At 43.7% G+C, this 83,400-nt stretch carries 68 protein-coding genes and 4 pseudogenes; 39 read left to right on the top strand and 33 right to left on the bottom strand.

The genetic code is table 11. The features are described from left to right. The first annotated feature begins 7 nt into the window (after positions 1-7). From BCT34_RS10490 to BCT34_RS10520, 7 genes are all read left to right on the top strand, one after another. A complete protein-coding gene (locus BCT34_RS10490) occupies positions 8-703 on the top strand; it encodes a fimbria/pilus periplasmic chaperone (protein ID WP_076655258.1) in 696 nt (231 codons plus the stop codon). Further along, entirely contained in the window at positions 687-3,179 is a 2,493-nt protein-coding gene (locus BCT34_RS10495; protein WP_241906870.1) for a fimbria/pilus outer membrane usher protein, read from the top strand. The genes BCT34_RS10490 and BCT34_RS10495 overlap by 17 nt, the downstream gene beginning before the upstream one ends. Further along, positions 3,169-4,050, top strand: a complete 882-nt coding sequence (locus BCT34_RS10500) for a hypothetical protein (protein WP_076655217.1) — start codon at positions 3,169-3,171, stop codon at positions 4,048-4,050. Before BCT34_RS10495 ends, BCT34_RS10500 begins: the two co-directional genes overlap by 11 nt. A 95-nt stretch (positions 4,051-4,145) precedes the next feature. Next, a complete protein-coding gene (locus BCT34_RS10505; protein ID WP_076655220.1) occupies positions 4,146-4,835 on the top strand; it encodes a response regulator transcription factor in 690 nt (229 codons plus the stop codon). Positions 4,836-5,127: 292 nt separating this feature from the next. Then, entirely contained in the window at positions 5,128-5,442 is a 315-nt protein-coding gene (locus BCT34_RS10510) for a cytochrome c (RefSeq protein ID WP_076655223.1), read from the top strand. Between the two features lie 167 nt (positions 5,443-5,609). Next, positions 5,610-6,545 carry a ribosome biogenesis GTPase YlqF gene (gene ylqF, locus BCT34_RS10515; RefSeq protein ID WP_050646173.1) on the top strand — a complete coding sequence of 312 codons (936 nt, stop codon included), beginning with the start codon at positions 5,610-5,612 and terminating at the stop codon, positions 6,543-6,545. A 274-nt stretch (positions 6,546-6,819) separates the two neighbouring features. Beyond that, a complete protein-coding gene (locus BCT34_RS10520; RefSeq protein ID WP_076655260.1) occupies positions 6,820-7,845 on the top strand; it encodes a GGDEF domain-containing protein in 1,026 nt (341 codons plus the stop codon). Positions 7,846-8,001: 156 nt separating this feature from the next. Here BCT34_RS10520 and BCT34_RS10525 read toward each other — a convergent pair whose 3' ends face one another. Next, positions 8,002-8,547, bottom strand: coding sequence for a GNAT family N-acetyltransferase (locus tag BCT34_RS10525; RefSeq protein ID WP_048613495.1), 546 nt, complete (start codon positions 8,545-8,547; stop codon positions 8,002-8,004). Between the two features lie 167 nt (positions 8,548-8,714). Between BCT34_RS10525 and BCT34_RS10530 the strand changes: the two genes are divergently transcribed. Both BCT34_RS10530 and BCT34_RS10535 read left to right on the top strand, forming a co-directional pair. Then, a complete protein-coding gene (locus BCT34_RS10530) occupies positions 8,715-9,857 on the top strand; it encodes a fatty acid desaturase (RefSeq protein ID WP_076655224.1) in 1,143 nt (380 codons plus the stop codon). A 223-nt stretch (positions 9,858-10,080) separates the two neighbouring features. After that, complete coding sequence (locus BCT34_RS10535; RefSeq protein ID WP_076655225.1) at positions 10,081-10,371, top strand: putative quinol monooxygenase; 291 nt, start codon at positions 10,081-10,083, stop codon at positions 10,369-10,371. A gap of 229 nt (positions 10,372-10,600) precedes the next feature. On the opposite strand, the gene manA is transcribed toward BCT34_RS10535, so the two are convergent. The 4 genes from manA to mngA all read right to left on the bottom strand — a co-directional run bounded on the left by manA (position 10,601) and on the right by mngA (position 17,830). Continuing rightward, positions 10,601-11,788: a mannose-6-phosphate isomerase, class I gene (manA, locus tag BCT34_RS10540; RefSeq protein WP_076655226.1), complete on the bottom strand. Its 1,188-nt coding sequence runs from the start codon at positions 11,786-11,788 to the stop codon at positions 10,601-10,603. 2 nt (positions 11,789-11,790) lie between these two features. Further along, positions 11,791-12,957, bottom strand: a complete 1,167-nt coding sequence (locus tag BCT34_RS10545; protein ID WP_076655227.1) for a glycerate kinase — start codon at positions 12,955-12,957, stop codon at positions 11,791-11,793. 46 nt (positions 12,958-13,003) lie between these two features. Further along, positions 13,004-15,658: a mannosylglycerate hydrolase gene (gene mngB, locus BCT34_RS10550; RefSeq protein ID WP_076655228.1), complete on the bottom strand. Its 2,655-nt coding sequence runs from the start codon at positions 15,656-15,658 to the stop codon at positions 13,004-13,006. Positions 15,659-15,895: 237 nt separating this feature from the next. Beyond that, the gene (gene mngA, locus BCT34_RS10555; protein ID WP_076655231.1) at positions 15,896-17,830 is read right to left on the bottom strand and encodes a PTS 2-O-a-mannosyl-D-glycerate transporter subunit IIABC; all 1,935 of its coding nucleotides are present in this window, start codon (positions 17,828-17,830) and stop codon (positions 15,896-15,898) included. A gap of 317 nt (positions 17,831-18,147) precedes the next feature. Here mngA and BCT34_RS10560 point away from each other — a divergent pair, with 317 nt between their 5' ends. The 3 genes from BCT34_RS10560 (at position 18,148) to BCT34_RS10570 (ending at position 20,939) form a co-directional block, all read left to right on the top strand. Further along, entirely contained in the window at positions 18,148-18,864 is a 717-nt protein-coding gene (locus BCT34_RS10560; protein WP_076655233.1) for a GntR family transcriptional regulator, read from the top strand. A gap of 222 nt (positions 18,865-19,086) precedes the next feature. Then, positions 19,087-19,983: a hypothetical protein gene (locus BCT34_RS10565; RefSeq protein WP_076655235.1), complete on the top strand. Its 897-nt coding sequence runs from the start codon at positions 19,087-19,089 to the stop codon at positions 19,981-19,983. Positions 19,984-20,174: 191 nt separating this feature from the next. Beyond that, positions 20,175-20,939 (top strand): DUF481 domain-containing protein, encoded by a 765-nt coding sequence (locus BCT34_RS10570; protein WP_076655238.1) that lies wholly within the window; start codon positions 20,175-20,177, stop codon positions 20,937-20,939. A 97-nt stretch (positions 20,940-21,036) separates the two neighbouring features. On the opposite strand, the gene BCT34_RS10575 is transcribed toward BCT34_RS10570, so the two are convergent. The 4 genes from BCT34_RS10575 to BCT34_RS10590 form a co-directional block, all read right to left on the bottom strand. Continuing rightward, positions 21,037-24,114, bottom strand: a complete 3,078-nt coding sequence (locus tag BCT34_RS10575) for an efflux RND transporter permease subunit (RefSeq protein ID WP_076655241.1) — start codon at positions 24,112-24,114, stop codon at positions 21,037-21,039. After that, positions 24,101-25,414 carry an efflux RND transporter periplasmic adaptor subunit gene (locus BCT34_RS10580; protein WP_076655243.1) on the bottom strand — a complete coding sequence of 438 codons (1,314 nt, stop codon included), beginning with the start codon at positions 25,412-25,414 and terminating at the stop codon, positions 24,101-24,103. The genes BCT34_RS10575 and BCT34_RS10580 overlap by 14 nt, the downstream gene beginning before the upstream one ends. Before the next feature lie 193 nt (positions 25,415-25,607). Next, positions 25,608-26,801: an outer membrane protein transport protein gene (locus BCT34_RS10585; RefSeq protein WP_076655246.1), complete on the bottom strand. Its 1,194-nt coding sequence runs from the start codon at positions 26,799-26,801 to the stop codon at positions 25,608-25,610. Continuing rightward, the gene (locus BCT34_RS10590; RefSeq protein WP_076655249.1) at positions 26,791-29,055 is read right to left on the bottom strand and encodes a lipase; all 2,265 of its coding nucleotides are present in this window, start codon (positions 29,053-29,055) and stop codon (positions 26,791-26,793) included. Before BCT34_RS10590 ends, BCT34_RS10585 begins: the two co-directional genes overlap by 11 nt. Positions 29,056-29,412: 357 nt before the next feature. Between BCT34_RS10590 and BCT34_RS10595 the strand changes: the two are divergent. The 3 genes and pseudogenes from BCT34_RS10595 (at position 29,413) to dcuC (ending at position 32,395) form a co-directional block, all read left to right on the top strand. Continuing rightward, positions 29,413-30,118, top strand: a pseudogene (locus BCT34_RS10595) (winged helix-turn-helix domain-containing protein). Further along, entirely contained in the window at positions 30,111-30,617 is a 507-nt protein-coding gene (locus BCT34_RS10600) for a hypothetical protein (protein WP_076655252.1), read from the top strand. Before BCT34_RS10595 ends, BCT34_RS10600 begins: the two are co-directional and overlap by 8 nt. 410 nt (positions 30,618-31,027) lie before the next feature. Further along, positions 31,028-32,395, top strand: coding sequence for an anaerobic C4-dicarboxylate transporter DcuC (gene dcuC / locus BCT34_RS10605; RefSeq protein WP_076655254.1), 1,368 nt, complete (start codon positions 31,028-31,030; stop codon positions 32,393-32,395). A gap of 189 nt (positions 32,396-32,584) precedes the next feature. Here dcuC and BCT34_RS10610 read toward each other — a convergent pair whose 3' ends face one another. After that, positions 32,585-33,217, bottom strand: coding sequence for a response regulator (locus BCT34_RS10610; RefSeq protein WP_076651604.1), 633 nt, complete (start codon positions 33,215-33,217; stop codon positions 32,585-32,587). Beyond that, entirely contained in the window at positions 33,204-34,934 is a 1,731-nt protein-coding gene (gene narQ, locus BCT34_RS10615) for a nitrate/nitrite two-component system sensor histidine kinase NarQ (protein WP_076651603.1), read from the bottom strand. The genes BCT34_RS10610 and narQ overlap by 14 nt, the downstream gene beginning before the upstream one ends. A gap of 253 nt (positions 34,935-35,187) precedes the next feature. On the opposite strand from narQ, the gene napF reads away from it, so the two are divergent. The 6 genes from napF to BCT34_RS10645 all read left to right on the top strand — a co-directional run bounded on the left by napF (position 35,188) and on the right by BCT34_RS10645 (position 39,823). Beyond that, on the top strand, positions 35,188-35,667 hold the full coding sequence (gene napF / locus BCT34_RS10620) for a ferredoxin-type protein NapF (protein WP_076651602.1): 480 nt from the start codon (positions 35,188-35,190) through the stop codon (positions 35,665-35,667). Between the two features lie 23 nt (positions 35,668-35,690). Then, positions 35,691-35,996 (top strand): chaperone NapD, encoded by a 306-nt coding sequence (locus BCT34_RS10625; RefSeq protein ID WP_019824440.1) that lies wholly within the window; start codon positions 35,691-35,693, stop codon positions 35,994-35,996. Continuing rightward, positions 35,993-38,482, top strand: coding sequence for a periplasmic nitrate reductase subunit alpha (gene napA, locus BCT34_RS10630; protein ID WP_076651601.1), 2,490 nt, complete (start codon positions 35,993-35,995; stop codon positions 38,480-38,482). Before BCT34_RS10625 ends, napA begins: the two co-directional genes overlap by 4 nt. A gap of 125 nt (positions 38,483-38,607) precedes the next feature. After that, positions 38,608-39,063 carry a nitrate reductase cytochrome c-type subunit gene (locus BCT34_RS10635; RefSeq protein ID WP_010430099.1) on the top strand — a complete coding sequence of 152 codons (456 nt, stop codon included), beginning with the start codon at positions 38,608-38,610 and terminating at the stop codon, positions 39,061-39,063. A 29-nt stretch (positions 39,064-39,092) separates the two neighbouring features. Beyond that, on the top strand, positions 39,093-39,674 hold the full coding sequence (locus tag BCT34_RS10640) for a NapC/NirT family cytochrome c (RefSeq protein WP_009845456.1): 582 nt from the start codon (positions 39,093-39,095) through the stop codon (positions 39,672-39,674). An 11-nt stretch (positions 39,675-39,685) separates the two neighbouring features. After that, a complete protein-coding gene (locus BCT34_RS10645) occupies positions 39,686-39,823 on the top strand; it encodes a TIGR02808 family protein (protein WP_010430103.1) in 138 nt (45 codons plus the stop codon). Between the two features lie 111 nt (positions 39,824-39,934). Here BCT34_RS10645 and phaC read toward each other — a convergent pair whose 3' ends face one another. The 5 genes and pseudogenes from phaC to BCT34_RS10670 all read right to left on the bottom strand — a co-directional run bounded on the left by phaC (position 39,935) and on the right by BCT34_RS10670 (position 45,170). Then, positions 39,935-41,761 carry a class I poly(R)-hydroxyalkanoic acid synthase gene (gene phaC / locus BCT34_RS10650; RefSeq protein WP_076651600.1) on the bottom strand — a complete coding sequence of 609 codons (1,827 nt, stop codon included), beginning with the start codon at positions 41,759-41,761 and terminating at the stop codon, positions 39,935-39,937. 75 nt (positions 41,762-41,836) lie between these two features. Next, positions 41,837-42,184 carry a phasin family protein gene (locus BCT34_RS10655; RefSeq protein WP_076651599.1) on the bottom strand — a complete coding sequence of 116 codons (348 nt, stop codon included), beginning with the start codon at positions 42,182-42,184 and terminating at the stop codon, positions 41,837-41,839. A 131-nt stretch (positions 42,185-42,315) separates the two neighbouring features. Beyond that, positions 42,316-43,143: pseudogene (locus tag BCT34_RS10660) on the bottom strand (acetyl-CoA C-acyltransferase). 21 nt (positions 43,144-43,164) lie between these two features. Next, a pseudogene (locus BCT34_RS10665) lies at positions 43,165-43,905 on the bottom strand (SDR family oxidoreductase). A gap of 584 nt (positions 43,906-44,489) precedes the next feature. Next, entirely contained in the window at positions 44,490-45,170 is a 681-nt protein-coding gene (locus BCT34_RS10670) for an SH3 domain-containing protein (RefSeq protein ID WP_076651161.1), read from the bottom strand. Positions 45,171-45,266: 96 nt separating this feature from the next. Here BCT34_RS10670 and BCT34_RS10675 point away from each other — a divergent pair, with 96 nt between their 5' ends. Further along, complete coding sequence (locus BCT34_RS10675) at positions 45,267-45,842, top strand: hypothetical protein (protein ID WP_076651160.1); 576 nt, start codon at positions 45,267-45,269, stop codon at positions 45,840-45,842. A gap of 269 nt (positions 45,843-46,111) precedes the next feature. Next, entirely contained in the window at positions 46,112-46,354 is a 243-nt protein-coding gene (locus BCT34_RS10680) for a hypothetical protein (protein ID WP_017062621.1), read from the top strand. A 170-nt stretch (positions 46,355-46,524) separates the two neighbouring features. Here the strand turns inward: BCT34_RS10680 and BCT34_RS10685 are convergent, their stop codons facing one another. Beyond that, on the bottom strand, positions 46,525-46,983 hold the full coding sequence (locus tag BCT34_RS10685) for an Lrp/AsnC family transcriptional regulator (RefSeq protein WP_076651159.1): 459 nt from the start codon (positions 46,981-46,983) through the stop codon (positions 46,525-46,527). A 149-nt stretch (positions 46,984-47,132) separates the two neighbouring features. Here BCT34_RS10685 and BCT34_RS10690 point away from each other — a divergent pair, with 149 nt between their 5' ends. Both BCT34_RS10690 and BCT34_RS10695 read left to right on the top strand, forming a co-directional pair. Next, positions 47,133-48,062: a DMT family transporter gene (locus BCT34_RS10690; protein WP_076651158.1), complete on the top strand. Its 930-nt coding sequence runs from the start codon at positions 47,133-47,135 to the stop codon at positions 48,060-48,062. A 158-nt stretch (positions 48,063-48,220) separates the two neighbouring features. Next, positions 48,221-48,685: an exoribonuclease R gene (locus BCT34_RS10695; RefSeq protein ID WP_076651157.1), complete on the top strand. Its 465-nt coding sequence runs from the start codon at positions 48,221-48,223 to the stop codon at positions 48,683-48,685. A 49-nt stretch (positions 48,686-48,734) separates the two neighbouring features. On the opposite strand, the gene BCT34_RS10700 is transcribed toward BCT34_RS10695, so the two are convergent. The 5 genes from BCT34_RS10700 to BCT34_RS10720 all read right to left on the bottom strand — a co-directional run bounded on the left by BCT34_RS10700 (position 48,735) and on the right by BCT34_RS10720 (position 53,078). Beyond that, positions 48,735-50,108, bottom strand: a complete 1,374-nt coding sequence (locus BCT34_RS10700) for a HAMP domain-containing sensor histidine kinase (RefSeq protein WP_076651156.1) — start codon at positions 50,106-50,108, stop codon at positions 48,735-48,737. A 45-nt stretch (positions 50,109-50,153) separates the two neighbouring features. After that, positions 50,154-50,885 carry a response regulator transcription factor gene (locus BCT34_RS10705; RefSeq protein ID WP_076651164.1) on the bottom strand — a complete coding sequence of 244 codons (732 nt, stop codon included), beginning with the start codon at positions 50,883-50,885 and terminating at the stop codon, positions 50,154-50,156. An 81-nt stretch (positions 50,886-50,966) separates the two neighbouring features. After that, a complete protein-coding gene (locus BCT34_RS10710) occupies positions 50,967-51,647 on the bottom strand; it encodes a spondin domain-containing protein (protein WP_076651155.1) in 681 nt (226 codons plus the stop codon). Positions 51,648-51,656: 9 nt separating this feature from the next. After that, positions 51,657-52,340, bottom strand: a complete 684-nt coding sequence (locus tag BCT34_RS10715; protein ID WP_076651154.1) for a spondin domain-containing protein — start codon at positions 52,338-52,340, stop codon at positions 51,657-51,659. A gap of 396 nt (positions 52,341-52,736) precedes the next feature. Continuing rightward, a complete protein-coding gene (locus tag BCT34_RS10720; RefSeq protein ID WP_076651153.1) occupies positions 52,737-53,078 on the bottom strand; it encodes a YggL family protein in 342 nt (113 codons plus the stop codon). A 254-nt stretch (positions 53,079-53,332) separates the two neighbouring features. Between BCT34_RS10720 and BCT34_RS10725 the strand changes: the two genes are divergently transcribed. Then, on the top strand, positions 53,333-55,360 hold the full coding sequence (locus BCT34_RS10725) for a PhoX family phosphatase (RefSeq protein WP_076651152.1): 2,028 nt from the start codon (positions 53,333-53,335) through the stop codon (positions 55,358-55,360). A 177-nt stretch (positions 55,361-55,537) separates the two neighbouring features. Here BCT34_RS10725 and BCT34_RS10730 read toward each other — a convergent pair whose 3' ends face one another. The 3 genes from BCT34_RS10730 to BCT34_RS10740 all read right to left on the bottom strand — a co-directional run bounded on the left by BCT34_RS10730 (position 55,538) and on the right by BCT34_RS10740 (position 58,748). Next, entirely contained in the window at positions 55,538-56,158 is a 621-nt protein-coding gene (locus BCT34_RS10730) for a LysE family translocator (protein WP_076651151.1), read from the bottom strand. Between the two features lie 137 nt (positions 56,159-56,295). Continuing rightward, positions 56,296-57,582 (bottom strand): DEAD/DEAH box helicase, encoded by a 1,287-nt coding sequence (locus BCT34_RS10735; RefSeq protein WP_076651150.1) that lies wholly within the window; start codon positions 57,580-57,582, stop codon positions 56,296-56,298. Positions 57,583-57,764: 182 nt separating this feature from the next. Further along, positions 57,765-58,748: a GTP-binding protein gene (locus BCT34_RS10740; RefSeq protein ID WP_076651149.1), complete on the bottom strand. Its 984-nt coding sequence runs from the start codon at positions 58,746-58,748 to the stop codon at positions 57,765-57,767. A 563-nt stretch (positions 58,749-59,311) separates the two neighbouring features. On the opposite strand from BCT34_RS10740, the gene clcA reads away from it, so the two are divergent. Further along, positions 59,312-60,718: a H(+)/Cl(-) exchange transporter ClcA gene (clcA, locus tag BCT34_RS10745; protein ID WP_076651148.1), complete on the top strand. Its 1,407-nt coding sequence runs from the start codon at positions 59,312-59,314 to the stop codon at positions 60,716-60,718. Positions 60,719-60,924: 206 nt separating this feature from the next. Further along, the gene (locus tag BCT34_RS10750) at positions 60,925-61,905 is read left to right on the top strand and encodes a TDT family transporter (RefSeq protein WP_174571127.1); all 981 of its coding nucleotides are present in this window, start codon (positions 60,925-60,927) and stop codon (positions 61,903-61,905) included. Between the two features lie 149 nt (positions 61,906-62,054). Here BCT34_RS10750 and hmpA read toward each other — a convergent pair whose 3' ends face one another. Continuing rightward, positions 62,055-63,251, bottom strand: coding sequence for an NO-inducible flavohemoprotein (hmpA, locus tag BCT34_RS10755; protein WP_076651147.1), 1,197 nt, complete (start codon positions 63,249-63,251; stop codon positions 62,055-62,057). Positions 63,252-63,621: 370 nt separating this feature from the next. On the opposite strand from hmpA, the gene norR reads away from it, so the two are divergent. Both norR and BCT34_RS10765 read left to right on the top strand, forming a co-directional pair. After that, complete coding sequence (norR, locus tag BCT34_RS10760; protein WP_076651146.1) at positions 63,622-65,214, top strand: nitric oxide reductase transcriptional regulator NorR; 1,593 nt, start codon at positions 63,622-63,624, stop codon at positions 65,212-65,214. Between the two features lie 89 nt (positions 65,215-65,303). Continuing rightward, positions 65,304-65,663 (top strand): glutaredoxin, encoded by a 360-nt coding sequence (locus BCT34_RS10765; protein ID WP_076651145.1) that lies wholly within the window; start codon positions 65,304-65,306, stop codon positions 65,661-65,663. Positions 65,664-65,769: 106 nt separating this feature from the next. On the opposite strand, the gene BCT34_RS10770 is transcribed toward BCT34_RS10765, so the two are convergent. Next, positions 65,770-66,405 (bottom strand): OmpA family protein, encoded by a 636-nt coding sequence (locus tag BCT34_RS10770; RefSeq protein ID WP_076651144.1) that lies wholly within the window; start codon positions 66,403-66,405, stop codon positions 65,770-65,772. A 270-nt stretch (positions 66,406-66,675) separates the two neighbouring features. On the opposite strand from BCT34_RS10770, the gene BCT34_RS10780 reads away from it, so the two are divergent. From BCT34_RS10780 to BCT34_RS10805, 6 genes are all read left to right on the top strand, one after another. Continuing rightward, entirely contained in the window at positions 66,676-67,302 is a 627-nt protein-coding gene (locus BCT34_RS10780) for a thioredoxin domain-containing protein (protein ID WP_076651143.1), read from the top strand. A gap of 75 nt (positions 67,303-67,377) precedes the next feature. Then, entirely contained in the window at positions 67,378-67,851 is a 474-nt protein-coding gene (locus BCT34_RS10785) for an FKBP-type peptidyl-prolyl cis-trans isomerase (protein WP_076651142.1), read from the top strand. Between the two features lie 160 nt (positions 67,852-68,011). Then, positions 68,012-68,605 carry a TetR/AcrR family transcriptional regulator gene (locus BCT34_RS10790; RefSeq protein ID WP_076651141.1) on the top strand — a complete coding sequence of 198 codons (594 nt, stop codon included), beginning with the start codon at positions 68,012-68,014 and terminating at the stop codon, positions 68,603-68,605. A gap of 151 nt (positions 68,606-68,756) precedes the next feature. Beyond that, positions 68,757-69,788, top strand: a complete 1,032-nt coding sequence (locus BCT34_RS10795) for an NADP-dependent oxidoreductase (RefSeq protein WP_076651140.1) — start codon at positions 68,757-68,759, stop codon at positions 69,786-69,788. 24 nt (positions 69,789-69,812) lie between these two features. Next, positions 69,813-70,433 carry a glutathione S-transferase gene (locus tag BCT34_RS10800; protein WP_076651139.1) on the top strand — a complete coding sequence of 207 codons (621 nt, stop codon included), beginning with the start codon at positions 69,813-69,815 and terminating at the stop codon, positions 70,431-70,433. 151 nt (positions 70,434-70,584) lie between these two features. Continuing rightward, positions 70,585-72,261: an RluA family pseudouridine synthase gene (locus BCT34_RS10805; RefSeq protein WP_076651138.1), complete on the top strand. Its 1,677-nt coding sequence runs from the start codon at positions 70,585-70,587 to the stop codon at positions 72,259-72,261. Positions 72,262-72,395: 134 nt separating this feature from the next. Here BCT34_RS10805 and BCT34_RS10810 read toward each other — a convergent pair whose 3' ends face one another. The 3 genes from BCT34_RS10810 to BCT34_RS10820 form a co-directional block, all read right to left on the bottom strand. After that, on the bottom strand, positions 72,396-72,689 hold the full coding sequence (locus BCT34_RS10810) for a YkgJ family cysteine cluster protein (protein WP_076651137.1): 294 nt from the start codon (positions 72,687-72,689) through the stop codon (positions 72,396-72,398). Between the two features lie 175 nt (positions 72,690-72,864). Next, a complete protein-coding gene (locus BCT34_RS10815; protein ID WP_076651136.1) occupies positions 72,865-74,049 on the bottom strand; it encodes a D-alanyl-D-alanine carboxypeptidase family protein in 1,185 nt (394 codons plus the stop codon). 178 nt (positions 74,050-74,227) lie between these two features. Further along, a complete protein-coding gene (locus BCT34_RS10820) occupies positions 74,228-74,815 on the bottom strand; it encodes a DUF4136 domain-containing protein (RefSeq protein WP_076651135.1) in 588 nt (195 codons plus the stop codon). Positions 74,816-75,083: 268 nt separating this feature from the next. Between BCT34_RS10820 and BCT34_RS10825 the strand changes: the two genes are divergently transcribed. After that, positions 75,084-75,338 (top strand): YgjV family protein, encoded by a 255-nt coding sequence (locus BCT34_RS10825; RefSeq protein ID WP_010430226.1) that lies wholly within the window; start codon positions 75,084-75,086, stop codon positions 75,336-75,338. A gap of 138 nt (positions 75,339-75,476) precedes the next feature. Here BCT34_RS10825 and BCT34_RS10830 read toward each other — a convergent pair whose 3' ends face one another. Next, positions 75,477-76,940, bottom strand: coding sequence for a sensor domain-containing diguanylate cyclase (locus tag BCT34_RS10830; protein WP_076651134.1), 1,464 nt, complete (start codon positions 76,938-76,940; stop codon positions 75,477-75,479). Between the two features lie 293 nt (positions 76,941-77,233). Further along, positions 77,234-80,401, bottom strand: a complete 3,168-nt coding sequence (locus BCT34_RS10835) for a glycosyl hydrolase family 18 protein (protein WP_076651133.1) — start codon at positions 80,399-80,401, stop codon at positions 77,234-77,236. A gap of 451 nt (positions 80,402-80,852) precedes the next feature. On the opposite strand from BCT34_RS10835, the gene BCT34_RS10845 reads away from it, so the two are divergent. Beyond that, positions 80,853-82,439 (top strand): BCCT family transporter, encoded by a 1,587-nt coding sequence (locus BCT34_RS10845; protein WP_076651132.1) that lies wholly within the window; start codon positions 80,853-80,855, stop codon positions 82,437-82,439. 140 nt (positions 82,440-82,579) lie between these two features. On the opposite strand, the gene BCT34_RS10850 is transcribed toward BCT34_RS10845, so the two are convergent. After that, a complete protein-coding gene (locus tag BCT34_RS10850) occupies positions 82,580-82,942 on the bottom strand; it encodes a RidA family protein (RefSeq protein ID WP_076651131.1) in 363 nt (120 codons plus the stop codon). 280 nt (positions 82,943-83,222) lie between these two features. On the opposite strand from BCT34_RS10850, the pseudogene BCT34_RS10855 reads away from it, so the two are divergent. Then, positions 83,223-83,381: pseudogene (locus tag BCT34_RS10855) on the top strand (DUF417 family protein); the annotation flags it as partial. Positions 83,382-83,400 lie beyond the last annotated feature (19 nt).

Consider the following 83,400-nt stretch of genomic DNA (forward strand, 5'->3'; position numbering starts at 1 on the left):
ATTCACTATGCCACTACAGAGTCGTTATATTTGGGCAAGTATCATTTATGGCATTCTGTGTGCCCAAACGTATGCCCTAACACTATCTCCTACCGTCATCGAGCTTAACACCGATTACAGGGCAGCATCGCAACTGGTTGTGACTAACAACTCTACCCAAGCTCTCCCACTTGAAGCTAATGTTCGTCGTTTAAAATTCTTATCCGATGGCACATTCGAGACATCAGCTCTAACGAGTGAAGAGATGTTTGTATTTCCACCAGCCGCAATGTTAGCTCCCGGAGAGCGACAAGTATTCCGTATACAATGGTTAGGAAGTCGTTCACTCGAAACCTCTCAGAGTTACTTTGTTCGCTTCAGTACTGTCAATGTTGGCCAAAACAACGCGAGAACGGATAAACCCATCGGTTTAACAACCGGAATCAACCTACAAGTGCATTATAACGCGTTGTTACACATTCACTCATCCTCACTAGAGCCTGATGTGAAATTGCATATCGACGAACAAGGCAACCTCACACTCACTAATTCTGGGTCGCGATTCACCTATACATCATTACTCCATTTTACGGGGCTCGAATCTCAGAGCAAAAAGGTACACGAGGCTTTAGGTGAGCAGTTCATTCCACCGCGCTCCATTATTACTTTGCCTCCTTCTTTAAATTACTTACCAATGGGCACCTACCATGGGCATGAAGACTGAAACCCATCATAAAGTGTGGCAAGGTTTGTATGTGTTGGGGCTCGTGCTCTTTTATTGTGCCGCCCTAAGCCCTGCGGCTTGGGGGCAGGAAATGGTCTTGAATCCCACAGGACGAGATATTCAACTGACCTCTTTACTAAGAATAAGTGACACCATACTCGGGGAAGCGGACATCATCATTACCGCCAACAACGAAATTTTGTTACCAAAGGAAAGTACACTTTCTCTTCTTTCGTCCGTGGTCACTCAAAAGGGTATTGAGAAACTCAATGGTACAACAGACGGTGACATGCTGTCGCAGCACAATTTTGAGAGCGTAGGACTTGGCCTGAGCTTCGATTTCTCGTCATTAGAATGCATCGTGACAGTTCCGTCCGAATTTAGTCTAACTCAACAACTGTCTATGAACGGTGCAGATGATTTTTATAACTACGCTGAGCCAAGTCAGTTTAGCGGATACATTAATTTTGCCCTTTCTGCCAATGAGAGCCAATACGTCGATCAAAACTCATCAAGACAGGATCTCTATCGCAGTCAATTCGATTCGGCACTCAACATTGGTTTTTTAAACTTTGAGTATGAATCCTATTTAGAAAACGGCTCATCACAAGATTCGCGTTACGTAAGAGAAGGAACTCGTCTTAATATAGACTTTGCCGAACAAGGGACGCGACTTGTAGTCGGCGATATGTACAACAGTGGTCAATCTTTTCAGGACAGCACCGACATACTTGGTATTGGGTTAACGCGAGATTTCACACTCATTCCAACCAGAAATGCACGGCCACGAGCCAATCAATCATTCACTCTTCAAAGAGCGTCAAATGTCGATGTCTATATAGATGGGATTGCAGTCCAAAGACTAACCTTAGGCGCTGGTAGCTATAACCTTAGTGATATACCGCTAGCACAAGGTAGCAATGATATTGTGCTCGTCATCACCGACCGCTCAGGGAATGAAGAGCGCATCGAATTTTCTATTGCCACCGGTAACGATTTGCTCAATAGCGGTGAGTTTGAATATAGCATCATGTATGGAGCGCCTTCTGAACTACAAAATGGACAACTAGAATACCTAACAGACGAGCGACTTTTTCATGGTTATGTTGATATGGGTGTTACTCCTTGGTTGACCTTAGGCACGAACTTTCAAAGCCGTGAAGATCTTTACCAGTATGGTGCAACCGCGCTACTGGCCTCTAGATGGGGCGTCACTGAACTCAATGCCTCGCGTAGTGAACACCCTACATTTGGAACTGGCGATGCTTATAAATTGGCGTTCGATGCAGAGTTTTCCAATACAAACACACTGTCTCCACAACTGAGTTTCAGTTATGAATATCAGGCTAATAATTTTACTGGTGTCTCTGGGTTTGATGCTTCCGATATCGATATCAACTTAACCACCCATTATGTATCTGCATTCAGCTCCATTTACCTTGGCCAATCTTTACGTGCAGCCATGACCCTCAACTATCGTTCGGGAGTAGACAAAGAGAACGATTATTGGCTAATTAGCCCGAGTTTATCGGACGGCCTATTTGACACGCCCGCGACCTGGAGTGCACGCGTTAACTATCGGTACAACGCAACCGAAGACGATGATATCAGCACTACCGTCACCATAAGTTGGCCTCTCAGTCGACAAACTCGTGTTGTCGGTCGTTATACCACAGAGTTAAATGAAGCCGCCTTAGATTACAGCTATCAAAATAATATTGGTAACACCGGCGGTATCTCAGCATTTGCGAGTGTAATTACTAATGAAGAAACCGATGCCGATATGGATGCAGGGGTTAACTACACAGCAAACCGTTATGAATTAAATGCGACCCACGCTTCGCGGCTCGAAGACATCAGTGGCGAAACACGAAACCACAGTACAGACGTAACAATCAGTAGCTCCCTTGCATTTGCTGGTTCATCTGTGGCGATCGGCAGACCAGTACGCGAAGCATTCGCGATTGTCAGCAAACATAAGAGCCTTAAATCAAACGATGTAGCTATCGACCCCACAAAAGATGGTGAGTACGCACGCGTTTATCTAAAAGGAGATGCAAGTGCCATGGTTCCTGACCTTGTTGCTTACAATAGCCAATTAGTCGGTTACGAAGTTGATAACTTACCGCCAGGATATGACTTAGGCGATGGTGCCTTCTGGATTAAGCCCGGTTACAAACGGGGCTTTAAATTACAAATCGGTTCCGATGCTGTATTAACCGTAATAGGCAAGCTATTCGATCGTCAAAATAACAACCCCATTTCACTCGTTGCTGGTGTGGCACATTATCTTGGTGAAGCTAAACAACTGCCGATTGACTTCTTTACAAATCGTAACGGCATATTTGCAATTTCTGGATTAAAACCAGGTAAATATCAACTGGTACTGGACACTAAAGAACAAGAGTCAGTCATCATTTCCCTCAGTGAGCGCAGTGACAATTTGATCAGATTAGGAGATGTGTATGTTGAATAGACTCATACTTTGGGGATCCTTGTTTCTCATCACCATAAACCATGCACCTTTGGCCTTGGCGTGTGAAGCAAGTGCGTTGACTATAAAACCTGTATCATCTAAATCACAATATGATGTTTTCAGTTCAGGAACGTTCGCCACAATAAACACTTACCGTATAGATGCGGTCATAATTGGCGAGCCCTGCAAATTAAGCTTAATTTTACAACTTAACGATACCAGTCGATCGTTAAAAGGGTCAAAGGAAGACAAGCTCAACTTTGAGTGGTCTGGGCAGGTTGGCATGCAAATCGCTAATCAATGGCACTTTTCATTAACCGACAGCCAGCCTTCAGCAACGATACAAATGCGATTTCCGAGCAAGCAATGGTTAGAGTCAGGAACCTATCGGGGGCTTTTAGAGGTCTCACCTTCTTATAACTCAGATAGTAAGCAAATAGAAATTAGCCCAAGCTCACTTCCAGTTTCTGTTGATGTTCCTCCTGCTGCGAAAATTCATTTTTATGGATTAACCCAACAACATTATGACCTTGATCTAGGGACATTATATTCAAACAAGGTAATTCGCTCTGCACCTAACCTATGGGTTCAAAGCAATACAGCTTATACCATCGTATTGGAATCATCCCATCAAGGAATGCTACGTCATGAATCTAATGAGGCTAAATGGGATATTCCATACGAACTTTCTCTCGATAGCGACAGAATAAACCTTGAGCTACTGGATACAAGAGTTCAACGTCTTTCTGCGACGGTTGGTCAACCTATTCCTTTGAGCTTTGTCATTGGTGACACAGAAAATAAACCAGGAGGGCAATATGAAGATACATTACAAATTTCTATTGAACCCCGACTTTCACAGCAGCCCTAATTATGCAATTATGTAAAAAATAAGCCGCAGAGCTCAATTTTATAAATCACAACGTCATAGAATCAAAACATGATTTGCTAGGTTCGGAATAAGTTATGCATAAGAATAATTTAAAGCAGATGCTCCTAATTGGTGACAATGGTATTAACAACCAGTTTATTCAACGAGAAATAGAAAAATACAATGACTTTTCTTTTAACAGAGAGTGTATTTTAAGCATTGGACGCTCTCGTGAACATAAAACCTTCGATGTCGTCCTCATTAGCTATTTACTCTTGGCAAATATCGAAGATATCAACATCATCTTATCAAAAATAGAATCGAATAAATGGGTTGTCTACGATGTTCCTGCAGACATTACAGGACAAAGTATTACCGTGATGCAGCTATTCAACCTGTTTAATATAAAAGGAATCATCTATCAAGACGCGCCTATCGATCACCTTACCCGCTGTTTAAAAACAGTGTGTGACGACGATTTGTGGCTGCCTAGGAAGTTAATGTCGCATATTTTAACCAATAGACACGATTACACATTCAAGTCGAAAGTAATATTATCTAGCCTTACGAAAAGAGAAGTTCAAATATTTAAGCGAGTGATTAGAGGAGATTCAAATTTAGAAATATCGAACGACCTATTTATTTCAGAAAGTACAGTAAAGACACACGTTTACAATATATACAAAAAGATAAATGTCACAAACCGCAAAGAGGCAATAAGAAAGGCATATTTTATCAATAGTTTAGAAAAAATTATACAACCAGACATGAAGTTCAAAGTATAGCGACAAGCATAAGAGATGATTTAGAGTTACCGACAGGTACGTTGAAAGTTGACGACAGTTACGGCTCAGAAATTCAGTGATTACCACCATCAAAGTACATAAGCCTCGCGACACGCGCAGACTCTATGATTCACTCCTCATCAAAAGATAAGGAGCTCCAATAGGCTAGGTATCCTCCTAACAAAGCTAGAAAATACGCTTTGAACCATACTAACTGCTCACTGAGAACAAATAAGACTTGAGCTTCCTCTTAGGGCAAGCTTTATAGTTGTGTTTTTACTGGAGTAAAAACGTGTCTTACCAATCCCTCACTCTAATATTGCTTGCTCTTTCCCCCGGACTTCAAGCCTCTGATTTTGGCGATCCTGAACTGGGAAAAATGAAATCACCAAGCTGTGTTTTCTGTCATACCCCCACCAGCACATCAATTAACAATTCCTATCCCATCCTTTCTGGGCAGGACCCAATCTATCTTTTTAATACAATGAAAGCGTATCAGAATGGGGATAGACAAGGCGACTACGCGGAGATGATGCGAACACAACTAAGTAAACTCAATCATCAAGATTTGAAAGATATTGCGGCTTTTTACGCTTCACAACGTTAGCGCCGCCCATCTTCATTACGTCAGCCATCATCTAAATAAACACCACCAAGTCGCCTATACTTCAAGCAAACTCACACAGCTCATTGAAGGTCAGGATAGATATACCTTTACACGTATCATCCAACCCTTACAATGTGCAGCAAATATATTTATCAAGGTTTATCTCTATGTCTATTCAATGGTTTCCGGGTCACATGCACAAAGCCCGCAAAGAAATCGAAGAAGTTATCCCACAAGTTGATGTGATCATCGAAGTACTGGACGCTCGTATCCCGTTCAGTAGTGAAAACCCAATGATCTCTTCACTGCGCGGCGATAAGCCTTGTGTAAAAGTACTGAACAAGCGCGACCTTGCGGATCCTGAGCTCACTGAGCGTTGGATTGAGCACTTCGAGAAAGAGCAAGGCGTTAAGGCGATTGCGATTACCACTAGCGTAAAAGAAGAAGTTAACCACGTTATGGAGCTAGTACGTAAACTGGCGCCGCACCGTGAACAGATGGGCAAGAACATTCGTACAATGATCATGGGTATCCCGAACGTGGGTAAATCGACCATTATCAACTGTTTGGCGGGACGTACGATCGCGGTTACTGGTAACCAACCTGCGGTAACTCGTCGTCAGCAACGCATTAACCTGCAGAATGGCGTGATCCTTTCAGACACTCCAGGGATCCTTTGGCCTAAAGTAGAAAACCCGCACAGTGGCTTCCGCTTGGCTGCAACAGGTGCTGTAAAAGATACGGCAATGGAATACGATGAAGTGGCATTTTACACAGTAGAGTACCTAGCAAAGCAGTACCCTAACCTTTTGCAAGAGCGCTACCAAATTGAAGAGCTGCCTGAGTCTGACATCGAACTGATGGAAGCGATTGGCCGTAAGCGTGGTGCACTTCGTGCAGGTGGCCACATAGACATTCACAAATGTTCAGAAATCCTGCTTCACGAATTGCGTAATGGCACTTTAGGTAAGGTAACTCTTGAGTTGCCAGAAATGATCACACAAGAGCTGATCGAAGTTGAAGAAGCGGCTGCGCTAAAAGCAGAGCAACAAATTAAGAAGAAAGAAGAGCGTCGTAAGCGTTACTTGAAGAACAAGCGCTAATCTCTATTCATCACTGTTAGTTTCTATTAATCATTCTCACACCTGCCTCACAAATATTCACGCTCTATCAATAATTGAGCGTGGATATTGCCTGCTACCGTTTGTTGATCTAGCTAACATACTGACAAATCAATAGAAACGGTCGTTTACAATCCCAAAGACTGTGACATACTACGCAAATTATTGTGTATCCATCTCGGCTTATTTCTCAATGCGCTCTTATTCTGGGTTCAAAAATCAAAGATTTAAAACCTATTTCGATAATGAAATTTATTTGCCGTACATAAATTTCATCTACATCCCGATCTCAATATTCTGTGCTTTCATCATCACCGATTACATCCACTTTGGTAGCGAGTGCATTACACCTATCATATTCCGAATCATACTTTTTCTATTAATGATGGCTGTTGCCAGATATTGCATTGCAAACAAGCCCAACGTTTTAGAACTCGTAGAAAGTACTTTCCTTGTTGTTAGCTCCATTTTCTTAGTCTATGTTGGTCGACTCGCTATCGAGCTGAACAATTTCGATTACCAAGGTGGCATCATTCTAGTCATGATCTTTATAGGCACCTTTTCACGACTTTCTGCTAGATACAGTATCTCTACGCTTTCATTTATCTTTTTGGCTTATCTAATCGGCCTTGCGCCACTGCTTTATGAAGCTGAGCCAAAACATGAGATAGAAACAATTACCGTTTATATTTCAGCTTACATCCTAATCTCAGCGGCCTGTATAAGGCGCGACTTAGAAGTACACAAACGTTTTGCCCAGTCTGAACAACTACGTAAACAAGCGATTCAACTTCGCAAACAATCCAATATGTTTGAAGCCCTTTCTTATCAAGACGCGCTGACGGGCTGCTACAACCGCCTTTATCTTCATCAGGTCATCGAGCCGAGCATCAACCGTCACTCATCTATTACATCGATCATGATAGATATTGATCATTTCAAATCGATTAACGACACCTACGGCCATCAAATGGGCGATATGGTGATCAAGGAACTGGCCACTGAAATTCAAAAAAGGCTACCGACCAGCAGTAACTGCTTTCGGTACGGTGGTGAAGAATTTCTCGTGATGGTCCAAGGGGAAACAGAAGCTTCAATTAAATCAGTGGTTAACTCTCTTTTAGAGTCCCCTTACCGCTTAAGATTAGAAGTCACAATTTCAATCGGTGTGAAACATGCACCTCAGGCATTTGGTTCTATCGAGCAACTCATCGACGACGCCGATCAAGCGCTCTACATTTCAAAGAAGAACGGTCGGAACCAAGTTACTTGGTGTGATTAGACGTTCTACGATAACCCAAAACTACTATTTACTGAGCACCGACAACTATAAACAAAAAGCCCCGAGCAATTTAATGCTCGGGGCTTTTATCTTTGTCTCAAAAGCAACTTCGGTGAGAAGTTAATTAGCAAAAAACGATTGTTTAACAGTAATCGACTAAGAATACACAACGCTTGCTGTTTTCTGTTCAAGTTCAACGGGAGAGTTCCAAGAGATCACTTTCTCGTTCACTTGACTGCCACACGGTGCGTTCCAAACTTGCTCTAGTTCTTCTTTGCCACCAATCGCTTCATAAAAAGCAATCGCTTGATGGTTCTCAGACATCACCTCTAGGTAAAGCCCAGAGTCAGAATAGTATTGTTGCAACCACTTCGATAATTCGGACAAGAGACGTTTGCCAACACCTCGACCACGATAATTATTGTCTACGTGTAACGCATCAATGAATGTTCCACGCTCAAAGTTGTGATTGCCAAACGCACAGACGAAACCAACCAGTAAACCGCCCTCTTCAAGCAATAACACATGTTGGTTAAAAGGAGGATTAATCAAACGAGTCTGCCAAATAACAGATCTGTCCTCCAAAACATCATTTTCTAAGTAATCATCAGCAAGAATGCCACGGTAATATAGCTTCCAGCTATCCGCGTGTAATTGGGCAATCCGCTCATAATCTTTATATTCAGCTACCTTAATTTCCATTTATTAGCCCTTAGTACTTCCATTTATGACTTGCTACTACATTTCACACTACCTTTATACAATATTTAAGCAAAACATACTAATACACGTTTACACTTTCAATATTGACTTACACGTGTACGCTGATATTCTAGCGCACAGATGTAAGCTCAATGGAAAATTTGCTAATGAATAGTGCCGACAAACAATCAACAAAAAAGCCGCCATTAATCTGGCTCAATATTTTTATATTCTCTTTTAGTATGCTGCTTGCTGTTGTTGCGGCTCCCGTTTATGGCTACTTTTTTGGCTATGGTATGGAGCACTGGATATGGCTAGCAATCTGCTTTACGTTCTGTAACCTTTCAATCACAACAGGTTATCACCGCTTATGGTCACATAAAGCGTTTGAAGCACATTCAAGCCTACGATTCCTGTTTGCATTAGGTGGCGCATTCGCCCTTCAGAACAGCGTGCTACACTGGTCTTCCGATCACCGAGTGCACCACAAGCATGTAGATAACAACGACAAAGATCCATACTCTGCAAAACGTGGGTTTTGGTACTCACACATTGGCTGGATGATTCGTAATTACAGCACTTCAATGTATGAAAACTATGAAAACTGTCGTGATCTTAAAAAAGACAAGATTGTTATGTGGCAGCACAAACATTATGTTCTGCTGGCATTACTGATGAACTTCGGTGTTCCTATCGCACTAGGTGTTATTTACGGTGACATACTTGGTATGTTATTAATCGTGGGCGCTGTTCGTTTGGTACTTAACCACCACACAACATTCTTCATTAACTCTCTTGCCCACATCTGGGGTAGCCAACCTTTTACCGACAAAAACACGGCCCGTGATAACGGTGTGTTAGCGGTTCTAACTTTTGGTGAAGGCTACCATAACTTCCACCACATCTTTGAGAACGACTACCGTAACGGCATCTACTGGTGGCAATACGATCCTACAAAGTGGTTGATCAAGACTGCTTCTTTGATGGGACTGGCAAGTAAGCTTAAGAAAACCCCTCAAGCTCGTATTGAGAAAGCCGAAGCATCTATGCTACTTAAGCGAACACAGCAAAAAATCATGCACCGTGCCGACAAGCAACAAATCGCAGACAAGCTTCAACAAGAATTCGATGCTTTAGTATCAAACATGAACGAATACTACGAAGTGAAAAAGCAACTACTCGAGAACAAACGCGAAGACGTTGTGAAAAAGTACGAACACTCGGTACTTAAGGTTCGATACCAGCAAATCAAAATGAATTTCGAACAGCAGAAGAAAAATTGGGCGATGACAGTGGAGCAATATGCTTAAAGTAAAACACTACGCTTAACTCCCCATTAACAACAACGTTTAACCCTTAATCAGAAGCCCTCATATTACTATGAGGGCTTTTTTAATGAGCGTAAGCTTTTGTGTTTTAAATATGAATTGTGGACACCAAGAACCATAGTAATTGGATATAGCTAATCTTTAATCCTATTAGATAACTGTTTATATTACTTGAAGTTATCGAGTTAAAGCTAAGGAATTGAAAATGAGCAAGCTGACTATTATTGCAACAATCATCGCTAAACAAGACAAAATCGACCTTGTTAAATCTGAACTGATCAAGTTGATCGAAACTACTCGATTAGAAGATGGTTGTATCAATTACGATTTACATCAGGATAACAGTAACCCTGCTCACTTCGTTTTTCATGAGAACTGGGAGTCTGAAGCTCATCTAGAGAAACACTTAGCGAGCCAACACATCGCCGAGTACATGGCTGCAACTGAAGATTGTATTGAAACCTTTGTGCTTAATAAAATGACGCACATTGCCTAACCAGTTACTCAGTACTTATTCAATGAAACCCTGCGCTTAATGCAGGGTTTCTCATTTTTAGAGTCTTACAACCGCTTATTCTAATTATGAAAAAACCCGCCAGAGCAGCGGGTATGGTCAATAAAAATGACTATCAAAAATAGATAGGTAACAACCATCAATCCAATATTGAGAACCACTTTACAGCGGTACTCTGACATTTCTTTTGCTGATCGCTAGCACGGGGGCACTAGTTAAAAGCACGAGCCAAAATGCCATTCCCTTGATATTGGTAAACACTTGAATTACTACTCACGAAGACCGACTCTCCGGGTTTAAGAGAAACTGTGCGTCTTTCTGAAGTTACGCTCGCCTCTCCTTCCACACAGAACAAGATCTCCGCGCTACGTAAATACTGTGACTTGCTTTCGTCGGTTGCAGACAAGATATCAAAGCCAAAGTCGTCTACTGGAATCGGGTAGCTCATCTTACCCTCTTTTAATACAGGCTTAAGGCGAATATCTTCTGGCTTAATCGGTTCAAAAATCGTGTTATCGATAAGCTCTGGAACATCAATGTATTTAGGCGTTAAACCAGCACGTAATACGTTGTCTGAGTTTGCCATGATTTCTAAGCCTGTACCTTGAACATAAGCATGTGGCGTTTCTGCGAATAGGAACATCGCTTCACCAGGTGCCAGTTCAACCGTGTTAAGCATCAATGGCGCAAACAAACCAATATCACCGGGATAATGCTGTTTGAATTCGATGCTATATTGTAAAGCTTCACGTCCCATTACCGTTTTTGCTGGTCGCGCATGTGCAGCATAAAGCTCATTGAGCGCTGTCTCTTTACGTTCCCCCTCAAGCGACATGATTGCGCTAAAGAAAGACTTCAAAGAATCGCTATCAGCATTCGCTTTCAGTACATTGAGCTCGATTGTTAGCGATGAGATATTTGCTTCTTCGAACAAAGCAACAATATCTCCGATTGGACGGAACCCATTCATCGCTTTATAAAAAGTTAGCGCGTAAACAAGTTCAGGCTTATGGTTTGGATCTTTGTAATTTCGGTGCGCTGCATTCAGTGGAATTCCAAGTGCATTCTCTCGCTCAAAACCCATTTCAGACTTGCGCTTGTTCGGGTGAACTTGAATCGATAAAGGCGTTTCTGCAGCCAATACCTTAAACAAAAATGGTAACTCACCAAAACGTGCCGCTGTGTAACCACCTAACACATCGATCTTATTTTCGTCGATCATGTGAGACAAGGGTTCGCCTGTTTCTCCGACTTTAGAACAACCATTGGGATGAGCACCCATCCAAATCTCAGCTTGAGGCTCTTGATTTGGGTTCACAATACCAAACAGTTGATTAATGGAGTCTTTACTTCCCCATGCGTAATTTTGAATAACATTGTCGAGTTTAAATAGAGACATAACTACTTCTCATTAAAGATCTGGCTGCCAAGCTTAAGCGTGGCTGCGATATTACGGGCACAACGAGTCAGGTTTTGATTCGCTTCTGATAAAACTTGATCTAAAGACTGAGGTGAACGCACGGTTCCAAAAACGCTAGACATTGATCCATACAGCTTTTCAACGTCTTTGCCCAAAGAGCCGGCGATTCCGATGATTGGAATGTTCAACTGCTGAGCTCGCTGAGCAATACCGAAAGGCGTTTTTCCTTGCAGAGTCTGGTTGTCCATCTGCCCTTCTCCGGTCATAACCAGTGAAGCTCCCTCAAGAACCTTATCTGCATCCAATGCGTCTAACACCATTTCAATGCCCGCTTTGATTTGAATATTGAACGCAAGACTTAACCCCAGTGGCGTGCCACCAGCAGCACCAAAGCCAGCAGTGTCACGATGACAAATACCCGTATGCGCTTTAGCGATATCAGCAAAATGCTCGATGGCAGTATCAAGTTGTTCAACTTGGGCTTGTGACGCGCCTTTCTGTGGCCCAAACACAGCGCTTGCACCGTTATCTCCACACAGTGGGTTATTCACATCGCAAGCAACCACAAACGTGACTTCTTTGCATCTAGGGTGAAGATCATCAAGATCGATGCTTGCTAACTTGCTTAATGCAGCGCCGCCACCAGATAGCTCGTTGCCTTGCTTATCTAGTAACTTGCCACCCAAAGCTTGGAAGATACCAGCACCTGCATCATTCGTTGCGCTACCGCCCAAACCAATGATGATTTGGTCAACGCCTTTATCTAGCGCATCTCTAATCAGCAGTCCTGTCCCGAAAGACGATGCCGTGAGAGGTGATCTTTCTTGCACTGTTAATCGATCTAAACCTGATGCTTGTGCAAACTCTATCAAGGCCGTATTTACAGGTTTGCTTTCAACTTGTTGTTCAAGTGAAGCCCAATAAGCCGTACATTCACGTCCGATTGCATCCGTTGTTTGCAACCGTTGCTTTTTACCATCGAGCGCCTCTAGCAAAACGTCTACCGTGCCTTCACCACCATCTGCTAGTGGCAAATGAACGTATTCGGCGTCAGGAAAAACCTGAGCAAACCCTGCTTCAACACTTTCACAAACTTGTTTTGCAGATAGAGATTCTTTAAATGAATCGGGAGCAATAACAATTTTCATCGTCGTTCACCTACTCCGCCCAATTGCTTGAGCGGAGTGCCTTGAATTAGAATTTCACTTGGAATGTTTTCGCTTGGCAAGAAGCTAGTTCACCAAAGGTTTCTGTCGCTACATCACCTTCACGAACGCGCTCGTCCATACTCGTCTCTTTCCAGCTTGAAACCGCTTGAGTGAACGAGATTGAATCTGACACTGAACCCGTTTCTGCTGGGTTGTAGACACGCATGATCAGTGCATCTTCGTCTTCCGCTTTCTTAAGTACGCTTAACACCGCACCTGCTTGTTGCTTAGACAGAAGGCTGAAACTCATAGGAAGGTTCTGCTCACCTACGTTTAGCTTCATCGCGTTGTAAGGGATCTTGTTGTAGCACTCGAACGGAGTGACATTGTCACGTGCTTGCGCCATGATGTTCGCGTCAATGTGATTACCAGAGAAACCGCATAGCGTGAATTCACACACTAACTTGCCGCGCACTTGTGAATCTGGTGTCGGGATCTTGATACCTGACGGACGTCCCGGACGAAGCAATAACTCTTCTTTACCCAATACACCAATACCGCGGAATAACGTTAGTGCGAACGTATCTCTATTCTCGTCGCCTTGAGAAGCAATCACTTCAAACTCACGCAGGCCATTCGACATGATTGCCATGCCCGCTTTGCCGTTCTCTAACGCTGCAAAGTTCATTAACTGGTACACAGGAACTGGCGCTTCTTTCCATTGCTCTTCTTCCCAAACGGCCATTGCAGGATCGTTGGTTGGTCGAGTAATGCAACCGAACTGATTATCAGCAACGACAGTTTCAGAAACGAATGGCGTTGGTACTAACACACGTACACGGTGGTCGTCGGCTTGGTTGTCTAGTTCCATGCGTACTTCAATGCGGCGAGACCCTTGTTTCAAGACCACTTGGCATTGCGCTTCTACGAAACCATTTTGACCCGTACGTTCTTCACGCTCAGCAAGGTTTGCTGGCACGTTCATACGGAAAGCGATGTTCGCTACCGATTGGAAGCCTTGGTGGTCAATAGATGTTTCTACCGGGAATTCGTCTGAGTACAGTAACCATTCTTGACGAGATGGGGAGTAGTCGTATTCATCACCATCATCAGAACCATCTTCTAAACGAAGTACTTGATCGAAGACTTGCTCTGTTTCTTTATCGAAAATAGTCAGAGTACCGTTGTCGTTTACATTGATTCGGTAGTATTCGTTCTCTAACAAGCTTTCTTCACATGAGAACGCTTTTTGCTCTGCAACTTTTACTGCACCCTTCTCGTTACCTTGGATGTGTAACGTAGTGAAGCCCATTGCTGGTACAGTGCGTTTGATTTGAATATCAAACTCCATGAAAGGGTCGTAGTTACCGTAGTGGACGATTTGACGGTCGACTTTACCTGGGTCGATTTGGCGCTTGTCTTGGATGAAGTACTCAACTGGGTTTTCGTTTTCATCAAAGATAGAAAATTCTTGAGCACGGATAGTGATGGTTGTGTTCACCACTTCTTCACGCTCGTATGGAGAAAGGTTGAACATCGCTAGTTTGTCACAACCTTCGCGATCCGGCATGTGATCAACGATTTTACGCTTGTAGAAGTGGATTAGGTTTGTCGCCATGTCGTCTGCAAGGATGTAACGGTTTAAAATCTCAGCGTGTACTTTGTCTGAACAGCAGCAACCGATAGAGTCATGAGCGTGGTTCTTCATGCTCTCTTTCCACATTTTTTCAATCAAACCGTGGTGGTATTCAAAGCCTAATGTCCAAGCGATAGATGCGAGTGGCTCCAAGATATTTACAATCTTGTTCTCGATTTCTGCGTGGATCAGTTTGATGTCCATACGCGTAGAAGAGATCGTACGGTGAACACGCATGTATTTACCGTCGTTGAACTCGCCTTTGATTGTGTCAAGTTGATCGCGCGCCGCTTCTACTTTCTCAAACACTTCTTCATAACGGCTCATTGAGAATTCACGATCTGGGTAGATTTCGCGTAGCTTATCCATGACTTCAAAGATGTCTTTTTGAATCGGCATTTGATCGTGACCGTTCGGTAGCAAGATATCTTTGGTTACCGATGGTTTCTCTAGCACTGGGAAGTATTTATCTAAACGAGCACGCAGACCTTCTTCATCTTGAGGAAGGTATTTACCAATCGCGTAACCCAGCGGAAGTACTTGCGCCGTCACTTCACTGCCATCGTTTGATTGCCATAAGAATTCTGTTTTGTTGGTGCCATGACGCTCTGAGCAACCACGCCAGAACATTGCGCGTGTGATGTCGAAGCCGTTGTAGATCATTGGCAGCTGTGAGCTCATGCTGAATGAATCTGGTAGGTAACCAATCTTCATTGCATCGCCAAATTTCATACAGTCACGAATGCCATACATCATGTTACGTACAATCGATTCGCCAGAAACTTGCATTGTGTCAGTTTGAGAGTACCAAGGGCCAATAATTAGCTTGCCCGCTTCAACCAATGCTTTTACGCGTTCTGTATTTTCTGGTTTGATTGCAAAGTAGTCTTCTAGAACGGCTGTTTGACCGTCTAGAACGTAGTATTTGTATTCTGGATCGCTCTCCAGACGGTTCATGATTTCTTCCATGTTGTTCACAAGAAGAATACGAGACTCTTCTGTTGTGAAATACCATTCACGATCCCAGTGCATGTGAGGAGTAATATGTACGCGTGATGTAGTCATAATCATTTACCTAAATGTGTCGCTTCGAGTCACTCTGAAAATTGAACCCAAATACAACTAAATTAAACTTTTTCAAGGGGTTAAAATTGGCTGTCGCTAAATTTAGGGTGCAGAAAACCACGCCTAGAATCTGTGTGAATAAAACCATTAGGAGCACAGGTATTTAGGACAGCCAAGTTGTTCGTTATTTTTTATATTTTGATTTCGCAGTGAGTTAGGAGCTAACTCAAAATTTAGTTAGTTCTGTGTTGCAGTACTTGCTTCAAATTTACCCTTTTTTACAGCGTGACCACGCCACATTAGAAGAGTAATCGTTGAAATCGCTGTACCGACAATCGCAGCGCCGAACCAGATTGCAGCAGCAGAGAATGCACCCAAACCAGAATCGTGTAGCAAGAAGATTGAGAAGATACCCGCACCTGGAGTCGATAGACCAATACCTGCCGCACCAACCATTGCACCTGTTACCACAGAGCCTAGTAGGAATGAGCCGATTACGCGGATTGGATCTTCAATCGCCATTGGGATTGCACCTTCGGTAATACCCGCTAGGCCAAGTAACCAAGTTGATTTACCCGTTTCAATCTCAAAGTCTTTGAATAAGCGAGGAGCGATCATGGTTGACGCCGTTACGGTGAACGCTGATACCATTTTCACAGATCCGAAGATTGCGTATGGGCCATAAACACCGTTGGCCATTGCACCTAAACAGAATGCGTAAGCGGCTTTATTTACCGGACCACCCAAGTCGAATGATACAAACAAACCAAGAATCGCACCTAGAAGCAGAGCGTTAGTGCCTGACATACCGTTCAGCCAATCTGTCAAACCTTGGTTGAGGAACGCGACAGGTTTACCGATAACAAACAGCATTAAGCTACCTGCCACCAAAGTACCAATCACAGGGTAAAGGTAGAAAGTAAGGAAGCCGTTAAATGCAGGACCTAAGCGAACATGCTCTTTCACCCAGCGCATCACGTAACCCGCAATCAAACCACCAACGACACCACCAAGGAAACCAGAACCAATGATGTTCGCTGCAATACCTGCGGCAAAACCCGGACCAAGTGCCGGTTTGTCGGCTAATGAGTAAGCTGTGTAAGCTGCTAGTACAGGCACCATTAATGTACCCAGTAGGCCGCCACCTAGTTTTCGATACATCCATAGCCAAGAATCTTTTGTTGCGTAGAGCTCTTGCAGGTCAAAAATTTGCGCGATAAGAACAGCAACCGCAAGAACAGTACCACCAGCAACGATAAGAGGCACTGCGTAAGAAATACCTGAAAGCAGTGCTTGTTTAAGCTCTGTTTTCAGTGGCACTTTCTTAGGTTTGTCATCAGTAGCAACTTTACGCTCGGCACCGTTACCTTTTTTCGACTCTTCAATCGCTTCGTTTAAGATGCGCTCGCCGTGCTTAATCGGTTCGGCTACCGGAGTTTCTACGCGAGGAATGCCGTTAAAACGCTCAGATTCTTTAATTGCTACTTCAGCAGCAAAAACACACGCCACTGCCTTGTTTAATTGATCAGCCGTTAAACGATCTTCAATACCGTTTGCGCCTTGTTTTTCAACATGCACGTTATAACCAAGCTTTTTACCCGCTTTTTCTAGATACTCTGCCGCCATATAAGTATGAGCAATACCTGCAGGACACGCAGTTACACATACAATTGTTGGTGCATTTGTATCTAAATTGTCTTGTTTTTCTTCTTGCTGATTATCACCATCAAGAAGTGCAAAAATCTCGTCAGCGGTTGTTGCTTTTAATACTGCTTCGCGAACGTCGTCATCGACTAATGTGGTGGTCAGTTCTGTCAGCAGATGCATGTGGGTTGAACCCGCTTCTGCATTTGGAATAGCAATAAGGAAGATAAGATTCACATCTTCGTCTTCATCTAAGCCTTTCCATTTCATATCTTCTTTCAATGTTGCTACGGCAAAACCAGCTTCTTTGACCGCGTCAGTCTTGCCGTGCGGCACAGCTAGACCTTCACCAAGTGCCGTAGGGCCTTGCTCTTCACGAGCAAATACTGCATCAAGATATTCTTGCTTGTTATGCAGTTTGCCTTGCTGATCCAGTTGGTCAGCAAGTGCGTAAATCGCTTCTTCTCGACTGCTAAACGTAGTTTGCAGATTTACGAGCGACTTATTCGTTAGAGTAGTAAGTTTCATAACCTTTGTCCCATAGTCACGGATTAGTACGACAGTCATCCCTGTCGACGAGAAGAATAATACAACTTCAAGACATTTAATCCGTGATCACGATCTCACCAATACACATTTGTATTTAATTTGTATTTAAATCGTATTGGTAAATCCTTCAAGAAAGCTTGTTATGTATCGTTTAATTTGTATTATATGTACTACAAGATGCCGATACGTTGCTCACACTAACCCTTTAAGCAAGGCTTATATAGAGCAAATCTACGTAATTAAGGTACAGGTTGTTAATCAAAGTCTAGTTGTCCTAGCGCACAAATGAGGCAAAAATGGCAAGACTCCCTATGTATCGCCAAATCGCCGATGCAATAAGAGAAAAGATAAGTTCTGGAGAATATAAAGTTGGAGAAGCTCTCCCAACAGAGGCGCAATTGCGTGAAGTATTCTCAGTAAGCCGTGTCACCGTAAGACAAGCACTCAAACTCCTAATCGAAAACGATGAGCTTGAAAGCGTGCAAGGCAGCGGCACTTACGTCAAAGAGAACAAGATCAATTACGACATCTACAAACAGTCGAGCTTTCAAGAAAAGTGGGCGCATTTGGATGTCGTTACGCACAGTGATGTTCTGGCCTTTGAAATGAAGCCATGTTCTTTGGCTATGTCTGAACATTTAGATATTAAAGAAGGCGAATTGGTTTTCTACGTAAAGCGTGTCCGTTTTATAGATAACAATCCAATCACGGTTGAAGAGACTTGGCTGCCAGTTGCCCTATTCCCGGATCTTACCTATCAGGTGATGCAGACATCAAAGTACGACTTTATTGAGAACACCAAAGGCATGGTGATTGATAGAAGTGAGCAAGAACTGGTGCCGATTCTTCCTCCTGAAGACGTGGCTAAACAGTTAGGTATTGACCCAGCTCAACCTATCATAGAGAAACGCACTCGCGGTTACCTATCCAATAACACGGTGTTTGAATACAGCCGCAACTACTTCACATCTAACGATTACCGATTTACTTTGGTCGCAAGACGTCAAAGATAAAACTTAATCTAACACCGCAAATAACCCACACAGAGAGCATCTTGTTCTCTGTGTTTCTATGATTTTGTCTCAATCATAAACCTAATTTACCCCTCCAAATATTCCTAAACCAATATCAAGCAACCTCACGAAAGATCATTCACGTTCATTTAAATACTGTTCGCGCGCTTTGAACATAAACTAAGCGCCAAATTACAAGAACAACAGTCGACAGGAATGTAGATGAATACCAAACAACTTGAGGACGCTGTAAGTGAAGTGAGCTTATTCAATCAGCACCTTCACTTAATCCAATCCGTGCATACCATTCCGACCCCAAAAATGAATTGGGAGTCGATTGCGATGGAACCTGCACCGACAATGCCAACGGTTCGATTCGATCATAAAGTCCAAGCCATGGCAGCACTCGATGAATACAAGCCTAGCTGGCTAGATATGCTGCTAGGCAACAAATCGAAGTTGTATACCCTCACCAGTAATATTGAGCGTGCTGCTGAACAAGATATCGAACAATACAAAACAGAGTTTGTTCATTGGGTTCAAAGTTACAGTTACTGGGCTAAGGGCAACCAACTATCGAAGGGGATTTTAAACAACGACAGCGAAGCAAAGCTATCTGCCCTTTCAGAAGCACAACAGAACCCGATAAATGCCGCGGTGGTCGACACCAAGCTGATCAACCATAACTTTAATACCTATAAGAACGGTCACCTGCTAGAAATCAATATTCAGGTTAATAAGCACAACGTGATCCCAAAAGAAAAAAAGGTATTGTGCCAGGGCCAAGTAAAGCTTGAAACACTGGCGCTTTCTGAAAGTAATGCCTTATATCGGGAGTATGTCTCAAGCTGTATTCTCAAATGTGCGCAAGACGCGTTCAATGTCTTGCCCGAGACGAGTGTCGTGATCAATGTCGAGCAAGTTTCAGCAGACCAATCGAGCGAAACCATAGTTTCATGCCATGTCGAACAAGGATTACTCGAGTTCTTGTTAATTGAAGACGATAAACCCTCCGAGATACTTGAATTCTTTGTCCACATTGAAGATTTCAACCCTCATCGAGGTGATGGATTCTCAGCGATCAAAACGATCTTTTCGCCTTTGCCTATCGCGTCATAACTTACTCGCATTTTCTATTCAATCATTGACGACTCTTCACGACTAGCCTTGCGTTCGTCGTGTTCAATCATCCTATATACCAAACCATTATGCCGACACACGCTATCTCACAAACCACGCGCCCATTAACCAACACAGTTTCATACACACGATCCCTAGCAAAGCTGCCTTTAGCTCTCATCGCGTTCTCTATGCCCATATTTGGAAAAGAGGCCGGAGAAGACGTTGAAGAATTGGTACTCGAGGACGAAGCCGTATTCACCGAAGGTTCTGAGTTAAAAGACGAAGCTGAAGAATCTCCGTTCACGACCTTGACCAAACTCGGGTTTATCTACTCACAAAACACCAGTTCCTCTTTGTCGATCAACTCTGGAATCTCTGTTGGATACAAAAAAGAGAACTGGGGGCAACGAGTTCAGTTTGATACCTATTACACCGATGCTGAAAATGATGAAGACGGCACCAATCGCTATACCACAAACTATGGCATCAGTTATGACTTAAACGAAGTCACCTATTTGGTTGCGACAACTCGCTTTGAGCACGACCACTTTGGTACTTATCGTAAGCAGTTCATTACCGCGACCGGTTTGGGTCGTCACTTTTACGATACCGAAAGAATCAAGCTTCAAGGCTCTGCTGGCCCAGGTTATCGAATCAGTCAACGCCAATCCTCTGATGAAGAGTTCCCTAACAAAGAGAACTACGAACTTATTGCTAATGCCAGTATCGATGGCTCCTTAACGCTTACTGAAACGTTTTCTATGGGTGCTACTGCGAACATGGCTTACGGTGAAGAGAACACAAATTACAACCTAAAAGGCTATATTAAGAACATCTTGATGGGCAATTTGGCGCTAACCTTTGATACCGAATACATCTACAACACCACTGTTGCATCGGACCAAAGTAACGCTGAGATCTACAGTTCAATGAATCTAAACTACGACTTCTAACCGCCCTCACCGCTTTCTTCACTTAATCTAGCCCACAATAGCAAAAGGCCCTCACACTGAGGGCCTCGAAGTATCTAGCTAAATCTAAAGCATAACTCTAAGCTGTTTTGGTTCTTAACCGAGTCAGCACATCCATTTGCTTTAAATTCGCCATTCCAACGTAAGCAACTGGCACTAAGAACAGTGAAAAGAAGGTTCCGGCTGTTAAACCTCCGACTAACACCAAACCAATATTAATTCGCCCTAATGATCCCGGGCCATCCGCCAGTGCCAATGGTAATGAGCCGAGGATCATCGTCAATGACGTCATCAAAATGGGGCGCAATCTTGAACGCGCACTACTGATCGCTGCTTCCTTCGCACTTGCACCAGTTTTACGTCTCTCGTTGGCAAACTCCACCAGCAGGATGCCGTGTTTAGTGACAAGACCCACTAAAGTCAGTAAACCAATTTTTGAGTAAATATTGAGGCTTTGCCCGAATACTGAAAGCGTCAAGATTGCACCTACAATACACAATGGAACCGTCAGCAAGATGATCATCGGGTCGACAAAGCTTTCAAACTGCGCGGCCAAAATCAAGAAGATGAAAATCAATGCCAATACGAACAACACTTGTGCGCCCGCGGTCGAGTCAACGAGGTCTTTAACTATGCCGTTGAACTCGTAGCTCTGAGCAGGTTTCAATAAGCTTGGTACCGTGTCATCAATGTAGGCCTTCACATCGCTCGCGGTATATCCGGGCATTAAGTCTGCCGTGATTTCAGCGCTGTCTTTACCCATGAACGTCTTGAAGTTAGATTCCGATGTCACCTGTTTGATTGATACAAATTGAGACAAAGGAAGCCTTTGACCCGACTGTGAATCCACATACAACTTATCGAGCACCTTGAAATCTCCAAGGTCACTTCGGTTTACTTGAACTTGAATTGGGTAGGTATAACCGTCGTCTGCTTGCAAATCTGCCGCTTTAACAGAACCAAGGAACGTCGATAACGCATTGGTGACGTTACCGTAATCAACGCCAGACAAGACTATCGCATTACGGTCAATCGACAAATCATAACGTAACTGGTCACGCAACATCGAGTTCTTAATGTTGGTCACGCCTTCGTAATCTTCAAGCGCCTTAACGACTTCGCTCGCGGTTTCAGACAACACAGTGGTATCGCGGTTAACCGTGGTTAATTCAAGAATCATGTTAGTAGCAATGTTCAAGTTATCTGCTGAGCGAACCTTGAAAGACATGCCGTAAGCAGAGACCGAACTTTGCGCTTTTGCGATAAACTCGTTCACCAATTCATCGGCTGACTTGTCACGTTCGCCCCATGGTTTCAATAGAACGTGGTTAGTTGGTGTGCCTTCGATATACGACAAATTCGCTTCTACTGAACTATCACCTTTAAACACACTGTTAAGCTGTTCGTTGTTATCTAGATGGTATTGACGCCCAACCCCAGTTGGAGGCGTGGAAGTCACTTCAACAAACCCTGTATCTTCCGTTGGAAGTAACACTTGAGGCATTTTCCAAACCGCAAAAGCAGATAAAGCGATCAGCACTAAAGCAATGCCGCTCATCAGAGCTTTGCGATCAAACCATTTACCTAGCTCTTCAGTATATAAATCCGATAAGACATTCAGTTTCGCATCAATCTTTTGGTACCACTTCGCAGGACTCGATACTGGCTTCATTAAATAAGCGCTCATCATCGGCGAAAGTGTTAACGCCACAAAACCAGAAATAATGACGGCAGCTGCAAGCGTAAACGCAAACTGCCTGAATAGATCCGCGGTTAAGCCTGCCATCAAACCGATGGGTAAGTAAACAACGGCCAAAGTCAGTGTCATCGCTATCACTGGAAAGACAATCTCTCGACACCCTTTAATTGCTGCGTTAAACGGCGTTTCACCTTCTTCGATATGACGGTAGCAGTTTTCAGCCACAACAATCGCATCATCAACCACCAAGCCAATGGCGAGAATGATAGCCAGAATCGTCAGCACGTTGATGCTAAACCCAAGCAAATGCATGACGGCAAATACGCCGATCACACACACGGGAATAGTGATGATCGGGATGGAAGCAACTCGAAAAGAGCCAAGGAACAGAACCACAACCGCTGAAACCAACACAATCGCTTCAACCAACGTCATGAAGCCTTCATCAATTGCGGTTTTAATGAAATCTGCTTGGTTGTAAACCATCTTCATCTCAATGCCTTCTGGCAACTGAGGTTGAATCACATCGATCTGTTTCTTAACTTTATTAGCAACGGTGACTGGGTTTTCACTTTTCAGCGGCAACACTTGGATCGACATCGCTAGGTTGTCGTCTACACGTAGAATACTCGGCGTAAGACTCTCCTCACCCATTTTGACTTCGGCAATATCACCAATACGAATGATCTTGCCGTTATCAACACGGACTACCAAGTCTCGTACATCATCAACGCTGGTCACTTGGTTTACTGGGTTGATGGAAAAATCTCTTACCTGCCCCTTGATAGTACCCGCGGTAAATGTCGCGTTGTATGAGCTTAATGTTCCAACCACATCGGATGCACTCATATTGAGCGCCATCATTCGATCAGGTTGCAACCAAACACGCACCGCTTTTTCGCTGCCACCATATGGCCCCCAAATACCTCCCACACCTTGGATATGTTTAAATTGAGGTACGACTTGCTGGCTAATGTAATCGTACATATCTTGCTTAGACATCTTGCCAGTGTTCACAAACGTGATGATGTTACTCGGCATACTGGTGTCAGAAGAGTCGTCTGTTACCGTTGGCTTATCCGTCATACTCGGCGGGAAATCACCAATCGCTTCGACACTGCTGCGCAGGTTGTTCATCAAGCTGGTGTATTCGACGTCATTAATGTCATCTTCAAAAATGATTTTGAGATTACATGTGCCTTCCTGACAGTCCGTGGTCATGGTTTTCACGCTATCGAGGCCAGTTGCAGCGGTAATTAGCTTTTCTGCCACATTGCGTGACATGAACTCAGCACTGGCTCCATTGATCGCGGCAGTTACTGTTGCTGAAGGTGTCTTATGTTCTGGAAAGTACTGGATTGAGAGCTTTTGAAACGACAAAAGCCCAAGCAAAACAATGGTGATGCTCAGAACCGAGGCAAACACAGGATGCTTGATACAAATCTCAGGAAGCTTCATTCAGATTCTCCTTCGCTACAGCTTCCTTGCTTGATGTTTCCTTGCTTAATGTTTCTTTGCTGTGAGTTTCCTTGTTTTGGGTTTCGCTCGATGATTGCTCAAAAGTAGCGCTAGTCTCTGCTTGCTCGCTGTTTTCGTTAACCGCTTCGTCTACACCTTTCGATGCTTCCGTCCAATCAACCGAAGGCTCAACCGGATGCGGCTCATCCAACTCAATGTTCCTTTTCTCAGTCGGTTCCTTTACTAACTCAACGGTTTTCTGCTCAGCATCTGGATTCATCACCTTGACTAACGACGCTTTCTTGAGGTTCTGTTGTCCCGTCACCACGACGTCATCACCAAGCTTCAAGCCTTTTTCTACAACAACGTAACCGTCGTTAGTATTCACGCCCAGTTCAACGAAACGTTGCTCGATCTTTTCACCATTCACCACCCAAACAAAGCGCTCTGCATCTTTGGCTTGAACGGAGTTTTGAGAAACCACCATCTGTGTTGAGTCTTCGCTCGTCATCTGACTCACCTTGGCAAACATACCCGGTACTAAGCGATGTTCTGGGTTGGTCACGTGCGCGTGCACCTCTACTCGGCCCGAGCTCTCGTCTACCGCTGGTGCGATATAATCCACCACGCCAGAAAACGCTTCATCGACAAAGGCATCAACTTGGATGGACACATTCTGCCCAAGCTTTGCGTGCCCTAAATCCGACTGTCCAATGGAATACTGAACTTCTACAGGATCGAGCTTGATCAGGCTGACCAACGCGGTTGCACTATCAATCTTACTGCCCACTGAGTGGGTGAAGTTGGTTAACTGCCCATCAAATGGCGCGACCAATAAATAATCATTCATCAACGCTTCTTTCTGGCGGAAATCAGCAGCGGCCAGATTCGCTTGTTCTCCCAGCTCTTCCACATCTTGCTGCGACATAGAGTCAGGCTGTTTTTTTAGTAGTTCTTGTACTCGCTTTAGTTTTGATTTCGCAAGTGCTAGAGAGCTTCTTGCTTTGTCTAAATCGGCTTTCGCTTTGGTATTGTCCAGTTGAGCGATCAGTTCGCCTTTTTCAACTGAATCTCCATCTTTGAAATGGATGTTGAGAATTTTTTCGGAGGCACTAAATGTCAATGCAGCAGAATCCGTTGCCCTGATTTTGCCAACCTCGTTGATTGAAGAAGTGAAGGCTTGTTTGTGAGCTTTTTCGATAGTCACAGGAATCAAGCTTGAGTCTTGGGCAAATGATGGAGAGATATGCAAGGCAAACAGTGCCAAGCAGATTGTTTTACTAAGCTTTGTAAATTTCATTTTTAATAACCATAACCGTTGAATTCGTCTGAATTAAAACGTTTTTCTAAGCAGCTATTTCTTACTTAATGAGCTTCCAGCTATTTAAATAATGCTAAAACAGCTAATAATGAGAAAGGGCTCAACTCACTGTCGAGCCCTACAAGTTGTATATGATTCCTAAATTTTTACGTTCTGAACTCCAAAGTAAAAGTTAAAAACGATGTTGATACTGAACACCGAGCAAGAGAGCATCGGCAGTCACATCAGCAGTTATATTGGAACTCGTTCCGGGGATCGTCGTCAGGCTTTCGTCAATATCTTGTGATTCTCCGATGATAAATCCGATACCAACATCCACAGAGCTGGCCGCTGTGAAGTGATATGTGCCTCCAACGGTGAGCCAATGACGGTTAACATCGGGAATTGATAATGATGTGAGTTCGTCAGTTGGGGAAATGTCGTACATGTAACCCGCTCGTAGAACGATGTCTTTGGACATGGTGTAGGTACCACCAACAGAAACATGCCCAGCATCTCTCCATTGATACTCTTTGATTGAATCGTCATAAGAGTCAGACGTTAGCGAGTCAAATTCAGACCAGTTCACCCATTGCAGACTGTAGTGAAAAGCCCATTGTTCGTTGAGTTGGTGCCATCCGGAAAACTCAAGCGTGTCGGGTAATGGAACATTCATCTTGTCGGCAGGGACACCACCTCTGGCAATGTCACCCTCCACTTCGATATCTGGGCTGTAACGGTAAGTAATACCAAACTTGTTATGTTCATTGACTTGATAAGTCGCACCAACATTTGCCCCCAAACCGAAGCCGTCTGCATCGACGTTTAGCAAGTTTTGACGGTAGATTTCACCTTCACCATAAATAACGTCAAGCCCCGCGCCTAAATTGATTTTTTCAGACAGCTCGTAAGCCACAGCGAAGCCAACATTGATACTCGAAAGCGCCGTTTTGCCTCCAAACTCATCCGCTTCGAACGAGTTATCAAATTCGACGTCAGTACCGAAATTAGAATGGACCGTTGCGCCCAGTGTGAACTTAGAACCTTCGATTGGATGAACGTAATGGATATTCGGAACTAATGTCCCTGCGTCTAATGATTGGTCATCTAACATTCTTGTATCACCAACCATCGGCGTATAACTAACACTAGACACATCAATACCACTATCGATATAGATAACGCCGATAGAGAGTGTTGGTTGGTCGATGTAAGCCATCGCAGCACTATTCTTCGCAACAATTGCAGCGCTGTCTGCCATCACAGCATCACCGGCGAATGCGCGACCTAACCCTGTTGCTGATTGTGCATTAAGTTGAAAGCCAGCTGCATTAGTCAGGCAAGGAACAAGAGCAGCGGCAGTGCCCAGTAAGAGTTTATTCTTCATCTTGAGGCACCTCTGTTTCGATATGATCTTCGTTGTTGATTACGACGATTGAGCCGTCACTCATTACCATGGAAGCAACGGCAACTTGCTGAGTGCCCACAGCTTCACGCACGTCTGACATGTTTTCACCCGGCGAACCAGGTAAGCCATTCTCATCAACGGGGCCTTCATAAGGGAACAAATACGTGCCGTGGCCACCTGTTGTGGTTCTTACGGCTCCACGCTTAACGTTTGTATTTTCCGAAGTGCCTGTGATTGGGTCCAATCCAAGAGCTCTAATAAGCGGCTCTGTACCGGTGCGAATGTTATCTGGTGCCGTATTCGGGACTACGCTATCAGGGACATAATCAACACCAACGTCACAGGTTTCGCCGCAATCTCCAACAGCGGCTAGCAATAGAGTCGGCTGCTCAGCCGTAACTTGACGAGATGTAAAGCTAGCTGGGTCGGCACTATCAATTGTTGCTTGAACCCCTTGTTTAAGATCGGTAACAACTAAATCGAAGATGTCATTCTCCAACTGACTCACAAGTAGCGCGTTATCAGATGAAAGTTCGACAAACTCTCTCAGTGCTTCAATACATTGTTGGTTCGTTGCTTCTGCTGTACATGTACTAGGTATTACAGTTTCAGCAATACCGCGCTGAACATCTGGAGACTTCTTAACCCCTTCAGACATTTCAGGACCTAAGGTTTGAGAAGACAAAACCAAGTTGGTTAACCCCTGCCCCGGGACAACAAAGTTAACCGTATTGAATTCAAAATTAGAATTAGTATCCGAGTGGAAATTAGGACTTGCTTGGCTAAACTCACTCACCATCACCGACATGATTCCACCCAACGATTGGCCGATTAAGTGAACGTCATCTTTTTTAACCCAATCTTCTTGGCTTAACGCGTAACGGAGACCTAAGAAATCAGACACTGATTGTTGCAGGTTAGATCGTAGTGCTAAAGGCGAATCGATATTGATGAAAAACGCTTTGTTTGCGCTTGCACTGATTTCTACTCCTGTTTCTTCACCATCATCGTCAGGGTCTGTGTTGTCATACCGCTTTCTTTCTCCGTGATATGGCATATCGATCGCAACCACGGCGTAACCTTTTTTTGTATACTCGGCAGCCATCAATGAAGCAGTACCGCGCTCCGCTGTAACACCGTGGATAAATATTGCTGTTGGGAACCCTACTGAGGAATCTTTTGGCCTTGGAAAGGCCTCGAAATTAGGCAAATAAATATCCGCCGTTATTTCGAGAAATTCTATAACCTTTGGTTCTGGCATTTCTGCGGTTGGGAAGCCACCTTCAGTATTGGTAATCCATTCATAAAGTGGCGGGCAGTTTTCTTTGGGGTCAAACTCATCGATGATGCACTCAGATTCTCGAGCTTGAGTAAAAGGTAGATAAGACGGTATTCTTAACTTCTTAGAGTATTGGCTGTAATCACTATTAAACTCACGAACCTTTTCATAACCATCTAAAAATTTAGTTCGGAAATTTACGTGATTATTTCTCATCGCATCAAGAGGAGAATAAGCACTCTGAGTTTTAAATTGCGCTGCATATACAGGAGTACCGTTCTCTGGATATAGAGAATTATATGAATCAATTGCGTTTAATACTTGCTGTTGAAGGACTTCTTCTTTTTCACTTTCTAATGGAACGTCTGAATTAATCAATTTATCAAAGCTAGCATCGGCTTTTAAAGGTTCACTAAATTCAGTTTTAACTCCATTCGTTACTACAATCGAATAAGTGCGTTCTTCAACTAAGCCTGATTCACATTGAATTGTAATGTAGGAACCATCAGCGGATATTTGAGTACTTACTTCCTCACCTGTCACATCATCGATTAATACAACATTCCCCGTTAAGGTTTCGTTATTCAATGGGTAACGTTTGTCAGAATTAACACTTTGTAGCGGAATTAAGATCGGTTCTGCACAAAGCCCCCAGCCGTCTAGGGCTGCGTATGAGTTATTGTAGTCCTGATAATAAGTATCATTCTTCGATGACATGGTCACAGCGTCTTCACCGACACCAGATATTGTTCCATCCTCATCATAGCCGTAACCATCATTCGGTTTTGGTAGCTCATTAGTGTTGTAGGGAACCAATACCGAAACGGGGGCTTGGGTCGAGTCTTCAGACTGACAGCCAAGTAAGGCAAGCGTAATTAGTCCACATATATATGGCTTATTGAAATCTTTCAAAACAGCTCCTTCGTAGCTTTCGCATTTAACTGGTGTGGTCATGCGATTTATCGTTATTAACGTTGCCGATTAAGTCGGAGGTAAACTCGACTTTTATTCGCAGAGAGCAAGGCAACACAGAGTTGAAATGACACGTTGATAAAACTACGTAAGAAATTTGAGCAATTAACCCACACCCACTAAATCAGCGTCATCCGCTAATGATCCAATAGCGACTAACGGCAAGCACCTGAAACCACATTAAACAACCTAAAAAAGGTATATAAGGAATTCTAATTGGCTTAATAATCCAATTTAATTCATACACTTAAATATCAAAGACGAAGAAGTCAGTAAGTTTATGTTTATCGTAATATTTGTTATATTTAGGTTAGAACGCTTATAACAATGAGAGCCCAGATGTCTGCTGAATTTATTATCAATGATGATATACAGGTCAATTTAGAAGAGAGTGAAATCCATCACTTTAAGACGGGGCGCACGTACCCAATAGGTTCTAATGAATCAGAACTGCTTAAGTTTTTTATCTCGAGACCCAATGAGGTGATCACTCGCCAAGTTCTTATTGAACAAGTGTGGGTATCTAAAGGTATATACGTTGAAGATGGCAGCTTAATGCAAACCATCTCGATTTGCCGAAAAGCGTTAGAAGATAAGAGCGGGATGATTATCGTCACTGAGCGCGGTAAAGGCTACCGATTTGCAGGACAAGTAACACAAGACAAAGAACGTGCGCTGCGCCAAATTCAATCACGACCAAAACAAGAAACGCAACATCCTCAAGATAGCAAAACGAAAGAAACCCCAACAACCGAACCAACGGCCGCTACGAAAAAAAACAAACCGTGTTTTAGCTCTGGTTGCATTATTTGTGGTGACTGCAGGTTTATCCCATTATTTATTCTCTTATTTAAATAGAAATAGCCTAGGCGAAGATCTTGCGGGTCAGCACTTTATCTCTTGTAAAATCGAATCCAACGAATTCACCTTTAATGAGTTATTCAACGTAACGCTGTACGAATATAAGGGGCGAAAAATTATCATCGATAATTCAGGAAAATCTCTGAGCTTCCCTGCCGAATTTAAAGGAGTTACTTGTGAGTAATAATACGAACACAGTGATTTTTGTGGTAGCGCTTGGATTATTAGTCGGCTGGCTTTCTACCTTTATTCCTAAATCACACCTTGAAGGCCACTATTTAGCCAATACAGCATCGGTTATTAACCCGCCAAAGGATTTGATTCACAATCAATCTTCCATAAATATCGAATTTAAGAAGAACAACAGTTATGACTTATTGTACGTATCGACCAAGCAAGTCGGGTTTACGTCATCTGGGTCTTACTCTGTCACGCAACACGATATCTCACTGGATGAAAACCAACACCAACAAATTATCCCGAATCGCGAGTTGTCGTTTTACGAGAAGGTGATGATAAGTGAGGGCTCTACATTATCGTCTGACGCCATGCCTTACATTCCGTTAAATCGAGAAGAGTTTTTACTTGTGACGCGCTATGGGATGATTCACTTTTGTAAGAAAGTAGCCTGTTCTGAGTTGCCAACCTACTCAAATGATATGCCTGAGGTTGATATAAACTAACCTAACCCATCATTTTAGTGCCTACTTATGTTTAACGCTGACTTAAGCGAGATAAGTAGGCGCTAAAAGCTAATATTTTCACTTCTTTACTTCGATAAATACCCACTTCGTTACAAGTATTCTTCCAACGTATAAAAAACAAGCACGATTTATAAAACAAAACCTTTATATGCAACTGCAACAGTTAAAGGTGATCCAAGTTATATTCTGAAGAGCTACAAAATTTGTTTATTAACATCTAAACAACAGTAGTTAATCACGATTTATAACCACAATTAACATCGAAAAAAATGTTTGTCTTAGATCATATCAACCTCAACTATGCCTCGTGCCACAGTGCAGTTTTCTGTACATTCACTGTCATATTCTGAAACACTTTCTTATATTTTTTAAACTTTGTGGAGATTTCTATGTTAGAGCTCTTGATCGGATTAGTGATTACTATCGCTGTTGGTTACTTTATTGTGAAAGGCTATAAAGCGGCTGGTGTATTACTAACTGCTGGCCTTGCCCTACTTCTTATTACTGGCCTTATTGGTCACACAGTCTTACCAGCTAAAATCGCTTCAACAGGTAACATGGTTACCGACTCTCTAGAATTTGTTAAGTACATGCTTCAGTACCGTGGGGGCGGCCTAGGCATGCAAATCATGCTTCTTTGTGGTTTTGCTTCTTACATGACGCACATTGGCGCTAACAATGTAGTAGTAAAACAGTTCTCTAAACCGCTTGCTGCTATCAAATCCCCATACATACTTCTTGTTGCGGCTTACATCGTAGCGTGTCTAATGTCTTTAGCAGTAAGTTCTGCAACAGGCCTTGGTGTGCTGTTAATGGCAACCCTATTCCCAATGATGACGGCAATGGGTATTTCTCGCCCAGCGGCAGTTGCAGTTTGTGCATCACCTGCAGCCATCATTCTTTCGCCAACCTCTGGTGATGTGGTTATAGCAGCAGAAAAATCAGGCATGTCTCTTGATGTGTTTGCCGTTCAAACGGTACTGCCTGTTTCTATTTGTGCAATCATCGTAATGGCTGGTGCGGCTTTCTTCTGGAACAAATACCTAGATAAGAAAGAAAATACACCAATGGAAAAAGTGGATGTTTCAGAAATCGAAACAACAGCACCGGCTTTCTATGCTGCACTGCCTTTCCTACCTATCATTGGCGTTTTCCTATTCAACGGTCGTACGATTCCAGGGCTTTCACTTGATATCTACACCATCGTAGTTGGCTCTATCTTCGTGGGTGCGGTTATCGATTACGTTGTTAAGAAGTTTGACGGTGAGAAAACGTTAGAAGACTTAGACTCTTGCTACCAAGGTATGGCTGATGCATTTAAAGGCGTTGTAATGCTGTTGGTTGCTGCTGGTGTGTTTGCTCAAGGTCTGATGTCTATCGGTGCAATTGATAACCTAATCGGTCTTGCTGAATCGGCAGGCGCAGGTGGTATCGCGTTAATGCTTATCCTGACAGGTCTAACAGTTGCTGCAGCTATCGCGACAGGTTCTGGTAACGCTCCGTTCTATGCATTCGTAGAACTGGCTCCATCTCTTGCTGCGAAGATGGGTTTGAACCCTGCGTTCCTAATCATCCCAATGCTTCAAGCATCGAACCTAGGTCGTACTATCTCACCAGTATCTGGCGTAATCGTAGCGACATCTGGCATGGGTAAGATCAGTCCGTTTGAAGTTGTTAAACGTACTTCTGTACCAGTAATCTGTGGTCTTATCACGGTTATCTTCGGTACGCTTGTATTGGTTCCAATGGCAGCTTAAGCCTCTAGTTTCCTTTTCAAGGAATTAAGAACATACGAACAGCCATACAAATATAAAATGCTTAAACAAAAAGGCGCTGAACTTACTAAGTTCAGCGCCTTTTTAATATCAATTTCTCAATATCGTTAAACTATCAAGACATGTATAAACCGTAAGGCTTGAAATAGTGTTATCTCAAAGGAACAAGCCCTACTTCATTTCACCATAGCGTTCTAGATACAGAACCGTTGCTGCAGTACGTGAAGGCACTTGTAGCTTCTTCAGCAAGCTTTTCATATGTACCTTAACTGTCGATTCAGAAATAAACAGATGATCGGCGATCTGCTTGTTACGGTAACCTTTCGCGACTTCTTGAAGGATTTGCATTTCACGTTCAGTCAGCTGGTCGAAAATGTCATTGCGGCTACCCGCGTCATTTAAGTAACGAGCAACCACGCTGCTGTAGGCTTTATCGCCGTTGTGCGCTTGCTTCAACAATTCGATAAGTTCATCGGGTTCCGTGTCTTTTAACAAGTAGCCATCAGCGCCCGCTTTTACGATCGCTTCGATGTCAGCAGGGCTATCAGAAACCGTTAGAATAACGATGTTAGCGCTTGAACCATCAGTGCGAAGTGCTTGTAGTGTGTCCAGTCCAGACATGCCTTTCATATTAAGATCCAATAGGATCAAATCAGGTTCTTCTTCGTGGGCAAGAGCGACCGCTTCAGTGCCGTTACTTGCTTCTGCAATCACTTCGAATTCATCTTCAAAGCTCAGTAATTGGCTTATACCTCTGCGCATCAATGGATGATCATCAACCAGCATTACTTTACAAATCGTCAACTTTAACTTCCTTCAAACTTTTATATTTCAATATGACTGTACAGCCTTCACCTTGAGCCGCTTCAATCGTTAAGTCGCCATTCAGTCTTGCCGCACGCTCCTGCATAATGCTCATCCCGTAGTGGTTCATCTTCGAACTACTTGGATCAAAGCCATCTCCATTATCTTTAATCACGACTAATACTTCACCGTCCTCATCGATACAGCATACATCTATCAAGTCGGCATTGGCGTGTTTTATTGCATTTATTGTTGCTTCACGAATCAACTGAAGCAAGTGAACCTGACTGTGTGCATCAAGCTCAATAGATGAAAGATTATTGGTTAGCTTAATCTTCGCATCTGTTCTTTCACTGAGCTGTTCAAGCATGGTGCTCAAAGCATCTCCAAAGTTGCCCTCTTTTATGGTCAACCTAAATGTAGTGAGCAGCTCTCGTAATTGAGTATAGGCATCAGCTAAACCGTTGCCGATTTCCGACGCAATTTGTTCAGACTGCTCTCGGTGCTGCTGTTCCGGCAATTTGCCAATAACACGCTTCAACAACGTTACTTGGATTTTCAAGTACGACAGCGATTGAGCCAGTGAATCATGCAGTTCACGCGCAATTGTTGCACGCTCTTCCATAATAATAAGCTGCTCGGCTTTCTTTTGTGCTCGATTATAATAGATAGCGCGTGATAAGAGTTGGATAAAACTCTCAATAAGCGTCTTGGTTGAATGACCATGATGATATGAACAATATAAATAGCCTAAGATAAGCTCATTATCATCCAACTTCATTTCAAATTTTTCATAATCCAAGTTCGAATCATACCCTTCGTCCATAATCAATGAGCGACCCGAACTATCGACTATCTCAAGCCTTAAAGACTCGATCCCTTCTAAGCTGACTAAGTGCTGCAGAATGGCTCGGAAATTTTCTGGGGCGATACGTGTTACGGTCAGCTCTTGTGAAGAGTGATAAAGCGCCTGCAAAGATTGGTTAGCATTTTGCAGCTCTACCGTCTTAGCGTCCACGACAGACTCCAAGTTTCTATAAAGCACACCCAAATCTTTAGCCATCGAGTTAAACGTTTTAGTCAGAATGCCCAGTTCGTTGTTGTTGGTAACCTTTAACTCCACTTCAAAGTCACTGTTTTTGATTCGCTGACTGGCTCCAACGAGCGCATGTAGCGGCTTAACAACTTGTTTACGTACAAAGTGAACAACAAAAAGAGATATGACCAGAATTCCACCGAGGCCGATACCACCAGCCCACGCCAACTTTATTAGCTTGTCTTCAGAGAACTCTTGCAGTTTATAAACAAAGCCATCGATTTCAGCCACAAAGTTTTCAACCAGCACGAGATAGTGGTCGCGTTCTTCGCTATTCAAGACCTGTTTCAGTTCATGCCAGCGGCCAATAATCAGGTAGTAGTCTTGTGTAATGTCAGCTGGAACATTCCAACTGACTAAGTTGGTCATCGAAGGAGAATAAAGCGAACTTTCGAATTCACGAATATGAGAATCATAATCGACGGATTCTATTTGAATATCATGGGCTAAACGGTAGCTCTGCATACGCATTGAACCAGCTACGTTAACCGCTTCCGCATCATTCAAACTAGAAGCTAAAGTAAAGATGGCAAAACCTGTCGTAGCAACCGACAACAGCAGTATAGAAAGTAAGGATTTAGCTATCGTACTTGTTACAGATGAAACCGGTTTAATAAGCAAAAGTGCCTTCCTATTGATAAATGACTTGCCAGCAATAATGTATTGTCACACATCAAAAATCATAGCTCCATTCAATATGTGATCACTCGCTCCGTAATTTATTGATCTATGACAATATATGCCCCCAATTAGCCCTAAGGGGGTATTTATACAATTGTTTCTAAAACTACACTACTTATGAGGACAAATTACAAGATATTAATGGAATAATGGCCTACAATTACAACATCTTAGCAACATCTATGGGTATCTAGTGGTCGATCTATCAAAACGCCGTCTGTTTTCAAGACGAAAAGTTGATTCAAGCCAGATTCGTTTGCCTTGGATTGAAAACCTAGAAAGCTTTGCAGATGACTGTACTCGCTGCGGTAAATGCATTGAGAATTGTGAGACTAAGATAATCATAGCTGGCGATGGTGGGTTTCCTACTGTCGACTTTTCTATCGATGAATGTACTTTCTGCTACCAATGTGCAGATGTTTGTCCTGAACCTATTTTTAAGCCAAAGCAAGGAGAGCCTTGGCAAGCTAAAGCGCAGATCTCTGATAAGTGCTTAGCTCAGCAAAATGTTGAATGCCGAAGCTGTGGTGACATGTGTGAACCTATGGCCATTCAATTTCAACTTAGAGCAGGCAGTGTTGCTCTACCAAAAATCAAGTTAGATGAGTGTAGCGGTTGTGGAGCCTGCGTAGCAGTTTGCCCTACTTCAGCTATTCTTGTGAGTAATGCATAAAACAAAAATAACGAGAGCAATTTATGGCACTAAATGAAGTGCATATATCAAGTTTAGTCGTGCATGTGAGCCCAGAGCATCTAGACGAGATCAAAGCACAAATCGAGCAATTCGATAATGCAGAGATTTACGGCAGTAGCCCGGAAGGCAAAATCATAGTGGTCCTAGAAACCGAAAACCAAGGTTTTGTAACGGATACCATTGAAGAAATTAATAATATTACGAACGTTTTAGGGACAGCTTTGGTTTACCACCAAATCGAAACTGGACTGGACGAAACGGATTTAGAAACTGGAAGCAACAATTCTCAACTTGAGGGTGAAGTATGAAAATGACAAGACGTGCGTTTGTGAAAGCAAACGCAGCTGCATCAGCGGCAGCCGTTGCAGGTGTAACTCTACCGGCAACAGCAACCAACCTGATCGCTAGCTCTGATCAAACAAAAATCACGTGGGATAAAGCGCCTTGTCGTTTTTGTGGTACGGGCTGTTCGGTACTAGTAGGTACTCAAAACGGTAAAGTGGTTGCGACTCAAGGCGACCCGGAAGCACCTGTAAACAAAGGCCTAAACTGTATTAAAGGCTACTTCCTTTCAAAAATCATGTACGGTAAAGACCGTCTTGAGACGCCTCTACTTCGTATGAAAGATGGTGAGTTCCATAAAGATGGTGACTTCGCACCAGTATCATGGGACAAAGCTTTCGACGTAATGGCTGAGAAATGGAAAGCTGCACTGAAGAAGAACGGTCCAACAGGTATTGGTATGTTCGGTTCTGGCCAATGGACGGTTATGGAAGGCTACGCAGCCGTTAAGATGATGAAAGCGGGTTTCCGTTCAAACAACATCGATCCAAACGCTCGTCACTGTATGGCTTCAGCGGTAGGCGCATTCATGCGTACTTTCGGTATCGATGAGCCAATGGGTTGTTACGATGACTTTGAACACGCAGACGCATTCGTACTGTGGGGTTCAAACATGGCAGAGATGCACCCAGTACTATGGACTCGTATTACAGACCGTCGTCTAAGCCACCCACATGTTAGAGTAAACGTACTGTCTACTTACTACCACCGTTCTTTCGAGCTTGCTGACACTGGTTACATCTTCAACCCTCAGTCTGACCTTGCAATTGCGAACTTCGTAGCAAACTACATCATTCAAAACGATGCGGTTAACTGGGACTTCGTGAACAAGCACACGAACTTCAAGCAAGCAACAACAGACATCGGTTACGGCCTTCGTGACGATGATCCACTACAGAAAGCTGCTGCGAACCCTAACTCAGGCGCAATGACTGACATTAGCTTCGAAGATTACAAAGCGTCTGTTGCTGAATACACGGTTGAGAAAGCGTCTGAAATGTCAGGTGTATCTCAAGACGACCTGATCAAGCTAGCTAAGCAATACGCGGATCCAAACATCAAAGTAATGTCACTTTGGACTATGGGTATGAACCAACATACTCGTGGCGTTTGGATGAACAGCCTTGTGTACAACATCCACCTTCTTACAGGTAAGATTTCTACTCCGGGTAACAGCCCATTCTCACTCACTGGCCAACCATCTGCGTGTGGTACAGCTCGTGAAGTTGGTACGTTCTCTCACCGTCTACCTGCAGATATGGTGGTTGCTAACCCTAAACACCGTCAGATCTCAGAAAAAATCTGGAAACTTCCAGAAGGCACTCTAAATGGCAAGCCTGGCGCTCACGCCGTTGTTCAAGACCGTATGCTTAAAGACGGCAAGATCAACGCTTACTGGGTAATGTGTAACAACAACATGCAAGCTGGTCCAAACATCAACACTGAACGTTTGCCAGGTTACCGTAACCCTGACAACTTCATTGTTGTTTCAGACCCATACCCTACCGCTACCGCGCAAGCAGCAGACCTTATCCTTCCAACAGCAATGTGGATCGAAAAAGAGGGTGCTTACGGTAACGCTGAGCGTCGTACACAAGCATGGTACCAACAAGTTAAAACCGTTGGTGATGCTAAGTCTGATTTATGGCAAATCATGGAGTTCTCTAAACGCTTCACAGTTGAAGAAGTTTGGGGCGAAGAGCTTCTTGCTAAAGCGCCTGAGTACCGTGGTAAAACCATGTACGACGTGCTTTACAAAAACGGTAACGTTGATGCATTCCCACTGTCTGAAGCTCAAGAGCTTAACGACGATGCACAAGCACAAGGTTTCTACGTACAAAAAGGTCTATTCGAAGAATACGCAGCCTTTGGTCGCGGCCATGGTCACGATTTAGCACCATACGACACTTACCACAAAGTACGCGGTCTACGTTGGCCTGTTGTTGATGGTAAAGAAACGCTATGGCGCTTTAAAGAAGGTTCAGATCCATACGCTAAGAAAGGTTCTGACTGGGACTTCTACGGTAAGCCAGATGGTAAAGCACTGATCATCAATGCGCCATACGAAGCGCCACCAGAAGTACCAAACGATGAGTACGATATGTGGCTATGTACCGGTCGTGTTCTTGAGCACTGGCACACAGGTACTATGACTCGTCGTGTACCAGAACTTTACAAAGCAGTACCGGATGCACTTTGTTACATCCACCCTGCTGATGCTAAAGCTCGTGGCCTTCGCCGTGGTGATGAAGTTCTTATCGAAAACAAACGTGGTGAAGTACGCGTTCGTGTTGAAACTCGTGGCCGTAACCGTCCACCACAAGGCTTGGTATTCGTACCATTCTTTGATGCAAGAATTCTGATCAACAAGTTGATCTTGGATGCAACGGATCCTCTGTCTAAGCAGACGGATTACAAGAAGTGTCCAGTTAAGATCACTAAGGTTTCTTAAGCGCCAAGTGCTTTTAGAACCTAGATACAAGATCTAACGTATTTAATATTGCGACTACTTTTTTCGTTACTTTTTGAAAGAAGTAGTCCACTCAAAGAATTAGCCTTTAGGCGGAGAAATTAACCATGAAAAAACTGATTACTGCCCTACTATCAGCTGGTCTTTTGCTAGCTGGTGCAGCTCAAGCTGAGCTAGATAACCCAGGCGGCATTGGTGGCGTAGAATCTCTACGTGGTGCAAGTGAACTTGAAGCGACTCGCGCAGCAGATGACTTCAAAAAGTTCCCTCGTGACCAAGTACTTGAGAGCGACTACGTATACCAACCACCTCTAGTGCCTCATACTATTCGTAGCTATGAAGTTTCTCTTAACGCTAACAAGTGTCTTTCTTGCCACAGCTGGAAAAACGCAAAAGAAATGGGTGCTACTAAAGTGAGTGTTACTCACTACATGAACCGTGAAGATGCGGTACTTGCAGACGTATCACCTCGTCGTTACTTCTGTCTACAGTGTCACGTACCTCAAGCTAATGCTAAGCCACTAGTTGAGAACGAGTTCAAACCTGTAGATTCACTGCGTTAATCGTAGCCGGACTGTAAGAGAGGCTATATATGATAAAATTACTTAAAGCGTTTTGGAAAAGACTCGCGACACCAAGTAAAGCAGCCGTAGGCGTTGTTTTGTTCTTGGGTTTCTCGGGTGGTCTTTTGTTCTGGGGTGCATTCAACACAGGTATGGAGGCAACCAACACGGAAGAGTTCTGTTCTGGCTGTCACGCACCTATCGTTGCTGAAATCCAAGAGACAATTCACTACTCTAACCGCTCTGGTGTTCGTGCTATCTGTTCAGATTGTCACGTACCTCATGAATGGACAGATAAAATTGTTCGTAAGGTTCAAGCATCTAAAGAGCTATATGCACACTTTATTGCGAAAACCATCAATACTGAAGAAAAGTTCAAAGCACGTCGTGCTCACCTAGCGGAACGCGAATGGGCTCGACTGAAAAAGAACGATTCACTTGAGTGTCGTAACTGTCACCAGTTCGATTACATGGACTTCTCAGAGCAGAGCCCTCGTAGTGCGAAACAACACTCGACTGCGCTAGCTTCTGGTGAAAAAACGTGTGTAGACTGTCACAAAGGTATTGCACACAAACTACCAGACATGCACGGCGTTGAAGGCTGGCAATAAGGAGCAATTGAATGAGTACTTTAGAAAGCGTAATTTGGCACATCCTAGGTTACAGCGCTATGCCAGTTATCATTCTTGGCGGCTTCGCAGGTGTTGCAGCCGTATCTCTTTGGATTTTATCTATGGGTAAAGACAAAGAAATCGACTAGAGTCGAAACTACGTTTACCTAATATGGGTAGACACGAAAAAGCCACTGATTTCAGTGGCTTTTTTATTATATGACGTTGCGTATTCTAATTATTTTAGCTGAGTTTATACCCTAGGCTTGTTCTTCTGGTGTTTCTTTATCTGCAGTCGCTTTATCACAATTCTCTTTATCAACAATCGGCAATACTTGTTTTACATAGTTACCAGGCGCTTTGCCAATCACAGGGTTAAGCTCTGAACCTTGATTGAAAGGTTCGATTTTTTCATCCGTTTCAAAACCTTGTAGCCACTGATTCCAGTGTGTCCACCAAGAGCCCTCATTATGAGTAGCGTTAGTTAACCACTCATCTGCCGAGTCGTCTAAGTTGTCATTCAGCCAATACCCGTACTTCTTCTTGTCTGGATGGTTAACAATACCCGCAATATGACCCGACTCGCCAAGCACGAACGTCTTGTTTCCGCCAGTATTCAAAGCACCGCGATACGTCCCCTGCCACAGCACGATATGATCTTCTTTGGCTGAAATGAAGTGGCTTGGTATTTTTATCTTATTGAGATCAATCCAAACACCGCCCATTTTGACACCTTTGTCTTCAACCAGTTTGTTTTCAAGATAAAGCTCTCGCAACAAAAAGTTATGACACTTGGCCGCCACATTTGTGCTGTCACTATTCCAGTACAGAAGATCAAACTCCATTGGGCTGCTGCCTTTGAGGTAGTTATCAATGTAGTAGTTCCAATACAAGCTGTTTTCACGCAGCAAACTGAATGTCACGCTCAATGAGCGACCGTCCATATAACCTTTGGCGTCGTTTTGTTTTTCAATCGCGTTGATGATTGTCTCATTGATATACGCGCCTACCTCTCCCGGTTGGGAAAAATCTAACAAGGTAGTAAAGAATGTCGCGGTTTTGATGCGCTTTTTCATCCGTTTCGCAGCGTAGTAAGCAACAGTAGAAGCTAACACCGTACCGCCAATACAGTAACCGGCTGCATTAATTTGTTCTTTGCCAGTGATGTCTTCAATCGCAGCAACGGCTTTAACCACACCTTCCGTGACATAGTCACCAAACTCAGTGTCTTTCTGCGCTTCACCTGGGTTACGCCAAGACATCATGAATACGCTGTGTCCTTGTTCGAGCAACCAACGCACCATCGAGTTCTTCTCACGAAGATCAAGGATGTAGTATTTGTTGATAAACGGCGGCACGATCAACAAAGGGGTCGCGTTTACCTGCGGTGTCTTTGGATAGTATTGAATCAGTTCGAACAGATCGTTTTGGAAGACAACATCACCTTCCGTGTTCGCGACATCCACACCCAATCTGAAGGCGTTGTTGTTGGTCATTCGAATCTTGAGTATATCGGCGCTTGCTTCAACGTCTGCTTGTAACTGCTCTAAACCGTCAAGAAGGTTTTCACCATTTCGTTCAAGCGTCAGTTTCATCAACTCTGGATTCGTTGCAATAAAGTTGCTTGGAGAGAGTGCATTGATTGCCTGACGTGAAAAGAACGCCACTCGCTCTTTGGTTTTCTCGTCAATACCATCAATCGAGTTGATGGTGTCAATGTAGCTTTTGCTGAATAACAAATAGAATTGCTTAATAAAGCTGTAGAACGGATCGTTTTTCCACGCCTCATCAATAAAGCGCTTGTCGCTGCGGTCTTCTGAGATAACACTCTCAGTGTTACCCATCAGCGCGGCATTCTGCCAGATCTTAAGTTGCTGTTCCCACCATTGAGATTGTAACTGAAGTAGAACTGCAGGTTGGTTAGCGGCTTGCTCGAAGATTTTTGATGCATCATCAAAGTTCAATTCTTGCATCGCTTGGTTTAGGGGAGATTGCGCGGCTTCCTTGTTTTGTTCAAAGCTTTCCCACCATTGCTGGTTCGTTTGTTGAAGTTTAACAAGGTAGTCCGAAAAGAAGTGTTGAAACATAACATGACTCCAATAATCGGAAAATCGCCACCGAGCCTCACAATAAACACTGCGCTAACTCGATGGCGATTAAATTTATGCAGGTGTAACTGTTTTCAAGTTTTCAGTTGTTAGTGTTTCAACATCTTCTTTGAACTCTTTAGCCACTGCTTGAAGCTTTGAACTATCACTCATCATCTGTTGAGATAGTTGAGTTAGCGCTGCGAGCTGCTGGCTGTTGAAAGCCGTTAGGCTAGTCACATCTTTGATCTCAGTCACTGCTTTCATTTGTGCAAGGCCCATGTCCGTGTAAGTCTGCATTGCATTCATTTGCAGTTCAGTCATCGTTTGGACGTTCTTTGCAACCAACTTATTGAACTTTAAGTACGGTTCAAATTGCTTTTCAGTTTGGTCAGTAATTGTTTTGAAAATATCCGTGTACATAAGTAACTCCTGATGAATACATAGTTTAATAAATTTGTGTCACTATCGTTTCAGCCAACGCTCATCGATTAACTCCCGATGCTTAGAAGAGCTGATTCGATATTTAAAGCTTGCTAGCGATATATCAGGTTCTAACCATCAATACCCTTTAGCAAAACAGCGGTTCCCATTCCCCCACCCACACAGAGTGAAGCAACGCCATAAGTCGTTTTCTGTTCAAGCATTTCATGGATAAGTGAAACGATAATTCGATTGCCGGACGCACCTAAAGGATGGCCAAGCGCGATTGCACCACCATTAACGTTGACCTTTGGTTTGAACGCATCAAGTGGCAAGTCATGCTGCTCTGACAATTGGTACATCACGCCAAGAGCTTGTGCTGCAAACGCTTCATTCAATTCAAACAAATCGATTTCTTCGAGAGTAAGATTAGCTTTATCAAGCGCTTTAGAAACAGCTTCTACAGGACCTAAACCCATAATCTTTGGGTCCAAACCTGACTGTGCGTAACTGGTCAGTTCCACTAATGGTGTTAAGCCATATTTCGCTACCGCCGACTCAGACGCTAAGATGATTGCACTCGCGCCATCATTAATGCCAGAAGCGTTACCCGCCGTTACGGAGCCTTCACGATCAAAGGCTGGGCGTAGCTTTTGTAGACCTTCGAATGTAGCGTCTGACTTCGGATACTCATCGGTATCAAAAGTGACGTCATGTTGACGCCGTACGCTGGCGTTTCTTTAGTAGATTGAAGCTTGACGCGCTACACCCATGCCTTGCCCAGCAGAAATAACGTTACCGACGATCACTTCATCAATCGCATCTAACGAAAGCTCGACAGACTCAAGTGCACCTTTGATCGCAACGCCAGCTAGCTCACCCGCAGATATGTTTTTTAGCGACCCAGTGAATGCACCAATAGGAGTGCGCTTCGCCGCAACAATAAATACTCTTTCCATCATTCCCTTCTGTTGCGCCAATTAGTGCATGTACAAGCCGCCATTCACAGACAGTGTCTCGCCTGTGATGTACGCGCCAGATGCACTCGCTAAAAAGCCCACTGCGTCTGCAATTTCAACAGGCGATGCCAAGCGTTTCATCGGGATTTGGTTCTTGATTGAATCAAGTACTTCAGGCTTCATTTGCTCAACCATAGGGGTCGCTGTATAGCCAGGGGCAATCACGTTTACTGTTACACCGCTGCGCGCTCCTTCCGCTGCCAGAGCTTTAGAAAAACCAATCATTCCAGCTTACGCTGCCGAGTAGTTCGTTTGCCCAAACTGACCTTTAAGACCATTGACGGAAGAGATGTTGATGACTCGGCAGTTACCTTTTTCACACATTGATGCAAATAGAGGCTGAGTCACATTGAATAGGCTGTTGAGATTCGTCTCAATCACATCTTTCCACGCTGCCGCATCCATCTTTTTAAAGAAGCTATCACGTGTAATTCCCGCGTTATTAACCAATACATCCACGGTGCCTTCTTCTTCTAACAACTTGCTCAAGCTCAACGCACACTCCTCAGTATTGGTCACATCTAATTCAAACAATCTCACTTGATCTTCGGTGAATTGCCTTTCATTAAACCAATCCAATGCACATTGGTAATTTCCAGTAAAATAAGTCGCGATTACTCGATAACCGTCTGCAACTAATTTAGAGGAAATTGCTGAGCCGATACCGCCTTTTGACCCTGTAATTAAAGCAAGCTTTTTCATTAATGGTTCCATCCCTTACAAGCAATTAAATAACAATGATATTAATAAGATAATGTCTTAGTCGATAATAAAAATTTACGTTTTGCTTTAATTAAACCCTACAGCTCAAAAACAAACGGTATTATTACAGATATAAAATATTTTCGTATCATGATTAAAAACTAGACTTGCATCCCAAAACCGATGAAATGTTACGCACATGTAAAGCAATGCAAGACTATGATATTAGTAAGGTTTATTTAATTTCACTTTTATCATCAAGTCGATAAGCCTTTGTTTACAATAAATAAAATTACACTCCTCAACTTGTTTCAATAAGAATGCAATATTGAAAAAGTAAACAATTGATCGTAGGAATAATATCGAGCTTGCTATTTACTATTAATAAATCTATCGAGGTGTTTCTATATCAAATTCAATATAAGTAAATATTAAAATCACACCAACTAACAATCTAACTCGATGAGTAAAATTGAATAGGCAATGAAAAAGCCCACTCTCAAGAGAGTGGGCTTTCGATATAAATCAATAAATAGAAAGGCTAATCGCTATAAACATATCTGATATTAATAGCGAATTGGATTCTACTTAGTAAATATTTCATTTGTATTTACATCAAGATAAATTTTGTTTTCAAGGGACAGCCCACCGCAATAAATAAAATAGACATCTCGCTCACTGTACTTCACCGATTTCACCCAACCGCCTAATTCTTCGAAATCACTTGGGGCACATTCGCCCTCAGAAATCAGCTTTGCGACCGCATTACGGAATTTCTCTTGGTGGATCTTAAGATCGTCAGATTTTACCAAATAAGAATCCAATATCTCTTTACTTTCTTTCTCTGAAATAATCACTTCATCATTCGATAAACCTGACATAGCAACCCACTCCGCAGTTTGTGGACCACCTTCCTTTAGGACGATGTAATCTGAGATGCGAGCCCATTCACCTTGCTTCTCAAGTACTTCGACCTTTTCTCCTTTGTAGAGGTAATCTGTGATTAAGCCATCGACTTCAGGTTGTTCAACCACTTCAAGCTTTCTCTCCAAAACGTAAAATTCCGTCTGTTCTGGTTCAGGTTGAAGATCCATGATGGGTGCGAGATCAGATTCTGATTGCTTAGTAACTTCTTGCTCAGGCTCGTCCGTTTGTTCTGGTGGAATTGGGTCTTTGTTCATGACCAAGAAGTAGTATGCCGCTCCTCCTCCGCCCAATATCAACAACACAAGTAAAGCGATCAGCGCTTTTTTCATTAAATCCACCAGCTATTCCGTTATAGGTATGCCTCAAGTGTACATCAACTCATTCTCCTGCTCATCTATACTCTCAATAGAGAGCACAGTAAGTTGAGGAAAGTCATGAGTTTTTGGGAGAAAGTGATCATTTTATGCGTACCTTTGAGTGGCAATGTCGCTCTAGCGAATCATTGTGACCGTGAAAACTGGCAAGCGCTGTTGGATCGTCAACTCTCGTTTGAAAGTCGTTATAATCAGTACACCAAAGAGTTCAACCAAGTTCTCTCTACCTATGAATCACAAACACTGTTATCTAAACACTTTAATGAAAAGCAGGTCATTGAGCTTAGGGCAAAGTATGAACAAAAGTTTAATATGCAGCTCAATAGTCATATGAATACCGCGTATGACGTCTCTGAGGTTTTGTTACAACAGGCGTACGTAGTGTCTACTGAACTCGAAGGCGCTCAGTCGTTAGAGTATTCATGGAAAAACATCGCCAAACACTGCACCAAAGACAAACTCCCGCGTCAGGCTGAAAGCGCTCAAGTGCACGTACAAAGCTCACAATCACTATTGAGAGATCTCCATACACTCAGTGAAAAATTCCGTCAGCTATCATCAAGATACCGCAAAGAAGCGACGATGATTGATGAAGCACGTCAAACTAACCTGCAAATAGAAGACACACCAAACTGAAATCACCTTTGGGTTTCCTCACTTGAACGACTGGACTTTTCAGATAAGTATGCTCAACCCCATTCATAATATTTTAATAATGCGTTAATCAAAGCTTTATCAATAACTTGTAAAACTAATGTGCTAACTATCAACAAAGAAGTTCAATTTCCAACCGATGCAAGTGAGTATGTGAGATATTCATCACAAAATAGATTTACAAACGCCAGAAAATTGTTATCATGAATCTTCATATAACTTAATAACAAGAAACATTTTGGCTAGGTAATATGCAAAAAACTATGGCTTTCAACTGCTTGAGTAACACGGAATGGACTGCAGAGATAAGAGGTAAACTTTTATCCGTAGCTAAACACATGGAAGAGTTCGGTTCAGTAAGTGAGCTAGAGCTATGTAAGATATTTGGAGAGACAATTTGGAATGACGGTGTGGATTATCATTCACATGCTTTTTCATTCAGAATTAACGCACAAACCGGGGATTGTTCAATCTCTAACTTTAAGTATCACTAAGTTTTGCACCTATCATATACGGAGTACCTTTCACTAGGTGCTCCGTTTTTTATTTCTTCAGGTCTACTGTTTGCTAGAAGATAGGTACTTGCCACTGCACTCTCTTTCTACAGCCAAATCATTTCGTTTTCAGCTCATTTCACCCTATAGAGTCTCCCCGTACCTTCTTTCTAACCCATATAAACCGGTAATGGCGCATTGCCTTTTACTTGTCTTATCGCAAGGTGGGTATGAATATCTTTCACGTTAGAGAGCCTTTGAAGTTTTCTTGTAAATGCCTCGTAGGCCATCAAGTTCGGGCTAACCACTTCTAGCAAATAGTCATAAGCCCCAGATACAACGTGGCAACTGATGACCTCTTCCATCTCTACAACAGCCGCTTCAAACTTATCTATCGACACTTCTTGGTGGTTGTTTAGGCTCACCTCAACAAACACACTCATTGCGATGCCGACTTGTTCTCGTGACAAGCTCACACGATAACCATCAATAATCCCTTTTTCTTCTAACCTTTTGATCCGCCTTGCACAAGGTGAAGGTGATAGACCCACTTCATCAGCAAGCTCTGCCGTGGTTAATCTGCCGTCTTTTTGTAGCAGTTCGAGAAGATGTCTATCAATTCTATCCATAGTATTTACCAAACATTAGTCAAATCCGTTAATTATTTATCAAATATTAGCAAAAATCATCAATGACAGCTCCAGTTAGAACAAAAGTTGCCAACCTGTGGCACACCAACTATTTCATAATGAGTCATCACCCACTTTCCTTTTATGTTATGAATCTTGGCTACTTATCTATAATTGTCACGCTACTCATTTGGGCGAGCTTTTTTCTTTCTCTCAAAGGCGGCGCAAATTCAGATCTAACACCTGCAGATATCGCTCTCACACGATTTCTCATTCCTGCTTTGGCGCTATTTCCTTTGGTGTTGAAAGCGCGGAGTGCCATTGCCATCGTCCCTAAACGATATCTAACGGGTATGTTTTTAGGTAGCGGATTGCCTTATCTGCTTGTTGCAGGAACGGCCATGCAGTTCGTTCCTGTATCACATGGCAGTGCTCTTGTTCCGGGCACGCTTCCGCTGTTCGTCACAGGAATCGCAGTACTCTTTTTTAAGCAACCGCTCAGTCGACACCGTGTCGTAGGCTTAGGTCTGGTTTTGCTCGGGATAGTGTTATTTCTAGGAAATAGCTTAAGCAGCTTCAATTTTGAATACACCAAAGGCCACTTGTTGTTTTTGTGCGGGAGCTTAATGTGGGCAACCTTCACAATCTCAGCCCGTGTTGCTAACCTGAATGCGTTGGTCAGTGCGGGTTTTATTTCTCTTTGCTCTACTTTTCTATTGGTGCTTCTTATCCTGACAGGTGTACTCCCTAGCCATTTAATGGATACACCTATCGCTCAATGGCCTTTCGCAGAGCTTGCCGTTCACTCTGCAGTGCAAGGCGTTGGAGCGGGTTTAATCGCTGCGTTCACTTATTTATATGCTGTTAATACATTAGGGGCTGAACGCTCTGCCGCCTTTGGTAGTGCAACACCCGCTGTGGCAACCTTATTGGCAATCCCGCTTTTTAATGAGATTCCAGATATGATGACATGGCTCGCCCTTGGTTCGATTTGCATCGGCAGTTTGGTCGCAAGCAACATTTTCATGAAAAATGACCAGTCGATGCATTACCAACCGCCAAGCCATAGCAAAGCGTAAAGGCGTGAACTTGCACTATTTCGATCAGTTCGAACGCTCGTTTCTAGGTCTGTGAACCCCAGATCAGCCTACAAAGGTAGGCTTATCTAAAATCTGCTTTTTCTAAACTCGCTTCTCCATTAAACTGTCCGACCTTTTTGCAGATCCAAGAGAACACCATGCAACGCGACTACACCTTAAATTGCTTAATCACCATGCCTCGCCATGAACTAGAAGAATTTAGTTTAAGAATGATTCATCGCCTTGTTCCTGAAGATGCAATGACGGAATTGTTTACGTTCGAGCAAGAAGAAGTCATCAGCGAAGAACGCATGCAATCGGCGAAATTTGACGCAATGCTTCGAATGACCGCTATCGCACTTGGTGAAGTAAACCTAGCCTTTTCGGAGTCCGAAAGCTCGCAACAGAACATCGAACGTATGACTCGCCTACTGCTTTGGCACTTCTACTCAATTTCTTTCAACCTTGAAGAAGCAATCGCAATCGAAGTGCACTGTGAGAAAGTAGAAAAGATCTTAAAGAATGCACCTAAAGATGCGTTTGGCTGGGTTAAAGAATTAACGGAGCTGCTTCACTTCTACGCGAAAGTGAACGAAGGCAACGAAGACAGTAAAGACGCTTAACGTTACTTCTACGTAAGAACACATCAAGCTAAACCGAAGGCAGATAGAGCTATACCGAAGGCAAGTAAAAGCTTTGCTGAAATGAGTTCTCTGCCTTTGTTGTTTCTAGCACACTGTGATGCAACATCAGTATCGACTGAGCGATCTTGGTTCCTATACCCAATGAACCATTCGGCGCTTCCTGTTCAACCTCGTTGTGAATCACCACCTTCACCCGCTTCGAATTCTCTTCAAAACCAACATCTAACGACACCACAGTGCCACTTGGGCTATGCCTCAACGCATTATCTAGCAAATTTAAAATCAGCCTTTCAAGCAAACTACTGTCACCCACAGCCTTGATACCATTAGGCATATTCACGTTCAACTCCACATTCTTGTTGCGATACTGGCTTTGAATCGTTTCTAAGCACTCGCTTAGCAACCCATTAAGATCGATTGATGCGTATTGATAGGTAGGTACGGGGTTATCATTCTTGGCGCTATCTAGCAGCGAATGTAGTTGTTCAGACAACTTGTTGCCATTACGGTAAGCCACGTCAATTAGCGGGTCTGATTGTGGGTTTTGAATCTTCCACGTTTCTAGATAACCCAACACGCTCGACAATGGTGTTTTCAAATCATGACTGAGCTGCAATAAGCTTTGTCTGCGATGTGACGACTGATATTCAAGTTGCAAAAATTGCTGTTGAATATGCTTCGCCATCAATTGATAAGAACGTGCAATCGGCACCAACTCTGGGACTTGATGGATGAAGTTTGGATCTAAACGAAAATCATGCTCGGCTTGTTGTTGCAACTTGTTGGTTACTGCTTCTATTGGGTTTAACAGGCTACGTTTGACCAGCAGATAAGCCCCAACCGCAAAGCCGAAGATAGAGATCAGCATGAGCCCCGCTAGCGCAATGTATGGCGTGTCGACCTGTGAATTGGCAATTACGGTGTGGCGATTACTACCAATCAAAACATACAGGTAACCAACAGTAGAACCTAATTCTTCAATCGCTGCCACAGAAAACACCTTGCGAGAACCCGGATTGATCGGATCCTCCCCCAGAATTGGATATGGCTCATCGTTTAAAAACTGTTGAATAGGCGCTAGGTCTATCTGGTTCGCTAACACAGTGCCTTCTGGCGCAGCATGAGTCGTAATCTTGCCCTGACTGTCGAGGAAATAGATATCGAAGTCTGGGCCTATCAACATCAAAGTGTGGAATATGGATTTGAGCGCTTTAGGGTTATAGTCGGTACCAATCATCAGAGGGTTATCATCGCGCATATGAACCGCGAGCTCTTTGTGCAAGCTCTGTTTAGTTCTCTGTTCGATGGTCTCTTTTTGCCAATGATAGGTGTAAGCAATCACCACACTCACGAGCAGAAACCACAAACTTGTGAACAGCACTAAACGTGATTTAAAACTCATGCTCTCTCCTCAAAGAACCGCTAGCTTAGGACGCGGCACATAAACCTAAGCTTTTGACTCAAACTTATAACCAACACCCCAAACCGTTTTAATGAAATCATCATCACTATTTGGCATCGCAAGCTTGGTTCTTAGACGATTGACTGTGCTACACACAGTATGGTGGTAGCCAGAGTGATGAGTGTTCCAAACATGATCGAGCAGCTCGTCTTTGCTATACACACGCCCTGGGCGGGTTGCTAAGAAATGAAGTAAGGTAAACTCGGTTGCAGTCAGCGGCACATCTTGGTTATTGAGTGACACCTGATGGCGTTCAGGTTGGATGGTAAGCCCGCCAAAATTCATAATAGACTCTGTTGTCACAACCTCTTGAGTGGCAGATTCAACATGGCTCAAACGGCGAAGAACGTTCCTCACTCTTGCTTGAAATTCAAGAACGCTGAAAGGTTTCGTGATGTAGTCATCGACACCGGCTTCTAAGCCTGACACCTTGTCTAGCTCTGCGTCTCTTGCTGTTAGCATCAGTACAGGCGTCCAGTCTTCTTGTTGACGTAACAAACGACAAAAATCGAGTCCGTCACCGTCAGGTAAGCCACGATCCAGTACGATCAAATCGAAATGAGCACCTTTATAGAGCGTTTGAGCCTTCTCAATAACATTGGTTCTTACTACGTCATGTCCTTGAAACTTGAGGTGCATCTGCACCAGTTCTGCCAAGTCATCATCGTCTTCAACCAACAATATGTTTGCCATCATATTTACCGCAGCACTATTCATGATCCCTGCTCTATTCTGAGTCTGCCCACCTTTCAATTGACCGGAACAGAGCAGGAATTCTTTCATCGCGTGTTCACCAAGTTACTCTGTGCGAGTAATGGTGATTCGCGCACCGGGGTTAAGGAAGCGATGATTGCCACTTAATGCGGAGATCGTGAGGCCGTCGTCTTGGCTGATTACGCCAGAGTGAAAACTCACTACATCGGTGTCGTTTCGTGTGGTATTAAAACCTTCACCTCCGCCTGCTGGGCCTGGAATGGTTGCGGCAAGCTCATCGTTCAGCTCAGTTCCTGAATCCCAGACATTCATATTCATAACGAAGGTGTCACCCACCGCTAATGACTTAAGTAACAAACCGGATTCGCCGACAAACGCATCATTAGTATTCACCAACATCGAAGCAACAGAGATATAGCCTTCTTGATTTGGGTCGACACGAATAGATACAGTATCTTGCTCACCTGACAGAATCAGCCCATTGCCTGAGATGCCTTGATAAACATTGGCGTCACTGTCACTGAGCGCAAGCAATTGAGCATTACTTCCTCCTTCTGCTAAGTATTCAAGATCGACAGAGGCACTTTGTCCAACTTCAAACAGGTCAAAACTCGAGTTATGAGTCAGTACAGCCAGAGGCGACATGGGTTGGTTGGGCGTGAGGTTGGTAACACTCACATTGTAACGGTAGTAATCATCGTCATCATCAGGACAACCAGCCAAAACAGCCACAGATGCAGCGATAAATAGAATTCTAGCTTTCATAGATCCCCCTTACTTCACAACAATCGTGATAGTTGCTGCAGGGTTTAACCAACGACGGCTACTGCTATCGAGGTCACTAATGCCGCCCGCCGCGTCACTATCACCAATGTTACCCGGATGAATATGAACCTTAGCGTTTGATATCGCAGTTTCTACGCCAGTACCACCAGCACCAAAGGTAATAAATGGAGGGTTTGGCATACTGCCCGCCAGCTCATCATTGGCTTCCGTACCTGCGTCATAACCATTTAGAGTGGCTTTATACGTGCCCGCTTGCGTTGGGATTTTCCAGCTATCTAGACCAACAAAACCGTCGTTAGTTGGCAGCAACATGGCACCCAATGATAAGTACTCTAAATCACCAGTGCTGATATCAAACGTAGTTGCGACACCCGGATTCAAGATTCCGGCAGCTGGGTTCTCAACCACCACGCCTCCCGCGTTAGCAATGACACCAGATAAACCTGAAATATCGCCAGCTTCAGCCATGGATTTCAATTCAGCAGAAGCCGTTTCACCCGTTCTAAACATGTATAAGCTTGAGTCATGAGCCGCCGCTAAGATAGGTGTAAAATAGATCCCTTTGGTTGCATTAGTGACAGTCACTTCAAGCTCTGCAGCCTGAACTTGAGCCGCTCCGAAGGCCAATATAGCCGAGCTGATCACTAAGCTAGTTTGAGTGCGTTTATTCATTTTGATTCCATCCTTTATTGAGTCCTATCGTTGCCAACAAATCAATAACAGCGATATACCGTTACCTTTGCTAGAACGAATTGCGGTGTTGTTGACTCTAAGAATGGCGATCAAATCTATCAGCAACTTCATTGAATTCTCATAAAAATCTCACAAGTTTATCCAAACTTATCACTGCAAAAATAAGTAGCGATAAGGTAATGATATTTATGACAAACCTATCAATTTCATATTTGCATAGGAAGTGAGATAAGAACAAAGTAAAGGACATAAATGGAGCGAATTAAACGCAAAAAGGCCGAATCGATTTACCGATTCGGCCTTTGTTTTCGCCTGTTGTTACTCGTTCTTAAGCCGTATTTGACCTTTAGATTAAACTAACAACACAACATCAAATTAGAACGCGTAGTTTGCGTCAATCAGTTCGCTAACTTCCACTTTGCTTACTTCAGCACGAGCCTCAAGCCATTGTGCAACTTGCAGTTGCTCAGCTTCTGTTACTGAACGGTAGCGCTCAATTGAGCATAAGAAACCTTCAAACAGCTCAAGGCCGCCGCCACCAAAGCACAGACCGATACTGTCGATAAAATCAATGAACTCGTCAATGAACACATCGTATTGGTCAAAATCAGCAGTCGAAGTCTTGCAGCTTACTTCAAAACCCAGAATTGCGAATTCACCTAGGTATAGTTTCTTGCGAAGGCGGCGATTTTTGTTTTCGATTTTATCTAATTTCATAACTGTCTCTCTTTTCGTTTGATAAAGCATTTATACACAGTTCCACCCTAATCCCCAAGAGTTTTGTATTGTACGAGAGTGTTAATGGCAAAAATCGTGCTACAGAAACAAAACCTTAATCAAATCTATAAAAATCTGTCACTTAACTGCTTCACGATTGGTCACACATTTATCCAAACTATTAACTAATTCATTAGTAGATGGGTAAGTCATGAATAACGAATAAGAAAATCAGCCAATAGGAAGCAGTCGCGATGAGCAAGGAAACATTTGATAGCACTCGTTTTAACAAGAGTAAAAACAAGCCCTTCGAAGAAGTGTTAGATGCAAACCTTTCAAGAAGAAACGTATTGAAAGGTGGGTTAGGTATCAGTGCTATGACCGCCTTTGGTGCGTTTGGTTTAGCGGGGCACAGCACAGCTAACGCCTCTACAATGCAGGCAACGGGCGCACAAAAAAGCACGGCGACTCTAGCATTTGAATCGGTTAAAGGCTCATTAACAGACAGTGTTGTCGTACCGAAAGGCTACACCGCACAAGTTCTGGTTCCTTGGGGCACGCCACTTAACAAGCAAGGTAATGCTTGGTCAAAAGACGGCACCAACAACGCACAAGATCAAGCAAACGCACTGGGCATGCACCACGACGGCATGCACTTCTTCCCGCTTGATGGCAACAGTAATGATGGTTTGTTGGTGATCAACCACGAATACATCGACCAAAAAGCACTGCACACTAATGGTCCTACATACAATGAAGGCAACCGCCCTAGCCTTGATGAAGTTCGCAAAGAGATCAACGCACACGGCGTGAGTGTCGTGCGCGTTAAACTTGAAGGCAACCAATGGGTAATGGTCGATAACGATCCCCTTAACCGCCGCTACACTGGCGCAACCGTTATGGATCTGTCTGGCCCTGTTGCTTACAGTGAATTTACCAAAACCAAGTTCTCACAAGACGGCAGCCAAGCTCGCGGCACATTGAATAACTGTGGCAACGGCTACACACCTTGGGGCACTTACCTAACTTGTGAAGAGAACTGGCCGGGTTACTTCGTCAATAAAGGCGAAACAACACCAGCACAAGAACGTATCGGCATTGCGACGGATAAAACACGCTATGGCTGGGACACCCTTTCAGGTAACAAACAAGAACGCTTAGATGAGTTTGCACGCTTTGACGTAACACCAAGCGCTGATTCGCCGATGGACGATTACCGTAACGAAGCACATGGACACGGCTACATTGTTGAAATCGACCCATACACAGCGAACTCTCGCGCGAAAAAACGTTCTGCACTGGGTTGTTTCCGTCATGAGGGTTGTACGTTTGGTAAGTTGACCGAAGGCGAGCCAATTGTATTCTACTCTGGTCACGATTCTCGTTTCGAATACCTGTACAAATTTGTTTCTGAAGCGAAATGGGACCCGCGTGACGCAGAGCCAAGCAACCGACTAAGTGCGGGCGACAAGTACATGGACAAAGGCACGCTGTATGTGGCTAAGTTCAATGACGATGGTTCGGGCACTTGGCTACCACTTACGCTGAGCAGCAGAACAACCAACGGCGGTAAGCTAGGTGATTCATTTGACTCTCAAGCAGCACTTATCATCAATACAGCAGGTGCTGCCGACCTTGTTGGTGCAACGCCAATGGATCGCCCTGAATGGTGCTCAGTTGACCCAATGACAGGCACAGCTTACCTAACACTGACCAACAACAACAAGCGTAAAGAAGCGAACTCAGCGAACCCTCGCGTAAATAACAAGTTCGGTCATGTTATCCGTTGGGATGAAGGCAAAACGGCGAGCGAATTTGACTGGGATATCTTCGTATTTGGTTCTCCAGCAGTGGAAGATCAGTCTATCAACCGATCTGGTCTAACAGATATGAATCAATTCGCGAGCCCTGACGGATTGGCGTTTGATGCTCGTGGCATCCTGTGGATTCAGACTGATAACGGCGCAGACGAAGTAACGGGTTACACCAATGACCAAATGCTGGCAGTCGTTCCATCTCAATTAACGGATGACCAAGGCAACAGCGCGGTGATTGATGCAAACAATCAAGCACAGTTAAAGCGTTTCTTCGTAGGTCCAAACGGTTGTGAAGTGACTGGCTTTACCATCAGCCCAGACTTCAAATCACTGTTTGTGAACATTCAACACCCTGCGAACTGGCCATCATCAGATGATGCAACGGCTCAAACTCAAGGTAACGTTCGTCCACGAGCATCTACCGTTGTGATTCGTCGTGAAGACGGCGGTGAAATAGCGGTTTAATACGTAGGCTAAACAAGATCAGAAACACTTCTGTTATTTAGTTTTTGTTACCTAGCTCAGTAAAATCAAAAAGAGCGATAAGGCCAAATGCCCTATCGCTCTTTTTATATTCGGTTAGTTCTTCGATTCAACAAAGAATCGGTGACTTCGTTAACGACTCGTTGTCGCTGCTCAGAATTAGCTCACGAACAACCACACACCAACGCCCATCATCAATGTGCCTGCAATGCGGTTCATCAACTTAACGTTATCGGCCTTGCCCAGCATATGCTTTAAGCTCTTTCCACCTGTCGCGTACAGCGTCATACAAACAAATTCCGAAACCAGAATAATCGATACGAGAATCAACAACTGCGGTGCTAAGTCTTTATTACTGTTAATGAAAGGAGGCAGCAACGAGATCATAAACGCCCAGCCTTTGGGGTTAGCAATCGCAGTGACAAACCCTTGAACCACTAAATCCCAATCATTGCTAACTTTTGTTGTTTGGCTGTCGGTACTGATCGCCAGTTTGCCTCTTGAACGCCACATCTGAACACCCAAATAGAACAAGTAACCCGCCCCCACAAACTTGAAACCAGTGAATAACCATGGGTAGTTCAACATGATAGATGCGATACCTAATACCGCAGCTACCGAAACCACTGCGACGCCTGCCAACTCGCCGACCATCATCCATAATGTGCGCTTATAGCCAATACTCATACCCAGTGTTAAGGCTAACGTCATACACATGCCTGGGGTGATCGAAACAAAGAAAAACGTGGGAATGAAAGCCAAAAGTAGCGCGCTATCCATATTATTACCTTATCGACTTATTATAATTTGAGTGTTGTTACTTGTTGATGTGCCTTTGAAAGAAGCGACGTAGTATTTCGCAACACAACAAAAAAGAGCCACATTACAGTGGCTCTTTTCCATCAACAACCGTAATTTTACTTACGACGGTTTTTAATTCGCTTCATCATAGTCAAACGGCGTTCAGCGCTTGCTTGGTCTTGTGGCGCATCATTCGCGTTGTTCTTACGACCCTGACGGTTTTTGTAAGCCGATTTAGTGTTCAGCTTCTCGATGTAAGCATCACGTTTCTTCGGCTCATAACCTGGTTGTTCAACACGGCGAATACGCTGTTGAATCAGTTTTTCAACTTGCACAACAGTCAGTTCTTCTTCGCGGTTAACGAAAGACACAGCGTGACCTTGCTTACCAGCGCGACCTGTACGACCAATACGGTGAACGTAATCTTCCGCTAGGAAAGGCATGTCGTAGTTGATTACGTGTGGTAAGTCTTCGATATCAAGACCACGAGCCGCAACATCGGTTGCCACCATCACGCGTGCTCTGCCTTCTTTGAAGTCATCCAAGGCGCGACGACGAGCGCTTTGCGCTTTATCACCGTGGCATAGCACTGCTTTAATACCGTCTAGCTTAAGTTCTTTAACTACGTCATTTGCTGTTTCTTTATAGTTCACGAACACAAGCACTTGGCGCCAGTTTTTACGACCAATAAGTTCAGAAAGCAGTTCTGTTTTGCGCTCTTGATCCACTGGGTAAACCACGTGACCGACAGTTGCAGCCGTTGAGTTTTCACGTTCAACACTGATGCGCTTTGGTTTACGCAGAATATCAACCGACAGTTGGTTTAACTGAGTTGAAGTTGTTGCAGAGAACATCATGATTTGCGGAGATGTTTCTACATCCAACATGATCTTACGAACCGCATTGATAAAGCCCATATCAAGGATACGGTCAGCTTCATCGAATACTAGGAATTCTAGGTTAGCAATAGACACGTTACCCGCTTCTAAGTGCTCTTCTAGACGACCCGGAGTCGCAACCAAAATATCCACACCCAGTTCTAGTTGACGAACTTGTGAAGACATCTTGTTACCACCGTAAACAGCAGAAACGCTTAGTTCAGTGTATTTAACGTAGTCTTTGATGTTTTGAGCGATCTGCGCAGCAAGCTCACGAGTTGGAGCAAGAATAAGGCCGCGAGCCGTTCCTCTAGACGCTTTTTTACCGCTGTTCAAAAGGTGTTGGATAACAGGCAATGAAAATGCCGCTGTTTTACCCGTACCGGTTTGAGCAGTAGCAAAAATATCATGGCCTTTACGAGCCATTGGAATCGCTTTTTGTTGAATTGGAGTGAGTTTTTCATAACCACACTCAGTCAACGCTTTGACTAATTCAGGAGCAAAACCTTGAGAGGAAAATGACATTGTTACGGGTTCCTTAAGCAGACAGCCTACATTCTTATTTCAGCCGAGCACTATAAAGTAATTAGAGTGATTTATCTCACATTTATCGTGATATAACGCAAACTTTCTCATTTAATCTGGTGTTTACTCCACCTTCAACGAAGTAAACACCAAGATCCTTTGTTCAAACAGCAAAAATAGCGCTATTTGATGCCACACAACCTGAGTAGAATTTGCTCTAGATCTCCCCAAGGCATGAGTTGTGAATCAATCACTTCAAGTCGAGATTCAAAGCCATCCAGTGTAATTTCGTTAACAGATACAACTTGGTTCGCCACATTAAATGCGTAACAACCTTGGTCAGTATTCACCACCGCTTTTACACGCTCAGCCGTAAGATCCGACAGCATTGAAAACAGCGCATCAAAATCAAACTTATGCTCTGCGCCAAACAACCAACCACAGCTGAAATAACCCTGCCCTTTATTCTCTTTACGGATAAAAGCTTCACCGGGAGGCAGTTGGAATTGAGGCTCTTGTTCAGCGTGATCGTGATGGTGTGCTTCAATATGAGATGAAGCACTGCCATGTACTCTTTCAATGTCCAACACTTCCAATGGCACTTCACCATCGTGAATGAGCTTATGGAAGACTTTTGCTGGCGTTTGATCCGTCACCCAATCATTAAACACATCGATGTCTTCAGAATGCACAAGATCAACCTTGGTACCAAGAATCACATCTGCACTGTCTAGTTGGTCATTGAAGTTCTGATTCGAGGTGTACTTTTCATTGGATAGATTGCGAGGGTCAACCAAACCAAGCGTCGCTTTTAAATCAACATAAGGTGTGTATTGTTCTGAAGTTAGTGTCGCAATAACCTGTTTAGGATGACCAAGCCCTGTCGGCTCAATCAATAAACGGTCTGGCTTTTGACGCAGTAAAGCATTAATGCCCACCGACATAGGAACGCCCGCAGTACAACACATGCAGCCACCCGGCACTTCTTTAATCAAAGCGCCTTGATCTGTCATCAATGCGCCGTCAATGCCGATTTCCCCGAACTCATTAACCAGAACAGCCCAGTTTTCATTCTCAGGTTTATTTTTAAGCAGGTTCAAAATAGCTGTCGTTTTGCCAACACCCAAGAAACCCGTAATGATGTTTGTAGGAACTTTTTTGGTCATATCAGTTCTCCTTTTTAAGGGAGTATATACTCAATCACCGAAAATTTGACCCCAATCGATTGTTTATACTGAGATTGGTTAATAGAGGTATGGCGAAAAATATGTTCAGAAGAGATAAGAGTAGAAATAAGCAAGAGAGGTACCATGCGGAAATTGGATGCTCCAAACGAACTAAAGGCGTACTTTGTCAGTACGCCTCACCCTCGTTACTCAATCGTGAGTTCGCGAATCAGGAAGCCTTAAATATCGACCTGAACATTTAACGAGGAACTAAAACTTTGTTCTGAATCCATCCAAATTGTGTGTAAAACCTCACTTCTCCTTGCGGTCTGTTATGTTGCTTTACGATTTAACTATGGTTCATTTTTGGGGATATTCAAGCTACCGCGAGAGAATCGATCAAAATTGTGACAGTGATTCCACTATTAACCGTTCGTTCCATTTATGGAATACGCACATTTCATAAATGGAATTCAACTTTTCATCTTTATTGCTATAGGATATGTAGAGGTCGCGTATAATTGATACGTGCTCCACGTAACTAACTCAGGAACCTTACCTCAATGACCAGAAGAGAGAAAATTAAGCAGTCCCTTTTAGCTAAAATGCCAAGGGATGCTATTAATCAATTTCTCTCAAGAGATAAGACCCCAGCTTCCGTTCTCTTTCTTTCTTGTATTGTGGGTGTACTTGCGGGTGTAGTGGGTACCTATTTTGAAGTTGCGGTTCATTTCATCACAGAAACTCGTACCGATTGGCTGAAAGATGAAATCGGTAGCCATTTACCACTTTGGCTTGCTGCTTTCCTTATTAGTGCTGCATTCGCCTTTATTGGTTATTTTCTCGTTCACCGCTTTGCTCCAGAAGCAGCTGGTTCAGGTATCCCTGAAATCGAAGGTGCGATGGACGGCATGCGTCCTGTTCGATGGTGGAGAGTATTACCCGTAAAATTCTTTGGTGGCATGGGCGCGTTAGGCTCAGGGATGGTTTTAGGTCGCGAAGGACCAACCGTTCAAATGGGCGGCAGTATTGGTCGTATGGTCACTGATATCTTTCGAGTCAAAGATGATGACACTCGTCACTCACTGTTGGCTTCAGGTGCTGCTGGTGGTTTAGCTGCCGCATTCAACGCACCTCTAGCTGGCATTATGTTTGTGGTTGAGGAGATGAGACCACAATTTCGCTACTCACTTATATCAATCAAAGCCGTCATCATCTCAGCGGTTTCAGCCAACATTGTGTTTCGTTCTATCAATGGCCAATCTGCCGTTATCACAATGCCTCAATACCAGCCACCTGAACTCGATGCACTTTGGTTGTTCTTATTGTTAGGTGTGTTATTCGGCCTGTTTGGTGTAATTTTCAATAAGCTGATTACGCTTTCCCAAGACCTCTTTGTGGCGATACACAAGAATGACCGTAAACGTTACTTGATGACAGGCACCCTACTTGGCGGTTGCTTTGGCTTATTACTGCTCTATATACCTGAATTAACTGGTGGTGGTATTGGTATCATCCCGAACATCACTAATGGCAGCTACACCACCAACGTGTTGCTGATGATCTTCTTAGGCCGAGTGATCACTACCCTGCTTTGTTTCGGCTCTGGTGCGCCAGGCGGTATCTTTGCACCAATGCTTGCGCTAGGAACACTCTTTGGTTATGCGTTCGGGCTTATCGCGGCGGCATTCTTTCCGGAACTGAATATTGAACCGGGTATGTTTGCAATTGCTGGCATGGGAGCACTATTTGCCGCCACCGTGCGAGCACCTATCACTGGTATTTTGTTGGTTATTGAAATGACCAATAACTACTACCTCATACTGCCGTTGATCATCACCTGCTTAGGCGCGGTAATCATTGCTCAAATGTTGGGTGGGCAGCCAATTTACAGCCAACTGCTAAACCGTACGCTGAAAAACGAGAAGCTAAGACAGCAAGATCTCCCTCAACAAGAGGAAGTGCGTTAATTACAAATGACTCACGAAACAAAAGCACACATTCAACGTGCTTAATCTCCCGATTCCGTATCAAAATCAAAAAAGCAAACGTTAAACTTGGTATCATTCACTCAAAATTAGTTGAGTTTCCTCAAAATCTATTGATGGAAAATCTACACGCTCTAACTAGAGCAAATAATGCAGTATTCTGTAATTAACTAAGTTGGAGCAAGTCGTTGAACTGGAGAAGATTAACCCAAGTAAAAAATGTGCCGCCCTCTCAGGCGTCTTTAGCACTTGGCGTTATTGGGTTAGGACAAGCTTGGGCTCTATATATACCGGGCATTGGTGAGATCCTTCGCCCCTACCTCGCTTCATTCGGCGCACTGTTATTACTGCCTGTTTTACTGCGCTATTTAACAAGCTTTAATACCTTCCTTAATGACATACGCCACCCATTAGTGGGAAGCTTAATGGCGCCAATGAGCATGGCACTTCTGATTCTGTGCGACTACTTAGCCGAGATATCGCCAGTCATCGCCTACCCAGTTTGGTTCTGTGCGCTATTGCTGCACTTTACCATGATGGTGTTGTTCTTTAGTTTTCAGATCATCAACTTCAAAATGTCGAACATTGTACCGAGTTGGTTTCTGTATCCGGTCGGTTTGATCAGCAGCTCCTTAGCAGGCACACAGTTTGGCCATACCGTCTTTTCAGAAACACTTGCGGCCACTTGTATCGGTATCTATTTCCTTATGCTACCAGTCGTGTTGTACCGCTTGGTGTTTGAAGGCAACCTGCCACGTCGAGCAAGGCCAACACTTGCTATCATGGCAGCTCCGGTTAATTTATCGTTAGCAGCCTACTTGGTTAACTTCGACAACCCAGACCCTATCCTGACAGGTGCGTTGTCGGGGATTGCCATCACCATGACACTATTAATTTACCTGTGTTACATCCGCCTAATGCGTCTGAAGTTCCAACCTTCGATTGCTGCCGTCACCTTCCCATCCGTGATCAGCGCCATTGCGATGCACCGATTAACCACTTTTTTCGGCGCGGAATACCCGCAATGGTATTGGCTGCACAAGTTTGGTTTCTTCGAGCTTACCATCGCAACCATCCTAGTGATTTGGGTTGCAGGCGGATATGTGAAGATGTACTGGCCTGAGTTTTTCGATTCGAACTACATATCTAAAAAGATCAAACGTTCTTAATGAGATGCTAGTGTGATTAACCGTACTCACCACGATTCTGTGACGACAAACGGGACACACCAAACGAAAAAAGGCCTCACAGCGTGAGACCTTTGAATAGGCAAGGTATTAATAGTTCAAACGAATGTTAATAGAACTATCGAGGGCGATTAGAAGTTAGCGTGAGGGCCGAATACTTCGTAATGTACACGTGAACGATCAACTTTAAGTGCATCTAATTGTTCCACGATATTCTTCATGAAACCAACAGGTCCACAGATATAGAAATCACTCTCTTCAAAGCCTTTAGTATCAGAGATAGACGCGAGATCCATTTGACCTTGATGTGTGTTTTCACATGCAGATTCGTCTTTATTCATGTACCACGTTTTCGCTTCCCAACCTTTATCGGCAACGATATCTTTAACGCGGCTCGTGAAAGAGTGTTGGCCTACGTTTTCACAAGCGTGAAGGTAAAGCACTGGCTCGTTTTTATCTTCCGTATTTAGGTACTCAAGCATAGACTGCATTGGCGTTACACCAACACCTGCAGAGATAAGCGTTACTGGCTTGCTGCGCTCTTGGTACATAAAGTCACCCGCTGGTGCGTATAAGCTAACTTCATCGCCAATTGCAACCGTGTCGTGTAGGTGGTTGGATACAACACCTTGTGTCTCTTGGCCTTGTCCTTCACGTTTAACAGAAATGCGGTATTGCTTGCCGTTTGGCTTATCTGACAGTGAATATTGACGAATCTCGCTGTATTGAGAGCCTTCAGGTTTCACTTCAATACCAATGTATTGACCTGGAGTGTAATCCAGAACTTCACCGCCATCTTTTGGCTGAAGGATAAAGCTTGTTACAAGTGCTGATTCTTCAATCTTATCTGCAATCACAAATGCACGTGCCGCTTCCCAACCACCTACAGCTTGCTTACGCTGTAAGTAAAGTTCAGCTTCACGATCAATGAATACTTGCGCTAAGAATAGGTAAGCGGCTGTCCATGCTTCTTCCACTTCTGGAGTAAACGCGTCAGCAGCTAATTCACGTAATGTTTCAATCAGGTGTAAACCAACAATTTGGTAATGCTCTGGTTGAATGTTAAAACTTGTGTGTTTCTGAGCAATGCGTTCAACCGCTGTTGTTAACGCTGCTAGGTTTTCAATGTTCTTTGCATAAGCCGCGATAGCTTCAAACAGTGCTACGCCTTGGCGACCTGTTCTTTGGTGAGTCATATTGAAGATATCTTTCAACTCAGGGTTATGCGCGAACATACGTTGATAAAAATGCTGAGTTAAAGCAGGGCCTGCACTCTCAAGTAGAGGAATAGTAGATTTGATGATTTCGATATGTGCATTGTTAAGCATGAATTTACTCCGAACACTGAGCCTTATGACCTATATGTCATTTTGACTACTGAAAATTTAAGAATGACTTATCGATTTTCTGAAACGTTAGTTATTTTTAGAAACCGAGTTATTTTGACTCACTTTTGTTTCAAAAAATCGTGGAATCTGATTAATGCCGCTTGATTGATTGAGATCAAGAATAGTCTTTCCAATCAGAGCTATAATATGAATTCCACGACTCTCATTGCACAATCAGTGCCAAGTTTATCAATCCCCGCCATTACTGGTTTTATTCTCAAAACCCATCTTATAAAAATGTCAAAAAGACCTTTTTTTTAAGTCTATAAGACTCTATTATGTAGATAAACACACACAGTTAGAGTTTTTTATGCAAGATATCTCCGCATCTACCCTCATGGAAATGACCATTGGCCTCGCGAGTGGTGTGAACGATCAAGATCGTTTTAATCGCCTTATTGATGCCATTCGTAAAACTATAACGTGTGATTGTGTCGCGCTTTTAAGCCTTCAAGGCGACACTTTAGTCCCTATTGCAATGCAAGGGCTTAGTCGAGATACATTCGGTCGTCGCTTTATTATTTCAGAACACCCTCGTTTTGAAGAAATCTGCGCGTCTCGCTCTCCTGTTCGTTTCGATGCCGACAGCTCCCTACCCGATCCTTTCGATGGCCTGCTGATAGACCATGATGGCGATCTGCCAATGCACGCTTGCATGGGCCTACCTTTGCTCTTTGGCGACAAGCTATTAGGGGTTCTAACTCTAGATAGCCTAAAACCTGATGTCTTCGCTAATATCCCGGCTCGCAACCTCGAAGTACTGGCTGCTATTGCGGCGTCATCCATGCAGATGGCACTAACCTTCTCGCAACTTGAACATCAAGCAAAACAGTCAAAGCAATTACTGGAAGAGTTGAACGTAGAAGCGTGGGAACGTGACGGCGGCGAGTTGATTGGTAACAGTGATACCATGGTCGCGCTTAAGAATGACATCGCGGTTGTCGCACCGTCTGAATTCAATATCTTGATTCACGGTGACACGGGGGTTGGTAAAGAGCTAGTAGCTCGTACCCTGCACCACCAATCACAACGTAAACGTAACCCACTCGTCTACGTAAACTGTGCTGCAATTCCTGAAAACTTAGTGGAGAGTGAACTGTTTGGTCACGTTCGTGGCGCGTTTACTGGCGCAGACAAAAACCGCTTAGGTAAGTTTGCGTTAGCCGATGGTGGCACGCTGTTCTTAGATGAAATTGGTGAATTACCCTTAACTGCGCAAAGTAAGTTACTGCGTGCACTGCAAAACAACGAAATCCAACCTGTTGGCCAAGACAATATCCAAACTATTGATGTTCGTGTTCTGGCTGCAACCAACCGAGACTTAAAGCAAGAAGTTGAAGACGGTCGATTCAGAGCCGATTTATACCACCGACTGAGTGTGTACCCTATCGCGGTACCTGCCCTGAAAGATCGTGGTGACGACATCAGCTTACTAGCTGGCTTCTTCCTAGAACAAGCGCGTCGTAAGCTTGGTATCAACCAAGTCAAGTTCCGCTCTGACGTTCTTTCTTTCCTAAACCGTTACGGTTGGCCAGGTAACGTGCGTGAACTTGAGCACGTGATCAGCCGTTCAGCACTGAAAGCGTTAGCACGTAGTACCAATAAAAACTTGGTGACAATTACCAAGGAAGATTGTGGTCCACTCGACCAAGACCAGCCAATTGCGACGACACAGGCGAAGAACACACCGTTATCAACACCAACGATCGACCTTTCTGCAGGGCTACGCGGTGCAACGGATGATTTTCAACGCAGTATCATTACTGAGGTATTAGAAGATGCCAACTTTAACTGGGCACAAGCAGGCCGTGTTCTGAAAACAGACCGAGCAAACCTGACTCGACTGTCTAAGCGTTTAGGGTTAAATGTGGCTAAGTCTCACACGATCGAACGGACAAAATAGATATTAGCGGTTTGTTGCGAGCATCTGGCAAAACTTGTGTATATAATGCTGCAAATTGTAACGCTAATTTTAAATATGTAGAGAGAGTTATGAAGTTTATCCGTTGGTTCTTAGGTCGTGTCATCTTGTTATTGAATTTTGTTTTCAGCCCGCATGGTGTGAAACGCTCTCAAGAAGAGCAAAACAAAGTGAATGAACAAGCAAAAACGCACACGTTATACCAATTCGAAGCGTGCCCATTTTGTGTGAAAGTGCGCCGCGCGATGAAACGTCAATCGGTTCAATTTGAACTTCGTGATGCAAAAAACAACGAACAATACCGTGCCGAGCTTGAGGCTGGTGGCGGTCGTGTGAAAGTGCCTTGCCTACGTATTGAAAAAGACGGCAAAACTGAGTGGATGTACGAATCTTCAGATATCGTGACTTACTTAGAGAAGCAGTTTGCATAAGCGGTAAAGCAACAGAAGCCAAATACAAAAAATCCCTCGAATGTGAGGGATTTTTTATATCTGGTATCTGTGCGCTGTTCTAGCTTGAGAGCACAAACACCAACGGCTATTTAGCGACAATCAGCATCAATTCTACACGGCGGTTACACGCCTTGCCTTGCGCTGACGCGTTGGTACAAGCGGGAACATACTCACCAAAGCCGCGAGTATAAATAGAACGGCTCGACACGTAGTTACTTTCTAAGCGTGCCTTCACTTCTTTTGCGCGCTGCTCTGAAAGTGGATCGTTGATTCGATCTGTACCCGTGTTGTCCGTATGTCCTTCAATGACTACATCTATATCTTGGCGTTGAGCAAGATAACTGCCTAGTGTGTCTAACCATTGATTATAAGCTGGCTCTGGGAATGCTGAACCTGTTTTAAAGTTCACGTGTTGTTCAAGCTTTACCATCACATGGTTACCCGGCAACACTTCAAAATCGATACGGTTTTGTCTTAAAAAGACTTCCAGCGGATCGTTCGTTGATACGCCACGTCCGTAGTTGGTAGTGATGGTTCTTTGATGATGAGTACTGCTCTGAATAGAGTAACCGCGATTACTTGCTGCATGAGTCGTTTGAACCACACCCCATTCAGGATGCATCAAGTCGTAATCGGTTTGCGGCGCAGTTTCTAGCATGTTACCGCCAAGTAAATCAGTTGGTGATGTGGCTTCACACCCAACCAAAGCTATGCTTAACATTATCGCTAAATATCTCATTACTTCACCAACCACTCATGCAGATAAACCATTCACTGATGTCTATATCGGCACCGAGAGAAAAACTTTAGACGAAAACTTTATACCAAAAGCAAACAGAACAAAAAAAGTGCTGTTGATCACAGTTAACCGTCAACTAGCCTGTCATCACCCGCTAGTTCGAACTGTTTGCATTTATTTACCTTATAATTGTTTTCCAATTCGTACTAAATAGTTAGAATCTCACGACTTCTCAACGCTAGAGCAAACATTATGTTTAAACCATTTACCAAATTCATCACAGCAATTGCCGCCGTACTTATTATCGCGGGTTGTAGTGAAACAGACGAGCCGCAAAAAGGCGTTCAATACGAAGCGCTTCCAACTGCTCTAACAGAATTTAACTTGTCTCCGATCACTGAAATCTTCTCTCTTAACTGTGGTCACTGCCGTCAAATGGAAAGTGCAATTCCAGAGATTGAATCTCTAACAGATCAAACTGTTGGCAAGATGCACGTGACGTTCAACGAAAGTGCTCAAATCAGTGCAATGATCTACTACACAGCAGTAATGCAGCTTGATGCTAAGCCTGACCACGCGTTCATGGACGACCTATTTGGTGCAGTTCAAATGGGTGCCGATGCAACACCAGAGCAGCGCCAACAAGTACTAGAGACAGCGTTTACTTCTCGCGGTTTGGTTAGCCCATACCAACTGAATAAAGAACAGCAAGTTGCTCTTTTCGACTACGTTAAAAAAGCAGAAGAGATCTCAGTAAAAGGTCAGATCAACTCAGTACCAACCTTTATCATCAACGGTAAATACCAAGTACTAACAGCAGGTCACCAAGACGTTGCTGGCATTGCGAAAACGATCAACTACCTTTTGACTCAACCATAATCGCGATTTTGCCAGCGAATTAACGCATTCTGTATTAACTACGAAATTCTGCACTCAATATAAATAGGTTTTACTATGTCTAAATTTGTCATCCCGGTCATTGTCTTTCTTTTGGCGGGTTTCATGATTTACCGTACTTGGACGAATCATAAGTCTGGCGGAGAAAACTTCGAACAAGGCCAACAATTTCTAATTGAAAACGGCACTAAAGAAGGCGTGATTACGACTGAAAGCGGTCTTCAATACCTTGTTCTTGAAGAAGGTACAGGCACAGAGCACCCAACTAAAAACAGCAAAGTAACGGTTCATTACCATGGTACACTTATTGACGGCACTGTTTTTGACAGCTCTGTTGAGCGTGGCGAGCCAATCTCATTTGCACTTAAGCAAGTAATCAAAGGCTGGCAAGAAGGTTTGACTTACATGGTTGAAGGCCAAAAAGTCCGCCTATTTATTCCAAGCACTCTAGCTTACGGTAAAGGTGGTTCTGGTCCTATCCCACCATCAGCTACATTGATTTTTGATGTTGAGTTAATCTCTATCCAATAATCTAATCGCTATAAAATAAGCTTCTTATTTAAGCCCCAACATATGAGCTATGTTGGGGCTTTTTTACATCTGTACATTTGAAGACACCTTTGCACTGCACAATATCCCCTCCAAAAACCGACCACTAGACGACTGGTCTAATTTAACTTATAGTAACGCCATGAATGAGAAAACAAATGACACACGCCTGCATATTTTAGATGTTGGCTATCAATTAATAGTGAGCAACGGCTTTAACGGCGTTGGCCTATCGCAATTGCTTAAAGAAGCGAACGTACCGAAAGGATCGTTTTATCACTACTTTAAATCGAAAGAGCAATTTGGTGAGGCGCTGATCCAACACTATTTTGAAAACTACATCACTAAGATTGAAGCCATTTTAGTCCACGGTGAAGGTAATCATTCTCAGCGAATCTTGAGCTATTTCTCGCTATGGGCGAAGACCGAGAACGGTACCTGTAATGCTCATAAGTGCTTAGTCGTTAAGCTCAGTGCTGAGGTTTCCGACCTTTCTGATCCTATGCGTCAAGCTCTTCTAAATGGTGCTGAGAAAGTAACAACAACCATTCAACAATGTATCGTTGGCGGGATTAAAGATGGCTCTATCTCGGTAGAAAACAGCCAAGAAGCCGCTCAGAATCTATACTCCATGTGGTTAGGTGCAAGCTTATTGAGCAAACTGAGCCAGAGCTCTCATAGCTTAGAATCGGCATTAAGCCTTACTGAACGCATTTTAAGAGGTGAGAGCCAATAACGCGCACCGCATTTTATTCACTTTTATTTGCTTGAACTTAAGACAAACTACCCGCCCACTTATCAGTTCGATGACGGCGGGATTTTTAGAGAACAAAACTAGACGACTGGTCTAATTCTAGATAAACATAATATAAAATTAAGGATATCCAATGACTCAACAAGACAATCGCCGCATCGTATTGGCTTCTCGCCCTGTTGGCGCACCGACTCAAGATAACTTCCGCTTAGAAACAGTGGCAGCACCAACAATTAACGACGGCGAGATGTTACTTCGCTCAGTTTACCTCTCTCTTGACCCTTATATGCGTGGCCGAATGAGCGACGCGAAGTCTTACGCAGACCCAGTTGCCATCGATGATGTGATGGTAGGTGCAACCGTGTGTCAGGTTGAAGCGTCAAACAACAGCGACTTTGAAGTGGGCGAATGGGTCTTGGCGTACACAGGTTGGCAAGATTATGGTGTTTCGAACGGTGAAGGCCTTATCAAACTAGGCAAAGAGCCGACTCACCCCTCTTACGCACTTGGCATCATGGGCATGCCAGGCTTTACCGCTTACATGGGTTTACTCGATATCGGCCAACCGAAAGAAGGCGATACCTTAGTCGTGGCTGCGGCGACAGGCCCTGTAGGCGCAACGGTTGGACAAATCGGTAAACTGAAAGGATGTCGCGTCATTGGTGTGGCTGGCGGTAAAGAGAAATGCCAGTACGCGAAAGAGGTTCTTGGCTTTGATGAATGTATCGACCACAAGGCAGACGACTTTGCTGAACAACTGGCGAAAGCATGTGACAACGGCATCGACGTTTACTTTGAAAACGTTGGCGGTAAGGTATTCGATGCAGTAATGCCTCTTCTAAACACAGGTGCTCGAATCCCAGTTTGTGGCCTTATCTCACAATACAATGCTACATCTCTTCCTGAAGGACCAGACCGCATGTCTAGCCTGATGGGCACTCTTCTAGTTAAGCGCATTAAAATGCAAGGCTTCATCATCTTTGATGACTACGCACACCGTTACAACGAGTTTGCGGTTCAAATGACCGAATGGCTGTCTCAAGGAAAAATGCACTACCGCGAGCACCTAATTGAAGGCTTAGATGAAGCTCCACAAGCATTCATGGGTCTATTGGAAGGCCAGAACTTCGGCAAACTTGTTATCAAAACTAACGAACCAAAATAGCTTAAAGATAGAATAGGCAGAATTATGATTACTTTACATCACCTGAATAAATCACGTTCGAAGCGCATCATCTGGTTATTGGAAGAGCTTGGTGTCGACTATCAAATCAAACCTTACCAACGAGACAGTGTCACGTTTTTAGCACCACCTGAATTGAAGTCGGTTCACCCTCTTGGTAAATCTCCTGTCATTGAAGACGATGGCGTCGTGATCACTGAGTCTGGTGCTATAACGGAATACCTAATCGACAAATACGGTCAAGGTAAGTTCGCACCTACACGCGGCACCGCAGACTACGTGGAATATTCACAATGGCTTCACTTCGCTGAAAGCTCAGGTATTTTACCAATGTTGCTTAAGATCTTCGTGATGAAAGACGGCTGTGAGACTAACTTCCTAGGCGGTTATGCAGACGATGAAAACCAAAAAATCTTAACTTATGTGAATAATGCACTTGAAGGTAAAACCTACTTGGTTGCAGACACACTCACCGGTGCAGATTTTATGATGTCGTTCATCGTAGAAATCGTGGGTAACTTTGGTGCAACTGCGCCTTACCCGAACATCACTAAATACGGTGAGCTTTTAGCGAGCCACCCTGCTTATCAAAAAGCAGAGCAATTAGAGTTAGAACACTCCAATTAATCGCGATCTGTGCCATTAAATGCTTCCATAGCATGAACATGACAAACTAAATGAAGCCAAAGCCGATTTATCTTCCGCTTTGGCTTCTCATTTAGCTTCATTTCGACAACAATACCGAACTCTAACAGAACAGCCATAGAGTTTGATCTTAATGCCAGCAAGCCTCGCTCAATACACACCTCTGCACCTAGCAAACACGAATGTAGATTTAGCGCTACCGACTCGTTTTACGTTTCCGTATTACTATACCCCGCACCCTACGTGTGAATTAGCTATGCTGGATCTTCAACAGTCACTTGTCGACTGTGGTGTAAATGAAAACTCGCTAGGTAATCTCTACGCTGTGCTTCTTGTTCAGAACTCAACAACACTAGAGCTAGGTTACTTATCTGCATTCTCAGGCTTGCAGTTGGATCCATCTCTGGTTTCTCAATTACAAAATATTAGTTTTGTTCCACCCGCGTTCGACTTGGAACAATTTCAATCACAAAACAGTGAAAGCCTCGATCGCCAATTGCAACTAGCGGACGATATTGAAAATCTACAACAATCGCACAACCTAGACGAATTATTGGCTGAACTGGAAGCGTTAAAAGTGGAATCAGCTCAGTCTATCGAAGCCTTTCAGTTAGCCATGGCCGCGAACAAAGCTCAGCGTAACGAACTCAGAGAGCAAGCCAATCAAGAAAAGGCGTTAGGAAATCTAGAGTCAGCGGCTAATTTGCTCAAACAATTGGGCAATCAAAGTAGCCAAGAGAAGCGCGACCTAAAAGCGCTTCGTATTGAATGGAAACACAAGACCGCAGAGCGTCAATCACAAGTTGATGCGATTGAAAGCGAGCTGAAAAACCGTAAACAAGATCACCAAGCCATTTCAGAGCAGTTAGAAACTCAACGTCTATCGCACTATCGGTTTTTCAATCAAGCCAAGCAATCTAAGAATTTACTCGAGTTACTCGATAACAAAAACGCACTTGAAGGTTCTGGCGACTGCTGCCTACCTAAGCTGCTTAACTTCGCCTTTGAGTACGGATTTAAACCGTTAGCATTATCTGAATTTTGGTGGGGATTACCGCCTACAGATATCATTCGACAACATGGAAACCTCTACCCGGTTTGTCAGAGCAAAAGCTTTGAGATCCTCGAACACCAGCTAAATGGCATTGAGCTAGAAGATAACCCGCTTATCGTAAACCCTGCGGTTGGCAAATCTTTTGATATTGTTTATGAAGACGACGAGATCGTAGTCGTCAATAAGCCTGAAGAGTTTTTGTCGGTTCCTGGTAAGTTTATCGAAGACTCGATTTATACACGTATTAAAGCGCGTTACCCGGATGCGACTGGCCCTTTGATCATCCATAGATTGGATATGTCGACGTCTGGCTTATTGATCTTGGCGCTCACGGCAGAATCCAACAAACACATCCAGAAGCAGTTCATCGATAGAACCGTTGAGAAACGCTACACCGCTTTGTTAGATGGTGAAGTAACGGGGGAATCTGGCGATATCAGCCTTCCTTTACGCGGCGATATCACAGACAGACCAAGACAGCTTGTTTGCCACCAACACGGCCGAAATGCAGAGACCCATTGGCAAGTGGTTGGTGCTCATAATGGCAAAACGAAGGTGCACTTGTACCCTAGAACAGGGCGAACCCACCAGCTGCGAGTACACTGCGCTCACCCACAAGGGCTTGGTGTTCCGATTCGAGGTGATGACCTATATGGCTACAAGCGCGAACGACTACACTTGCATGCTGGCTACTTAAAGTTGATTCACCCGACAACCGGTGAATGGATGGAGTTTGAAGTGCCTTCTGAGTTCTAAATGGACTCGTACTCACGCAACGCTAAACCGATAGAAACGAATCAGGGCTTTATATCAGATCGAGATATAAAGCCCTGACTTAAAAGAAATCGTACGTTGATTTAAAACATGGGTAAAGGAGCTGAAACCGCAGCCTAACCCATCACCTCTTTTCGCTGGTCGACACACTCAAAAGAGCCCATTTCGAACTCACGACAGATCCATGGTCGGTTTTCGTAGATAGTACACATCAATGTTTCTCTATCTACCGCGGAACACCAACCATCATCCAGGCGCTTCATGGTTTCACCGCCCCATTCATCATAAGCGATGTGCTCTTCAGGTACGCCCGTATCTGTGATGATCATAACCTCTAAACGACAACAGCATGCCTGACAATTGGCACAAGTTACTTCAGGTTCGGTTACGTTCTTTATCTCTATCGTCATAAGTGACTACACTGCTAAATTTTGCGTATAGTAATCGAAACCGCCCGCTACGGCTAATAAAGATGGTGCGGTGCGCTGTTTTCATTGATATAGAAATAACAATGGGCGCTGTGATTCACTCACAACACCCATCATATTTATGTTTTTCATTGTAGCTAATCGCCACAAGCTCTATTTAGAATAGGCTTGCGAAGAACAGCTTAACGTAATCCATTAAACGTTTGAACAACCCGCCCTGCTCAACCGCTTCCAGCGCGATCAAAGGTTGAGTTTGAACATCTTCACCATCAACGGTGTAATGAACCACACCTAGCGTTTGGCCTTCTGCAATTGGAGCTTTAAGTTCAGAGTTAAGCTCGATAGATGCAGTCAGCTTTTTGCTATCTGACTTAGGTAGCGTAATGAACGTGTCTTCTGCCACACCGAGTTTCAATGTGTCTTGCTCACCAAACCACACCTTCTCTTCAGCCACTTGATCTCCGCCTTGATGCGGATTTAGCGTATCAAAGAAGCGGAAACCATAGCTCAATAACTGTTTGCTGTCTGATTCACGGCTCTTAACGCTTGATGCGCCCATCACAACCGCGATAAGTCTCATCTCGCCTTGTGTCGCTGAACTCGCCAAACTGTAGCCTGCACCAGAGGTGTAGCCTGTTTTCATGCCATCAACGGTCAAGCTTCTATCACGCAACAAGCCATTACGGTTGTGTTGTGTGATGCCGTTGTAACTGAAAGAACGCTCACTGTATAAGCCATACACATCCGGTAAATCACGAATGATGGCACGACCGAGTAGCGCAATATCGTAAGGGGTCGAATAGAGATCGTCAGCGTCTAAGCCATGTGCATTGGCAAAGTGGGTGTTTTCTAGTTTGAGCGATGTCGCCCAAGAGTTCATAAGGTCCACAAATGCATCTTGTGAGCCCGCAACGTGTTCCGCAATTGCAACACTTGCATCGTTACCTGATTGAATAATCAAGCCACGGTAAAGATCCATCATCGCGACATCAGTATTGACTTCGATAAACATCTTTGAAGAGTCAGGGAATTTCTTTGCCCACGCGTTCTCGCTGATTCGTACTTGATCGTCAGCAGAGATATTACCTCGCTTCATCTCTTGTCCAGCCACATAGCTGGTCATCAGCTTGGTCAAACTCGCTGGATTTAACTTTGTGTGTGCGTTTTTTTCTACTAACACATCACCGGAATTAAAGTCGATTAACACATACCCTTTAGCGCCTAAGCTAGGTGGAGTCGGTACGATAGAAGGTGCTGCGATAGCTGCATCGCTAACCATCGCTGCGTTACTTACAATGAATATACTTAATAGAGGGAGAGAGTATTTGGAGAACAGTTTCATTGAATCAAACCTAAGTTAACGTTTTGTGCAGTATAGACAAATGCTAGCAAAAGAAGCGCGAACTTTACGTTGCTTTACGTATTTGTACCGTTCGTTACAAATAAAAAAGTATAATCTGCGATCTGACCATATTTCCAACAGCTACTATTGGCTCAATGAATACATCCAATGCCTAATTCTATCGTTCTGGCATACGTCTAAATAACATTTCAATAAAGCCAGTAATACGCTTTTTGCTCTCGCTTGGCTCTAAATCAGGTTGGATGCCAGACTGTGCTAATGCTTGCCACTGTACGACTTGAGAGTTAGGTACGAAAAACGCAATGTACAACGATCCTTTCTCCGCAACTTTACCTTCACCATCATAAAATGGCACACCAGTAGACAACTGAATCGCATCGAAAATCGACTCATCGTTCAGTTCCGATTCTTCCGCCAACCCAAAACCTACAACAACATCACCTACACCTTCCTGTTTTAGCTGATAACCTTTAATTGAGAGTTGCTCCTGAATCGACTCACGCACTAAATCAGTAACCACGGTTTCATCGTATTTTTGAGAAAGATAAACCTTTTCTGACTCAGGGTGCCATGAGTACGTCACTACTCCGTTTTTCATGAAATAAAAATCACCGCTCGTAACCACACCATAGCTGTGTGAGGGTGGCACTTCTTGTGAAGTACATGCTGTTAGTCCAACAGCGAGTATAGCTAACAACGCTGCCTTTTTTATGCTTTTTGTTGCACAAATGGATCGTTTTATCATTCGCGGCTTCCTTACCTATATAAGAATAACTATTAATTAACCTTCCAACATAAATAGTAATTATGTTAATAGAAAGGTCATTAAACGTTTGCGTAATCGCTAACCTTCACTACTGTTCGTTTTGGGGGTTTAATCACAAAAACAGAGTTGGTATAGTCTACCTCGTTAAACATAACCAGACCATTCGAGGCACGGAGCTTCCTCAATCATCTCATGAAGAGAAGAATTGGTACCGACAAAGTATCGGCAAATTTAAGAGGGTCAAACAATGGAATTCAATATGGTTGAAATTTTAGGTTACGCGGCATCTATTATGGTCGCAATTTCATTAACAATGAAAGATATCGTTCGTCTGCGTGTCCTTAACTTTATTGGCTGTACTCTCTTTACAGCATACGGCGTTATGATTGACGCATGGCCAGTTGTCGCGACCAACGGTTTCATCGCTTGTGTAAACATCTACTTCCTTGCAAAAATGCAAAAGGAAAAAAAAACGGAAGCGATGAAAGCAGCGAAAGCTTAAATTAGCGGATCGCACTTCAAATAATTCTGAAAAAGCCCAAATAGAGCGTTCTATTTGGGCTTTTTTGTGTCTTTCGTTCACAAGACTATGATTTGTTTGCATTAGGTCTTTAAGTACTTCTAGTATTCCGCTATCACATTACATGTAAGCAACCCGATATTCATTCTCTCGATACATCTGAGTATTATTACGCCCACTTTCTTTTGCTTGATAAAGCGCTTTATCGGCTTGATCGATAGCGGTTTCAATATCAGTCAATGCTTGGGCATGACAACAACCGGCACTGATTGTTACTGGGGACACTAAACCTTGTAATTGCTGAATACAGAGCCTGAGTGCCTCAGACAATTCGAATAACTCACGTTCATCACAATCAAACGTCACCAAAATAAACTCTTCACCGCCATAGCGTGCAATCAAACGACGACGATTAACAAATCGCTTGAGTGATTTTGCGACTTCACAGATAACCCTATCGCCTTGAGCGTGACCATATTGATCATTCACACGTTTGAAATGGTCAATATCAAGCAAAATGACACCGACATTTGTTAGCGAATTAGGAGACCTTTGAGCAATTTTCAGCTTTAACTGCTCGATAAAACTCCGCCGGCTAGGAAGACCCGTGAGGTAATCGAGGCTCGCAACATCCAGAATTTTGAGGTGACGATGCCGCAGATAAAGCACCAATACGACAATAATGCACAGTAAACTCACCACTAGAGCCATCAAACTAATAAACAACAGGCTGTGATTTCGATTAAGTTCTTGTTCTAGGATACCTGCTGAAATGACCCAATTCAGATAAGGGTAAAACTTATAGAAGACATTTTTACTGCTCGTGCCGCTATCACTGGAAACCGAGTAGCTGAAATGACCTTCAGGTTTGGTGGCGATTCGGTCAATAAGGAGTTGAGACGAGTAGCCTATCAAAGATTGCAATGACTTATGTTCATAATCTGGATGAAGCACTAAGTCACCCTTCAGATCAATAATATACACATATCCGCTATCACCAAACGCATACTTTCTCAGTTTGTCTTTTAGGCCTTCAATATCGACCAAATACATCAGTTCTTCTTTATAGGTTGTAGCAACCAAAGTGTTACCACTCGGTAGCCTCATGGAATAGGCGACCTTGGCACGCCGACTAATCTCATGAGGATTGGCGTGAAAGTATTCGCTCATACCAGAGTCAATACTGAGCTGTTTTTGGATATGAGTAAGATGCCCGCGCTTCTTACCTTGCAAGAATGGATGATAAAGGTGGACGCCTTGTGGTGACATCAAATAGATATAACCCGATTGTCCAATGTGCAGCTCGCTGGCAATTTGCTTTACCTGTTCAATTTCTTGTTCTGGCGTTGCGTGCCATACATGGGATGCAACAGTATCCGTAATTCCTTTGAGGTATGTCTTTATCGCCTCATTAACTGTGGTATCGACAATGTCATAGCTCGCATTCACGATCGTACGAAAAAACAGTTGGTTAGATTCTAATAATGACTTCTCAGTTCGATTAAATTGGACAGCAGAAAGAATCATCGACACGACGGCGAGTGCAATGGAAAAACGAAGAATGTATTTACGTGTGACTTTCAAGATTACCCCATAGATTTATAATTTAGGTAACGCTGCTATTTCTCTTATATACATACTGTTTTATATCATGTTTTTGTTTTTTACTGAACGAGTGTCGATATTATGACTCATTTATATACGCAATCTGTGACTTATAGCAAAAACGCCGAACTGGATTCAGTTCGGCGTTTTAATTTGACGTTTAAATCGGTGACTTAATTCTTAATAAAGCTCTGATAAATAGGCGTAAAACATTCATACATACTATTAATTACTACATTCTATAACCTATAAATGCATTGCTTAGCCTTAGATTAAGAACAAACCTGAGTCCAGCTACCGTCGCTACCCGGTTCAGAGCTTGTCCACCAGTTAGCTTGGTAAATACTACCGTTGTGAACGACTTGGTCACCCGTGTTTGCATGGCTTGGATTACCTGCCCAATCTTTTTGAGGTAAATCTGGGTAAACAGTTAAACCTGCAGTATCACATGTACCAGGGTTTGTACCGCCATCGCCAGGGTTACCGCCGCCAGAGCTAATATCACCTAATGGTAGATCCGGCTGCTCAAAGCTAAAGGCATAGTCAACACCACCAACATTCACCGCGTAGTTAGCAGGGCCAGAAATCGGCAAGTAATACACCATATCTAGCTCATACACGCCACCAGCAGGCAGTTCTTTCCATGCAGGTAATGTGAAGGCTACTCGGTGCATAGTACCGTCTAACCCACCGATGTTATCCGCACGAGTATGGCCTGAAGCAATCACCGTCAAACCACCGCCCGATTGATCTTTCGCGTTATCAGGTGCTGATACAGGGATATCGAATTGGAACTCAGTTCCACCCGGAAGTGCTTGCCCTGTGTTGTTCGTGAACGTGATCTTAGGGTTGATTGGGTAGTTTTGGTCACCGACTTTGAAGCCACCAACCGATACGGTGATATCTAACGCTTCTGTTGGGATAGCACCCGTCGCAACTTTGTTTCCATATGGGGTTGCTGACTTAAACTTATCGTAGATAGCTTTGGTCATTGTGTTACCCATGTGGAACTCACCGTTACCGCTATTACATGCTTGCTCAGTGGTATCGATAGACGTTCGGTTGCCATTCGCATCGAGTACATAACAGTTATAGTCCCCTGCTAGTTCCCAGAACATAATGCCGCCAATCTCTTTATCGATAACGTAGTCCGCTTTCACATCGATAGACTGTTTATCTTCCGTTGAAAGGAATACGCCCTTCTCTGCATTCCATAACCAAGGAGCAACCGCCACGCTGTCGTAGTTACGCGTATAAGTACCCGTCAATACATCAGAAGGATCGTTTACAGGATCAAGCTTGTAAGCATCCGCGTAAGAACCCCAAATTCCTTTTTCTAGGTTCTTTGCGTGCCACATTGGGTTTGAACCCGCGCCCATTTCGTTGCCTTTCGGATCGGTATCGTGCCACATGTTATCGATACCAATAGCGCCATGACCACAGTTGTTCTTCTCACCTTCACCGGTACCCGCCGCACATTCAGATTGGTTAGGCAGTGCAGCTCGGCCCCAAAGACCATTCTCGCCACCCGTTACACCTTGCCAACCACGAGTGTAGTAAGGCACACCGATGTTAATACGACCTGCAGGCATAGAGCCGCGGAAGTAATGGTAAGCCCAATCTGTGTTCAAATAACCGATGCCACCGTAAGCCGCAGTGCCGTAAACGTTCCACTGTGCTAACTCTGAATCTTTACCTGTATCAAACAAGGCAGCGTTATGACCAACGTGATCGTTCCATGCACCGTGAAGGTCGTAAGACATAATGTTGACGTAATCGAGGTATTTAGTTACATCGAATGTTTCCATACCGCGCAATAGGTAGCCAGAAGAAGGTGCCGCGATAGTCAACATGTAGTGATTGCCATCTTCAGCAGACGCCACATCAAGCTTCTCACGCAGCACTTTCATCAATACTTGGTACGAAGCCCATAGGTACTGACGACGTGGTTCCATGAAATCTTTGTCATACGGGTTACCAGCGCCCGCCATTGAGGTTGGGTATTCGTAATCGATATCTAGACCATCGAACTGGTATTTACGAAGCATTTCAACCGCTGAAGTCGCGAATGTTTCGATACCTTGATGGTTGATAGAGCCATCAGCATTGGTCGTCATCGTGTAGAAACCACCATCAGCAACTCGGCTACCGTCAGTCGCAAAGTGACCGCCCGTTTCAGCCCAACCACCGATTGAGATTAACGTTTTAACACCATGTTTTTTCTTCGCTGTTGCGAGCGCACCAAAGTGGCCTTTGAAGCCTAATGCAGGATCAACTTCTACACCCGGCCACTCTTTACCTACTGCGGCGTTATTCGGATCGTTTACATCACCCACGTTTACTTTACCGTCTGAACCAATGCTCACGAACGCGTAGTTAATGTGTGTAAGTTGTTCCCAAGGAATATCATTTACTAGGTAAGCTGCTTGCGGGTCATCCCCTGCACGCCAGCTTGTGAAGTAACCAATCACACGACGTGGGTGATCCGCGCCCATTTTCTCACGACCTTCATCATCGTAAATCGTACAGTAGGGAACATCGACACCTTGAGTTTGATACAAGCCATCAGGACGACAAGAGCTCACCGTTGGAGCGCCGTTCACTGTCAAAGAAGCCAAAGCCGAATCAGTCGTTGCGCCTTGGTCGTCTGTCGCTTTCGCGTAAACTGCTAAAGAGCCTGCTTGAGTGGTTGTGTAATCGAGTGTGTAAGGACTTGTCGCTGCTGTACCCACAAGAGCACCCGCTACGTAGAAATCAACCTTATCAACTGTACCATCGCTATCTGCTGCCGTTGCTGTCAGTGTGACAACACCACCAACATCAACAGACGTTGCTGAAAGTGTCACTGAAACTGTTGGCGCTTCATTACCCGGTTGTGCTGAATCAACAGAAACTGAAACCGCGCTTGCAACACTTGCTGCGCCTTCATTATCCGTTGCAACAGCTGAAACTTGATGGCTACCAGACGTTGCTGCCCAAGCCGCTTCAAATGGTGCCGCTGTCACTACTGCAACCGAAGAACCATCGACAAAGAATTCTACGGAAGCAACACTGCCATCAGCGTCTAGTGCGGTTGCACTCAATACGACATTATCACCTTCAACAATCACATCGGATGCCGTTGGCGCTGTTAGCGAAGCGGTTGGCGCTTCATTTGGTGTACCGCCGCCTCCATTACCGCTACACACATCCAGTTTTTTCCACTGTGCGTAATCACCTTCAAATTGGCTCGGGTTGTTGTTTTGATTCCAGTAATTCGCTGAGTACGCGCTGCCGTCATGTGAAACCTGATCACCACCGGTGTAAACCGTGGCTGAATCCCACGTTTCTAGCGTTGAACAATCAACAGCTGCATAACTGTTGAACGCCATCAAGCATGACGCGGTGAGAGTACTGAGTGTAAAAACCTTCTTGGCCACTCTTCCTTGGTTTAGGTGCATGTTAGCTATCCCTTAAGTTGTTGTTTCAAGATGTTTAATCTAAATGGCATTTTCCTTACCACTTAAATCTCTTCGCAAAACAACTGTAGGTAACAGCGCCAATTAAACACCTAAAATATTCAGTATTTATAAAATGACTCGCATTAATTTGTTTATAGCATGCAATGAGTCGACACTTATTTTGCACCAACAACTAATATTAATTTATTTCGGAAAGCTAAAAAATAATGTCTCAAAAATCGGAAATGTGATTCAGGTTTGAGAAAAAAATTCGTATTAAATCTAACCAAAAAGTAGAGATTTATGGGTGATTTGGTGTTCTTTTTGGAATTCGCCCACTTTTTGATAACAAATGTGTTAGTATCGGCGGCTTTTTTGACGAACCTCACATTTCTATGCAAGTGTGGGAGAAATACATAGGCTTGAAAGAGCCAAATATAGCGAAGAAATAATGTCCAACTTGACGCAAGTCGCCAACGAAAACATCAACGCAGAATCTACTTCTATCGATTTCAATAAAGCTCAATCTTTGGGTGAAAAACTGGAACTCGGAAACCCAGTCTTTTGGCTTAGTGGTAGTTTTTTAACCCTCTTTGTCATCCTCGCTTTCACCAACACCTCCGTGTTGTCCGAACTTGTTAACATCGGCTTTAGTTATTCAACTAAGTGGTTTGGTGCTTTCTGGCAAGTCCTACTACTACTCAATTTCATTATCGGTTTAGTGCTCGCACTGGGTCGCACAGGCCACGTTCGTTTAGGAACACTTGCCCTACCAGAAATGACCACCTTCAAATGGATGTCTATCGTCCTGTGTACACTCCTAGCGGGTGGTGGTGTGTTCTGGGCAGCGGCAGAGCCAATTGCTCACTTTGTTTCAGCTCCGCCACTTTATGGCAACGCTGATCCACAAGAGATGGCTTTCAATGCCTTATCACAATCTTTCATGCACTGGGGTTTTCTTGCATGGGCAATCCTAGGTGGCTTGTCTTCCATCGTGTTAATGCATCTGCATTACGACAAAGGTCTCCCTCTTAAGCCCCGCACTCTGCTTTACCCTGTCCTAGGCGACAAAGCGATTAATAGCTGGGTTGGTAACGTAGTCGATGCATGCAGTATTGTTGCTGTTGCCGCAGGTACTATCGGCCCTATCGGCTTCCTTGGTCTACAAATCAGCTACGCTCTGAGCGAACTGTTTGGCATTTCAGATACATTCGCAACGCAAAGTGTCGTGATTATCTTTGCTATCGCTATGTACACGCTTTCTGCTTTGAGCGGCGTGAACAAGGGCATCCAACTGGTAAGCCGTTACAACATCATCTTGTCTGTGTGTCTAATCGGATACATCCTTTTAGTTGGCCCAACGAGCTTCATCGTTGACGGTTACCTGCAAGGCATGGGCGAAATGGTTGATAACTTCATCCCAATGGCGCTTTACCGCCAAGACACTGCTTGGTTAGGTGGCTGGACAGTATTCTTCTGGGGTTGGTTCTTAGGCTATGGTCCAATGATGGCTATATTTATCGCTCGCATCTCACGCGGCCGTACTATTCGCCAAATGATCGTTTCTATCAGCATCGTTGCACCGCTTGTTACGTGTTTCTGGTTCAGCATCGTCGGTGGTAGTGGTTTAGCGTTTGAACTAGAGAATCCAGGTGTAATTTCTAGCGCGTTCGAAGGTTTCAACCTTCCAGCTGTGTTACTGGCTATTACTGCACAACTGCCGTTCCCTACTCTAATTGCGATTCTGTTCCTAATCCTGACAACCACGTTCATTGTGACGACAGGTGACTCAATGACTTACACGATCAGTGTGGTAATGACAGGCACAACAGAGCCAAACGCAGCGGTACGTACCTTCTGGGGTATCATCATGGGTGCAGTTGCAATCGCACTTATCTCAATGGGCGCTGGCGGTATTTCTGCTCTACAGTCGTTCATTGTAATTACAGCTGTTCCTGTTTCGTTCATCTTACTGCCGTGTTTATGGCACGCACCAAAGATCGCGAAGCAGATGGCAAGAGATCAAGGCATCGCTTAATACCTAGTTTGATATAGTCTCGGTAGCGTACAAAACGAAAAAGCCACTCAAGTGATTCACCTGAGTGGCTTTTTTATCTGCTAATTGTCTAAGTGATTGATGCTTATGTCTACTAACGCTTATATCTGCAGTATTCAGGCTTATTGAAACTTCTCACCCGCAGCAACCATAAACGACATCTCAACCAATAACTCAGGGTTAGCAAGTTCAGCTTTCACGCACGCACGGCTTGGCGCACAACCTTCAGGAAACCACGCTTCCCACACTTCATTGAGTGCATCAAAGTTAGCGAAATCCGTTAGGTAAATCGTCACCGACAAGACGCGAGATTTATCGCTGTCGACCAAACGCATCATTTCTTCAGCTTGATCAAAAATTTGTTGAACCTGACTCTTAATGCCTGCCGTTGTGTCCGTCTCTGCCACTTCAACAAAGCTTGCGATTCCGTTAAAAACAGTCACATCAGACCAACGTTTAGTCGGGTTAATTCTATGAATTTTCACGGGTTATACTCTTCTTATAATTAGGGTGAACATCAACGTAATCTAATCCAAATTCCCAGTGTTGAAAACAAAAATTGGAAAACTCGTTTTACCTTTCGAACAGTACTTTGCCTACCTATTGCTTCGGTTATCTACATCACTGGATTTTCCGTTCATATCGAGACAATAAGTCGCCATCCAATAGAAATCTGGATAAATCTATTAAGTATTATTATCAACGCGAAATTTAATCTGAACTCTTGCGGTCATATTCGGTGATTTTATTAAATGGAGTACTTTTATGCATGTTCAAACCTATGATTTAAAACAGAGTAATGTGGGATACAACCTAGGCGTGATTGGCGTAGCATTAGTGTTAGTTTGGATTGGAATCTACAAATTCACCCCTACAGAAGCAATGCTCATTGAACCTCTAATCGCAAACCACCCCGCAATAAACTAATGCCGATCGTTTAAGA

The sequence above is a fragment of the Vibrio sp. 10N.261.45.E2 genome, from assembly GCF_002875705.1.
Classification (GTDB): Bacteria; Pseudomonadota; Gammaproteobacteria; order Enterobacterales; family Vibrionaceae; genus Vibrio.

What these genes read in the sequence shown, in the direction of transcription:
- BCT34_RS10590 (WP_076655249.1), bottom strand. Translation starts at nt 29,055, where the DNA reads ATGACCACACCAGTTAAATGCGAAAGCTACGAAGGAGCTGTTTTGAAA.
- BCT34_RS10780 (WP_076651143.1), top strand. Translation starts at nt 66,676, where the DNA reads ATGTTTAAACCATTTACCAAATTCATCACAGCAATTGCCGCCGTACTT.
- BCT34_RS10690 (WP_076651158.1), top strand. Translation starts at nt 47,133, where the DNA reads ATGAATCTTGGCTACTTATCTATAATTGTCACGCTACTCATTTGGGCG.
- BCT34_RS10640 (WP_009845456.1), top strand. Translation starts at nt 39,093, where the DNA reads ATGATAAAATTACTTAAAGCGTTTTGGAAAAGACTCGCGACACCAAGT.
- BCT34_RS10635 (WP_010430099.1), top strand. Translation starts at nt 38,608, where the DNA reads ATGAAAAAACTGATTACTGCCCTACTATCAGCTGGTCTTTTGCTAGCT.
- BCT34_RS10720 (WP_076651153.1), bottom strand. Translation starts at nt 53,078, where the DNA reads ATGAAATTAGATAAAATCGAAAACAAAAATCGCCGCCTTCGCAAGAAA.
- BCT34_RS10835 (WP_076651133.1), bottom strand. Translation starts at nt 80,401, where the DNA reads ATGCACCTAAACCAAGGAAGAGTGGCCAAGAAGGTTTTTACACTCAGT.
- BCT34_RS10645 (WP_010430103.1), top strand. Translation starts at nt 39,686, where the DNA reads ATGAGTACTTTAGAAAGCGTAATTTGGCACATCCTAGGTTACAGCGCT.
- BCT34_RS10805 (WP_076651138.1), top strand. Translation starts at nt 70,585, where the DNA reads ATGCCAGCAAGCCTCGCTCAATACACACCTCTGCACCTAGCAAACACG.
- BCT34_RS10500 (WP_076655217.1), top strand. Translation starts at nt 3,169, where the DNA reads ATGTTGAATAGACTCATACTTTGGGGATCCTTGTTTCTCATCACCATA.
- BCT34_RS10625 (WP_019824440.1), top strand. Translation starts at nt 35,691, where the DNA reads ATGGCACTAAATGAAGTGCATATATCAAGTTTAGTCGTGCATGTGAGC.
- BCT34_RS10785 (WP_076651142.1), top strand. Translation starts at nt 67,378, where the DNA reads ATGTCTAAATTTGTCATCCCGGTCATTGTCTTTCTTTTGGCGGGTTTC.
- BCT34_RS10715 (WP_076651154.1), bottom strand. Translation starts at nt 52,340, where the DNA reads ATGAATAAACGCACTCAAACTAGCTTAGTGATCAGCTCGGCTATATTG.
- BCT34_RS10495 (WP_241906870.1), top strand. Translation starts at nt 687, where the DNA reads ATGGGCATGAAGACTGAAACCCATCATAAAGTGTGGCAAGGTTTGTAT.
- BCT34_RS10565 (WP_076655235.1), top strand. Translation starts at nt 19,087, where the DNA reads ATGAATACCAAACAACTTGAGGACGCTGTAAGTGAAGTGAGCTTATTC.
- BCT34_RS10790 (WP_076651141.1), top strand. Translation starts at nt 68,012, where the DNA reads ATGAATGAGAAAACAAATGACACACGCCTGCATATTTTAGATGTTGGC.
- BCT34_RS10675 (WP_076651160.1), top strand. Translation starts at nt 45,267, where the DNA reads ATGAGTTTTTGGGAGAAAGTGATCATTTTATGCGTACCTTTGAGTGGC.
- clcA (WP_076651148.1), top strand. Translation starts at nt 59,312, where the DNA reads ATGACCAGAAGAGAGAAAATTAAGCAGTCCCTTTTAGCTAAAATGCCA.
- BCT34_RS10580 (WP_076655243.1), bottom strand. Translation starts at nt 25,414, where the DNA reads ATGAAATTTACAAAGCTTAGTAAAACAATCTGCTTGGCACTGTTTGCC.
- BCT34_RS10680 (WP_017062621.1), top strand. Translation starts at nt 46,112, where the DNA reads ATGCAAAAAACTATGGCTTTCAACTGCTTGAGTAACACGGAATGGACT.
- manA (WP_076655226.1), bottom strand. Translation starts at nt 11,788, where the DNA reads ATGTCTCTATTTAAACTCGACAATGTTATTCAAAATTACGCATGGGGA.
- napA (WP_076651601.1), top strand. Translation starts at nt 35,993, where the DNA reads ATGAAAATGACAAGACGTGCGTTTGTGAAAGCAAACGCAGCTGCATCA.
- BCT34_RS10740 (WP_076651149.1), bottom strand. Translation starts at nt 58,748, where the DNA reads ATGACCAAAAAAGTTCCTACAAACATCATTACGGGTTTCTTGGGTGTT.
- norR (WP_076651146.1), top strand. Translation starts at nt 63,622, where the DNA reads ATGCAAGATATCTCCGCATCTACCCTCATGGAAATGACCATTGGCCTC.
- BCT34_RS10845 (WP_076651132.1), top strand. Translation starts at nt 80,853, where the DNA reads ATGTCCAACTTGACGCAAGTCGCCAACGAAAACATCAACGCAGAATCT.
- BCT34_RS10525 (WP_048613495.1), bottom strand. Translation starts at nt 8,547, where the DNA reads ATGGAAATTAAGGTAGCTGAATATAAAGATTATGAGCGGATTGCCCAA.
- hmpA (WP_076651147.1), bottom strand. Translation starts at nt 63,251, where the DNA reads ATGCTTAACAATGCACATATCGAAATCATCAAATCTACTATTCCTCTA.
- BCT34_RS10730 (WP_076651151.1), bottom strand. Translation starts at nt 56,158, where the DNA reads ATGGATAGCGCGCTACTTTTGGCTTTCATTCCCACGTTTTTCTTTGTT.
- BCT34_RS10490 (WP_076655258.1), top strand. Translation starts at nt 8, where the DNA reads ATGCCACTACAGAGTCGTTATATTTGGGCAAGTATCATTTATGGCATT.
- BCT34_RS10700 (WP_076651156.1), bottom strand. Translation starts at nt 50,108, where the DNA reads ATGAGTTTTAAATCACGTTTAGTGCTGTTCACAAGTTTGTGGTTTCTG.
- BCT34_RS10710 (WP_076651155.1), bottom strand. Translation starts at nt 51,647, where the DNA reads ATGAAAGCTAGAATTCTATTTATCGCTGCATCTGTGGCTGTTTTGGCT.
- BCT34_RS10545 (WP_076655227.1), bottom strand. Translation starts at nt 12,957, where the DNA reads ATGAAAATTGTTATTGCTCCCGATTCATTTAAAGAATCTCTATCTGCA.
- BCT34_RS10800 (WP_076651139.1), top strand. Translation starts at nt 69,813, where the DNA reads ATGATTACTTTACATCACCTGAATAAATCACGTTCGAAGCGCATCATC.
- BCT34_RS10575 (WP_076655241.1), bottom strand. Translation starts at nt 24,114, where the DNA reads ATGAAGCTTCCTGAGATTTGTATCAAGCATCCTGTGTTTGCCTCGGTT.
- BCT34_RS10560 (WP_076655233.1), top strand. Translation starts at nt 18,148, where the DNA reads ATGGCAAGACTCCCTATGTATCGCCAAATCGCCGATGCAATAAGAGAA.
- BCT34_RS10695 (WP_076651157.1), top strand. Translation starts at nt 48,221, where the DNA reads ATGCAACGCGACTACACCTTAAATTGCTTAATCACCATGCCTCGCCAT.
- BCT34_RS10735 (WP_076651150.1), bottom strand. Translation starts at nt 57,582, where the DNA reads ATGTCATTTTCCTCTCAAGGTTTTGCTCCTGAATTAGTCAAAGCGTTG.
- BCT34_RS10505 (WP_076655220.1), top strand. Translation starts at nt 4,146, where the DNA reads ATGCATAAGAATAATTTAAAGCAGATGCTCCTAATTGGTGACAATGGT.
- phaC (WP_076651600.1), bottom strand. Translation starts at nt 41,761, where the DNA reads ATGTTTCAACACTTCTTTTCGGACTACCTTGTTAAACTTCAACAAACG.
- BCT34_RS10725 (WP_076651152.1), top strand. Translation starts at nt 53,333, where the DNA reads ATGAGCAAGGAAACATTTGATAGCACTCGTTTTAACAAGAGTAAAAAC.
- BCT34_RS10820 (WP_076651135.1), bottom strand. Translation starts at nt 74,815, where the DNA reads ATGATAAAACGATCCATTTGTGCAACAAAAAGCATAAAAAAGGCAGCG.
- BCT34_RS10795 (WP_076651140.1), top strand. Translation starts at nt 68,757, where the DNA reads ATGACTCAACAAGACAATCGCCGCATCGTATTGGCTTCTCGCCCTGTT.
- mngA (WP_076655231.1), bottom strand. Translation starts at nt 17,830, where the DNA reads ATGAAACTTACTACTCTAACGAATAAGTCGCTCGTAAATCTGCAAACT.
- BCT34_RS10655 (WP_076651599.1), bottom strand. Translation starts at nt 42,184, where the DNA reads ATGTACACGGATATTTTCAAAACAATTACTGACCAAACTGAAAAGCAA.
- BCT34_RS10815 (WP_076651136.1), bottom strand. Translation starts at nt 74,049, where the DNA reads ATGAAACTGTTCTCCAAATACTCTCTCCCTCTATTAAGTATATTCATT.
- BCT34_RS10685 (WP_076651159.1), bottom strand. Translation starts at nt 46,983, where the DNA reads ATGGATAGAATTGATAGACATCTTCTCGAACTGCTACAAAAAGACGGC.
- BCT34_RS10825 (WP_010430226.1), top strand. Translation starts at nt 75,084, where the DNA reads ATGGAATTCAATATGGTTGAAATTTTAGGTTACGCGGCATCTATTATG.
- BCT34_RS10705 (WP_076651164.1), bottom strand. Translation starts at nt 50,885, where the DNA reads ATGAATAGTGCTGCGGTAAATATGATGGCAAACATATTGTTGGTTGAA.
- BCT34_RS10770 (WP_076651144.1), bottom strand. Translation starts at nt 66,405, where the DNA reads ATGTTAAGCATAGCTTTGGTTGGGTGTGAAGCCACATCACCAACTGAT.
- BCT34_RS10585 (WP_076655246.1), bottom strand. Translation starts at nt 26,801, where the DNA reads ATGAAGAATAAACTCTTACTGGGCACTGCCGCTGCTCTTGTTCCTTGC.
- ylqF (WP_050646173.1), top strand. Translation starts at nt 5,610, where the DNA reads ATGTCTATTCAATGGTTTCCGGGTCACATGCACAAAGCCCGCAAAGAA.
- BCT34_RS10530 (WP_076655224.1), top strand. Translation starts at nt 8,715, where the DNA reads ATGAATAGTGCCGACAAACAATCAACAAAAAAGCCGCCATTAATCTGG.
- dcuC (WP_076655254.1), top strand. Translation starts at nt 31,028, where the DNA reads ATGTTAGAGCTCTTGATCGGATTAGTGATTACTATCGCTGTTGGTTAC.
- BCT34_RS10535 (WP_076655225.1), top strand. Translation starts at nt 10,081, where the DNA reads ATGAGCAAGCTGACTATTATTGCAACAATCATCGCTAAACAAGACAAA.
- mngB (WP_076655228.1), bottom strand. Translation starts at nt 15,658, where the DNA reads ATGACTACATCACGCGTACATATTACTCCTCACATGCACTGGGATCGT.
- BCT34_RS10570 (WP_076655238.1), top strand. Translation starts at nt 20,175, where the DNA reads ATGCCCATATTTGGAAAAGAGGCCGGAGAAGACGTTGAAGAATTGGTA.
- BCT34_RS10765 (WP_076651145.1), top strand. Translation starts at nt 65,304, where the DNA reads ATGAAGTTTATCCGTTGGTTCTTAGGTCGTGTCATCTTGTTATTGAAT.
- BCT34_RS10810 (WP_076651137.1), bottom strand. Translation starts at nt 72,689, where the DNA reads ATGACGATAGAGATAAAGAACGTAACCGAACCTGAAGTAACTTGTGCC.